Source organism: Pantoea allii (assembly GCF_046529425.1).
GTDB classification, from domain to species: domain Bacteria; phylum Pseudomonadota; class Gammaproteobacteria; order Enterobacterales; family Enterobacteriaceae; genus Pantoea; species Pantoea allii.
This window is the reverse complement of sequence record NZ_CP125958.1, coordinates 515,918-631,260: the sequence shown is the minus strand read 5'-3', so window position 1 is coordinate 631,260 and position 115,343 is coordinate 515,918. Positions and strand designations below refer to the sequence as shown.

The following is a 115,343-nucleotide window of genomic DNA, read 5'->3' as shown; positions in this document are numbered from 1 at the left end:
CGCGTCAAATGCTGCCCGACAATCAGCCCGAGCTGGCCTGCCAGCGTGCTGCCTGGGACGGATTCGCCCCCCACAGACTGCCCCTGCAGAATCTCAAGTTGCCCCTGCCCACAGCCAATAACCAACGGATTGACTGAAACAACCTCACCAGGCTGACTGACGTTATCCGCCTTAATAACCCGGCTTTCCCAGACGGTAAATCGTTGTGACCCATTAACGCTGAAAGCACCAGGCCAGGGGAATGCCAGCGCACGAATCAGATTATGGTTATCGCTGGCGCTGTCGTGCCAGTTGAGTTGTCCGTCTTCCGGTTTACGGCTTCCAAAACAGCTGGCTGCGCGTTCGTCCTGGGGGATTTCAGCGAGTTGGCCCGCCACCAGCGCCTTGAGCCAGCCCGGTAGCATCTCCCCGGTGGTCGCGACTAATCGGGTATGCAGCGCAAGGGCATTGTCCTGGGGATGAATGTCAACGACCTTCTGCGCCAGGATCGGACCGGCATCAGGGCGTTTGATCATACGGTGCAGCGTGACGCCGGTTTGGGTCTCCCCTTTGATAATCACCCAGTTGAGATGGGCGCGGCCACGGTAAGCAGGCAATAAGGCAGCATGCACGTTATAAGCCCCTTTTTTTACCGACGACAGAATGGCCTCGCTGAGCACCTGACGGTAAGAAAAGCAGAACAGGTAGTCCGCCTCAAAGTCGGCAATCCGGGCTTGCCATTCCGCGGTATTGACATCCTCTGTGATAAAAACCGGGATGTTGTAACCTTCAGCCAGGCGGGCGACGGAACCGTAAAACTGCGTACCGGCAGCGGGGTCCGCATGGGTAAACAAGGCACTGACCGTGAAACCGGCATCCATTAATGCCTTCAGGCCGGTACAGGCCATTTCGTGATAACCAAAGAGCACCGCTTTCATTACGCTTTCCTTCTTTTAGTGCCTCTTCCAACGGGACAGGCGTGCTGGACGGCTTATCGGGTTCAGGCCGAAGAGGGGCCAATCATAAGGTATTCTGTGCTCAAATACGCCTCTGACGCGTTTGCCATATAGCCGTTATTGAGGCTGTTCAGCAAAATGTCCGGCAACGCACGTGGTGTGCTGTCGGAGTCACCCATAACCACCTATGGTTAGAGCGAGAGATTTTCTTCTTATCCTTTGTATTGGAGACAACATGGGCCAGTTAATTGACGGTGTCTGGCATGACACCTGGTATGACACCAAATCAACCGGTGGGCGCTTTAAGCGCTCAGAATCCGCATGGCGTAACTGGGTGACGCCCGACGGCAGCGCAGGCCCAGGTGGCAAAGCCGGGTTTACGGCAGAACGCGATCGCTATCATCTTTATGTCTCGCTTGCCTGTCCGTGGGCACACCGCACCCTGCTGATGCGTCAGCTTAAAGGCCTGGATAGCATGATTGATGTGTCAGTGGTTCATCCGCTGATGCTGGAAAACGGCTGGACGTTTGATGACAGTTTCCCGGATGCAACCGGAGACAAACTGCATCAAAATGAATTTCTCTATCAGCTCTATTTACATGCGGATGAGGACTACAGCGGTCGCGTTACCGTGCCCGTGTTATGGGATAAACAGCAGAACACCATCGTCAGCAATGAGTCTGCCGATATCATTCGCATGTTTAACAGTGCATTCGATGCCGTGGGTGCACGTGCGGGGGATTATTACCCGGTTGAGCTGCGTGAAAAGATTGATGAGCTTAACGGCTGGATCTACGACACCGTTAACAACGGCGTCTATAAAACCGGTTTCGCCACCTCGCAGTCCGCTTATGACGAAGCGGTTAGCGCCCTGTTCCATTCTCTGTCTCGTCTTGAGCAGATCTTAGGACAGCATCGTTATCTGACCGGCGACAGGATAACCGAGGCTGACTTACGTTTATGGACCACGCTGGTGCGCTTCGATCCGGTTTACGTCACCCATTTTAAATGTGACCGTCACCGTATTAGCGACTACCTGAATCTGAGCGGTTTTCTGCGTGATATCTACCAAATGCCCGGGATTGCCGACACGGTAAACCTGCCTCATATTCGCCATCACTACTACTGCAGCCATAAAACCATCAACCCGCATGGTGTCATCTCTGTAGGGCCTGCTTTTAACTGGGATGAGCCGCACGGTCGCGGTTAGCAGCAGAACGCCGCATCAGGTGAAGATAAACCGGGATGTGAAAGGACCTGACGTGCGCTGGCAGACTGCGCACGTCAGGTCAAACCGAGGGAAATGACCGTCAGAAAAACTTATACACAATATTCAAAATAGTGAGTAAGCCGATCGCGGCAACAAAGACGTTATCCACCCGGCCTTTATATTTTGCCAGCGCCGGGACTTTGCGGATAGCAAACATCGGTAACAGGCAGAGCAGCGAGGCGATAATTGGCGCACCCATTGCCTCAATCAGGTCAAGGATATTGGGGTTGAGGTAAGCCACCAGCCAGGTTGATCCCATAATAAAGATCATGCTCAGCGTATTCAGTTTGCGGCTGGACACGGCGTCTTTATCGCCCTTATAGCGGAACTTAATAATCAGCCCATTCAACCCTTCCAGCGTGCCCAGATAGTGCCCAAAGAACGATTTGAAAATAGCGACTAAGGCGATCACCGACGCGCTGTATTCCAGCACCGTAGAGAAGGTGGACTTCTCGCCAGACATGGATGAAAAGTGGTTTGCCAGATAGGAGAGCACGGGGATATTTTGCGCTTTAGCGTCCGCCATGTCTTGCGGTGATAAGGTAAACAGACAGCTAAAGGCAAAGAACATCACCACGGCCACCATCAACATGCTGGCGCGCGAGATAATCTGGCTGCACTTGTTTTCGGTATAGGTCCGGCCCATTTCCGGCTCGTACTCTTCACGCTTGGAAACCACAAAAGAAGAAACAATCGGCGAGAAATTGAACGAGAACACCATAATGGAAATGCCTAACCATACGGTGACCAGAATGCCATCGTGGCCGGTAAAGGTGATATCACTCAGGCTGACCTGATCAATCACGGCGGAATTCCAGTACGGGATCAGCGAGAGCGAAATCACCACCAGGCTGGCGATAAACGGAAACACCAGCCAGCTCATCACTTTTACCATCAGGTCTTTGCCAAACCAGATGACAAAAGCCATCAACAACAGCAGAAACAGCGCTACCACGCCGCGATTCAGTACCGGCAGCTGTAACTGATATTGCCAAAATGCCATAAAGGTATTGGTGATGGTGACGCCATAGATCCAGAGCAGCGGACAAATCGCAAAAAAATAGAGAAAGGTAATGACCACCCCGCCGGTTTTTCCGAAATGCTCTTCCACAGTTTCCGTAATATTGCCCGAAACGTTGCTGCCTGACAGGCACAGCCGGGCCAACGCCCGATGGCAGTAAAACGCGATGGGATAGGCGAGTACCAGCATGATCAAAATAGGAATCAGGCCACCGTAACCGGCCCGGATGGGGAAAAAAAGCACGCCAGCGCCAATGGCCGTACCAAACAGACCCAGTGTCCATGTGGTATCGGACTTACGCCAGGTCGACGCTTTTTCCTGGTCGAGAATATTTTCAGAATTACTCATAACTTATCCTTTATGCGTCAGCGAAACCTGTAATCTGGGAAACCCGGGACAAATCGATATTGCCACCTGAGATAATGCACACGGTTTTCCGCCCCTGGATGTAGTGGTCAACTTTGCCGCTCAACAGCGCGGCGCAGGCCAACGCGCCGGCCCCTTCCGTAACCACTTTGTTTCGCTGGATCAATGCAATCATACTTTTACGAATGTCGTCTTCACTTACTAACACCATCTCATCGACCCATTCTCTCACAATCGCGAAGGTAAGATCGCCCGGACGGGCGACATCGCAGCCGTCCGCAAGAGTCCCGGTAAGACGATGGCGCGTTATGGTATCAGCAAAAAAGGAGGCTGCCATACCGTGTACGTTTTCAGACTGCACGCCGATGACGGTAATTGTGGGATTAATGGACTTAATCGCAGTGGCGATACCGGCAATCAGCCCGCCGCCGCCCACGGGAACGATGACGTTATCGACATCGTAGAGATCTTCAAGGATTTCCAGACCGATGGTGCCCTGTCCGGCAATGATTTTCACATCATCATAAGGAGGAATAAATATACGGCCTTCGTTGGCGACAATTTCATCCACCTTGGTCATGGTGTCATTAAAGTTGTCACCGTAGATGACCACTTCAGCGGAGTAATCCCGCGTCGCCGCCTCTTTGGATTTTGGTGCACCTTTAGGCATCACGACTTTACCGTCAATATTCAGCATGGCGCACGACAGTGAAACACCCTGTGCATGGTTACCGGCTGAGCAGGCGACAACGCCCTGACGTTTTTCTTCTTCTGTCAGCGAACTCATTTTATTGAACGCGCCACGGATTTTAAATGAGCCCGTTCGCTGCATGTTTTCAAATTTAAGGAATATTTCCCCGCCGCAGCGTTCGCTAAGATAGTTTGAACGTGGCATGCCGGTTTTATACACTTTTCCAGTTAGCCTTTCTTTAGCGGCATAAATTTCATCCAGGGTGACGGGAACATTATCATTGTTATTCATATAAACTCCTTTTTCAGGCAAAACGTATCCAGCACAATTCCCCGAAGAGAAATGCAATCGTAAAATCAGGAAGTGCAACGCGCTTAACGCTTTCGCTTCACAACGTGCTTTATCAGCAGGCGTTTATGCAGTTGATTTAACGAGGAATGGGCAGCGGCAGGATATGAAAAGGCGGGCGATAACACCGCGTCTGACGCAGAAGAACACGGCTGACGAACAGAAGAGGCAGAAGATGGTTTTACAAAAGAGGCAGCATTAAAGCGAGGATTCCACAACGGGTTGGCAATACTGTCTGGCGTTGACTGATAAAATGTTAACCAACACGTTCGTGGTTGCGTATATCTATACATAATGACTTTCCTCTACATCCTTTTTATCCGCTACGAATCTTAATGATCAATAAAAAAAAGGTTGTGCTGTTTCTCACAATTGTCACTGAGATATGAGATTCCGCGAAAAATCATGATAATGATCAATATTGGCTGAAAGGCTATTAAAATATTAAACACGGCCAAACTGCGCAATAAAAATACTATATACACAACGTTTTAAGGCGCTGCTTAAAATAAATACAGCGCAACCTAAAAGCCTCTTTTTTGAGTAAGTCTTAACCATAGAAATAAAAATGAATGTCGCCTTTCCCGGTGGATTTTTCATCTCATACTGAAACGCATCATTAAGACTGGCTCGCGCATACTATTCGCACATGTCCCTTCCTGTGATTTATCCGCTGCCGAAGGGATCGTTGCTGGCAGCCAGGAGCTGTCAGGACAGATAGAGTGATGGCAGGCAGACAGGCAGACAGACAGACAGACAGACAGACAGACAGACAGGCAGACAGACAGACAGACAGACAGACAGACAGACAGACAGGCAGACAGGCAGACAGGCAGACAGGCAGACAGGCAGACAGGCAGACAGACAGGCAGACAGGCAGACAGGCAGACAGGCAGACAGGCAGACAGACAGGCAGACAGGCAGACAGGCAGACAGGCAGACAGGCAAACAGGCAAACAGGCAAACAGGCAAACAGGCAAACAGGCAAACAGGCAAACAGGCAAACAGGCAAACAGGCAAACAGGCAAACAGGCAAACAGGCAAACAGGCAAACAGGCAAACAGGCAAACAGCAAAATACAGTCATAAATGATAAGGGGGAAGCACAACGCATTACAGCAGAGTGATACGTCCCCTGCGCTGACAGATCTCAAAACGTCCATTCTCTTCCCGCCCCGTTAAAGCCCCTCTCCGTTGTCGGAGGCAGGTTACTGTGTATAAAAAAGGGGCTCCGCATCGGCATCAACAAGGCTTTCATAACGTCATTGCTTCTCGCTCCTCGCCCTGTCAGGGCAAAGTGCGCATTTATCATACAGAGTAACGATGACAAGAATAAAAGGAACACACGTCATCATAAAGAGAGCAAAGGGTTATATCGCATAAGATGCTATTAGATTGTTGCGCTTTCTTATAAATCATCGCAACTCAATGTGAATGAAAAGATAATACTGAGAGAAAAGATGCCTGACGCTTAGAGGATGTTTAAAAAACACCGTCAGTAAATAATGTTTTTTTCCATTGATAAATTCATATTGATAGGTAAAGCAGGCATAAAGCTGACTTTAACATTTCCAGGAGTTTTCTACGAAACCAACATATATTCTGATCAAGTTAGAATAACATTTATCAGCATCAACCTTTATTTTAAAAAACACCGAACATAAGCAATAGATTATCTTCAAAAATCACAAAATGACAATATTATAGACCAGTGTTCATTTAAAGCGCAGTCATATATCCGTAACGCATTGTGAATATAAGTTTTTGATTAAAATCAAAATTATTTTTATTCAATGAAATCAATATGATGAAAATAATAAAAACATAAAGTTAACTAACAAAGGTTATTTATTAAATAAGCTAATTTATATTCCCTTAAAACAAAAAACAAAGACAGGCTAAATTTCATTTGTTAAAAAAAAAGAGAAAAACCTGAGTGTGGACAATAAAAAAAACCAACTTAGAATGATGAAAAAAAAAGTGATGAGGCACTATTTACACAGTTAGTAAAACACTCAAACAAGAGATAATGTCATCAAGGTAATGAATGAAAACGTATTTTATTTCCGATGACAGCTATTTTCTCATCGGCCTGGAAACAAGCTTATGTGGGTTACATTGTGATAAAGCATTCATTAACACAAACAGGTTTACAACGTTCCATCCTGATAAAAACGATCTTCTCATCGTATCGATCCAGGATCATATTAAACGTAGAAACTATCTTTCAAACCAGAAGGCGCATGGACCCAGAGTTATTATTATTGCTGATTTTTTGGTTTGCCACGATACGCAGGAAAAATACCCGCGAATTGTTTCAAAAAAGATCACAAAAGAGGATCTTATTGACGTTCTGCAGAACGTAAAAGAAAGCGACGTGATAAAAAGATACGCCTCAAAGATTGAATACCAGATCATTTATATGATTTGCAAGGGTAAAGGAATGCGTGAAATTGCAATGAAATATAATCTTTCTTTGAAATATCTTTATGGACTTAAAAGGAAAATACTAAAAGAACATGGATTAGATAACTGCAATGTGAATGGATTGCTCATTTGCAGAGATATTCTTTCGGGTCACTAGGCATATGCTTTTCAGCATCAACTGCTCCCGTCATGATAAAAAGCAGAAGAATGGCAATAAGGAAAAGGAGGCAATTAGCAATATTTTAAAATTTCATTAGTTAGTTACATTCTGTCAAAGTTCATTATATAAAAGGAATTCTTAAATGAAAAACAAGTTACTTATCAGTTCTGTTGCCATGTTATTTATGGGCGTAACTACCCTGGGCCATGCCGCAACAGTCAATGGTGGCACCGTTAATTTTCTAGGTGAAGTCGTTAATACAGCCTGTGTCGTTTCCAGTGATACTGCCTACCAAACCGTACAACTCGGTCAGGTCAAAGCCAGCACCTTTGGTGATGCCGCAGGAACGAAGGCGCAAAATCCTAAAGCCTTTAAAATTATTTTAGAGCAGTGTGATGGCACGTCGAGCACAGCAGCAGTGACGTTTGACGGCGTAAAAGATGCGACCCAAAATGCACTTCAGTCAACCGGAACCGCGGCAGGGGTTGGCGTCTATCTTGTTGATAATAACAATGCCGAGATCACCCTCGGTACGGCTACGCCAGCAGAAGCACTGTCCGGCAGTACCAATATCTATACCTTTAAAGCAGACATGATATCGGTTTCAGACACGGTCACCGTGGGTTCCGTCGACAGCTCTGCCAATTTTACTATCACTTATGCCTGATAACACTGGCAGGGGAAACCCTGCCATTATTCTCTTCAAGTAAGGGTAAACATGTACATCATCAGATTTGTACTTTATATGGCCTTGTTATGCGCCAGTCTGAGCGTTAATGCAGGCGGTATTGGTGTAGGCGCTACCCGCGTTATTTATAATGAAAATGCTAAACAAGCATCGCTTTCTGTCACCAATACGGATACAGCCGCAGTCTATTTAATTCAGTCATGGGTTGAAGATGACGCCAGCAACAAAAGCAATGATTTTGTTCTTACACCACCACTATTCATTATTCAGCCCAATAAAGAAAACCTGTTACGCATCATTTTTTCTGGCGAAAAGCGCCCGTCCGATCGTGAAACCTTATACTGGCTTAATGTCAAAGCGATACCATCGCAAAATAATAACACCGAACCTGATAGCAGCAGCCTACAGTTTGCCATCGTCAGTCGGCTAAAACTATTTTATCGCCCCAACAATCTTCCATTAAGTAGCAGCGAAGCCATTAAAAAACTGCAAACCACCCGACAAGACAGCCTGGTCACCTTTAATAACCCAACGCCTTATTATATCAATGTCGCCAATATAAAGAGCAAAAATCAATTTCTTGAAACAAGAAGCATCACAATTGCGCCTTTTGGTAAGACAAGCATTGATATTGCTCCGGCAAAGGAGATGACTTATCAGGTTATTAACGATTACGGCGGTATGGAGCCTGTCGTGCATGTCAGATAAATTGAAAACCGGAGATTAAGATGAAATGTTATGGAAAACTGGCATTGATTGTTCTGATACATTTCCCCTTTCAGGCCACCGCCAACTATAAATTTAATCCTGGGCTGATTGATTCAACAGTCTCATCTGTAGCCGATCTGGAAAACTTTCAAAATGGCAATGTTATCGCGCCCGGTATTTATTTAGTTGATATCTATCTGAACAGCGATTATGCCACTTCGGCGGAAATAAAGTTTATTGAGAAAGGTAAGAACATTGTTCCATGTTTCGATGAGAAAATCCTGGTCGCTGTCGGGATTAATACCCGTGACATAACTAAACCCGGCGCCTGTATTTTCATAGAAGATGACATACCAGGTTCTCATGTTAATTTTGTGCCAGAGAAGCTAAAAGTTGAGATTAGCGCGCCACAATCCGTGCTTTTCAATACCGCGCGAGGGCACATACCCAAAACGCGGTGGGATCACGGTATCCCAGCGTTACTGCTTAACTATCGATACAGCGGCTCAACCGGCAAGGTCAATCACTATGACGCGGAAAATCATTTTCTGGCCCTGGATAGCGGTGCCAACCTCGGTGCCTGGCGCTTAAGAAATAATTCAACCTGGACGTTTAATGAAACCCACGATTCGCGTAACAGCGAATGGAAAAACATCCGCACTTACTTACAACGTCCGCTGTTAGACTTCGACAGCATCATAACAATAGGTGAATACAGCACGTCCAATGCGATCTATGACACCTTCAATTTCAGAGGTCTGCAAATTTCGTCGGATGAGGCGATGCTGCCTGACAGCCGTCGAGGCTTTGCACCCGTGGTCAGAGGCATAGCGAAAACCAATGCCAGAGTGACGGTGAAACAAAATAACTATGTTGTTTATGAAACCTACGTTCCTCCAGGGCCCTTTGAATTAACCGATCTCTACGCCACGGGAAGCAGCGGCGATCTGACGGTCAACATTACAGAAAGTGATGGGCAAGTTCAGTCTTACACCATGCCTTACTCTTCTCTGCCGGTATTACAACGAGAAGGTAGCATCAAATACAGTCTGACCTCCGGGAAATACCGTGGTCTGACGATGCAAGATTCACCGGAGTTTTTTCAGGCCACGCTTATTGCAGGTTTACCCTATGGAATGTCTTTCTATGGCGGTGGTCAGTTAAGCGATAATTATAAAGCCTGGTCATTGGGCTTAGGCATGAACCTGGGCTTTATGGGCGCGATTTCGGTTGATGCAACCCATGCCCAGAGTACGTTAGCCGATAAAAGTCAGCATGCCGGAAACGCCTATAAGTTTCAGTATGCGAAATCGCTGAACACCTCTGGCACAACGTTCCAATTATTGAGCTATCGCTTTACCACTGACGGATTTTATAATTTTAGTGATACCACATGGAAAAAAATTGACGGTCGTGGTTTCAATACAGATGGCTCGTTGAATCTTGATACAACTTATAACCTACGCTTTGCCCGTAAAGGTCAACTTCAGGCCAGTTTATCTCAGGATCTGGGTGAATTTGGTTCTGTCTATCTCACCGGTTTAGAACAAACATACTGGAACATGGGAAAGAAAAACACGACATTGCAGGCCGGTTTTAATACCACACTTTACGACATTACCGCAGGACTGGCTTTGAGCTATAACCGTAATCCGTGGCAAATGGAAACGGATAAACGCCTATCTTTATTATTTTCTTTGCCGCTGGATAAATTTACCCGGAATTCAGCCCCTCACACTGCACGCCGGGCCTGGGCAACGGCTGGAACACACTATGATGCGAAAGGGAATTATACCCATTCGACGGGAATTAACGGGGTTGCGCTGGAAAACAGAAACCTCAGTTATAACCTTCAACAATCTTACAGCAATAATGGCCAGGCCTACGGCGGGAGTGCCGGGCTGACCTACAACGGAGCCTATAACGCCGTCACATCAAATTACAGTTACAGTAAACACTATCGTCAGGCGAGTATTGGGATTGATGGCGGTGTCATTATTCACCAGGAGGGAATAACCTTTGGTCAGGCGCTGGGGGACACCAATATACTTGTCGATGCAGCAGGTGCCTCAGGATTATCCGTTGAAAACAGAACGGGCGTTAAAACCGACTGGCGCGGATATACCTATCTTCCTTACGCCACCGCATACAGAAATAACCGCATTGCGCTCGACCAGTCAACACTGCCGCCAGATATCACACTGGAGGAAGCGGTTAAAAATACGGTGCCGACTCAGGGTGCGCTGACGCGCGCTAAATATGATGTCAGGAAAGGGCTTCAGGCGTTATTTACGCTGACGCAAAATGGTAAAGCCCTGCCGCTGGGTACCCTTGTGACAGTAAAAGACCCTGCGATTAGCAGCATTGTCGGCGACAACGGCAACGTCTTCCTTTCAGGTATACCGGAAAGTGGAACGCTCACGGCAAGCTGGGGAAGCCGTCAGGATCAACGCTGCAATCTGCGCTTCGATCTTGCCAACATCACATCAAACGGCATTATTATCAAAAAACATCTGAGGTGCGAATGATCAGAATTTTACTTCTTCTCCCCTTACTCTGTTGTTATTCATCCACACATGCCTACGATATTATCCTTCAGATAAATGGCATTATTTCAGAAAATGGTTGTGTGGTGGACAGCAACGCCAGAGAGTTGTCGGTTGACATGGGCACGGTGGCAAGTCGTGATTTTACAGCGGGCCAGTTAACGTCAGAACTGGTGCCTTTCAGTATTTATTTACGTAACTGCTCGTCGCTGGCCTCTGGCGTTAAAGTCACTTTCGAGGGCACGCCCGATCTGGCAGACAGTTCGTTGCTGAGGCTCACTGAAATGAATGAATCAGCCAGTGGCATCGGCATTGAAATTCTGGATAAAGAGAAAAACCCGATCCCGTTAAATTTCGCTTCAGCACATTATTCTCTGACACCCAATTCAGACGCAGAGCTGAAGTTTTACTCTCGATATAAATCAACCGCAGCGGTTAAGCCCGGCATGGCTAATGCCACCGCAACCTTTAACCTTGAATACGATTAAACGTGTTAATAAAGCAGGTTTCTATGAATAAGTTGATCATCCTGATTTTTATTATTCTGGTTAGCGCTCACCCGTCGGTTTACGCCTATGAGACAGACAGTTCCTGTGAGATAACCGTACCCGCCATTTCAGTCAATATGAGTAATCAAGCACCTTCTTCGGCAGGCGTTGATTTAAGCGGCTGGAATACAAACGCATGTGGGCAAACACATCGGGTAGGCACATGGCAATATGGCTGGTATGACACCAGCAATCTTTCCCCCACCGGTATCAGCTACAATGATGGCTCGGGTAATCATTCAATATACAGAACAGGCATCACCGGCATTGGGGTCGTATTAAAAGCCAGAATGGTACCTAATACGATTTCTGGCGCATCCAGTCTCGGCATGTTACCCATTGGCTCTGCGGAAACCAAACTCACTTCTACATCGCTTTTGGGTATTTCCAATGTCCAGACCACCTTGCAATACAAATTTGTCACGACAGGCGAAATCATTTCCCCCAACGTTTACAGCATCACGTTTAGCGCTGGCAGAGCACAAATGAGAGACTTACTCAGCGGTGCTTATCCCGTGCCGGTGAATGCCAATATCAGCTCACTGGCGGTGAATAACAAAGGCTGTGACATTATGACGCGCAGCCTTGTCGCGAATATGGGCGCCGTGGGAACGCAGCAACTGCCTAATATTAACAGCGTATATGCTGGTGAACCGGTAACCATTAATTTGCAGTGCGATGATAATGTTATCGTTGAGGCTATTTTCAGTGACTTAACGAATCCGGCAAATACGACCACCACCCTGAACTTAACCGGTGAATCAGATGCGCAAGGCGTGGGGGTTGAGCTTTTACTCAATAGCAGTACGACACCGGTTCAGCTCAGCTATCCGGCAAGGTATGGCGGTGCGCCGGGCAGAAACCTGATCAAAACCGCATCGGATGCCAGTAATCTCTCTTTCCAGGTGACACCACGCTATATCAGAACCGGGGACCTGACACCCGGCGTAGCCAATGCCACCGCAGCGTTGACGTTTGTTTATAATTAATTAGAAAACCAGCACCAGGGATCATAACAGGCAGCCCAACCTGAGGTTGGGCTGCCTTTGCTTTATTTTGTTTCACACGCCGTTGGCCAGGGCTTTGCCGGCGAGTTGAACGGATGGTACTGGTAGCACCAGGTTTCCGACACCACGTTGCCCTGTGCTTTCAGATAGAGCTTAAGCTCTACCGGATCACCTTCCCCCGCCACCAAATCAAACTGTGCCAGCCAGTTACCTGAATCGTCCGGCAATTTAGACACGAGCACGTTCTCAAACGTGCCACGCGACGCAGAAAGGACGGCTTCTGGCGACACGCCCGACGGCAGATGGTTGAGCACATCGCCACGGAACTCGACGGCAAACTTACGGCTGTCGTGCGGACGGTCTGAACCCGGCACACCGCCCCTGCCCAGTCGGGTCGCACCACAACGCGCCAGGGTGGAAGGATAAGGCTCATCGGCCAGCCAGTGCAGTCGATAATGGAAGTGATGCTGTTCGCCCGCTTTAGCCGGAGATTCTGGCACCCACATGGCCACGATGTTGTCATAGATTTCATCGTCAGTCGGGATTTCCACCAGCAGCACCGAGCCTTTGCCCCATTTGCCGATGGGTTCCACCCAGAGATCGGGCCGCCGCTCATAGTGAGCCGCATCAAGGTAGCTGTCGAACGCTCTGTCCTTCTGGAGCAAACCAAATCCTCGCGGATTCTCGTCGTTAAAGCTCGACGTCACCACGCGTAAAGGATTGTTGAGTGGTCGCCAGATATGTTCGCCGCTGCCGGTCCACATCGCCAGGCCGTCTGAATCGTGCACTTCCGGACGCCAGTCTGTGCCTGCGCCTTTGACCGTTTTTGAAAACCAGTACATTGAGGTCAGAGGGGCAATCCCGAAACGCTGAACGTCTTTACGCAGGAACAGCGTACATTCGACATCCTGCACCACGCCTTTGCTGCGGTGCAGGATAAATTTATAGGCACCGGTGATGCTCGGCCCGTTGAGCAGCGCATAGACGGTCAGGTTTTTGCTGTCATCTTTAGGCGCTTCAAACCAGAAATCCGTAAAGTCAGGAAACTCTTCATCCATGCCGGGCTGAACGGTATTCAGGGCGATGCCACGCGCGGATAATCCAAACTGGCCCAGTTCGCCGATGGCGCGGAAGTAGGAAGCCCCCATAAAGGATATCCAGTCGTTTTGTGGATTCGTTTTTAACGTATCCTGACTGGCCAGCACCCGAAATCCTGAAAACACGTTACCTTTAAGCGGAGGCAGCTTGACGGTTTTGTCCGTGGTGGTGAAGTAATCAATATTTTGTATGATTTCGCGCGCAGCGTTATTTTCAACAACGTGCATTTTCACCGGCATACGGTGTAAGCCGTTGACCATAAAAAAGGTAACAGGAAACCGTCCGGCGTTTTTAAACAGCGCATAGTCCGGTTTGTAGACCGTTTTCATGTAGGCGTCATAGGTTATGTTGGATAACAATGACGGGTCGAATTCAGTGGGCTTTTCGTAAGGTTTAGCCGCCAGCGCTTTGGCCTGGGCAATTAAGGTTTCAAAGTTAAATGCTTTGCTATCACCCATTTTGAGAACACCTGCTGCGATAGCGCCAGGGGAAATGCCTAATGCAGATAAGGCAGCAAAAGCCCCGGAATAAGTCAGTAAAGTCCTTCTTGTAACCATGATCCACCTGTTTTTTTAATACTCATTCAATGAATTCGCGCCATGTGCGGCAAAATGGTGAGCTGATTGCTGCCGGTAAGCCGCCTTCAACTATAGCTGAGAGAAACCTTTGCCTCTCAAACAGATGACAGGCTATCACGTCAACATGTGGGATGAGCGTATAGCGCGGCAGCAATTAATTGCATGGGATTTGCCTGAGAAGTGAAAGCATTCAGCGAAAGGGCCTTTGTCTTCTTAACGTGATGAACAGGTATTTATCAGGTTAAGGTGCCGCAACGCAAAAACCCCGCCTGCGTGAGGTTTGCATTAAGACGGCGGAACTGACCGGTAAGCCGCGTACTTTTATGAACAGCGTCGTGGACAGTCATTCATCGCCTTCTGCACCGCCCCACAAAGCAAAAACCCCGCCTGCGTGAGGTTTGCATTAAGACGGCGGAACTGACAGGTAAGCCGCGTACTTTTATGAACAGCGTCGTGGACAGTCATTCATCGCCTTTCTGCACTGCACCACACCACCCCACAAAGCAAAAACCCCGCTTGCGCGGGGTTTGCATTAAGAAGTCGAAACTGACCGATAAGCCGGGTTCTGTCGTGGACAGTCATTCATCTAGGCCAGCAATCGCTCACTGGCTCAAGCAGCCTACCCGGGTTCAGTACGGGCCGTACCATGTGAACCCCTATTTGGCCTTGCTCCGGGTGGAGTTTACCGTGCCACGGACTGTTACCAGCCGCGCGGTGCGCTCTTACCGCACCCTTTCACCCTTACCTGATCCCATTACTGGGCCATCGGCGGTTTGCTCTCTGTTGCACTGGTCGTGGGTTTCCCCCCCAGGCGTTACCTGGCACCCTGCCCTATGGAGCCCGGACTTTCCTCCCCTTCGCCCGTCTCCTTCAGAGAAGGACGACGACGAAGCGGCGACTGTCTGGTCAGCTTCGGCGCGCATTATAGAGGGTTTAGCTCGCGCTGTCACGCCCGGCGCGCAGGCAACGCGTCAGGCTTATGCCTGTTGCTCCAGCGCGTATTTATAGAGCGCATTCTTTTTCACCCCGTGGATCTCCGCCGTCAGCGCTGCTGCCTTTTTCAACGGCAGTTCCTGCTGTAACAGCGCCAGCGTGCGCAGGGCTTCCGCGGGAAGCGCCTCTTCGTCGGGATGATGGCCTTCAACAATCAGCACCATCTCACCTTTACGGCGATTTTCATCCTCTTTCACCCAGGCCAGGAGCTCACCCACCGGGGCACCATTCAGGTTTTCCCAGGTTTTCGTCAACTCACGCGCCAGCACCACATAGCGGTCGGCACCCAGTTCCGTCACCATGTCCTGCAGGCTGTCCAGCAAGCGGTGCGTGGACTCATAAAAAATCAGAGTGCGCGGCTCCTCAGCCAACGCCCGCAGGGCATCACAACGCGCCTTGGTTTTGGCGGGCAGAAACCCTTCGTAACAGAAACGATCAGACGGCAATCCCGCTGCGCTTAATGCTGTTATCGCTGCACAGGCACCAGGTAAAGGAACGATGCGAATCCCGGCCTCGCGGCAACGGCGGACCAGGTGATAACCCGGATCGTTGATTAACGGCGTGCCAGCATCCGAAACCAGAGCTATGCTTTCTCCCTGTTGCAGCCTGGTTAGCAAGATTTCTGCTTTCTGCTGTTCGTTGTGGTCATGAAGTGCGAAGAGTCGCGCATTGATGGCGAAATGTTGTAGCAACAGTCCGGTATGACGTGTATCTTCCGCTGCGACCAGATCGACGCTGGAAAGTACCGCTAGCGCCCGCTGGGTAATGTCAGCCAAATTACCTATTGGGGTTGGCACGATGTAGAGCGTGCTGGCGGAAATGTCTGCCCGATCGAGTTGTTTCATTGTTTCATCCGAATTGCCGATTTAATATTGAGCATCTTGAAAAAAACATCACTGGATACAGTATGCTTCCTTCAAAAATCGTTCGTCATAAAGCAGGACGCTTTGTGCCTGTCCTTCTTGCTGGTCTGATTTTAGCCGCGTGTAGCGGCCAGGGCCCCAAAAGCCAGTCCGTAGATATTCAGGGACCCGTTACCAATAATTCTGCCTACTATCTGCAGCAGGTGCAGCAAAGCAGCGATGATAGCAAGACCGACTGGCAATTACTCGCAATCCGCGCCCTGCTGAAAGAAGGAAAATATCCTCAGGCTGCGCAGGCCATCGATGAACTGCCTGCTCAGCTTTCCGATAAACAGCAGCAAGAATTACTGCTGTTGAAGGCCCAGTCGCAGATTGGACAGCAAAAGATTGCCGATGCTCAACAGGTCCTGAGTCAGGTGAAAACCAGTGAGCTGTCTCAGGATCAGCTGGCCCGCTACTTCGGTTTACAGATTGCCAGCGCGCAGGGTAAAACATCCCTGGCCCTGCTTCGCGCCTATATTGCACAGGAGCCATTGCTGAAAGGTGATGACCGCCAAAAGAATATTGATGCAACCTGGCAGGCGCTGACCCAACTGTCGCAGCAGGATATGAATTCGCTGGTGATTAATGCCGATGAAAACATTCTGCAGGGCTGGCTGGATCTGCTGACGACCTGGCATGCTAATGCCCAGGATGCCACGATGCTGAAGTCAGCTATCAAAGACTGGCAGACGCGCTATCCGGATAACCCTGCGGCAAAAACCCTACCGACCCAACTGAGCCAGGCGCAGAACTTCACCAAAGCCTCGACCAGCACTATCGCGCTGCTGCTGCCCTTGAACGGTCAGGCGCAAATGTTCGCCAGTGCTATCCAGAAAGGGTTCAACGACGCGAAAAACGGTACCCTTGCGACCGCCCCACAGGCGACGCCGGGCAGTGCACAAGATCCTATCGCGATGAATCAGCAGCAGCCTGCTGGTGCGAACGCGGTCGTCAGCCCGTCAGCAAATCCTGCGGCAGCGCAGCAGGCCAGCAACGGGCAGCAACCGGCCACGACGCAGCAGCAGCCCCAACCGCAGCAACAGCCCGCTGCCGAACCGGCCAGCAATGCCCAGGTGAAGGTTTATGACACCAGCAGCCAGCCTGTCGCGCAGGTGATGCAGCAGGCCCAGCAGGACGGTGCCACACTGGTCGTCGGACCGCTGCTGAAAAACAATGTTGAATCCGTCGCGAACAGCCAGACACCGCTGAACGTACTGGCCCTGAACGAGCCAGAGCAAATCCAGAACCACCCCAATATGTGCTATTTTGCGCTGTCGCCTGAAGATGAAGCGCGCGATGCTGCGCACCACATCTGGGATCAGGGTAAACGTCAGCCGCTGCTGTTAGTTCCGCGTAATGGTCTGGGTGATCGTGTGACGGCAGCCTTTACAAAAGAGTGGCAGTCGCTGGGTGGCAGCACCGTGCTTCAGCAGCGCTTTGGTTCTGTTTCAGAGCTCAAGCAAGGCATTAACAGCGGTGCCGGTATCAGCATGAGCGGTACGCCGGTTGTCATGCCATCGTCTTCTCAGCCGCAAAGCGTATCCATTGCTGGACTGAATATTCCGGCACCTCAAACCACTGCTCCGGCAGCCAGCAGTGGCGGTGCGATAGATGCCGCCTACATCGTCTCGACTCAGGATGAACTGCAGCTGATTAAACCGATGATCAGCATGCGTACCGGTAGCCGCAGTAACGTTGCGCTCTATGCCAGTTCGCGCAGCGCGCAGGCGGGAGCAGGCCCGGATTTCCGACTGGAAATGGAAGGACTGCAGTTCAGTGATATTCCTCTGCTGTCTGGCGCTAACCCGGCGTTGATGCAGCAGGCCGCAAAATCGTTTAATAACGACTATTCGCTGGTGCGCCTGTACGCAATGGGGATTGATGCCTGGACGCTGGCTAACCACTTCAACCAGATGCGTCAGGTACCGGGTTTCTCGCTCGACGGCAATACCGGTAAGCTGAGCGCCACCACTGATTGTGTGATCAACAGGAAGTTGACATGGAACCAGTATCGCCAGGGCAATATCGTACCGGCCAGCTAAACCGCCGCCGTACGGGGGCCGAGCATGAACAACTCGCCCGCCGCTATCTTGAGCGGGCGGGGTTAACATGGGTCGCCAGCAATGTTTACTATCGCGCAGGTGAACTTGACCTGATAATGCGAGACAGACAATGTTGGGTGTTTGTCGAAGTGCGTTACCGACGTAACGCCCGATTCGGCGGCAGTCTGGCCAGCATTACCCGACAGAAACAACACAAGCTGCTGCGTGCCGCCTCTCTGTGGCTGGCGCAACGCGGCGGCAGTTTTGAAACAGTGAATTGCCGTTTCGACATCATTGCCATTACCGGCACGGCGCTTGAATGGTTGCCGAATGCCTTTAATGCAGACGTTTAGAACCAGGTGGTCGTGTGCAGGAAAGAATTAAAGCGTGTTTTACCGAAAGTATTCAAACTCAAATCGCAGCTGCAGAGGCGTTACCCGATGCCATTTCGCGGGCAGCGATGACGATGGTGCAGTCACTTCTTAACGGTAACAAGATACTGAGCTGTGGTAATGGCGCGTCGTCAGCCAATGCTCAGCACTTTGCCGCCAGCATGATCAACCGCTTTGAAACCGAACGCCCCAGCCTGCCCGCACTGGCATTGAGTGCGGACAACGTGATGCTGACGGCAATCAGTAACGATCGCCTGCATGACGAGATCTATGCCAAACAGGTGCGTGCGCTGGGACAAACCGGCGACGTGCTGCTGGCCATCTCTACCCGAGGAAATACACGGGACATCGTGAAGGCGGTTGAAGCCGCCGTCACGCGCGATATGACTATCGTTGCGCTTACCGGTTATGATGGGGGCGAATTAGCCGGATTGCTGGGACCGCAGGATGTGGAAATTCGTATTCCTTCACATCGCAGTGCTCGCATTCAGGAGATGCATATGTTAACACTCAACTGTTTGTGCGATCTGATTGATAACACCTTGTTTCCCCACCAGGAATGACGGAAGGAGCACCAATGAAAGCATTGAACGCTGTAGCCATTGTTTTAACCGCCATGCTGCTGCAAGGCTGCGTCGCGGTGGTTGCTGGTAGCGCCGCTGTTGCGACCAAAACCGCCACCGATCCCCGCTCAGTCGGGACGCAGGTTGATGATGGCACGCTGGAATTACGCGTCAGCAACGCGCTGGCAAAAGATCAGCAAATCAAAACCGATGCCCGCGTCATTGCCACCGCCTATCAGGGCAAAGTGCTGTTAACCGGTCAGGCACCTAGTCAGGACATTGCCAACCGCGCGAAACAGATCACCATGGGCGTTGACGGCGCAACCGAAGTGTATAACGAAATTCGGATTGGGCCGAAAGTCAGCCTTGGCACCTCATCGTCTGACACCTGGATCACCACCAAGATCCGTTCGCAGCTGCTGGGCAGCGATCAGGTGAAATCGTCAAGTGTGAAAGTCACCACGGAAAACGGTGAAGTGTTCCTGTTAGGCCTGGTGACGCCAGACGAAGCCAAAGCCGCCGCAGATATTGCCAGCCGGGTCAGCGGCGTGAAACACGTCACTACCGCCTTCACCATGGTGAAATAACGCTGCGTTAGCCGCTGTCCAGACCTGCTGCTGCCGCAAACAGAAAAGCCGCACCCTTTCGGGTTGCGGCTTTTTTTATATGGCAAACAAACGTTAACCGGCTCACCGTGCGGCTGAATACCGCGCTCAGCCAGCGGTGTTATCCGCTAGCATTACCAGAGAAGCATCAGACCGGGATATCAATCACCAGCGCGCGGGTCGGCGTTATTGCCGACAGCCACAGCTGCTGCTCTTCCTGCAAAAATGCGCCATCGCCGCAGCCCAACTGTTCATGATGCGCAGCACCCGCTGAGGCCTCTAACGCGCCGTGGATGGATTGCAGATAGGCGCGCGCGCCCTGAAGCGGCACCAGGTGTTGTTCCCCTGCTGCCAGCTCAAGCTGATGAATCCAGACCTGCTGTCGCAGCTGAAGGCTGTTGTCGCTGCCATCGGGGGAAGCCAGCAACTGTGAACGCGTTCCGCCAGACAGGGTGATTTTCTGCATACGCGGGTTTTCACGTTCCGGGCAGGCTGCCAGCCAGAGCTGCATGCGCGTTAACGGGCGATCTTTACTTGGGTTAAGTTCGCTATAGCTCACGCCAGGCTGCGCGGAGAGGAGCAGGGCCTCACCTTCCCTCACGGTGATGTGATTGCCTTCGCTGTCACGGTATTCCGCCTCTCCCTGCAAAACGATGTTCAGCACATCCACCTGTGGATAGGTGCGCGGCTGAAAAGCCGCGCCAGGTGCCAGAACTTCCTGATTTAAAACGCGTAAGGAGGCATAACCCATCAATTTGGGGTCGAAATAGTGGCCAAAAGAGAAACTGTAGCGCGCCTGTAACCAACCGTAATCGGCCTGACCACAAGCGGATGCACTGCGTGTCGTAATCATTCTTTACCTCCTGCATCCGTCGGCAAGGATCGACGACGGGTATGATTCCTTTATGGTAAAAGTCTGGACGCCGGATTGTTAGCCAGTTAATCTGCCCGGCATATTCAAATTTCCTGACAGAGAACCGGGATGGCTAAAGATCGTGCGTTAACCCTCGAAGCATTACGTGTCATGGATGCTATCGATCGCCGTGGCAGCTTTGCCGCCGCCGCCGATGAGTTAGGGCGCGTGCCCTCGGCGCTCAGCTACACCATGCAGAAACTGGAAGAAGAGCTGGATGTGGTCCTGTTTGACCGCTCAGGCCACCGTACCAAGTTCACCAATGTAGGAAGAATGCTGCTTGAGCGCGGTCGGGTTTTGCTGGAAGCCGCCGATAAACTCACTACCGATGCCGAGGCACTGGCGCGCGGCTGGGAAACCCAGCTGACCATCGTCACGGAAGCATTAATCCCCACCGATGCGCTGTTTCCGTTAGTCACTAAGCTGGCTGACAAGGCCAACACGCAGATTTCCATCATGACAGAAGTCCTGGCGGGGGCATGGGAAAGGCTGGAACAGGGGCGGGCCGATATCGTGATTGCACCGGATATGCATTTCCGCGCCTCTACCGAGATTAACACCCGCAAACTTTACAGCATCATCAGCGTTTACGTTGCCAGCCCGGACCATCCGATCCACGACGAACCTGAGCCGCTTTCAGAAGTCACGCGGGTGAAATATCGCGGTATTGCCGTGGCGGATACGGCCCGTGAGCGCCCGGTTCTGACCGTGCAACTGCTGGATAAGCAACAGCGCCTGACCGTCAGTACGATGGATGATAAACGTCGCGCGCTTCTGGCCGGTTTGGGCGTTGCAACGATGCCTTATAACATGGTGGAACAGGACATTGCAGAGGGACGCTTGCGGGTGGTCAGCCCGGAGTATTCCCGCGAGGTCGATATCATCATGGCATGGCGGCGTGACAGCATGGGGGAAGCAAAAGCCTGGTGCCTGCGCGAAATCCCCCGCCTGCTGGCAAAGAAAAATTAACCTGACGAGAACGATCCCCTGATGTTTACAGTCGACTCAGGCAGTCCAGCGCGACGGTTTTAAAACAGGCAAAGTCGCTGCTGTCACGTAAACGCGTCATGGCCCGCTCGCGCATAAACGTCACAAACAGGTCGTAGATAGCCATCGCTTCTTCATACTCGTTTTTGCTGATCGCCAGCAGGAATATCACGTAAGCCGTATCGTCTCCCCAGGGAATACCTTGCGGGGCCAGAACGGTATAGACGACCGTTTTTTTCGCCATCAGGCCCAGCGAGTGCGGTAGCGCAATGCCCTCACCCAACATGGTGCTGACGATGGCTTCACGCTCCTCGACGGAGGCATAAAACGCGTCGTCCACCACGCCTTCCGCTTCCAGCTGATGGCACAATAACCGGAACAGCGCAGACTGAGTCATCGGCTCGTCGATAATCCTGAAATGACGGGCATCAAAAAATTTCTCCAACATATAGGGTCGGGTGCGATCGACCAGCACCAGCTTACCTATCTGCTCCAGCTGAAATTCCGTGGGGAAAGGTGCCACCACGACAACCGGTTTCTCTTTTTCACTCAGCCGCGTGGTGGAAATCACAAAATCTTCTTCGATGCGCTGACGGGCTTCATATTCACGCTGCGACAGGCACTGAGTGACCTGTAACTGCGGATAGTTACGCATCAGCATGGCTTCTATCATGCGGAGCGTTGAGTTGCCGCTGTCGCACACCAGCAGTACCTGAGGGCGACGCTGATAGCCCACATCATAATGGCGCTCCAGCCCGACGCCGATGTGGAGCACCAGAAAGCCAATTTCATTTTCGCTGATGGTATAGGGCGAATATTTGCCCCAGCTGGACACCGCCGCCAGGGTCACGTCATAGGCCATCGGATAATGCTGTTTGATGTTGCTTAACAGCGGATTGGGGATATGGATCTGGTAACGCACCCGCGTGATCATGGTTTTAATGTGGGTCAGCAGATCGGCCCGTAGCTGTGGATCGTTCTGGAGATTGTAATAGTAATGGGTGTTAATAAAACTGAGCAGGTAATCAACCAGCGCATCCGCATCGTCCGCATTAATGGCGCTGGGGGCAATGTCCTGAATACGTCGGGCGGCGATATTTACCCGCAGCCAGCTCTCTTCCGCCGGAGAAATGGGTTTTGCGATGAGCGGCCGCAGCGCATGAATCAGGGTTTGCGCCGACTCGCGCACGTCATCACCGATCTCTTCCGCCTGGGGATCGCTCAATGGGTAGCCTTCATTGATACGACGTATCGCCACCGCGCAGTAAAAGCGCAAATAGCGCTCGCCTTCATCGCTAAGGCGGATATTGTGCTGGGTAAAGCTGCTTTGCAGCAGCGGCTGCAGAGTGTCCAGCAGGCCGTTTTCCAGCGATTCCGGCACAATCAATGGGCTGTCCGGCTGCTCTTGCTCGATCTGAATCAGCAGATCGGTTAAGCAAGTACGAATCGCCACTTCACTGCCAAACAGTTTCATGCCGTGATGGGGTTTACTTTCGATGCTCAACTGATAACGCCCGAGCCAGTCGCGCACGTCAGCCATATCATTTTGCAGCGTGGCACGGCTGACAAACCACTCCTCCGCCAGGTTTTCCAGCTTCAACGAATAAGCAGCGGTCAGAAAGCGCACCAGCAGGTAGCGGATTCGGTCGTGTGAAGTACGCGGCACCCGCAGCGGTGCGCGCGTTTGCTGTTGCAGCACGTTAAAACGCTGCACATCGCTAATTTTAAGCTGGTAACCCGCCCCGCGATTCAACACAAACTGCGCGCCATGCTCCTGTAGCAAGGCGTTAAGCGCGGTGATATCCGTTCGTACGGTGCGCGTTGATACAGCGAAGCGCCGCGCCAGTTCATCCTGGGGCAGCGTTTCGTTTTTCAACGCGTCAAACAGTTGCGCAAGGCGCTGATTAGGAAATCTCACGTTGGGTTACCTGCTGCAGCCATTAACAAGGACGAGGTAAACGCCAGACTGCCAAAAACAGACGGCAGCGTTATCATGCCTGTGCGCCGTCATCACGTCCATGAAGCGGCGCACAGGCCTGGACTCAGTCCAGCAGACCTTTACAGATGGCCAGTAGCTGACGCACGTCTTCTACGCGGGTTTCACCACTGGCGGTGTCGATGATCGAACTGTAAACATGGGGAATGACTTTGCTTACGCCAGCATCCAGGGCAATGCGCAGGATCGGCCCGACGTTTTGCAGATCAATCCCGCCCGTGGGTTCCAGCCAAAAATCCTGCTTCGCACAGGCTTCGGCGACAGCGCGGAACTCCTCTGCCGTCGCCAGCCCGCCCATCGGGAAGTACTTCACGGAACTGCCGCCCATGTCTTTCAGGAGCGCAATCGCGGTATCGACCGGCACAATGCCGTCGCTGGCCTGTGAGCTGAGCGGCCCGGTGGAAATCTTCACTTTACCCGGCGTTCCGGTGGGCGAAATCAGCCCGTTGACCACCGTTTGTGACTGACCGAGCAGCGCACGACTGGTGCCCACGCCGGTGAACACCTGATTGACGTGCTGCGGCTGCAGCACCGCTGCAATCTCACTCACCCTTTGCGACATACGAGGATCGCCCGCCCCCAGACCGATGGACAGCGCGTTATCAATCAGCGCGGCGTATTCGCGCATATCCGCAATAGCGGCGTCGTTGCTGGTGTAATTTTTCGATAATACGCCAACCAGGACGTGCCCTTCTGCGGCCTGCCAGATAGCGCGAGCATTCTCTTTTGAGCCCGCCAGCACGTTAAGGCACAGGCGGTCCTGATAAAAATTTGGGGTGAGCGTCATGCTATTTTTCTCCTGTTAACAGCGCCTGAATGCGGGTGAAAATAATATGCAGCTGGTCAGCACTGACGCTGCGCACGTCGGCCTCAATAATGCCTTCGTTGGCCTTGTAGCCACGGAAGTAAATGGCGATATCGCCGTTTTTCAGGGCCTGCACCAGGTCACCGGTTTGGTGCCCGATCGCGCGTTCATCAAAGTGAATTTCTGCACGGGCAATGTCACGTCCGGCGGCATCCCACACAACGCGGGCGCTCACGCCGTTCAGCCCGTTGAGGTTGTTGATAAAAGGCGTCATTTTTTCCACCATCTGCGCGCCGGTGGTTTTTGGCTGGGTCAGGTAGGACTCAATCGCCTGCGTCAGTCCCAGAATGCCCTCTTTACCGACTTTCATGGTGCGACCAATGCCGTTGCTCTGGCGCTTCACCCACTCAACAAGCTGATGCTTCCCGATAACCAGGCCGCTGGTAGGGCCTTCGATGGCTTTGGCTCCGCTGTAGATGACCAGGTCGGCACCCGCCTGGTAATAACACTGCAGATCTTCTTCTGCGGCGGCATCCACGATAAGCGGCACGCCATGCTTACGTGCCACCTCTGCCGCCTGCGCGACGCTCAGGTGGCTCTTTTGCACGCAGTGATGCGACTTCACATAGAGAATGGCCGCCGTCTGGGCGGTGATCGCGGCGGCAAGCTGCTGTGGAGAGCACTCATTACTGTAGCCGGCCTCCACAACCCGACCGCCGCCCAGCGCGATCATGCTGCCGACAGGCGCGCCGTAATTCACGTTATGGCCTTTCGGCACCACGATGTCATGCGCTACGGTTAGCGGTGCCGTGTGCAGGTTATCCAACAGCCAGTCATCGTCTTTTACAATCACCGCCGCCACGCTCTGGGCGATGCCCGCTGAGGCACAGGATACCACCAGCGCATTTTCTACCTGCAGCAGCCTGGCAATGTAAGCGCCGGTCTTATCGACCAGATCCTTGACTTCAAAATAGTGCTCCAGGCCGTACTCAACCGTCTCAACCACGTCGCGGGCCGGTGTGGACACGCCAAGGATGGTCATGCGCCCAGAGGCATTAATGACCTGCTTCAGGCCATATTTCTCATACAGTGAAGACATTGTGTTTTTTCCCTTCTTCCGTCATCCAGCACTCACCAGCGACGATCGCCGCCAGTGGAATAAGTTGGCGATCGCCCTGTTCGGCCAGTCCTTCCGCATCCACAAATGACACGGGTTCCTGCGCCACGCTGAACAGGGTAAAGTCGGCGTCATAGCCGGGTTGGATACTGCCTTTGCTGTGTAATCTCAGCCCGCTGGCCGCCTGGTGAGTTACGCAGGCAATAATCTGCGGCAGCGTCATCCCCACATTGAAAAATTTCGACATCACGTGCGCCAGGGTATAAACCGGCCCGTTCAGGCGATTGCGGCAGTAGATATCCGAACTGATGCTGTGCGGCAGAATGCCCTGCGCTATCGCCGCGCGTGCCACCTCAAAGCTGAAGCTGGCACTGCCATGGCCGACATCAAGGCGCACGTCCCGCGCCAGCGCACTTTTCACCGCCGCACGGAGCTGCCCGTCGGGCGTCAGAATGCGGTTCGGCTTGCCGTGGTAACAATGGGTGATGATGTCACCGGAGGTCAGTAACGCGGCGATTTCATCCAGGTTCGGGGGAGTGTTACCAATGTGTACCATCAGGGGCAGGTTGCCATTTTCCTGCTGAATCGCCTTTGCCAGCACCAGCGGCGTGATGCCGTTTTCGCCCACCACACTGCTGCTCATTCGGGCTTTGAACCCCAGAATAAAGTCAGGATGACGCCGCACCGCATCGGCTATCGCCGGGCGATCAATCTGCGTCATATCCGCCAGTTCATTTTGGGTAACAATGCCGGTGCGGGCGATGTTCAGCAGAGCGTAAACCTGGGTGGTGGCCGCCCGCGTGATCTGCCAGAAATCATCGATGTCGTCTGCCCCTGTACTGCCGGCATCCACAACGCAGGTTACACCGCACGCCACACCGACGTGGTCAGGGTGATCGTGATAGATCGGCGAGTTGGCGTAGCAGTGCACATGCGAATCGATCCAGCCAGCGCTAAGATAACAGTCCGCCGCCAGCGTTTTTTCCACTGTTGCCCTGCCGCTCACCTCGCCTGCGGCGGCAATTTTACCGTCGCGTATGGCGATATCGATCAGACTGTCATCCGGCAAACGTGCCCGACGCAGAATCAGATCGTACATAGAAACCTCCTTTGGCTCGCCCGATCGGCCTGAACCGATCGGGCATCGCCGCGATCAGATCGCGACCGGAAAAATCGCTCCCAGGATCATCGCGCCGAGGATCGCCCCGCCGGTGATCGGTTTATTCCACAGATAGAACACCAGCGCACCCAGCAGTGAACCGAGGCCAATCGGGATCGAGGCACCAATGGCAGCCAGAATAATCAGCGGCCCCAGAAAGCGTCCTGATGCATTGCCCGCGCCCATCATCACGTCCGCACCATAGGTACTGTTGCTTTGATTAATGGTGAATTTACGCGCCAGAATGATGACGTAGCCTATCGCCACACCAATAACCAGACCGGTGACCAGCGAAGCCGCAAAATTCGCAACCGGGAAGACAAAACCCGCACCCAGCAGCAGCGCGGGCACGCCCAGCCCGACGCCGGTCTGAATTGCCCCACCGATATCCAGAATCCCGACCAGCGATCCTTCTATGATGCGGGCGAACAAAAAGCTGGCACCGAAAGCGGCAACCGCACCATAAACCCCCGTATCAATGCCCGCGCGTAACATAGAGACGAAAGCCACCTCGTTGAAAGCCCCGATGCCGTACAGGTAGTACATATGGGTGCCGGCAAACACGCCGGAGGAGAGCAAACCGACAAAAATCGGGAACGACCAGTCGGCATACCAGAAACCTTTGTTTGATTCTTCCATTGCAGATGCTCCGTTATTTGCCGCTCAGGCTGTTATGAATACTGTCGAGCCAGCCAGGAATGCCAAGCTGGAAGGATTGCAGCATCTTCATATCGAAACCGCGGAAGAAGGCGCTGAGAACAAACAAGGCGACGATGGCGCTCATCATGACTTTGGTCACTTTGTTCCAGCCGCTCTCTTCAACCCCTTTACCAATCAAAATGCCCAGCACCAGGCCCGGTACGGCATTGCCCATAATCAGCTGTGCCAGACCGCCAAAGATGGTGGCCCAGAAGCCCGATTTTTTACCGGCATCAATCGCTGCCAGCCAGAAGATCACCGGCATAACCGTGTTAACCAGCAGATTGGCGGCGGGCACCAGGACCTTCACCGCCGTGACCTGCAGGGCCGCTGGCACAGCAGAGGCGGTCGAGTTAAGAAAAGCGACCACCACCATGCCGATAATGCCGCAGGCGATAGCCATCTTTTTAGGATCGTGCAGCGTTTGCGCGACATTGCGGTTTTTGACCATGATTGCCGCCGCGCCCCAGTTGGGAATGATGCGGTGATCCACATCCTGGGTGAACGCGCCAGCCGCCACAGAGGAAGCCCAGGCATTAAAGAAGAACCCCAACCCAAAAGAGAAGTGAGAGGCAGGATCGCCTTCACAGGAGTTGAGTTCACCCAGTGTGCGAAATGCGCCCATACCTTGTGTCGTCGGCGCATGGAACATGCGGGCGGCACCTGCACCCACACCGACGCCCACAAGGCCGCCGATAATTAACGACTTGAGCAAAATGATGAGAAACATCCTCTTTCCTTATATAAGTTGTTTGAGGCGAGGTTTACACGCGGGTGAAGTCGACTTTGTCACCGTCCAGGCAGGTCACATTGATGGTGACCTCCAGGTCGACGCTGAAGTGCCTGCGCTCACGTGCCAGGAAAAAGAAAAGGAATTTTTCAGTTGTGACGCGTTCCAGCGCACGCACCACCTTTACGTCCTGCGGTTCAATGCGCAGCAGAATCTTATTGGCGTTGCGCAGGACTTCGTGCTGTACCCGGCTAAGCGCATCTGCAAAGGCTTTCGCTTTGGTATCGCCCTTACCGCTTACGGCAACCGAGGTTGTAAAGGTCTCTTTCATTCCTTATCCACCGTGTTTTTTGCGCCAGGCCTGAACCAGACGTTCACCCAGCTCTTCTTTGTCCATAAAGCCAAAGCCCAGCACGTTGGCCCCTTCATTAATGGCGGTCACGCCTTCGTCAACGGAGCGCATGCCGTGCTTGGCCTTATAGCCATATTTGTTTTGCGCCGTAATCGCACCTGCACCGCCGCTGCCGCAAAAGGAGATACCAAAATCCGCCGCCTCTGCTTTCATGACATCGCCCAGCTTCATGTCCGCCGCGACGCCCGGCACGACAACCGCACGGCCACCCGCTTTCTCTACGCCAGCCGCGACTTTCTGCCCTTTACCTAAACGATCGCCAATCACTACGGTTACCATATGTCTGTTCCTCTCATGGTTGGAAAATTAGTCGTTCTTCGCTACTTCAAAGTGGACGGAGAGCAGCCAGGCTTCTTCTGGTGGTAAATTGCCAAACAGATCCACCACCTGCTGCGCCAGCGCCATCGACTCCCTGGAGATTTCGTCAAACAGGTCAGCCTCAACCTCTGGCAAACTTTCCCCGGTCACGGATCGCAATGCCATGGCCCGCACATGCGAAGCCAGCATCTGGATCTGCACGGCATTCGGCTGGATGGATCGCTCAGCAAAAAGCGCCCCAATCTGCGACATCACGCGATCCGCCAGGGCCTGAATAGTTTGCTGTTCGTCTTGTGACGCATTCATCGCTACCGCTCCATTACACATACTCATCGTCTGCTTACCGTTACGCGTTTAGCGCGATCCCAAACTAACCAGCGACGGGACGGCTGTGGAGAAGGACTTTTTCCGTTTCAAAGTGGAAATCCTGCACCCGTGAGCGATCGGTAGCGCAAACTTCAGCTATCGCCTGGCCGGAATGATTTTTTTGTTAACAGAAACAGAGAGTTAATAATCGGATGTAAAACGGGCAAGACGGCACGGGAGGGATAAGCGGAAATTTGGGTTGCTGGTCAGCCGTCACAAAACCAACAAACAGCAACCCTGAGGATCGGGTTAACAGAGAAACTTATGACGCCGCGTTCGAGGGTTTTGTTAATCGCTTCACGCCGGGGTTGTCGACAGCAGGCTGGAGACGATGCTTTTTACGTCGGCCAATGGCGGCCACGATCAGGGCGAAACGGGCTTCATTGAGCCTGTAGCAGAACCCCATGATCAGCGCCGCGACAATCGCCAGCGTGCAGGGCCAGATAAAGATCAACTGCCTTAACCCCGCCAGCGTAGCGCTACTTTGTACGGTGTTCGGCACGTAGCCTATCTGCGTCAGCATCAGGCCAGGCAAAAAACCCGCCAGCGCGGCAGAAATTTTACGAAAGAAGGTGTAGCCGGTGTAACAGGCACCTTCTGCCCGAATACCGGTTTTCCACTCGCCGTATTCTACGGTATCCGGTACCAGCGCCCAGTTAAGGCTGTTAACGAACGCCGTGCCGAAAAATGCCACGCAGGAGAACATGACGAACAGCAGAGAGCTGTTCCCCCAGAGAAAGTTACACAGATCGCCCACGGCCCACAGGAGTAACCCACCCAGGTAGACCTGTTTTTTACCGAACTGTTTTACCGCTGTGGGCACCAGCAGCACCCCGACCAGGATACAGCCCATACTGAAAAAGCCCATCCAGGCGAGCAGATGCACATCATTCAGGACGTACTGGGTGTAATACACCTGGATGGCCAGTTTGATGTTAAACGCCGCCAGGGTACACAGGTTCGCCAGGCACAGGACGCGTAACGGTGGATTGTGAAAGATAGCGCGAAATGCCGTTGCTACGCCGGGTTTATGATGGGCTGGCGTGACCTCCACATAGCGCTCTTTGACGCCGCGGTAACAACAGGCCATGCACAGCATTCCGCAGGTCACAAAGAGCGCGGCAGCCACCTGATAGCCCAACGCGCTTTTGCCGACAAACAGCGACTGGATTGGCATAAAGCATACGGTACACACCAGCAATCCCAACGTTGCCCCACCTTGTCGCCAGGCGGCAAGATGAGCGCGCTCCGTGGGATTTTTGGTGATAGCCGGCACCATGGCCCCATACGAACAGTTCATCAGGCTGTAAAACAGGCCGAACATCATAAACAGCGCCGTCGCAATCGTGGTCTTTACCGACAGGCTAAAGTCGTTAGCAACAAACTGTGCCGCCGCCACCAGCGCTACCGGCAGTGAGAAACAGAGAATAAACGGCCTGAATTTGCCCCTGGTGCCAATATGGCGGCGTGAATCCAGCACAATGCCGGTGAACATATCCGTGACGGCGGTGAAGAATTTAGCCACCAGGAAAATCACGCCGCCGTACCAGGCTGGCATGCCCAGCTCATCGGTGTAGAACTTGAGTAAATAAAGCGTCCCAATAGTCAGCATCAGGTTGGAGCCAAAATCACCGAGGCCGTAAGCAAACTTCTCGCGCAGAGGGAGTTTCAGCGTGAGGGGATCGGAGCCTGTATTCATAAGTGATCCTTTTAGCGCCGCGACCGGCGCAGTCACAGAGCCAAATCAGCGCTGACGTTTACGGGCATCAATCTCTTCAATGATACGGACGTACATTTTTTCATTGAGGTTGTAGAAGCAGCCCATTGCCACAATCGTGGTGACCGCCAGCGCGCCGGGATAAATAAACATCAGCTGCTTTAAGCCCTCGACAGTGGCAGCAGACTGAATGACGTTGGGGACATAGCCGATTTGCGTCAGCATCCAGCCGGGGAAGAAGCCAGCCAGCGCCTGGGATACCTTACGGAAGAAGGTAAAGCCGGTATAAACCGTGCCTTCAGAACGGACGCCCGTCCGCCATTCGCCGTACTCTACGGTATCGGACACCAGCGCCCAGTTGAGGCTGTTCACAAAGGCAGAGCCAAAAAAAGCCAGGCAGGACCAGGCGACAAAACTGACCGAACCGCCACCGATAAAATAGTTGAGCAGGTCACCGACAACCCAAATCACTAATCCACCGATATACACTTTTTTCTTGCCAAAGCGCCGCACCGCGCCCGGCATCATGAACACGCCGATAAAAATGCATCCCATGCTGAAAAACCCCATCCAGGAAAGCAGAACGGGATCGTTGAGGACGTACTGGGTGTAGTACACCTGAATCGCCAGCTTGACGTTAAACGCCCCCAGCGTGCAGAGGTTGGCAATGCACAAGATAAACAGCGGCCGGTTACCGGCTATCGCCCGAAAAGAGGCTAACAGGCCAGGCTTTTGGGTCGGGTTGGCTGGCGCACTGTCGACATAGCGTTCTTTTACGCCCGCGTAGCACCACCACATGAAAAACAGCCCAAACGCCGAAAACAGCGTGGCGGCTACGATGTAGCCCAGCTGCGCATTCCCTTCAATCAGGTTCATCACCGGGACAAAACCCACCGTACAGATCAGCAGGCCCAGCGTTGCGCCGCCCTGTCGCCAGGCGGCCAGCGAGGCCCGTTCGTTAGGGTTTTTCGTCATGGCCGGCACCATCGCCCCGTAGGAGCAGTTCATCATGCTGAAGAACAGGCCGTAGAGCATAAAGAGCACGGTTGCCACTATCGTTTTGCCGGTCATGTCGAACGGCGTTCCAACAAAATTGGCGATAGCCAACAGGGTCACCGGAAACGCGGCATACAGCACAAAGGGGCGGAACTTGCCTTTCGGGCCAATCCTGCGCCGCGAATCCAGCATGATGCCGGTGCCCATATCGGTAAAGGCAGTAAAAAACTTGGCAACCAGAAAGATGATTCCGCCGTAGGTGCCCGGCAGTTCCAGCACGTCGGTATAAAACTTCAGTAGGTAGAGCGTACCGATATCTAACAAAATGTTTGAACCCAGATCGCCCATGCCATAGGCGACTTTCTCTTTAAAGGGCAAACGTAATGTTGCCGGTTCATTGCCGGAAGGAAGGGGTTGCTGGCTCATGAGTTATCTCCGCAGCCCCACTAAACACATCAGTGAGGCTGCTTTTTTCAGGATGGGTTAGACGGGTTCTGCTGCGCAATGTCAGCCCGGATAGCCGCCACTTTTTTGCCAAACAGCAGCTGCATCACGGCCAGCAAGCCAAACGACGGCACCAGCACCCACCATGCAGGGATAGCCAGCGCGCCCTTAATCAGCATGGAGCCGGAGGCAATCAGCAGGAGAAACACCATCAGGCGGAAAGCACTGACGGAGATGCGCTGGTGCACGTACTGGCCCACTAACGATCCCAGGATCATGGTGGGAATGCAGAACATCACCAGCTTGATTGTTGAGATTGTTAACATGCCGCTGGTGGTCAGGCCGCCAATAATGGCGATGTTATTCGCGGTGAAAAACGCATTGAGCGTGCCGCGAAAAGCCGCCGGTGCCAGATTCCTTAACATGCCGTAGATCACCACCGGTGGGCCGTTGGTGGCAAAAGCCGATCCCAGCGCCCCGGCAATCACGCCCGTTGGCACCACAATCCAGTTTTTGTCATACACAGGCAGACGAGGAATAAACAGGCTGTAGAACGAATACAGAATCAGGAAGGTGCCCAGTCCGGTTTTCATGATGTAATCCGGGAAATTGGACAGCGCGTAGATCCCCAACGGGATACCGGCAAACGAGAACAGGATCAGCACCAGGGCTGACTTCCAGTTGGTTTCTTTGCGCGACAGCCAGGCGGCATACAGCGCGGTTGCCGTGCCCACGATGACCGACATCGGGGCCGCCATTTTGACCGGCAGCAGTAAGGTTACCAGCGGCATGGTAACCAGCGCGCCGCCAAACCCCGCACAGATGCCGATAAAGGTGTACAGGAACATAATGGCAATAATGATCCAGACCACATCGGTGGTGATTTCCAGCCCTTCCGGTGTAAACAGAGTAAAGAAATCCATAATCTTTTCTCCCGCTACTGTGGCAACGTTTAGCTGCCTGTTAACCCTAATGAAGCAAACAATGGCTGCCATTCGCTGTCGGCACGATAAAACACCGGCGGTTTGCCCAGCGGGGCGGCGACGGTGATATCACCGCCGTTAACGCTTTCACCGGTCCACATGTTGACCCAGTGGTCTTCGGGCAGGTAGAGCGACCAGTCGCGGCGGCCTTCTTCATAGACCGGCGCAACCAGCAGGTCACGCCCCAACAGATATTGGTATTTCAGCGCATAGGTGCGGGCATCCGCTTCATAGTGCAGAAATAACGGACGCATAACGGGCAACCCGGCGCGGGCGTTCTGCGCGACAGCCTGTTTGAGATAGGGTTTTAACGTGGTGAAGATCGTGGACATGCGGGCAAAGTGGGCAATGGTTTCTTCATCGCTATCGAACTGCCAGTTATCACCGGGACGGTTCCCTTCATGGGTACGCATCATCGGGGTAAAGGTATTGAAGTCACACCAGCGAAGCAGGAGTTCTTTACTGCGTTGCATCCCATACAGCGTGGTGTAGCCACCGATGTCGCTGTGATGCAAACCGTGACCACTCATCGCCAGTGACAAGGCGGCGGGCACTACCGAGGCCAGGCCATCGTCCAGGCTCCAGTCCACATTTTGATCACCGGCCCACATCATCACGGAGTACTTCTGGCTGCCGGTATAACCCGCGCGCATAAAGAACAGAACGTCACCGAGTTTGCCGGTTTCTTCCAGCGCCTCATAGTTGCACTTCGCCCATAGCGCCGGCCAGGCGTTATGCATAATTTCGGCACTGACGCCGTTGTGCAGGTGGGTGTCCGTCGGCAGGTACTCGCCAAAATCCGCCATCCAGCCGCGGCAGCCCAGGGCAATCAAATTGTCTTTGATCACGCCTTTGAACCACTGATATGCCTCCGGATTAGTGAGATCGACCACGCCCGCATAAAACTCGCCAAATTCAACGTGGTAATCCTGCCCTGCCGCATCTTTGGTCAGATAACCCTTGCGGGCGGCTTCTTCGCACAGACTGCGGTCGCTGGCCACATAAGGATTGATATACGACAGGAACTGTACGCCTTCCGCTTTCCACTGCTGAATACGCGTGTCCAGATGGGGATAACGCGCGCTGTCCCACTGCCAGTTCCACATCACGCGCTTGCCGAAGGAGGTCATTCGGATGCCGGACCAGTCCTGCGCCCAGATACCGTTCACTTTCACGCCCGCCTGCCGCATTCTGTCGAGCTTCTGCTGGCATACCTCGGTGCCACCCTGAATACCCAGCGTGATGCCATCGTAAACCCAGTCAGGCAGTTCCGGCTGACGACCCAACAGGGCACTCATTTTTTCCAGCAGAGCAATATAAGTGTCAGCGCACTCAAAACGTAATGTGGCGTTATTTTCCCAGAAAGCCAGTTCGTGGTAATCCGCGGCACTGAAGTCAAAATTCATGTAGCCGCTGTTATCCACGTGGCAGTAGAACTTCTGGCTGCTGACAAACGTCGGCTGCGGGAAGAAGGTCCAGTAGTAATCCCCCCCGGCATTCTCGGCACAGTCAGCCTGCCAGGTCACCGCGCTTTTTTTATTGCGCCCGACGCCCTGTTCGCTGGTCCAGAGTGGGAAAGGTTTACCACGCAGATCAAAACAGGAGAATTGCTCGCCACAGCCGTAGATGTGATCGTCTGCCTGCGCTGACAACCTCAGCCAGATACGATTAAGCCCGCCAGAATCATTTGTCAGCGCAAGCTGAAGGCGGCCTTTTTCATCCGTGCCAATCGTCAGCGTGGCACTGAACACCTCGCCGCGTGAGAAGCGTACCGTCCAGCCGGTGTCCTGGGTGGTAATCACCGCCTCTGTGAGCGCCAGCTTTTCATTCAGCCGGTCTTTGATGCTGAAATTGCCGCGAAACATATCGATATCGGCCTTGCCGTTGCCAATCCACAGACAGGGTTTTTCCTTGCTGTGGCTCATAATCTGTCGGTTTTGATAAGTCAGTGAAAAGCCGTCACCGGCGGCAGTAAGCGTTACGCCTGCCGTCTCAGGATGTTGTAAGTGCATTCTGACCTCTGTGTTGTAGGATAAAGAAGGTAAGGTTTGGCGTTATTTGAGCCGATCACAGCCAATCGTGAACGTCATGTGATGGCGCGCCTGCGGCGCAAGAAAAATCACATCAATGCCAGAGTTGAACGCATCAGGTGGACAACTCATCGGTTCAGCGGCCAGGCCAGTGCGGCCAAGTTTTTCGCCGCTGTAAATTTGCAGCCAGGGTTGATGGCTGCGTAAGAAAACCGAAAGTGATTGGTGTGGGCTGGTTAATCGCACCGCCCATTCGCGTCCGGCCGTACGGGTGTTCACACTGCAGTCGATCTGCGTCGATGCCAGCCGACGCGGGGTAAGAAAATCCCCTTCAGCAATCGCCGCGGGCAGCGTAAGCAGGCAGTCATCGACCTGGGTCATGTTGCAGGTCAGATAAGGATGCGAGCCGACACCGTAAGGCGCGGGTTGATTGCCCACATTCTGGCTGCTGAGGGTGACCTGTAGGCCCTGCGTGGCATCGAGTCGGTAAGTGGCCTGCGACAGCAATGCAAATGGGTAGCCGTAACTGGGCGGCAGAAATACCGTTAAGGTCGCCTCGCTGTCTGTCTGTTTGGTAATCTGCCAGTCACGCCAGGCCAGCAAGCCGTGAATGGCGGTGCCCCCTTCGTGGTCGTTGATTGGGAGCTGAAGCAGATTGCCGTTATGACGCCAGGTTCCCTTCGCGATGCGATTGGGCCAGGGAATAAGCACTTTGCCCATATGCGCCAGTGGCATGATTTCAGGCGGATGTGGGAGCACCAGGTGGTGGTCAGCGTGCCTCAATTCAGCCAGGCCGGCACCCACGGTAACGATTTTTGCCTGATAGTCTCCGGCACGAAGAACAAGGGTTTGTCCGCTGCTGTGCATAGCTGGTACTCCCGTTTTTAGGTTTTTTAGGGATTATTTCGCGTTACAGTCCAGTAAGCCTGCCGCCACAGCCGGTGCCAGACCCGGAGCCAGTGGAAGGCGCGGGATCACCAGGCAATGCAACAGGTGATAGATATCCTGTTTGCCGTCCCACACTTTGGTGGTCACCTTGTTTTCGCAATCCAGCTCTTGCCACCATGAGCCGTTCTCGAAATCCATCATGTAGGTGATGCAGTAATCCCACCATTTCTGGTACCAGGCTTCGTATTGCGCTTCACCCGTGACGGTATATAAGGCGTAAGCCGTGCCCATTGCCTCGACCACGGGCCAGCGCACTCTTTCACTCACCACCGGCTTGCCGTCCCAGTCCACGGTGTAAACAAAGCCGTCTGCACCATCCGGCGCCCAGGCGTCGCGAATGGTGGCGTGGAATAAGCCTTTCGCATCTTCAATAAGCCAGGCCGGGGGCGTTTCGAAGCGCGCCTCCAGCGCAGCATGCAGATGCAGCATCAGGCGTCCCCACTCAATCCAGTGTCCCGGCGTACCGCCGTAAGCCCGGAAGCGGTGAGCCGGATTCTCTTTGTTGTAATCGCGCAGGGGATTCCAGTCAGTATCAAAGTGCTCATTGACCCGGTACTCACCGTTGCGCGCGACGTCGTGAATAATCACCGAGGTGACACGCAGGGCGCGGTCCAGCCATTTCTTATCGTGCGTGACGTCATAGACAATCAGGAAGGCTTCCACGGCGTGCATATTGGCGTTGCCGCCACGGTAGTCTTCTGTTTTGCTGAAGGCTTCATCCCAGGACTCCAGGCACATCTGCTCGTCTTCACTCCAGAAGTACCGCTCGATCACGTCGATAGCGTCATTCAGCAACTGACGGGCAGCAGGATGCCCCGTCGTGACCGCGCTGGCCGCGCCCAGTAGCACGAAAAAGTGCTGATAACCCTGCTTGGAGGCATCGACAACACCTTCATCGTTTACGCAGGCGTACCAGCCGCCGTACTTTTTATCGCGCAGCGCGCCATTCAGGGCGTTAATACCGTGTTCGACCAGTGAGTAAGCCCCCGGGCGGCCCATTGAGGCGGCCACGGCATAGACATGCAGCATGCGTGCGGTAATCCACAGGTGCGTACCCATATCAGGTTTTACCTGGCCGGTATTTCCCAGCCAGCCAAATCCAGTGGGTACCGCTGCGTTTTTACCAAAATCGAGAATTCGGTCCGTTTCCTGTTCGAGCCAGCGGTTGTGGCTCAATGTGTTAAACCATTTCATGTGCTTTTGCCCTCTTAACGTTTAGCCATCATTTCATCTACGATCTCGCCCAGCCGTTGCAGCCTGGGGACGGAGACATCCCGTAACATCAGGTCGGTGTCAGGTAATCCGATGACGGAAGACCAGACGGCACGCCCGGCCAGGAAGCCCGATGCGCCCGCCTGCATGGCCACCCGGACGGCGCGCGGGAACAATTTTTCATCAATGCCCGACGAGAGGATGACCCACGGCATGGCGATCCGATCGTTGAGCTTTTGCGCTGCCGCCAGCAGATCAGACTGTGTGCCTTTGCCAAACAGCGGCATTTCCACCTTGTAGAGATCCGCTCCGCTGTTGCCTAATTCTGTGGCGGCATCGAGGATCGCCTGCTCGCGATCAAAGCGATCGCCACGACGCGGCGGCCTCACCACCGGTTCGATAATGCTGAGCAGTCCATGGCTGTGGCAGCGCGCGTTGAAGGCCTTAACCATGTCAAGACGCTGCTGCGGATCTTCATCACTGCGCCACAGCACCAGCAGCTTGAGCGCCTTCGCGCCGTCACGCTTTACCGCCGCCGGATCGACGTTTTTATCGATCACCACGCTGTCTACCGGGATGCCATTGCCTGGAATAAATTCATCTGCCGCGACGATCAGGCCGCAGCCGGGGGCAACCGCTTGCCGTTCGACGATTTGCTGAAAACAAAACTGTTGATCGACCAGGATCGCCGAGGCATAGGGCGATAAAACAGTGGCGGCATTGACTTTAAACTCGGTCAGCACGCGATCGCTGACCGGAAGTGACGCGCCAGCGGCGGCGAACATCAAACGCATCGCCTCACGCTGATCGACTGCGAGCATGGCGAAACCACCTGAAGGTCGGGTGATATCGTTAAGGGTGTAATGAGTCATGCTTCTTTCCTCTGAGTAAGCGTCACAATGTGTTGGAAGTGGTGAGGCCCGCGCTGGCGCGAACATGTTCGAGAATGGCGGTCCAGTCCTCGCGTCCGCGTCCGGCAGCGCGGGCCTGGTTGTAAACTTCACGTGAGGCCGCGCCAAGCGGCATCGGTACATGCAGCTGGTTGGCGACATCCAGCGCAATCCCTAAGTCCTTGTGGGCCAGATCGATCATAAAGGCCGGTGAACAATCCCCTTTCAGGACCTTGTTGGGCCAGGTCGTGGTGAAATGCCCTTTGCCCGCAGGCGTGCCGTTCATCACCTGCAGCGCGACGTCAAACGACAGTCCTAACCCTTCACATAGCACCGCCGCTTCCGCAGAAAGCGCATTCAGCGCGATGCTCATGTAGTTGTTGATCAGCTTGACGCGAATCCCCATGCCAGGCCCGCCGGCGGGGATCAGCGCATCACCCATCGCCATTAACACCGGCCTTGCCCGCTCAATCTGTTGTGGCGTGCCGCCCGCCAGCAGCAGCAGCGTTCCGGCTATTGCGTGGTCAGATGTGCGCCCCACGGGCACATCCATCATGCTGAAACCGCGAGCGGTCATTTCGCCGATCAGCTGATCGGTTTGCAGCGGATGGATCGTCGACATATCAATCACCAGCGCATTGGGTGACAGCGTGGTGCAAATCCCCTGGTCGCCAAACAGCACATCACGCACTAAGTCGCCGTTGGGCAGCATGGTGATCGCAAACTCGGCGCCTGTTGCCGCCTCGGCTGCGGAGACGGCCGCCCGGGCACCCTTGTCGGCCAGCCGCGCGACCGCCTGACGATCCACATCAAAGACGTTGAGCTGATGGCCTTGCTTAAGCAGATTGCTTGCCATCGGCCCGCCCATTTGCCCCAACCCAATAAAAGCAATTACCGACATAGCGCTCTCCCAAACCCTGTGATTGTCATATTTTGTCATCATGGATGATATTTACTGTCTGTTTTCGATCATATTTGTAATTTATGGTCAAAAAATTGACAGGTGTCACTTTTAAAACATTTGATGAAATTAAAATGACAGCACTGAAAAAAAGGGAGGAAGGGTCATGACACGTATTGCTTGTGTAGGGATCGCCGTATTAGATCGCATTTGGTATCTGGATACGTTGCCGCATCAGGGCGGAAAATATGTGGCAAACAACTATCGGGAAGTGGGCGGCGGTCCGGCGGCAACCGCGGCGGTTGCTGCCGCAAAGCTGGGCGCAGAGGTGGATTTTATTGGTCGCGTGGGTGACGACGACACCGGTAAAAGGCTGCTGTCTGAATTAAATCAGTACGGCGTAAACACCCGCTATACAAAGATTTATGAAGCCGCCCGCTCTTCGCAATCCGCGATTCTTGTGGATGCCGAAGGGGAACGCATGATTGCCAACTACCCTAGCCCGGACTTACCGGAATGCGCAGACTGGTTAACAAAAATCGACTTTTCTCAATGGGATGCCGTGCTGGCAGATGTTCGCTGGCATCAGGGCGCAAAGCGCGCATTTATCCTGGCACGTCAACAGGGCATCCCAACGATTCTGGATGGGGATGTCACCCCGCAGGACATAGGTGAGCTGGTGGCGTTAAGCGATCATGCGGCATTTTCAGCTCCTGGTCTGCAACGTCTTACCGGTCTGGAGGGAGAAAAGGCGGCGTTGAAAAAAGCACAACTGCTCACAAATGGTCATGTCTATGTGACGCAGGGCGTGCAGGGCTGTGTCTGGCTGGAAGCTGGCACGCTGCAGCATCAGCCGGCTTTCGAGGTGAAGGTGGTCGATACCACCGGCGCGGGTGATGTCTTTCATGGCGCGCTGGCCTTCAGGCTGGCACAGAACGGCGCAGTCGCCGAGGCGGTACGTTTTGCCAGCGCGGTGGCCGCACTAAAATGTACCCGGCCGGGCGGACGCGCGGGGATTCCGGATTATGATCAGACCTGTTCTTTTATGTCAGTTAATGTATAAACTGTGAGCCATGGTGGTATTTAGAGAACAACCCATGATCCTTACGGACGTAACCGGTAATCCCCGCCACGATCGTTTACTCAGGCTGATCGCCGAACGTGGCTACATGAATATTGATGAACTTGCCTTACTGCTGGACGTTTCCACACAAACGGTACGCCGTGATATTCGCAAGCTTAGCGATCAGGGATTAATCACGCGCCATCACGGTGGCGCAGGGCGTGCATCCAGCGTAGTGAATACCGCTTTTGAACAGCGGGAAGTCTCGCAGACGGAAGAAAAACGCGCCATTGCTGACGCGATTGCGGACTATATTCCTGATGGCTCAACGGTATTTATCACCATTGGCACCACGGTTGAACACGTCGCCCGGGCGCTGTTGAACCACAAGCATCTGCGCATCATTACCAACAGCCTGCGGGTTGCCCATATTCTGTATAAATGCCCGCAGTTTGAAGTCATGGTGCCGGGCGGCACGCTGCGCCCGCACAACGGTGGCATTATCGGCCCGGTCACCACCGCTTTTGTCGCCGGTTTTCGCGCGGATTATCTGGTCACCAGCATGGGCGCGATTGAAAGTGATGGTGCGCTACTGGAATTTGATGTCAATGAAGCCTGTGTGGCGCAAACCATGATGACGCACGCGCGACATATTTTGTTAGCGGCAGACCACACCAAGTTTCAGGCCTCGGCAGCAGTAGAAATGGGCAGCATAAAGCAGGCGACCGCGCTGTTTACGGATAAACTGCCCGCAGCGGCCCTGCAAAATTTACTGAAAGCCCATCAGGTGGAAATCATCCAGGCTACGCCAGGCGGCGATGAGGATGCCTGAATAACTAACCCCGGCCGCGCCGGGGTTATCAACATTGTTAGCGGAACTTCTTGTGGTTTTCGTTACGGATCGCAGCCAGTTTTTGCGCTTCTGCTTTGGCTTCATCCAGTTTGCCCTGCTTCGCCAGTGCATCGGCTTTATCAATCTGGGCAATCAGGTCATCCATGCCTTTATGGAAGTCTTTCATTTCCGGGCTGTCAGGTGCTTTGCCTTCCAGTTTATCCGGGGTGCCTTTTTTGGCATCCTCGGCTTTGGCACGCAAATCACTCAACATTTTGTGCAGCTGATCGGCGCTTTTCGCCCCGTCCAGTGACTTGTAGATACCCGACATATCTTTCATATCGTGCTCAAGAGAGGCAGCACCGGCGGTAACGCTAACGGATAAGACGGCTACAGCGAACAACGACATAAGCTCTTTACGCATGCTCAGCTTCCTTTTTATTGTGGGAATGCTTTTTATAAAAAACGGAGGGTCGATGCCCTCCGCTTGCTATCGCATAAACAACTTAAAAGAGATTTTACTGTCCGGCAATATACATTTCGGGGAGTAAGACCGAGCCGCACTGAATATTGCTGCGGGTTTCGATGTCATCGCCCACGGTGACGATGTTTCGCCACATGTCGCCTAAGTTGCCAGCAATGGTAATTTCGCTTACCGGATACTGGATTTCACCGTTTTCAACCCAGAAGCCCGCCGCGCCGCGTGAATAGTCACCGGTGATCGCGCTGACGCCCTGTCCCATCAACTCGGTCACCACCAGGCCGGTTCCCATCTGCTTCAGCAGATCGTTGAAGCTGTGTCCCTGACCGGCGATGCGCCAGTTGTGAATACCGCCCGCGTGACCGGTGCTGGTTAAGCCCAGCTTGCGCGCTGAATAGCTGGTCAGCAACCAGGTCTGCAGCACGCCATCTTTGATGATGTCGCGAGCCTCAGTACGCACGCCTTCGCTGTCAAACGGCGTCGATGCTAATCCTTTTAACAGGTGTGGCTGCTCCTGGATGGTGAGCCATTCCGGCAGAATCTGTTTGCCCATGGCATCCAGCAAAAAGGTGGATTTGCGATAAACGCTGCTGCCGCTGATGGCACCGACCAGATGCCCAAACAGGCCGGTCGCCACTTCGGGTGCAAAGATCACCGGCGCTTTCATGGTGTCGAGCTTACGTGGCGCAAGGCGCGACAGCGTCCGACGCGCGCATTCCGCACCAACCCAGTCAGGGCTTTTTAAATCTTCGATGGCACGACCAATGGTGTAAGCATAGTCACGCTCCATATTGCCGTTCTGCTCAGCAATCACGCAGCTGGACAGCGAATGGCGGCTGGAGCAGTAGCTCTGTAACATGCCATGGCTGTTGCCGAACACTTTGATACCGACGTGACTGTTAAAGCTGCCGCCTTCGGTATTGGTGATGCGCTTGTCTGCCTGCAACGCCGCCTGCTCTGCCTGCGCCGCCAGTTTGATGGCATAATCGGCATCGATCTCCCACGGATGATAGAGGTCAAGATCCGGAGCCTGATAGGCCAGCAACTCGGCATCCGCCGGTCCGGCAAAGGGATCGGGAGACGTGTAACGTGCGATATCAATCGCCGCCTGCACGGTCCGTTTAATCGCATCCGGGCTAAGATCGGTCGATGAAGCACTGCCTTTACGGTTTTGATGATAAACGGTGATGCCCAGTGCGCCGTCACTGTTGAATTCGACGTTTTCTACTTCGCCGTAGCGGGTGCTCACACCGATACCGGTGGTCTTGCTCACCGCGACTTCCGCGCCATCTGTACTTGCTTTTGCCAGTTCAAGCGCCTGTGCAATTGCCTGTTCCAGTGCTTTTCGCTGTTCTGCAACTTGAGTTGATACGTTCATCGACCTGCCGTCTAATCTTATGGTTGAATAATTTGAGTCTATCAGAGTCAGAGAACAATTTCGCAGTCACCCGATAAACTGGTAGGATTAGCCTCTTTTTTTTGGAGCCAGATATGACAAAGCAGCCTGATGAGTGGCTCGACGATGTACCCGATAATCACGAAGAAGACGAAGAAGAGATTATTTGGGTTAGTAAGAGCGAAATAAAACGCGATGCGGAAGAGCTAAAACGCCTGGGTGCCGAACTGGTCGACCTGGGTAAAAACTCGCTGGATAAAATCCCGCTGGATGAGCGTTTACGTAACGAGATTGAACTGGCACAGCGCATTAAGAAAGAAGGCCGCCGCCGTCAGTTACAGCTCATCGGTAAGCTGTTGCGCAGTATAGATGTTGAGCCAATCCGCATTGCGCTCGACAAACTCAAGAACCGCCATAATCAGCAGGTCGCCCTGTTTCACAAACTGGAAATGCTGCGCGATCGCCTGATTGATGAAGGTGATGAGGCGATGACAGACGTGATTGCCCTTTATCCGCAGGCGGACCGCCAGCAGCTACGTAGTATGATTCGTAATGCGCAGAAGGAAAAAGCGGGCAACAAGCCGCCGAAATCCGCCCGTCAGATTTTTCAGTACCTGCGTGAGTTAGCAGAAACCGTCTGACCTTTCCTGATATTTGCGGCTGAGCAACGCCCAGCCGCAGGGTTTTCTTCTCCCATCAGAGGGAGAGGAAATGATCCGCTAGCGATTAGCGATCCAGACGATCCAGCAGCTTTTGATGAATCCCACCAAAGCCCCCGTTGCTCATGACCAGCACAGAATCCCCCGGCTGAGCCGTTTTTGCGATCATCTCAACCAGCGTATCAATATCCGCGCTACAGTGAGCAGGCTGCATGCAGGCATCTGCAACATCCGCCACCTGCCACGGAATATGTCCCGGCTGGAACAGGAACACTTCGTCGGCGCGTGCCAGTGATGGCGCAAGCTCGTTTTTATTCACGCCCATTTTCATGGTGTTTGAACGCGGTTCCAGTACCGCCAGAATACGCGCGGTACCGCCCACTTTACTGCGCAGTGCGCTGAGCGTGGCAAGAATCGCGGTAGGATGGTGGGCAAAGTCATCATAAATTTTGATGCCGTTTACCTCACCGCGCAGTTCAAGGCGACGACGGGCATTGATAAAGCTGCCCAGCGCCTGGCTGGCGTCTTCCGGCTTCACGCCGACGTGGCGCGCTGCCGCAATGGCCATCAGGCCATTGTGCATGTTGTGCTCGCCCACCAGCGCCCAGTTCACTTCGCCAACGTTCTCGCCATCAAGCAGAACTTCCCAGCGTGATGCATCCGGGGTCAGTTTTTTCGCCTGCCAGTGACCGCCATCGCCGACGTGTTCCTGTTCACTCCAGCAGCCCATTGCCATCACCTGTTTCAGATTAGGATCGTGCTCTGGCAGCAGGATCTTGCCCTGGCCTGGTACAATGCGCACCAGATGATGGAACTGTTTCTGGATCGCCCGCAGATCGTCAAAAATATCGGCATGATCGAATTCCAGGTTATTCAGGATCAGCGTGCGGGGGCAGTAATGGACGAATTTGGAACGCTTATCAAAAAACGCGCAGTCGTATTCATCCGCCTCAATCACAAAGAATGGGCTTTTTCCTAATTTTGCAGAAACATCGAAGTTGCCGGGCACACCACCAATAATAAAGCCAGGTTCCAGGCCACAGGCCTCAAGAATCCACGCTGCCATGCCTGCCGTAGTGGTTTTACCGTGGGTACCCGCCACGGCCAGCACCCAACGGTCGCGCAGCACAAAATCGTGCAGCCACTGTGGGCCTGAGAGGTAAGGAATATTACGTTCCAGCACCGCTTCCACACAGGGATTCCCGCGCGTCATGGCGTTGCCGATAATGACCAGGTCCGGTACAGGATCAAGCTGACTTGCGTCGTAACCCTCTGTTAATGCTATACCTTGCTGCTCAAGTAAGGTGCTCATCGGTGGATAGACGTTGGCATCTGAGCCTGTCACCTGATGGCCAAGCGAGCGGGCCAGCATGGCCAGTCCGCCCATAAAAGTGCCACATATCCCAAGGATGTGAATGCGCATAACGAAGTCCATAACTCAAAAGTTCGGCGCACAGTGTAACCTTGCTTGCACACGGAAGAAACGGATTAGGACTATGGTTTTTAAAGTTCAATCGGCTAAACTGCGTACGCATCCACGGGCAGTTAAGTATGCCGCTGCCACTCCATCGATGATTCAGGGAATGTGTTATGAAAACGTTGGGCGAATTTATCGTCGAGAAGCAACACGACTTTCCGCACGCCACAGGTGAACTGACGGCGCTTATCTCAGCCATTAAGCTGGGCGCTAAAATTATTCACCGTGATATTAACAAAGCCGGTCTGGTCGATATTCTTGGTGCCAGCGGCGTTGAGAATATTCAGGGTGAGCAGCAGATGAAACTGGATCTGTTCGCCAATGAAAAACTCAAAGCAGCACTGAAAGCACGTGGCATCGTTGCCGGTATCGCCTCTGAAGAAGAAGATGAGTTTGTGATCTTTGAAGGCGAAGAAAACGGTAAATACGTCGTCTTGATGGACCCGCTTGATGGGTCGTCGAACATCGATGTTAACGTCTCCGTCGGCACCATTTTCTCTATCTATCGTCGCGTTAGCGAACCGGGTACGCCGGTTGTCGAAGCCGACTTTATGCAGCCGGGTAATAAGCAGGTTGCCGCCGGTTACGTGGTTTACGGCTCATCCACCATGATGGTGTACACCACCGGTTGTGGCGTACACGCGTTTACTTACGATCCGTCTTTGGGTGTGTTCTGCCTGAGCCATGAACGTATGACCTATCCGGACGTGGGTTATACCTACTCCATTAACGAAGGTAACTACATTCGTTTCCCGCAGGGCGTGAAAAAATACCTGAAATTCTGTCAGGAAGAGGACGTGGCGACTCATCGTCCTTACACCTCACGTTATATCGGTTCTCTGGTGGCGGATTTTCACCGCAACCTGCTGAAGGGCGGCATCTATCTCTATCCAAGCACTGCCAGCCATCCTAAGGGTAAACTGCGCCTGCTGTATGAGTGCAACCCAATGGCATTCCTGGCTGAGCAGGCTGGCGGTAAAGCCAGCGATGGTCAAAACCGTATTCTGGATATTCCACCGGTCACATTGCACCAGCGTTGTCCGTTCTACTGTGGCAACACCGCCATGGTAGAGGACGTGGAGCGTTTCCTGGGTGAGTTCCCCGATTGCCGTCAGGGCTAAAAACGAAGGGCGCGATATTCGCGCCCTTTTTGGTTTACGACTGCTGTAGCCTGAACTGTGCCATCGCAGCCTGTAACTGCTCTGACTGCGACTCCAGTGAATGGGTCGCGGCGGTTGCCTGTTCCACCAGCGCCGCGTTCTGCTGCGCTGCTTCATCCATTTGCGTCACTGCATGATTGACCTGATCGATACCACGACTCTGTTCTTCTGAGGCCATGGAAATCTCTTTCATCAGCGCCGTAACCCGCATGACTTCACCGGCGATCTCATCCATCGTTTCGCCCGCGCGCGTCGCCATTTCACTGCCCTCTTTGACCCGCGTTTGTGAGTCGCTGATCAGCGTACGAATCTCTTTGGCTGCACTGGCACTGCGTTGCGCCAGCGTACGGACTTCGTTGGCGACGACGGCAAAACCGCGCCCCTGTTCTCCGGCGCGTGCCGCTTCAACTGCCGCGTTCAGTGCAAGGATGTTGGTCTGGAAAGCAATGCCGTCAATCACGCTCAGGATATCGCCGATGCGGTTAGCGCTGTCGGTGATTTCATGCATTTTTTCCATCACGTAATTCACCACTTCCGCACCGCGATCGGCACTGTCAGACACGGCGTTAGCCAGCTGATGTGCCTGTTGGGCGTTGCTGGCGTTGAGACGGACGGTGGCCGTCAACTGCTCCATGCTGGCAGCCGTTTGCTCCAGCGATGCAGCGGACTCTTCCGTACGTTGAGAAAGATGCACGTTGCCTGCCGCCAGTTCACGGCTGCCGATATCGATCTTCAGGCCGGCTTCACGGACCTGATTAACCGATTCACGCAGCGCGTGCTGCATGCCTGCCAGCGCATTATTCAGTCGGCCCAGTTCATTATTGCCCGCCAGCGGTAAGGCCTGGGACAAATCGCCCGCCGCAATTTGCTCCAGGTGAGTAATCGCGTTGTTTAACGGCGTCAGCAGCATACGGCGTAACAGTACCCAGGCCAGCACCAGAAGCAGCAGTGACAGCAGCACGGCGATGGCAATCAGCACCTTCATCATGATTTCGTTACGCTGGGCTTCAGCCAACTGCGCATGCGTAATTTCATCGGCTTTTTTACCGAAGGTTTCTACCGCATTGCTGTATTTCACTGACAGCGGCTCCAGTTTGCCTTCCAGCAACTGGTAGTATTCATCGTTGTACTGTTTATCCAGCGCCTTCATCATCGGCAGGATGCCCTGATCAAGGTAGTCCTTATAGCTTGATGCAATCGCATCAGCCATAATCTTCCCTTCGGCAGTCACCGTACCGGCATCAACAAAACGCTTAAGATTCTGTTGAGATGCCACCACATCCGCCTGCGCGGTTTTGGTGATGCTTGCTCCCTCATCCAGTAAACCAATCTCAATTTTACGCACTGCCAGCGCAGCACTGGCACGTGCGCGCATTAAATCGGCATTACTTTGATACAAGCTGTTTAACTCAATCCCCTGAATGCGGTTAACCACATCCAGCGAACGATTCCCCTTATTAATTGCCACAATGCCCATCACACTCACCGCCAACAGCAGCAGTGTCATGAACGCCAGCAACGCCAGCAACCCCGTGCGCAGTGATAACTGTTTCATCTTGATCGTTTCCGTATGAGTAGTAAAAGGCGAAATAATTTCGACAACCCTTAAACGGAGAAAGTATCGGCAATGACCTGGGTAAACTTTAACGTCAATAGATGATTAACATCTCTATTACCGTTAACCTGTTAATGAAACTGACCGGTTATGTGGGTAAGCCAAAGAGGAAAAGCATGAAGAGAGGGTTAATACTGGCGCTGGTGGTTAACTGCGGAGGCGCATTCGCGCAGCAGTCCGATATCGATCTTCAGCTAAATCAGTGCCTTAATAAAGCCAGCACTACGCTTGCAATGGTGCAGTGTAATGACAGCGCCATGAAAGGCTGGGATAAGGAAATGAACACCCAGTACGGTTTACTGATGAAAAAATTAAGCGGTGAACCCAAGGATAAATTGCGTGCGGCACAGCGGGCCTGGCTCAGCTATCGTGATGCCTGGCTGGCCGCCAGCCGCAGCCAGCTCAGCACCCAGGGCACGCTGGGGTCCGTTGCGCTCGGCACACAGGGCATTGCGCTGGTGCGCGATCAAACGCTGATGCTGCAATCTTTAAACAAAGGCAGTTGCGCTAACCCCGACGATTGTTGATTAATGTCAGTTCGTTACTGGCTATTCGCCGACGTTTTCATTTACCTGCAGGAAAAAATCATGGCTGCTTATGCCTCCACGCTTATTTTAATCGGCCTTGCCGTGCTGAGTTACTTTGTTCACAACACCGCCGTAACCCTTTCTATATTGATTCTGCTGGCCATTAAACTGACTCCGCTGGCGCAGTTCTTTCCTTACGTGGAAAAACAGGGCATTACGTTAGGCATTATCATTCTTACGGTGGCAGTCATGGCACCGCTGGCGAGCGGTTCGCTGCCTGCGTCATCCCTGCTGAAGTCCTTTGCCAGCTGGCAGTCGATTGTGGCGATTCTGGTGGGCATTTTTGTCGCCTGGCTGGGCGGACGTGGCGTGAGTTTTATGAGCGTACAGCCTTCCGTTATTGGCGGATTGTTAATGGGGACGGTTATTGGTGTGGCGTTTTTCCGTGGCGTCCCGGTAGGGCCACTGATTGCTGCGGGCATTGTTTCCTTGTTTATCACCGCCAAATAGCGTTGAGGAGCATTCTGAAACGCCAAAAAGGGGGCGGACTTTCACAGTCAGTTGGCTATAATAACCGACACTCAACATACGACGACTAAAGGAATACCCGATGAGTTTGAACCAGGTGCCAGCAGGTAAAGACCTGCCAGAAGATATCTACGTAATTATTGAGATCCCGGCCAATGCCGATCCGATCAAATATGAAGTTGATAAAGAGTCTGGTGCCCTGTTTGTGGATCGCTTCATGTCCACTGCGATGTTCTATCCGTGCAACTATGGTTACATCAACCATACCCTGTCGCTGGATGGTGATCCGGTCGACGTGCTGGTGCCAACCCAGTACCCACTGGAGCCAGGCTCAGTCATCCGTTGCCGCCCAGTTGGCGTGTTGAAAATGACCGACGAGTCAGGTGAAGATGCCAAACTGGTTGCCGTTCCGCACACCAAGCTCACCAAAGAGTACGATCACATTAAAGATGTGAACGACCTGCCAGAACTGCTGCGTGCGCAGATCACCCACTTCTTTGAGCACTACAAAGATCTGGAAAAAGGCAAATGGGTTAAGGTTGACGGCTGGGATAACGCTGAAGCGGCAAAAGCCGAAATCATCTCTTCTTTCGAGCGCGCGGCTAAGAAGTAATTCTGTTTCCAGGCTGCGTGATGCATCTCAGCTGAACAGATAAAAACACCGTCCAACTGGACGGTGTTTTTATTCAGGCTTTCGACTCCTCATCACGCTTCAGCCAGTCACCACTCATGATACGCTGGCGTCCTGAGACTGAACGTTGATAGACATAAAGCCATGCGCTACCGAACGGCGTCTGAATCAGATGACGTTTGTATTCTCCACCTTTAGTACGAAGCGCATCTAACTCGGCGAGGATGGAGGCATCAATCCGGTATACTTCGCAATATACCTTTCCTTCGCCATTAACCACGCCGGGATAGTGACCAAGACTGTAGAGTTCATAGCCCTCAATCTGATGGTCACCCAACCATTGCGCGTGTGTCATCCAGTGACTGTTTCCCTGTTTGCGCCGTAAACTGCCATAGACAATTATTCGCATTGCTAAAACTCAAACTGATAAAGCAAATCAAGAGCCTGATCCACACCGGACACGGCTTCCAAATAGAGTTTAGGCATCAGGCGGTAACGTAAGGTTAACGTTGCCAGTGAATCAAAGATGCCCACTCCGTATTTTACTTGTAGACCCGGCAGTACATAGCCACTGACCTGCACCTGCTGACTGTCGCCAACGCCGGTGGTATCAAGAGCAAGGTTACTGACGCCGAATGTCTCGCCGATTTTACCCACAACCTGACCACTTTGTGCAACCCCTAACCCCACTAACGCTGAAGTTAGTGCATTACCGTCACCGTCGCTCTTCAGTCCCTGACCCCGTAACAGGTAAGAAAGGGCTTCCTGCTGTGACATCGCCGGGTCCGAGAACACTTCAACTTTCGGCTCGTCCGCCAGTCCGGTAACGCGCAGGCCTGCCGTCACGCTGTCCTCTGTCGCATCCGGATTACGAATCGCCTCCAGGTTGATGTAAGGCTGATCCGGTGGCCCGGCGAATTGCAGTTCACCTTTGCGTACGATCAAATCCTGGCCATAGGCATGGAAACGGCCGGAAGGAATGTTGATCTGTCCGTTCAGTCCAAGACCTGATTTATCCTGTACCATTTTCAGGTCGCCATTCAGTCGCGCTTTCAGGCCAAATGCGGACAGGCGCACGTCGTTGCCGACATGGATAATCAGGTTACTGTTAATCGGTATTGAAGCGGTTTGAGGCTCAATCGGTTTAAGGTTTTTATCCAGCATGACCTCGTCAGAGGAGACGCCCACCGCGCTCTCTGGCACCTCTTGTACCGTAATGCGTGCCCAGGGAATATCCACCCGGCCGTCAAGGTTAAAGGCGGCTGGTGTGGCTTCAAAGACCACATCCGGTGAGACATCCATCCGCACCATTGGCGGCACCGTAACCCGTACCCGACTTCCTTTGGCAGCGACACGTGCACGCCAGTTGTCCAGTTGGCTCCAGTCCGCATCACCCGTGAGGTTGATATTGCCCTGCGCGGTCTGCAGCAGACCATTCAGGGTTGAGCTCATGCCGTTGAACACCATGTTGAGGCTGGCGCGGGTTAAATCCACCGGCATAAAGTTGCCTTTCACATTCACATCTTTCAGGCCGAGTTGACCAAAGACCTGGGGCTGCTGTGCCGTTCCGCCGAGGCGTAGGTTACTGTTAAGATTGCCTTTAATGCTTTCACCCTGCATCAACGCCGGATTGATTATTGCCAGAGAGATATTGCGGATATTCACATTACCGCCCAGCGTTCGGCGCTGTTGCGGATCGGTGATCTGCACATTGCCATCCAGTTGACCGTTGTTGACGATACGAATCAGCCAGTCGAGCTGCGCCCGTCCATCGCGCAGTGCGGCATTGATATTAAGCGTGTTAAAGGCGACAGGCAGCGTATTGCCCTGCACATCCTGCGCGACTTTAACGCCGTTGCCCTTCAGCGCCAGGCTGCCGGTCGGCAGTTTGCCGTCCGCCGTCCAGTTTACTCGGGCATCCCCGCTAAACACGCCGCTCAGCTGTGTCTGGTTAGTGAGGAAAGGTTTTAACATCGCAAGGTCAAAACGGTTTAACACCACATGAGCATGGCCATCTGGCCCGGCTTCTATGGGTTCAGGCACACAGAGTTGCGCATTGGGGTTTTGCCAGCAGTGCGGGCCAATAGTGGCGGTCTGTTTCTGATTGACATAGTCGATCGCCATGGCGCGCGTCAGTCGCCATTCACCCACCGGCGTATCAAAACGCGTATTGTTCAGATTGCCCTTCCACTGTTCGGTCTGACGGTCGAAGCTGCCTGTCAGCGCGAGCTGGCCTGACACCGGCTTGCCCTGCACGTTGAGTTTGAGCTGGTGCTGCTTTTCATCGCCATCGGCATTGAGCGTCAGCAGGCTGATATTAAGTGCATCCTGCGTCAACTGCTCAACCCGCAACTGCAGCTTACCGGCGATTTGATCGCTGGAGCGCACATCACTCTTCAGGGTGATGCGGCGAACAAGCAGTTGCTGCCAGCGTAAACCGGTAGCAGTAAGATCGGCCAGCAGTTGTGGCGCTTTCAGCGTTCCCCGTGCCTTGATATCCCCTTTAACCACTCCGCCCAGCCCTGGCAGCGCATTATCGAGATGCGGAGCATCAACGCTGGCATCCAGGTTGAGTGTATCGGCCAGGCTGCCTTTTACATCCAGATGATTACGTCCCAGCGCTATCTTGATGCCGGGGATATCCCACTGGTTGTAGCTGTTGCCCCGCAAGGTGCCGTCAGCGCTTACCGCGTTCTGTTTAACGTTACCTTTTAGCATCAGCTGCGGTACGCTCACCTGCCAGCTGCCACCATACAGGCTGCCACGGGTGGTGATCTTACCGTCCAGCTTAGCCGGCCAGTCAGGATACTGGCGCGCGGTATTGATGCCGTCCAGCGTCAACTCACTGCGCCAGCTGATGGCTTTGCTCCAGTCCACCAGCGCGGTGAGGTCGATGTTGCCCTGCAACGCCGCCACACGCAGCTTATCCAGACTGAACTGTTGCACGTTGCCTTTGCCATCCAGCGCGACCGTAGCAGGCGGCACCGATTCCCCTTTGACCGAGGTGCGCAGAGACATGACATAGTCTGTCGCCTTGCCTTTGAACTGATAGTTAAGGTTATCGGCCTGATACTGAATCGCCCCGGTCAGCGGCCAGCGCAACTGCGGACTGGTCAGGTTTAACGCCAGCGGTAGACCAGCCACGGCGGGTTGAGCGCTGGCATCAAGCTGTGCGCGTACCGGGCCGGAAAGGTTCAGCGCCAGTTTCAATTCGTCACGCATCGCCCCCTTTAAGGTCAAACTGAGTTTTTCCCCTTTGACAGGGTCAACGTTCACCTCACCGTTCAGGGCAAAATCAACGGGCCAGTTGTCAGCCAGCGTAGCCTGACCACCGCCGTTCAGCTTGCCCAGATTTGAGTCAACCTCCAGCGTTTGCAACTGCATATGGCGATCCAGCGTTTTCGCCTTCACCCGCAGTCGGCTAACCGAAATATCAGTATCACCGGTGATGCGTAGCTGCTCGCCCAGAATTTCCTGTACATCAATATCCAGCGGTAACTGAAAGTCGGGCAGCGCGGGCAACAGCGGTTTTGCAAACAGCGCCTGCAAGGTTTCGCCCAACGGCTTCTCATCCGGCTGAGGCTGTTGTATTTTGGGTTGCACCACCTGCTCTTTAGCCACCTGCGCCGCTTTAGGCAGCGCGATCAGCAAACTTTGGATATGGGTGGGATTCAGCGTCAGGGCACGATCCTGCCACTGCAAGCCGGTGGTAAAATCCGCCAGCGAAATAGCGCTCTCATCGACTTTCACGCTGATGTTGTGCAGGCCCACATGACGCAGGCTGATCGGATAAGGTGTGCTGAGATTGCTGGTGCCGCTCTCTTCTTCCGGGGGTGCCGTCGATGGCGTCATCTTTTTGCTGTCGACCACCACGCTGATATCTTTCAGCGTCAGATCGTTAACACAGACCGACGAGTGCAGCAGGCAGTTGAGATCCATAGCCAGATGGATAGTGCCCGCATTAACGCTGACGCCAGGCATCTCATAGCGCAATCCACTAAGGGTAAGATTACGCCAGCCGCCGTCCACTTTGTTGATCGACAAGCCCGGCACCCAGCGCGACGCGCCGTTTAACACCAGATGTAATCCCGGCGTCGTACCAATCAAAAATGCCAAACCCGCAAACAGCAAAACCAAAAAAATCAGAAAGCCAATCAGGACCTTTTTCCAGCGCTTCATAGTTCAGGCCCCAACCCTACGTAAAATTGCACACCATGCTCCTCGCTATCCCCAATGGGGCGGGCAATATCAAACTTAATGGGCCCCACCGGTGATGACCAGCGCACCCCAATACCTGCGCCGGTTTTTACATTGCTTTGCTTAATGTCATTGACCGCCTCGCCTGAGTCGACAAACACCGCGCCCCACCATTTGCCGCTGACGTTGTACTGATATTCCAGCGAGCCGGTAACCATTTTGGATGCGCCGGTCAGCTTGCCGTCACTGTCACGTGGAGAGACGTTTTTATATTTATAACCGCGAATACTGCGGTCACCACCGGCAAAGAAGCGCAGATCCGGCGGCACTTTGTCAAAGTCGTTGGTTTCAATCCAGCCCACCGTACCGCGGGCAATAAAACGGTTCTTTTCACCCAGCGTGCGAATCCAGACGTTTTGCGCCTGCAGGATTAAGAAATCGACATCCGAACCCCAGGTGGTATCGGACACATCTGCGGAATAACGCTGCGAATCGCCCCAGGTTGGCATTAAGCCGCCGCGTGAACGGGTGCGGTTCAGACTGACGCCGGGATAGAGCAGCATCGTGGTGTTGGTGACGTTACCCTGCGTAAAGTGATCCAGGCTCCAGCGCAGGTTAAGGGCTCTTTGCCAGCCGCTGCTGCTGTCCCAGTTGCGCGATACCGCCAGCGTACTGGTATCTGCTTTGGTGTCGTTAAGATCGGTGCGTTTCAGGCCGCCGGAAAAGGTGTAGTACTGCTCCAGTGGGCTTTTCAGCAACGGGACTTTGTAACTGAGATCGACCTGTTGCTCGGGGGCGGAAACATAGGCACTGGCGGCCATACTGTGGCCCCGATCGTTAACCCAGGGTTTTCTCCACGTTCCTTTCAGGCGCGGTCCAACATCCGTCGAGTAACCGACACCAGCTTCAATGGTATTTTTAGCGCGGGGTGACACCACGGCATTTAAGGGCAGAACTTTGGTTTTACGGCCCTGCTTAAACTCGGGCGCAACCACCACTGACTGGAACCAGCCGGTCGCGGAAAGACGGCGGTTAAGTTCAGCCAGATCGCGGGAACTGTAGTAATCCCCCTCTTTGAAGGGCACTAAATTTTGCAGATAAGCTTCGCGGATCTGCGAGCCTTCAAAGGTGACATCACCAAAGCGGTAACGCGGACCGCTGTTGTAGTCCAGATCCCAAAAGGCTTCATGGCGGTCAACAGACACACCTAACTGGCTTTTTTCAAACTCACCATCGAAATAGCCGTTACGCAGGGCAAGGTTGGTAAAGCCGCTTTTGAATTTATCGTACTGACCGTGGTTAAGCACCGTCCCGACTTTGGGCCGCCCCTGCGCAATCCAGTTTTTATAATCCGCATCGTTTTTCGCCTGACCGGTGACGACAATCGTACTGCCCGCAATTTTTATCGGCTGACCGGGCGTAACACGGGCGATTAACACCGGACGGCCGCCCTGAGGAGGCGCGGGGCGCGATTCGAAGTCGATATCCGGCTCATAATAACCAAGCGCGCGCAGCCCCTCTTTGATCGCCGAAGAGACGCGAGAGCGAAAGCGGCCATCGTTGGTGACTTCGTCGCTGCTAATGGTCGACAGGCGTGCCCTGACGTTTTTTTGCAGTTCTCCGGTTAGCCCTTCCAGCTGTAGTCGAACCGGTGCCGCCCCGAAGGCGGGCGCGACGAGCAGCAAACCCGTCATGCAATAAACATAAAATCGTGGCACTTGTACTCCTGTCTGTCATGCCAGCCCCATTCCACAGGGCGCGTGTTAATCCTCGTTACCGATACAATCGCGACGGCAACTCACTCATCATAGCCGCACTTTTTGCCAACTGGCAGTGTACAACGAGATCTAAGCCAAATTGAGCATTATTGTCGGCAAAACCCACTTAGGTTACAACGGCGTTGTAACGTCCTGGGCGTCATTGCAGTTTGCCCGCTGACCGGGCGATTGATGACAGGCGGCGTAATCAACACGTCGAAAACGCTCTGCAGGCATTCCGTAGCGTCTTCCTGGCCCGGCTTCATGCCCGGATTGAGAGATGCTTCGTAGAGAATGTTTTCTTTCGGAATCTCGCTCCACAACCCAATGAGCGCCCTCAGATGCGCCTACGCGACGCTCTCAACATTAATATGAAAGGCATGGGACACACTTAGAACATGACAGGCATGTTGAGCCTCCTCGTCCTGTGCTGGTCTGTGTCGCCGTTCTGTTTATAATCTGATATACAGACCTTTAAGGGTTTTTAAATTCAGTATGAGGGAAAATGAAAGTCAGCGAAGAAACGCTTTTGCATGCCGGTTTTACACCTCGTGAGCTGGGCAGAATCAAAAAAAACACGCAGCGCGTTGGCGATACCTTGGGCGAAGCCATTCATGATCTGGCGAGACGCTTTATCATCGCCACCTGTGCTGTGCTGCTCTGCCTGGCAGTATTCCTCGTACTGCTTGCCTTTGGCTCGGCACCGTCAGTCGTTTCGGGTGGCATAGGCCTGGCATGTGGCGCGGCGGTGGCAGCCTTCTCACAGCCGCCGGTCATTGCTTTCAAGGCGTGGCGCTTCAGACGTGCTCAGCGTGACTGAGTTTTGTTATCACTGTCATGGATAAGCTCGAAAATGACGTTGGCTTTCAGGCCATAGTTCACTATCTTCATGGTCAGCTGCGCCCGGTCCATGGTGTCAATTTTGCGGTAATAGTCAGTCGGCAGCCAACGGAACAGCTTCCACGCTTCAGGTTTACGGAAAGCGCCGGCAATCGCGTAGACACTCGATGCAAGGGTTGCAGCCTTGTAGGCCGCCAGTCCCGTTTCAGGCTTGAAGCCCATGAATTTAGCCGCATTTATCGCGCCATCGGCAAAAATGCCTTCTGTCTGCACACTGTTCCCATATATTAGATGGCTGGCTTCCAGGGTAATACCGTTAACGCCGTCCACGAAAAGCGTGGCCCCTGCCAGCATTCCTATGGGATTCATTGAGGCCACCATCGCCACACCGCCGACCAGCGTCAGGCCTGACAGCACAATCTTTACGGCTGAAATGACATAGCCGACGGTTTTGTCATTTTCGCGTATAAATTCTACTTTTGCATACAGCCTTGCAGCCTGGGTCCGGAGAAGCCTGTCTTGCTCGTTCAGGCTGGCAGCTTCAGCCCGTAATCTGCCGACGCACGCCATACAGTCTTCGTCCGTTTTGGCCCGCCGGGCCAGGTCAAACTGATTTTCGATAACCTTTTTGATTTCTTCTATGAACTGAATGCGGGAAAGGCCGTGATTCAGGTGAAAGGAGGCCACACGGTTCGCCACGTCGACGAGTTTCCGGGCTTCAAGATTCACCATCGTTTCTGCCCAGGCCTGATTCCGACCGCCTGAGCGCATCATTGACAGTAAAGCTGCATCCATATTTCTCTCTCCATCGGCCAGATAAGGACATGAGGCAAAATATTCCAGTATTCAGCTTAGCTTTTTGACTCTTTCTGATAAACAGGATCATTCCAGGCAGTCTCAGCGAGACCTGAAAGTAATACGCCAGCCGCGCCTGGAAGTATCCTCGCAGTTCATCAGCCTGGGGTGGAATATCAGGCTGGTTCAGTCGCTCACCATAAGCCATGACTGCCGCCGCTAACTCCTCGTTAGCAAAAGGAACAAGTTTTCTGCTCCTGATTACCTTCTTCGGCGCAAAGGAGCCGAAACTGAATCCGTTGAAGATTTTCCGTACCCGCTCTGATATCACCGATAGGGTGTTTAATGCGCGCTAGCGCATCAACGTGCCAGCAGATGCCCGCCAGCGTGAAGTGTCTTCATGGCACCGGACACAGGAAGCCATCGTTTGCCCTCTGGCGGCGGCATCGTCGCTGCTGCTATAATCACCCACCGCAGGCATCCCGCCTGTCTTCATTTCTGCCCCTGCACCTCACTGATATTGTTGAATGGGCGCAGACATTTTTGGCACGGATAGCTCCCCTTAAGTCGCCACTACAGGGAATGAGCGCATAAATCGCACGCTGCCCAGGCCAAAAATGACAAGTGAATAACTCTTTGGATCTCATATGCTTGATAGCCTACTTGTCATTCTGCTACTGATTGTAATCAGTGCTTTTTTTTCTCTGTCGGAAATCTCGTTGGCCGCCGCCCGCAAGATTAAGCTGAAACTTCTTGCTGACCAGGGCAACATCAACGCCCAGCGCGTTTTGAAAATGCAGGAAACCCCTGGCATGTTCTTCACCGTGGTGCAAATCGGTCTGAATGCCGTGGCTATCCTCGGTGGTATCGTGGGTGATGCAGCGTTTTCGCCGGCCTTTTCCAGCCTGTTCAACCGTTTTGTGTCACATGACCTTGCCGAACAACTCAGCTTTATCTGCTCGTTCACCATCGTAACCAGCCTGTTTATTCTGTTTGCCGACTTAACGCCGAAACGGGTCGGCATGATCGCGCCCGAAACCATTGCTCTGCGGATTATCAATCCCATGCGCTTCTGTTTGCTGGTGATGCGCCCGCTGGTGTGGTTGTTTAACGGTCTGGCCAACGTGTTCTTTCGCGTCTTTAAACTGCCGATGGTGCGCAAAGACGATATCACCTCAGATGATATCTATGCGGTTGTGGAAGCAGGCGCGCTGGCTGGTGTACTGCGCAAACAGGAACATGAGCTGATCGAAAACGTATTCGAACTGGAATCCCGTACCGTACCTTCATCCATGACCTCACGTGAAAACATCGTCTGGTTCGATCTGCATGAAGATGAAGTCAGCCTGAAAACCAAAATCGCTCAACATCCTCACTCCAAATTCCTGGTCTGTAATGGCGATATTGACCACATTGTCGGCTACGTTGATTCCAAAGAATTGTTGCTGCGCGTGCTGGGTAATCAGAGCATGGCGCTGAACAGCGGCGTTCAAATCCGCTCTGCGCTTATCGTACCGGATACCCTGACATTGTCTGAGGCGCTGGAAAGCTTTAAAACGGCAGGCGATGACTTCGCGGTCATCATGAACGAGTATGCGCTGGTGGTCGGCATCATCACACTTAACGATGTCATGACGACGCTGATGGGCGACCTGGTAGGCCAGGGCATGGAAGAGCAGATTGTCGCGCGTGACGAGAATTCCTGGCTGGTGGAAGGCGGGACGCCAATTGATGATGTTATGCGCGTGCTGGATATCGATGATTTTCCGCAGTCGGGTAACTACGAAACGATTGGCGGCTTTATGATGTATATGCTGCGCAAGATCCCGAAACGGACGGACTTTGTGAAGTTTGCAGGCTACAAGTTTGAAGTGGTGGATATCGACAGCTACCGAATTGACCAGCTGCTGGTAACGCGGATTGATGAACGACCGCCAATGCTGAATGTGGCAAAAACCGAAGAATAGAAAGACTAAGGGCGCCATCGGCGCCCTGTTTTTTAGTTGAACTCTAGCTTGAGACGAACGACCTGGCGGTTAATTTCTGACATCACGCTCAGGTGCTGTTTGTCTTTGACCCGTGGGATCAGGACTTTACCTTTATCAAACTCGAATGCGCCAACATCCTTGATGTATAACCTTCCTTTAAACAGCGTCTTAACATATTTTGCTATCTGTAGTGGATTATAGCGCTGGAAGATTTTCATACTGATTAACTCCTTCATTTTTAAGCACGCTTCACCGTTGCCAAATTCGGTACGGGTCCATGAAGCGCGAATTCGAGATAAACTATAGAACACTCTGTTTGCTTCGCACGATAAGAAATAAGTTTTTTTACCGTTCTGACAGAACATTACAGAATACTCTGTTATTTACTTTTCACTATTCAGTATAAACCTTCATTCGTTACGGAATTGTGTAGTCGATAACAAAGCTGACAGCTTTTTGAGACAGGCGCATCATCCCTGCTTACTATTACAGTTGAATGACTAACTGGTCTGATCACTGGAGAGGATGATGATGCGTGTAACTCTGGCAGCACTGGCTTTATCACTGCTGATTCCCGTCAGCGCGCTGGCTCACGATATTGAGCTGGGGAAACGTGTGCCGGCGGTAGGCGTTAATGATAAAGGCGAGCTGATTTTACAGCAGGAAAAATTCAGTTATAAAAACTGGAACAGCGCCCAGCTAAGTGGAAAAGTGCGGGTGGTGCAACATATTGCCGGACGCTCATCAGCGAAAGAGATGAACGCTGCGTTGGTTGAAGCAATTAAGGCAGCCAGGTTGCCTCACGATCGCTATCAGACCACCACGATTGTTAACACCGATGATGCTATTCCCGGCACCAGCATGTTTGTCCGCAGCAGTATTCACAGTAATAAGCAGCAGTATCCGTGGTCGCAGTTTATTGTCGACAGCCAGGGTAACGTGCAGCACGCCTGGCAATTGCAGCAGGGCGGCTCGGCTATTGTGGTGTTGGATAAAACAGGCCAGGTTAAATACGTTAAAGATGGTGCCCTGTCTCAGCAGGAGGTTGAGCAGGTGATGACCTTATTAAGGTCGCTGTTGCAAGAGTAGATAAAGATGAAGGCGGGAGGCTGATGCCTCCCGCCTTCATCAAAACAGTGAAACGCGAAAGCCCGGGTTAAGGAAAGACTCACGCGGCGCGTAATCCAGCGTTCTTCCCTGCCAGTCATGTACGTGCGCACCCGCAGCAGCGGCTACGGCATGGCCTGCACCGGTATCCCAGATGTTGGTTGGCCCAAAACGCGGATAGAGTTGGGCTTTCCCTTCAGCCACCAGGCAAAACTTCAAGGAAGAACCGGTCGCAACCGTCTGGTGTTCACCCAGTTGCTTCAGGTATTCCTGCATCTCTTCATCGTCATTATGTGAACGACTCACCACCACTAACGGCGGACGCGCATCAAGCACATGAATTTGCTGTCGCTCTCCGTTCTCTTCTTTCCAGGCTTTGCCCTCTGCGGCGGAATACATCACGCCCAGTGCGGGCGCGTAAACCACGCCCATGACCGGCTTACCCTGCTCAATCAATGCGATGTTCACGGTAAACTCACCGTTACGTTTGATAAATTCTTTGGTGCCATCCAGCGGGTCGACCAGCCAGTAGCGCTGCCAGTGCTGGCGGACATCCCAGCCAGGCGGATCTTCTTCTGACAGGACCGGGATATCCGGCGTCAGCCGTTTTAAGCCCGATACAATCACATCATGAGCGGCCAGGTCTGCCGCCGTGACAGGAGAATCATCCGCTTTGTGGGAAATCTCTGCCGGAACAGAACCGTTGTAGACCTGCATAATCGCGTCGCCTGCTTCACGCGCCAGTTGGCTTATTTTCTCTAACATTTTTCACCTCATGTATGCGAATGCTACGCGTTAACTGTCATACCCATTGGAGTACAGTCTAGCAGCTTCATGCTTACCGCTGATTTCAGGCAAACATTCTGAATCATTTTTCAGCTATATCAACACAATAGACAGAAATAGCAACGATCTTATTCGGCTTAAGCGATGAGATCGACGGCCCGAGCGCGACGGATGGCAGGCTCAAAACGTTACATCCATCACGATTTAATCTGCCCTTTCATCAGACTTTTACATTATTTTTGTAGCCTTGATCTTTTAGCTTTGGGAGAGAGCATGTTTAAGGCGGGAATGATGTTACTGGCGTTGAGCGTTTCAGTTGCAGTACAGGGAGCCACCGTGGATTTGCGCGTGCTGGAAACAACCGATCTGCACAGTAATATGATGGACTTCGACTATTACAAAGATACGCCCACAGAAAAATACGGTCTGGTGCGCACGGCGTCGCTGATCCATGCAGCACGTCAGGAAGTCACCAACAGCGTATTAGTGGACAATGGCGACCTTATTCAGGGCAGTCCATTGGGCGACTATATGGCAGCCAAAGGGCTTAAACAGGGCGATGTTCATCCGGTCTATAAAGCCATGAACACACTGGACTATAGCGTGGGTACGCTGGGCAACCATGAATTCAACTACGGCCTGCCCTATCTGCACAAGGCACTGGCGGGCGCGCGTTTCCCCTATGTCAATGCAAACGTCATCGATCTTAAAAGCGGCAAGCCGCTTTTTACCCCTTATCTGATTAAACCCACTCGCGTGACCGATCGTGACGGGAAAACGCATACTTTGCAGGTAGGCTATATCGGCTTTGTTCCCCCGCAGATTATGGTGTGGGATAAAACTAACCTGCAAAACAACGTTCGGGTAGATGACATCACTGAAACCGCACGCCGCTACGTGCCAGAAATGCGAGCGAAAGGCGCGGATGTGGTTATCGCCCTAGCCCACTCGGGCCTGAGCAGCGAACCCTATCAGGCGATGGCCGAAAACTCTGTCTACTACCTCAGCGAGGTTGCGGGCATTGATGCCATTATGTTTGGTCATGCGCATGCCGTGTTCCCGGGCAAGGAGTTTGCGGGGATCAAAGGTGCGGATATCGAGAAAGGCACACTAAACGGTATTCCTGCGGTGATGCCAGGCATGTGGGGCGATCATTTGGGTGTGGTAGATCTGGTGCTAAGCAACGGTGGTGGTCGCTGGCAGGTCACTGGCGGTACAGCACAGGCGCGCCCCATCTATGACACCGCCCATAAAAAATCGCTGGCCTCTGAAGATCCCGCACTGGTTAAGGTTCTGAAAGACGATCATCATGCTACCCGCGCATTTGTAGCTCAGCCCATCGGCAAATCGGCTGATGTGATGTACAGCTATCTGTCACTGGTTCAGGACGATCCGACCGTACAGATTGTGAATAATGCGCAGCGTGCCTATGTTGAACATTTTATTCAGGGCGATCCCGACCTGGCGAAGCTGCCGGTGCTGTCAGCGGCGGCCCCCTTTAAAGCCGGCGGGCGCAAGAACGATCCTGCCAGCTATGTGGAGGTCGAGAAAGGCAACCTGACGTTCCGTAATGCGGCCGACCTCTATTTGTATCCCAACACCCTGGTGGTGATGAAAGTCAGCGGCGAACAGGTGAAAGAGTGGCTGGAATGCTCTGCGGGCCAGTTTAATCAGATCGATCCTGCCAGCAGCCGGACGCAGCCGTTGATCAACTGGGATTTTCGCACCTATAACTTCGACGTTATCGACGGTGTCAGCTATCAAATTGATGTGACACAACCGGCCCGTTACGACGAAGAGTGCAAACTGATCCATCCTGATGCTTCACGCATTAAAGATCTGCGCTGGCAGGGGAAACCTGTCGATCCTAAAGCGACCTTCCTGGTGGCGACCAATAACTACCGGGCCTACAGCGGAAAATTTGCCGGAACAGGCGATAAGTACATTGCTTTTGCCTCGCCGGATGAAAATCGCGCAATACTGGCGGCTTATATCAGTGCAGAAACCAAAAAGAATGGCGAGGTCCGTCCGCAGGCCGATCATAACTGGCGACTGGCCGCGATACATAGCGCACAGCCTCTTGATATTCGCTTTGAGACCGCACCTGGCGATAAAGCAACTCGCTTTATTCAGCAGTATGCGCAATATCCGATGAAGGCAACAGGGAATGACGAGACGGGATTTGCTATCTGGCAGGTAAATCTACAACAGTAAAATAACTAAGGGCGGCACGGTGCCGCCCTTATCCTTTACAGGATTTCCAGCAGTTCAACTTCAAAAATCAGGGTGCTGAACGGCGGAATGGAAGCACCGGCACCGCGCTCACCGTATGCGAGGTCGTGCGGGATCACCAGTTCCCACTTAGAGCCAACAGGCATCAGCGTCAGCGCTTCGATCCAGCCTGCAATCACGCCAGTCACCGGGAATTCAGCGGGTTCGCCACGGGCAACGGAGCTGTCGAATACGGTGCCGTCAATCAGTTTGCCGGTATAGTGCACACGTACGCGGTCCTGACGGGATGGAATCGCGCCTTCGCCCTGGGTAATCACGCTGAACTGTAAACCTGACTCGGTGCTGCTGACGCCTTCACGCTGGGCATGCTGCTGCAGGAAAGCCTGGCCTTCTGCGGCCATCGCTTCCACGCGCTCACGACGCACGCTTTCAGCACGCTCATGAACTTCACGCAGCGCGCGGTGAACTACATCAACAGGCACCGCGGGTGAGTTCCCTTCCAGCGCGTCGCGCAGGCCCGCGAGCAGTGCTTCTGGCTGCAGCCCCTGCAGACCAGACTCCAGCAGCTGCTGGCCAACCTGTAAACCAATACCGTAACTTGCTTGTGCTTCGACGCTGTCGAAAGAAGGGGTAGTCATCTTCGTTCCTTTCACTCTCGGATATAGTAAGACGGGCAGCATAGCAGCGCAGGCCGCTGGCGTAAAATCCGCAGCGTCGTAGATGACTTTTGCTGGCGAAAGAGAAACAATACGCAGGTCAAATTTATCAATGCTGGCAGGCACTTCGCGTCCACATTGCCCATACTGTATAAGTGACACGTTTCCCCTTATCAGTGGCACAATAAGAAAGAGAGAAAATATGGGCCAGATTGCCCCTCGTCGCCGCAGGATGCTCGCACGGCGTATGTTAACCCGGTTACAAGCTCGACTGCCGCAACGAAAGCAGCCGCAAGGTGCCGGAGCGGAGGAACCCGATATGACTTCAGACGTCCCGTCTCGCCTGCCAAACTGGCTGTATCGCCTCTGGCATTTTACAGACGATATTCGCTGGATGGACCCGCTGCCGGCGTTGCACCGCCGTGGAATTGTGATTGCCGTATTCATCCTGTTGCTGGCCTTCCTCTGGCCGTCCAGCACACCGCAGTATCCGGTAGAGCGTCCCGTTACCCCATCGGCTGAAAAAGAAGTACCGATGCAGGCGGACATTTATGATAACAAACCCGCTAAATCCACCTCCCAGCCGGAGGCAAAAGCTGATTCACAGGGCGACTGGCGCAGCTACCAAATTGCCTCCGGGCAGACGCTGGCGCAGCTGTTCCGCGACAATAACCTCCCGGTTAATGACGTGTTTGCGATGGCGCGCGTGGAGGGCAACGGTCAGCCGCTCAGTACGCTGAAAGAAGGCCAACAGGTGAAAGTACGTCGGGATGCGAAAGGCGTGGTAACGGGATTAACGCTGGATGGTACGAACGGTCCGGTGCTGTTTACCCGCCAGCCAGACGGCAGCTTTCTGCGCGTGGAATAAGCGACAACCGGTGGCGGAACGCCACTGGATGGGCGCTAACACGGTTGTTTGATGTTCTTTACCAGCACGCTTCCCACGCAGATCCGCAGCGCAAGTAAAGACAGGATGATTTCAGCCTCGGCAGGAAAGCGCGCCGGGCGCAGCGTTCCGGCTACAGGAACAGAGACAGAGATTTGGCACCCGGTTGGCCAACAATAAAATAGCGCTGCATTCTGTGTTGAACATGTCGATGCTTGTGCGGTGCGGCAAGCGGGCAAAAGGAAGGTTATTCAGGGCTTAAAACAAAAACGCCGACACAAGTGTCGGCGTTCAGGTGCGGCAGATTAATAAAATTAACCTGCTACTACGTTCACGATCAGTTTCGCGAATACTTCGCTGTGAACCTGGAAGTCCACTTCGTGCTCACCGGTGGTGCGCAGAACGCCGTTCGGTAAACGAACTTCGCTCTTAGCCACGTCAACGCCAGCTGCAGTTACAGCGTCAGCGATGTCGCGAGTACCGATGGAACCGAACAGTTTACCTTCATCGCCTGCTTTAGACGTGATGGTAACGGTGCCCAGTGCGTTGATTTTTTCTGCGCGCGCATTTGATGCTGCCAGAACGTCAGCCAGTTTGGCTTCCAGTTCTGCACGGCGTGCTTCGAAGAATTCAACGTTTTTCTTGGTAGCAGGAACAGCTTTACCCTGTGGAACCAGGAAGTTACGAGCGTAGCCCGCTTTAACGTTAACCTGATCACCCAGGCTGCCCAGGTTTGCTACTTTATCAAGCAGAATAACTTGCATTACCTTATCCTCTTAAAGTCGTTAATGGACAGTTGCCGATTACTGATGACGATCAGTGTACGGCAGCAGAGACAGGTAACGCGCGCGCTTGATAGCACGAGCCAGCTGACGCTGGTATTTTGCGCGAGTACCAGTGATACGGCTTGGTACAATCTTGCCGCTTTCGGTGATGTAGTTTTTCAGCGTTGCGATATCTTTATAATCGATCTCTTGAACGCCTTCCGCGGTGAAACGGCAGAACTTGCGACGACGGAAATAACGTGCCATTTGGCTAGTCTCCAGAATCTATCAATTCAATCTGCTCGGCATGTAACACCATTTTACTCTGACCATTTCGCGCCTGATGGCAGCTGATAAAGCCTTCGAGAATGAGTTGCGTGCCGACCGTTATATGTTGAGTAATCACCTGATGGGCGCTGCCGCTAATAATAACAGGCATTCGACACCAGGCTTGCCGGTGAAATCCGGCCTCCTCCTGCACCGAGTTGTGCTCAAGCACGAACTGACAGTGCGGAATTCCTGACGGGCTAATTTTCCGAACTGGCGTCTTACACACAGTGCCAGACAAGCGCAGCCGATTAACCGTCACGATGGATTACTCTTCAGAATCCCCAGCATCTGAGTCATCAGCGGATTCGTTAGCAAAATCTTCGCGGCGCTCACGACGCTCGTCTTTCGCTTTAACCATCGGTGATGCTTCAGTTACCGCGTTTTTAACGCGCATAACCATGCTACGGATAACGGCGTCGTTGAAGCGGAAGTTCGTTTCCAGCTCATCGATCGCTTCCTGCGGCGCTTCTACGTTCAGCAGAACGTAGTGTGCTTTGTGCAGTTTGTTGATCGGGTAAGCCAGCTGACGACGGCCCCAGTCTTCCAGACGGTGGATCGTGCCCTCTGCACCAGTGATAGCACCAGTGTAACGCTCGATCATGCCCGGAACCTGTTCGCTCTGGTCAGGATGAACCATAAATACGATTTCGTAATGACGCATCGAAATTGCTCCTTACGGATTATTCAGCCTCCTGTCAGGGTCAGCTGCGGCCCACGGAAGCAAGGAACGTTATAGGTTGTGAATCATTGAAATGACACACACCTCTGAATGCAGCTGAAAAATTGACGCGTAATCATACTGGCGACGCCGGACAAACTCAAGCGGGGATTTCATGTAAATGGTCGGAAATCGCCCTGTTTCCCGCCCTTTTGTGCGGAAAGCGGGAACAGGGCGATAAACCGTGGCAGAAGCAGGAGGTGATGGCGTTGACGGCTACAGCTGACGCTTGAAAAAGCTGACCAGCGCGGTCAGGCCCGACGGCGTGATTTTGTGGCCGATATGCTTTTCAGACAAGGTGATCAGATGAGCATCAAGCCCCTGTTCGCGCAGAGCGCGATCCAGCCGCTGGGTTTCCGCGAAAGGCACCACTTCGTCAGCCTCGCCGTGCCATAACAGGAGCGGCCGGTTCGCAAGATTCGGCAGACGGCTTGAAGGATCATACTCCGCCAGCGGAGCCATGCGTTTCGTGAACAGGGCTTTATGCTCTTCGCTCGTCACCGTGACGGGAGGGAAAAGCGTCTGGCTGAGCTGCATAAAATAGCCGGAACCCATCATACAGGCGACGCTGTGAATATGCGGATAGCGCGCCATAATGCCCAGCGCCGTCATGCCGCCCATGGACGCGCCCGCCACGGCAAGACGTTCACCGGCAATCAGATCGTCGGCGCGCAACGCCGTTTCTATCAACGGGAATTCATCGATGTTCTGTTTAAGAATGTCCCAAAAATGCGTAAACCGCGTGTCGGCATCGCCATTGTAGCGCGCGCCGTGCATATCGGCGTCGGGCATCAGCGCACGAAATCCCGCCTGTGCCAGTGCCACAGCAAAGTAGGCGTACACCTCTTTCGACGAGGTAAAGCCATGATAAAACACTACCGTTGGCAGTCGCTGCTGGCGCTGGCCCGCAGGTGCCGCATGCAGACATTCAATACCTGCAAACCTTTCCGTGGTGAGTTCTATCATTTTTTCTCCTGAAACAGGGGCTGATTAGGACGCCTCGCCAGCGAACATAAGCTGGGTGAGGGTTTTCAACATTACAATAGTAATAATTTCTTAACTAAACATTTCCGCTGCGCTGCCGTTGTTAATGCATATTTGACAAGAAAACAAAGGTATTCTATGAAACGTTTCTCTCTTAGCCGCACTAGCCTCGGAGTGAAGCTGTGCGTCATAACGTCCTTCAGTGTAGGCGTTTTGTTGTTGGCCTTGACACTTATTCAAAGCCAGAATGCTTCACGCCAGCTGGAAAGTCTTGCCGTAGATGACATGGTCAATCAGGTGCAGGGCATCACTGAAATGACGTCCATGTTTAATGCGACGCTGACCCAGGAGGTGGGCAACTACACTCAGCTCTTCGTCAGCTTTTTACCTAAGCGCTTCAGCCGTGATGAAACCGCACGTATTCAGGTTGGTGAGTTTTCCACCCCGACGCTGCGCGCCGGACTTAAAACCCTTAACCTTGATCAGACTGCCGTTGATGATTTTACAGATCGCACCGCGGCAGTCGCCACCATCTTTGTCCGTGATGGTGATAATTTCATCCGGATTTCAACCTCACTGAAAAAGCAGGATGGTAGCCGGGCGATCGGTACCCAACTGGACCGCGCCAGTGCCGCCTGGAAAAGCGTGACGAAGGGGGAAACCTACCGCGGACTGGCCACCTTATTTGACCACCGCTACATCACCCAGTACCAACCGATAAAAGACGACAGCGGCACCGTCATCGCGATTTTATTTGTCGGCGTACAGATCGACAAACAGTATGGCCTGATGCGCGAAAAAGTGCTGGCTCGCCGTCTTGGCGATAGCGGACATTTTTATGTGCTAAACGGCTCACCGGGCGCAGCGCAAGGTCAGTATCTGTTTGATAAACAGAACGAAGGCAAACGTCCAGACTGGCAGGATAGCGTCATGAAGCAGCTGCTGACCCAGCCCGAGGGCGTGCAGCAAGCCGAGATCGACGGTGAAGCCAGGATGCTGGCCTGGCAACAGTTGCCCGGCTGGAACTGGATTGTGGTCGGTGAAGTTAATCGTGACAGCCTGCTGGCACCGGTTATTCACAGCCGAAATATGTTTCTTATCACCGGACTGATTCTGGTGTTGCTGTTTGCCCCCTGCTTTGTCTGGTACAGCCGCCGCGCCATCACGCGCCCATTGCAACAGGTTATTCACTTAGCCGAGCAGTATGCCGCCGGTAATTTGCTGGAGCACCTGGACACCAGGCGCCATGACGAAGTTGGCCAGTTGATTAACGCGATTAACGGTATTGGCGAAGGTCTGGAGAAAATTGTCGCTCAGGTTCGCAGCGCCGCGCAGGAGATCAGCGATGGTACGGATACGATTGCGGCCAGCAGCCACAACATTAGTGCGCAGATTGGACGCCAGGCCAGCAGTGTCGAAGAGACATCGGCCAGCATGGAGCAGTTTGGTGCAACCGTTGAGCACACCGCCGATAGCCTGCGTCAGGCGATGTCTCTGGTCGCCGAAGCCAGCGGTATCGTGAATAACGGCAACCAGACGGTGACGCGCTCGGTCAGTACCATGTCGGCGATTAACGTATCGTCGCAGAGCATTGCTGACATTACTCATGTCATTGAGTCCATTGCGTTCCAGACCAATATTCTGGCCCTGAATGCCGCCGTTGAAGCCGCGCGTGCAGGTGAACACGGTCGCGGATTTGCCGTGGTGGCCGCCGAGGTGCGCGCGCTGGCACAGCGTTCGGCTCAGGCAGCAAAAGAAATCGATACGCTGATTGCGACTTCGATACGTCACGTCGCGGAAGGTCATACGTTATCCGAGCAAACCCGGGATGCGATGAGTAATATCGTGACGCATATTGAGCAGGTACAGGCATTGATGGGTGAAATTAACGTGGCCGCGCAACAGCAGTCGGCGGGCATTGGTCAGGTAAACCTGGCGATGAACCAGATTAGCCAGGCGACGCATCAAAATAGCGAGTTGGTGGCACAGGCAGAACAGACGGCGCAGAGCCTGAGTGACAAAGGTCATCATTTGACACAGTTAGTCAGCGTGTTCTCAATCAAGTCGTGATGATTGCGAGCCAGTGGCTTACACTTGTCCTGTTAACATGACTGCCAGGAATCTGCTATGCGTTACGCTCTGTTACTGACGTTAAGTCTGTTTTTAAGTGGCTGCTCGCTGTTCCAGGATACGCCAAAAGCCCCGCCCGCGCCGACTGGCGAGGCGCAGTCCATTACCCGTGCCCAAAGTTACGGTTTACCGAAGTTGGGTACCATTAGCGCCAGTGTACGCGGCTCGCCCGATGACGCGCAGCGCGCCATTGCCGCGCGCGCCAACCAGGCCGGTGCCGTTTACTATCAGATTCTGATGGTTGATGAGACGATCACGCCAGGCATCTGGTACACGACCGCTATCCTGTATGGCGCCTCACCTGCCGCTGGCGCGCGCCAGTAACCGGTCAGTCAGTGGGCCCTCGAGTAAGCGCATACCGCGCCTGTCGAGCCACTGACTGCACCACGCATCCGCCAGCAAGGGCTCGGCATGCTTCAACAGCTGCGTTGCCGTTGCCAGATGCAGCAGATTTTCGCTGAGTTCGCGGGCCTGAACCTCATCAATTTTCCTCAGGCCCAGGGCTAACTGTCGCCAACTGCGATCGAAATGGCGATTACATCCCTTCACTGCGTCAAATTCCTGTTTGAGCATGTCCAGCATGCCGCCCTGTTTGGTCAAAACCCGCAGGACGTCCAGGCACATCACGTTGCCCGATCCTTCCCAGATGCTGTTTACCGGGATGTCACGATAGAGGCGAGGCAGTTCACTCTCTTCGCAGTAGCCTGCACCGCCCAGCATCTCCATCGACTCGGCGATAAAGGGCGAGCCCGCTTTGCAAATCACGTATTTTGCCGCTGGGGTAAATAACCGGGCAAACGCCGCCTCATGTGCATCGCCCGGCGAGGACCACGCGCGTGCCAGCCGCATCAGCAGTGCCGTTTGCCCTTCTAACTGCAAAGCCTGACGTGCCAGCACTTGCCGCATCAGCGGCTGATCCACCAGATTTTTCCCCATAACCTGACGCTGATGCGTGTGATAAAGCGCGACGGAAAAGGCACGGCGCATTTGGCCGTGGCTGCCCAGCGCGCAGTCAAAACGCGTCATGCCCGCCATCTTGAGGATCAGGCGCACGCCGTCTCCCTCGTCGCCCAGCAGCCAGCCGGTCGCCTCTTTGAACTCAACCTCGCTGCTGGCGTTGGATCGGTTACCGAGCTTGTCTTTTAGCCGCTCAATGAAAATGGCGTTACGAGATCCATCCGGCAGTAAGCGGGGTAAAAAGAAGGCGCTTAGCCCCTGTTGGGTTTGCGCAAGAATCACATGCGCATCACTTTGTGGCACAGAGAAAAACCATTTGTGGCCGACGATTCGATACGCTTCGCCACTTCCGCGCCCATTAAGAGGCTCCGCACGCGTCGTATTGGTCAGCACATCGCTGCCGCCCTGCTTTTCGGTCATGCCCATGCCAATCAGCAGTCCACGCTTTTGATCGCCCGAAACCGCATGCGTATCATAATGATCGCTGAGTAAAGGATCGATCCAGGATTCAAAATGGGCAGGCAGATAGCGCTGTAGCAAGGGAATCGCAGCGTGGGTCATGGTCACCGGGCAGAGCGTCCCGGCCTCGACCTGGGCATGTAGAATAAACCGGGCCGCACGGGCCACACTGGCATTGGGTAGTACGTCGGGCTGCCAGCTAAGGTTATGCAGGCGGCTGGCGCAAAGGCCCTGCATCAGTAAATGCCAGGCCGGATGAAAGCGGACGTCATCCAGCCTGACACCGCGAGCGTCGTAACGATGGAGTTCCGGCGGACAGGCATTGGCGAGCCTGCCCAGCTCCAGGGATTCGGCGCTGCCCAGTTGCCTGCCCACCGACGCCAGCCATTCACTGTCCCATCCGCCGCCTTCACGTAACAGTGCGTCACAGAGGGGAACATCGGACAGAAACAGGTTGCTGTTACTGAGGGGAAAAGGTTGATTGAAAACGGTGTGCGTTGTCCAGGTCATAACGGCTCCTCGCGGATGTTACCCACTTAGTATGTAAGGTGCGTTGCCATTATGACCGGACAGAGAAACGAATTTGCGGCAGCGATCACGCGTTGCGCTGACGTACCGCTTCAAACAGACACACGCCAGTGGCGACTGAGACATTGAGGGATGAAACGCTTCCGGCCATCGGAATGCTGATCAACTCATCACAATGCTCACGTGTCAGGCGGCGCATACCTTCACCTTCTGCGCCCATCACCAGCGCCATCGGGCCGGTCATCTTGCTTTGGTAAACGGTATGGTCGGCTTCGCCGGCGGTGCCGACAACCCAGATGTTATATTCCTGCAACAGGCGTAAGGTGCGCGCCAGGTTCGTCACCCTGATCAGGGGAACGTTTTCGGCAGCACCACTGGCGACTTTTTTCGCGGTCGCGTTCAGCGGTGCGGAGCGATCTTTGGGAACAATCACGGCATGGACACCGGCAGCATCGGCGCTACGTAAGCAGGCACCGAGGTTGTGCGGATCGGTAACGCCGTCCAGCACCAGCAGGAATGGCTTCTCCAGGCTCTGTAACAGGTCGGGCAGATCCCCTTCCTGATACTGGCGGCCGGGCTTCACCCGCGCCACAATCCCCTGATGCACGCCGCCTTCTACCTGGCTGTCCAGCCATTTACGGTCGGCCAGCTGAATCACGATCCCTTGAGCTTCTAACGCGGTCACCAGCGGTTGCAGGCGACGATCGTCGCGGCCTTTGAGAATAAAGACGTCCTGGAAACGCTGAGGATCGCGTTCCAGCAGTGCCTGCACGGCATGGATACCAAAAATAATTTCGCTCATCAATCTGCTCAGTGGTTGGAAATGAATGGATAACAGCCCCTGCGCGCTTGCAGGGGCTGATGTGCGCATCAGGCAGGCTTCGCCTTCTTCGCGGCACGCCTGGCCTTAGTGGCGGCGGCGATTTTACGGGTTTTCTCTGAAACTTTTTTACTTTTTTTCTCAGTCCGGGCCTCGGCAGGCTTACTGCTGCTGTTGCGGAAGGCTGAATCCGGCTCGAAATTGGTTTTACGGCTGGCCTGGCGACGATGCTTTGTCGGCGCTTTGCCATCACGCTTCGCCTTATCCCGTTCGGTTTTGCCTTCACCACGAACCTGGCGCTTACTGGACACCAGCGCAAAGTCGATTTTACGCTCGTCCATATGGACCGCTTCGACCCGCACTTCAACGGTATCACCGAGACGATAGGTACGACCGCCGGATTCACCAATCAGTCGCTGTCCTACAGGATCGAAACGATAGTAATCGTTGTCCAGCGTCGAGACGTGAACCAGCCCGTCGATAAACAGATCGCTAAGGCGCACAAAGAAGCCGAACCCGGTTACGCTGGAGATCACGCCATTGAAGACGTTGCCCACCTGATCCTGCATAAAGTCGCACTTCAGCCAGTCCGCAACGTCGCGGGTCGCTTCATCGGCACGGCGCTCGGTCAGGGAACAGTGCTGGCCCAGCTGCAGCATTTGCTGCATGTCGTAGTGGTAACCGCCGGTTTCCGTGGTCAGCCCTTTCACTTCGCCCTGCTCTTTTGCCAGCAGATACTTGATGGCGCGATGCAGCAATAAATCCGGATAGCGGCGGATTGGCGAGGTAAAGTGGGCATAAGAGGACAGCGCCAGACCAAAGTGGCCGCGGTTTTCTGGATCGTACACCGCCTGTTTCATGGAGCGCAGCAGCATAGTTTGCAGCATTTCCGCATCCGGACGATCGGCAACCTGCTTCAGCAGCGCGGCATAATCGATCGGTTGTGGTTTATTACCGCCCGGTAAGCTCAGGCCCAGCTCATTCAACACGGTGCGGAAGCTCTTGATGCTGTCATCGCTTGGACGATCGTGATCGCGGAACAGCGCCGGCTCCTGGTGCTTCTCAACGAAACGCGCGGAGGCGATGTTCGCCAGAATCATGCACTCTTCAATCAGCTTGTGAGCATCATTACGCGAGGTACGCTCGACGCGTTCGATGCGACGTTCCGCGTTAAAAATAAATTTCGCTTCTTCGGTTTCAAATGAGATTCCGCCGCGCTCTTCACGCGCGGTTTCCAACACCTGATACATGTTGTGCAGTTCCTGCAGATCTTTCACCAGCGGCGCGTATTGCTCGCGCAGTTCCGGGTTGCCCTGCAGGATATTCCAGACTTTGTTGTAGGTCAGACGTGCGTGGGAATTCATCACCGCTTCGTAATGTTTAAAGCCGGTAAGCTTACCTTTTGACGACACGGTCATTTCGCACACCATACACAGGCGATCGACCTGTGGATTCAGTGAACACAAACCGTTCGACAGCACTTCTGGCAGCATCGGAACGACCTGCGAAGGGAAATACACCGAGGTACCGCGCTGCTGCGCTTCGTTATCCAGCGGTGTACCGGGGCGCACGTAGTAACTCACATCCGCAATGGCAACCCACAGCCGCCAGCCGCCACCGCGTTTTTTCTCGCAGTAGACCGCATCATCAAAGTCACGCGCATCTTCGCCATCAATGGTCACTAACGGCAGGTCGCGCAGGTCAACGCGGCCTTTTTTCGCCGACTCTGGTACTTCTTCATTCAGTTTGCCAACCTGCGCCTCAACTTCTGGCGGCCAGTTGTGTGGAATCTCATGGGTGCGCAGTGCCATATCGACCGCGAGGCTGGTGCCCATGTCATCGCCCAGAATCTCGGCGATTTTGCCAATCGCCTTCGAACGACGCGTGGGACGCTGCAACAGCTCGACCACCACCACGGAGCCCATACGGGCATTCATGGTTTCTTCAGGGCCAATCAGGATGTCGAAGCTCAGACGACTGTCGTCTGGCACCACAAAACCGACACCTGCGTCAGTAAAATAGCGGCCGACGATCTGATTGTTACGCGGTTCCTGCACCCGCACCACGCGGGCTTCACGGCGACCTTTGCGATCGGCACCCAGTGGCTGAGCGAGAATCACATCGCCATGCATACAGAATTTCATCTGTTCAGCCGACAGGTAGAGGTCATCCTTTTGTCCTTCCGCACGGAGAAAGCCATAGCCATCACGGTGACCAATGACTTTTCCACGGAGCAGATCGAGACGTTCTGGCAGGGCATAACACTGGCGGCGGGTAAAAACTAACTGACCGTCACGTTCCATCGCACGTAGGCGACGGCGCAAGGCTTCGAGGTGCTCTTCTTCCTGCAGGTTCATCTCTTGTGCCAGCTCTTCACGGCTGGCGGGTTTTTCTCGTTTTTCTAACAGAGCCAGAATAAATTCACGGCTCGGAATAGGGTTTTCGTACTTTTCAGCTTCTCTGTCCAGAAAAGGATCTTTTGACATTAGGGTTCCTCCGATGTCATTTAATATTCATTGCCACCGGCGGTTCGGACAATATAATTTCATATAAAGGTGTATTACCTTCCACTAAATCTGCCAGCGTATAGCCATCCAGCTCCTGTAAAAACAGCTGCACGGCATCATGTAAGGCCTTTTTGAGGCGGCAGGCAGGCGCGATGGAACAGGTCGTGCAATCGACTAACTGTAGTGGCTCCATTTTGCGTACCACTTCGCCAATCACGATGTCGCTGGCGCGCATTCCCAGGCGAATACCACCGTTTTTGCCCCGGATGGCCGAGACAAACCCTGCACGACTAAGCTGATTGATAATTTTGACCATATGATTACGCGATACGCCATACGTATCGGTGACTTCAGAAATATTGGTCAGCCTGCCTTCAGGCAAGGTGGCCATATAGATCAGCGCCCGCAGGCCGTAATCGGTAAAACTTGTTAGCTGCACAGTGACCTCAGTCAATCATCCGGTGGCACGTCTATGCTCGCCCGTCCTGCTTTTTATTTCAATATTGAACTGGCTCTTACGTATCGAGTTACGATGATAAACCAGACTGATGACGGCTGTGTATTTTTTTCAGCCAGTGAAAGGTTTGACAAGCGAAGGGGCATTTAGTGGCATTAAATAACATAAAAAACAAAGGCCGGACAATGTCCGGCCACAGGATGATTAGGCGTTGAAAGGATCGCGCAGAATCATCGTTTCGCTGCGATCGGGACCTGTTGAAATAATATCAATCGGTACACCCGTCACGTCTTCTACACGTTTAATGTAGTTACGCGCGGCCTGAGGCAGGCCTTCCAGCGTTTTGACACCAAAAGTGGTTTCGCTCCAGCCCGGCATGGTTTCATAGATCGGCTCAATGCCTTCCCAGTTTTCCGCTGCCAGCGGCGTGGTGGTGACTTCGCTGCCGTCAGGCATGCGGTAAGCCACACAAATTTTCACTTCTTTCAGACCGTCCAGTACGTCCAGCTTGGTCATACAGAAGCCGGAGAGCGAGTTGATCTGTACGGCACGGCGAACCGCGACCGCATCCAGCCAGCCTGTGCGACGACGGCGGCCAGTTGTGGCACCAAATTCGTTACCCTGCTTGCAAAGGAACTCACCGGTTTCATCGAATAACTCAGTCGGGAACGGACCTGCACCCACACGCGTTGAATACGCTTTAACGATACCCAGCACGTAATCCACATAGCGTGGACCAATACCTGAGCCGGTCGCAACGCCACCTGCAGTGGTATTAGAGGACGTGACATAGGGATAAGTACCGTGGTCAATATCCAGCAGTGTCCCTTGCGCGCCTTCGAACATAATCAGATCGCCACGCTTGCGCGCCACGTCCAGCAGTTCAGAAACGTCAACGACCATACCGGTGAGAATGTCGGCAACCGCCATCACATCACTCAGCACTTTGTCGTAGTCAACGGCTTCTTCTTTGTAGTAATGCACCAGCTGGAAGTTATAGAGATCCATGACTTCTTTCAGCTTGGCGGCGAAGGTTTCTTTATTAAACAGGTCGCTGACGCGCAGTGCACGACGGGCAACTTTGTCTTCATAAGCCGGTCCAATACCGCGGCCTGTTGTACCAATGGCTTTCGCACCGCGCGCTTTTTCACGCGCCATATCCATGGCCACATGGTATTGCAGGATTAACGGACAGGCTTCAGAAATCAGCAGACGTTCGCGTACCGGAATCCCACGCGCTTCCAGGCCTTTCATCTCTTTCATCAGAGCTTCAGGTGAAAGCACCACACCGTTACCAATAATGCTGGTCACGTTGTCGCGCAGAATGCCAGAAGGGATTAAGTGGAGTACGGTTTTTTCACCGTTGATGACAAGTGTATGGCCCGCATTGTGGCCGCCTTGATAACGCACAACGTAATTAGCGCGCTCAGTCAGAAGGTCTACAATCTTACCTTTACCTTCGTCACCCCATTGGGTGCCCAGTACGACGACGTTCTTACCCATTTCTCAAAATCACCGATTGCTTAAAAAAGGATTCTACCATCTGATTTTGCGGTTTTCAGCACTTTTAGCATACGATTGCGCGCTTTTTTGCCTGAGTTTTGATCACTACAACATCCAGGGGTAAAAACAAGGCTGAGATACCATTCAGACGGCGATACTGACCCATTACAGCTCGCCATGCAGCCGCAACATACAATAGATCACCATACCTGCCACTACTAAGCCACCGCCAAACCGATGTAACAGGCGATCGGGTAACTGCGTCATGCTCAAAATCACCCGTCGCCACAGCCGTGGCATAAACATCGGCCCCAAGCCCTCAAGCACCAGCACTAACGCCAGTGCCATCCAGATATTCACGTTCATACTGCATCCAAAAAAAAGGCCGACAACATTGTCGGCCTGTTAGTTATATCAGTTCTTAACGCGTGGCGTTAGAAGGTGCCTTCATGTAGCGGAAGAAGTCGCTATCCGGGCTCAGTACCATCACGTCCTGATTGTCATTGAAGCTGTTTTCATACGCGCGCAGGCTGCGGATAAACGCATAGAAATCCGGGTCCTGACTGAATGCGTTGGCAAACAGCTTCGCAGCTTCTGCATCACCATCACCGCGGGTAATCAATGCCTCACGCTGTGCTTCTGCAAGCGTACGGGTAACCTGGTAATCGGCCTGAGCACGCAGTTTTTCGGCCTCTTCCTGACCCTGCGAACGCTGGCTTCGTGCAACGGCTTCACGTTCTGCACGCATACGGTTAAAGATCGCATCTGACACTTCTGTTGGCAGATTGATCTGTTTGATCCGCACATCAACCACCTGAATGCCTAACGCCGCCATACTGTTTGGATTTGGCGCAGGCTCACTGCTGTTGGTTTCACGCTCGACACGCGCGGCCGCACTGGCGATAGCATTATCCGCTGCAGGCGTGGCCACTTCATCGTCGCCCCCCGCCGTGCCGGTATTCAACGCATCACGGACATCGGTGGTTAAACGCCCACGGGAATCGGTCACGATATCTTTGACATCAAGACGTCCCATCTCTGAACGTAAACGGTCACTGAATTTGCGTTTCAGCAGCACTTCGGCCTGAGAAACATCACCACCGCCGGTCGCCAGGTAGTAACGACTGAAATCGCTGATGCGCCACTTAATGTAAGAGTCCACGATCAGGTCTTTCTTCTCTTTGGTCACAAAGCGATCGGCCTGGTTGTCCATGGTCTGGATACGCGCATCAAGCGTTTTCACCGTTTCGATAAACGGAATCTTGAAATGCAGACCCGGCGCAAACACCTGCGGTTTGTTTTCGCCGTCGCGCAACACTTTACCAAAGCGCAGAACAATGCCTCGCTCACCTTCCTGTACCACGAACAGCGACGCATAAAGTGCCACCAACGCGATAATGATTAGTACAATTACTGGCTTACGCATTGATTACTCTCTCCCTTCGCGCTGGGTATCGTTGCGCTGAGCATTAACCCGACGCTGATCCATGATGCTGTCTGGACTGTATGACGAGGTGTCACTGCGGCTGGCACTGCGATCACCAAGCGATGGCAATGTTGAGCTGCTTTTCTGTCCACTTTTCGCGGATGAAGACTGACCGCCACGCATCAGTTGATCAAGAGGCAGGACCATGAGGTTATTACCACGGTCGCTTACCAGCACTTTCCGTGTATGGCTCAGTACGCGCTCCATGGTCTCAATGTACAGGCGCTCTTTAGTGATTTCTGGCGCAGCTTTGTATTCAGGTAAAATCTTGGCAAAACGCGCCACTTCACCCTGGGCTTCCAGAACCGTCCGCTCTTTATAAGCGCGCGCTTCTTCCAGAACACGTTGTGCCCGACCGTTCGCACGCGGCTGAACTTCGTTGGCATAGGCTTCGGCTTCACGTACGTATTGCTCACGGTTTTCACGTGCGGCAATCGCATCGTCAAAGGCAGACTTCACTTCTTCCGGTGGACGTGCCGCCTGGAAGTTGACGTCAAGCACCGTGATGCCCATATCGTACGGACGAATGGTTTCGTCGATTTCACGTTGCGTTTCGCTACGCACGACCGTACGACCTTCAGTCAAAATACGATCCATGGTAGAACGGCCAATCACGCCGCGCAGGGCGCTGTCAGTTGCCTGACGCAGGCTGTCATCAGCACTGGTCACAGCAAACAGATAGCGTTCAGGATCGGTTACGCGATACTGCACGTTCATTTCAACGCGCACGACATTTTCATCCGAGGTCAGCATCACGCCAGACGCGGCCAGTTCGCGAACGGCCTCGACGTTGACGGCACGAACCTGATCGATAAAGGTCGGTTTCCAGTTCAGGCCGGGCTCGACCAGGTGGCTGAACTTACCAAAGCGAGTAACGACGCCGCGCTCCGCTTCTTTAATGGTGTAAAATCCGCTCGCGGCCCAGATGACGATGGCCGCCACGGCGACGATGCCAAAAATTTTGCCGCTACCGCCGGCACTGCGCTGACCGTTATCACCTTTTTTGCCACCACCGAATCCGCCGAGCTTTTTGCTCAGTTTACGGAAGATATCATCCAGATCAGGAGGCCCAGATTCCTTACCTCCCTTATTCCCCCCAGAGTTGCCGCCTTGATTATTGCTGCTTCCCCACGGGTCGCGGTCCTGTCCGTTATTTCCGGGCTGATTCCACGCCATGTCATTACTCCATTTATAGTTTTAGCGGCTTACCCGTTGTATTTGATATTGTCACAGCGCGGGTTGTGCTCCTTGCCTGACCGTAAGCAAAATCGCAGTCAGAGATGAATCAACCCACACCGCACGACAACATAAAATCCTCAGAGTAAGTTCGATTTGGCAATATCAAACAATATAACTGGTCAGCGACGGCTCCTGCTTGCATAAGCGGCGCCAGTCAATAATCGGCATTCGCACATGCAAACCAACACTGCCGTCTTCTTCATTCCACTCTTTTTCAATCGCCTGCAACTGGTAGAAGCGGCTGCGTAAGCGACCCGCATCCGGTGGCAGACGTAAATCATACTGCGCAATCTCACCTGACAGTCGCTCGGAAAGCGCCTGCCATAATAAGGGAATACCGATACCGGATTGCGCGGACAGCCACACGCGAACCGGCATATTGTCTTCATCACGGTCAATGCGTGGCTCGAAACCGTCCAGCACATCGATCTTATTCATGATCAATAGCGTGGGGATTTCATCAGCTTCGATTTCTTCCAGCACCTCATTAACCGCATCGATATTTTCGTTAACCCGCACATCGGCAGCATCGATGACGTGCATCAGCAGTGTGGCCTGACGCGTCTCTTGCAGAGTGGCTTTAAAGGCGGCAACCAGGTCGTGCGGAAGATGGCGAATAAAACCGACGGTATCGGCCAACACCACTTCGCCCACATCGGCAACGTTCAGCCGACGTAGCGTCGGGTCCAGCGTCGCAAAGAGTTGATCCGCGGCATAGACATTGGCAGACGTGATGGCATTGAAGAGGGTAGATTTACCGGCGTTGGTGTAGCCCACCAGTGAAACGGTCGGCACATCGGCTTTGGCACGCGCCTGTCGTCCCTGCTCGCGCTGTTTCTCAACACGTTCAAGACGCGACAAAATTTGGCTAATGCGCCCACGCAGCAAACGGCGGTCAGTTTCTAACTGGGTTTCACCCGGGCCACGCAGGCCGATACCGCCCTTCTGGCGTTCAAGGTGAGTCCAGCCACGTACCAGACGTGTTGCAAGGTGACGCAACTGCGCCAGCTCAACCTGCAATTTACCTTCATGGGTACGCGCGCGCTGGGCAAAGATATCAAGAATAAGGCCAGTGCGGTCGATAACACGGCACTCGCACAGGCGCTCAAGATTACGTTCCTGAGCGGGCGTTAAGGCATGATCGAAAAGGACGACCGATGCTCCACTTGTTTTTACCGCATCGGCAATTTCAACGGCCTTTCCTTCACCGACAAAATACTTGGGATGTGGCGCTTTACGACTGCCGGTAATAACCTGCAGTGCTTCAACGCCAGCAGAAGACACCAGGGTTTCGAATTCCTGTAAATCTTCCAGCTCTTTGTCTTGGGAGAACCAGATGTGTACCAGTACGGCCTGCTCACCGGCATCATAACGGTCAAACAAGCTATAACCTCGCTTATATAAAAAGACCAGGACGGAAAGCATGACGCTTTCCGATCCTGGTGAAACGGTGCCGCTTTACTCTGCGTTATCACCGTCTTGTTGTGGCTGCGACTGAGCAGAAGTGCTGCTGCCGCCATGATGGTAATTATTGCTGCTGCCACCGCCAGGATTATTGCTATGGTGAGAAACCGGGCGTGAAGGCACAACGGTAGAAATGGCATGTTTATAAACCATCTGACTTACCGTGTTTTTCAACAAAATTACGAACTGATCAAAGGATTCAATCTGACCTTGCAGCTTAATACCGTTGACCAAATAAATCGAAACCGGAACACGTTCACGACGCAGTGCGTTCAGAAACGGGTCTTGTAATGATTGCCCCTTAGCCATTCTATCTTTTCCTTATATGCTTGTTGTTTGTTGCTTGTAGAACACAGTGGTTCTGAAAAAAACTGCGTAAAAATTTGCGCACGTAACTTGCCAATTGTACACAATCACCCATGCTTCGCACTAACAACCTTCAGTACTGTATCACGCGCTAAGTGAGGTTCATCACTGTCTAGCCAGTGAATATTCTCCCAACCACGTAACCAGGTCATCTGGCGTTTAGCGAGTTGCCGGGTTGCGCAAACTCCCCGATAAACCATTTCGTCGTAATCGATCTCGCCAGCTAAATAAGACCACATCTGGCGATAGCCAACACAACGAATGGAAGGCATATCCGTATGCAAATCACCTCGTGCAAACAGGGCCCGAGACTCCGCTTCAAATCCTGACGCCAACATCTGCTCAAAACGCAATGCGATGCGTTGATGCAACAGCTCGCGACTCGCGGGGGCGATAGCAAACTGATGGACATCGTAGGGTAACGCTTTACCAGAAATTTTTGTCAGTTCCGTTAAAGTTTTACCCGAAATAAAAAAAACTTCCAGTGCTCGCGAAAGTCTCTGCGGATCATTCGGATGAATACGACTGCCTGCGACCGGATCAATTTCGCAAAGTTGACGATGTAAAGCTTCCCAGCCTCTTTCATTCGCCATTTGCTCTATTTTTTGACGAACCTCCGGATCGGCCGAGGGCAGCGGCGACAATCCTTCAAGTAACGCCTTGAAGTAGAGCATAGTTCCACCAACAAGCAACGGAATTCGTCCATGCTGAACGATATCCGCCATTTCTGCTAACGCATCACGTCGAAACTCTGCCGCCGAATAGGCTTCAGCCGGATCGCGAATGTCCAGCAAACGATGAGGCGCCTGTGCCAGCTCTTCAGCAGAAGGTTTTGCCGTACCGACATCCATCTGACGATAAATCAAAGCCGAATCAACGCTGATAAGCTCTACAGGCAACTGTTTGCGCAGTTCAATCGCAAGTGCGGTTTTACCTGACGCTGTAGGCCCCATCAAAAATATTGCCTTAGGCCGGCCAGCCTGGTTCAGTTCACTCATGCTTCAACGCGTTTACCGCGCTCTCAATCTCGATGGCTTGTACTAAGCCAGAAGGTGGCGATTTAAGTAACTGCGGACAAAGCCTTTCAAGCTCAGCCAACAGGGTAATCGCCTGGGAGTGATTCCAGTTTTGAGGCTCTGCATCTTCACGTCGCGCCAGCCACTGGGCCAGTTGCGTAGCAGAGTTCTCTTGCTGCCGGGCGAGATAGCCTAACAGTTCAGGAATCAAGATTTGTAAATTTTGTGTTCGTAACGGTAAAGGCACCGCCCGCAAAATAATGTGGTCACCCTCAGGGTGTAAATCAATGCCCATCTGATTAAGCAGGCTCAGATTTTCCTGGGCTGCTTTGCGTTCGGCAGGGGCGATTTTTAAGCGCACCGGAATCAACAGCGGCTGTGATTTCAGCCCACTTTCGCGGGGTTCTAGCTGTGCCTGCTTTAACCAGCGGGTCGCCACAGGCAGCGCCATCAGCAGTAAACTCTGGTCCTGTTCAAGCAGGGCATATTGCCCGTCAAGCACGGTTAACACACGGCCAAAGCTATGGGAATGGGCCGCCAAAGGCGGTGCGGCACTGACTGGCGCACGTGCCGCAGGCTCTGCACTTTTTGCTCCAGGTGCACTGGCAGGCGTTTTCAGCAGTTGCTGGTAAACCCGGCCTTCGCGCTGACTGTATCCCGGCTCTTTGCTTTGCCAGGCGGGAGCTGCCGATGCCGATGGCCCGGCAGCCTTCGCCGTGACAGCCGGCTGGCTAAAATGGTTGCCGCCCGCCGCCTGACGGTTTTCTTGCTGCCAGCGCGGAGCCGGTTCTTCCGCCTGCAACGTCGGCAGGACGGGCGAGGCACTTTCCTGCAACACACTCATCACGCCCTGATAGATGAAGTCGTGCACCAGACGCGACTGATGAAAGCGCACTTCGTGTTTTGCCGGATGCACATTCACATCCACCTGATGAGGATCTATCTCTAAATACAACACGTAGGCAGGTTGTTGGTCATCCTGCAGCTGGCTCTGAAACGCCTGGCGAATGGCATGATTAATCAGCTTGTCACGCATCATGCGACTATTCACATAACAGTACTGTATATCGCTCACCTGACGCGACCCGGCCGGATCGGCAACCCAGCCGCGTAACGCCAGATCATCATGCTGCCACTCAATGCGAAGCGCATGCTGCATAAATGTCGTGCCGCAAATCGCCCCCAGCCGACGCTCACGTTGCCCTTCATCGTTGACAGCCCGGTACTGACGCATCAGTTTGCCGTTATGGCTCAATGAGATAGCAACATCAAAGCGCGCCAGCGCGATGCGTCGGATCACTTCATCAATATGACCAAATTCGGTTTTTTCGGTGCGCATAAATTTGCGACGAGCCGGCGTGTTGTAAAACAGGTCGAGCACTTCCAGCGTAGAGCCACAAGGATGGGCGGCGGGTTTAACGGTAACCGCCATATCACGCCCTTCGGCGTAGGCCTGCCAGGCTTCGGTTTGTTCGGCCGTGCGCGATGTCAGGGTCAGGCGAGAAACAGAACTGATACTGGCTAAGGCTTCACCGCGAAAGCCCAGACTCATGATGGCCTCAAGATCGTCCAGCGAAGCAATTTTACTGGTGGCATGGCGAGCCAGCGCCATGGCCAGTTCGTTCTTTGCAATCCCACAGCCGTTATCGCGGATACGAATCAGTTTTGCCCCGCCCTTCTCAATATCCACATCAATGCGCGTTGCACCTGCATCAAGGCTGTTTTCCACCAGCTCTTTGACAACCGATGCGGGACGCTCAACCACTTCTCCGGCGGCAATCTGGTTAGCAAGTTGCGGCGGCAAAATTTGTATTGGCATGCTGGATATCCTTGTGGCTGGCAACCCGGCGCAGAGGCCGGGCTAACAATCAGGATGCAGGGATTTTCAGATTCTGACCCAACATCACGTTGGTGGATTTCAGGTTATTCGCCTGGAGAATCGATTTTGGGCTGACGCCATAATGGGCGGCGATACTGCTCAGCGAGTCACCGCGCACCACTTTATGTCGCACCGGACGGCGCGCCACTGGCGAAGCGGGCGCAGTGCGGCTTGCCACGGCACTGGCAGGCACTTTCAACCGCTGACCGACCCAGACCACATCCCGCTTCAGGGTATTCATTTGCCGCAAGGTGGCCATGCTGACGCCATATTTCGCTGCAATCCCTGAGAGCGTTTCGCCGCGCGTCACGGTATGACGCTGAATAGCCCCCGTATACTGCGTCTCGCCGGTCGCCGGATTACTGGCTACGCTGACCGCTGGCGGCGTATCCAGCGGCCGGTTTTCCTCCTTTGGGACCGATTGTAGCGGGTGCGCCAGGAAATAAGCGCGCAGTCCTTTATATATCGACTGAGCAATCTTATCCTGGTGTGCGCTACTGCCGAGCAGTCGCTCCTCCGAGGCATTACTGATAAAACCGGTTTCCACCAGAAGCGAAGGAATATCCGGCGAACGTAACACGCCAAGGCTGGCATGCTCAGGTAAACGCTTATGTAAGGACGTCACGCCACGCAGTTGCTGTATGACCTTTGTGGCGATGTCGTAGCCGACGCGCTGCGAGTGACCAAACTGCAAATCCAGTACGGCCTGACTCAGGTAAGGATCGGCCTGGCTGTTCGCCAGCAAATCACCGGCTCCACCTAAGAGCTCAGACTGTTTCTCTTTCTGTTCCAGCCAGTTGGCCATTTCACTGTTGGCACGACGGTTGGATAATACCCAGACCGAGGCTCCCGTTGCTGCATGACTCGGTGCCGCATCGGCGTGAATCGACACCAGTACGTTGGCATTTGCTTTACGCGCAACATCCGAGCGGCCCATCACGGAGATAAAGTAGTCGCCATCACGGGTTAAAACGCCTTTAAACATCGGGTCGTCGTTTAACAGCACTTTCAGTTTGCGCGCGATGGCGATGGTGACGTTTTTCTCTTTAAGCCCATGCTGGCCTATCGCCCCAGGGTCCTGACCGCCGTGACCGGCATCAATCGCTACGATCACCGTATCATCCCGGTTGGCCACACCACCCGGACGGGCGGTGCTGTTGGTGTTGGTTACCGTGGTCACCGGATTAGCGTTAAACGGATTGCTGGCGGCGGTTTCCCGCGCACGCGATGGTTGTGCTTCCGTCGTGACAACAGGCGCACTGCGTGTGACGGCAGGACGTTTGCCCTGAATGGTGAAAACCACGCTGTAGTTATTACCATTACGTTGCGTGACGGCACGGGTTTTTCCCGACTGAGTCAGCTCAAAGACCAACCGTATGCTTTGTTTATCTTTCGGGGTACTGGTACGAATGCGCTTAACGATGTTATCGCCACTAAACGTCAGCGGTAAGCCTTTAATGACACCGCTTTGGCGAATATCCAGCACCACGCGATCGGGATTGTGCAACGGAAAATAGGCGTAAATCGGCTGACCGGAAAAACTCAGCGTCACCGTAGCCTGATTTCCACCGTTTGATACCTGAATATCAGACAGATTCGCCGCAAACAGAGGCCTGGCGATAAGTAGCAATCCTGCCAGTACAAGCATTTTCATCCATGACATCATGCCTGCGCCCTGCCTTGTTCAATCTGTTCAACCCAGCGCTGCCCCAGCGCGGAATGCGCTACCAGCTCGGCTTCACGTGCCTCATTGACGTAACGCAGCGTCAGCGCGACATCCGGCGGTGGCAAAATGCCTGCGCCCTGCTGAGGCCATTCGACCAGACAAATAGCATCATTCGTGAAGTAGTCACGAATGCCCATGAATTCCAGCTCTTCTGGATCGGCAAGGCGATAGAGATCGAAATGATAGACGGAACGCCCTTCCAGAGCATAAGGCTCAACCAGGGTATAGGTCGGGCTTTTCACATTGCCCGCGTGACCGGATGCCTGCAAGAAACCGCGGCTGAATGTGGTCTTCCCCGCGCCGAGGTCGCCATAAAGATAGATCACCGCCGCATTGCCGCAGGCATGCGCCAGTTGAGCACCCAGTTCGAGTGTTGCCGCCTCATTGGGCAAAGGTATAACACAGCTCTTCATGCTTCTTGATTCATCTCTGGATTAACAAACTGCCACAGCAGATCAAATAAGTCTGATGCCAGCATGCCGCGCGTGCCTCGCTGCTCAGCCAACGTATCAGCGGCAGCACCGTGAACAACGCAACCTGCACAGGCAGCATCAAACAGCGCCAATTTTTGTCCCATTAACGAGGCAATAATACCGGTGAGCACATCACCCATACCACCCGATGCCATCCCGGCATTACCCACATCGGCAAAAGCCATTTGCCCGCTTTCACTGGCGATAATCGTGCCCGCACCTTTTAAGACAGCCACACCACCATAGCGTTTCGCCAGATCCCGAGCAGCTTGTAAGCGGTCACTTTCAATTTCGCTGGTTTTGACGCCCAGTAAGCGAGCAGCCTCACCAGGATGCGGCGTTATAATGCGATTCTGACGTTTCTCCGCGCTTATTGCCAGCAAGTTAAGTGCATCTGCATCCCAAAGCATGGGCTTTTCAGTGCTTTTAACCTTTTCGAGTGCCTTTTTGCCCCATTCCCGCTGTCCCAGCCCCGGCCCAATTGCGATAACGTCAGCCCACGCGAGTGCTTCATCCAGTCGCGCATCGGTTAACGCATCCACCATGATCTCAGGGCGCGCAGTCAGGATGGGGAGAATATTATCTTTGTGAGTAAGTACTCGCACTAATCCACTTCCCGTGCGCAGTGCGGCTTCTGCCGACATCCGAATAGCACCTGCCGTCCCGCTGTCGCCGCCAATCACCAGCAAACGGCCCTGATCGCCTTTATGGGATGTCGCCTTACGCGGTGTCAGCCAGTGAGACAGAAAACGCGCATCGTAGCGGGCCATGGGCGGCTGCTGTGCCGCCAGAAAAACCTGTAATCCCAGATCGGCAAGGTAAAGCGATCCGATACAGTCACGGGCTTTGCCGGTAAGCTGCCCGGGTTTTAGCGCAATAACGCTTAACGTGTGTGTGGCATTCATGACGCTTCCCGGCGTATTTCCCGTTGCTGCAGACAGGCCGGAAGGAATGTCCACCGCCATCACCGGCGCGGCATGCACGTTTGCCTGGTCTATCAGAGTGGAAAAAGGGTCGCCAGGCGCACGGCTGATTCCCGTCCCCAGTAACGCATCGACGATAATATCGACCTTTTCGGGCCAGACCGCATGAGGCGCATGGATCTCACCGCCCGCTTCAAGCCAGCTGCTTCTGGCGGTTTCTGCTTCTTCGGGTAAGGGTTTGCTGCCTTCACAGGCCAGCAGCGTTACCTGTTTGCCTGCGGCCTGTGCCAGCCTCGCAACGACGTAACCGTCGCCCCCGTTATTGCCGGGTCCACACAAAACCAGCCAGTGCTCTGCATCCGGCCAGTGCGCACGAATATGCTCATAGACCGCCTGGCCCGCACGTAACATCAGTTCATACAGGGTGATGCCGAGCGCATCTGCCCCCTCACGCTCAAGTTGCGCCAGTGCCTGCGCAGGCCAGACAGAGTGTGGTAAACTGTCGGCGTTTCTCTTCGAATTCTGGTTAGTCATGTCATACCCTCTCGATCTTGATCAACTCGCTCAACACATTAAACAGTGGGGACGCGATCTGGGCTTTCAGCAGGTCGGCATCGCCGACACCGATCTCAGCGCTGAAGAGCCGCGCCTGCAGGCCTGGCTGGACAAACAGTACCATGGCGAGATGGAATGGATGGCACGCCACGGAATGATGCGTGCCCGTCCGCATGAACTTCTACCCGGTACGCTTCGGGTTATCAGCGTTCGCATGAACTATCTGCCTGCCAAAGCCGCTTTCGCCAGCACACTGAAAAATCCCCAGTTAGGTTATGTCAGCCGCTATGCGCTGGGCCGTGATTACCACAAAGTATTGCGCAATCGACTGAAAAAGCTTGGAGAAATGATTCAGGCCCACTGCGGTGAAAGCCATTTTCGGCCGTTTGTTGATTCTGCCCCCCTGCTTGAACGCCCTCTGGCGGTGAAGGCGGGATTAGGCTGGACTGGCAAGCACTCGCTCATTCTGAACCGGGAAGCGGGCTCATGGTTTTTCCTGGGTGAACTGCTGATTGACCTGCCCCTTCCCGTCGACACACCTCAGGAAGAACAATGTGGACGCTGCGTGGCCTGCATGACCATTTGCCCGACAGGGGCCATTGTCGCGCCCTATACGGTGGACGCCCGACGCTGCATCTCCTATCTGACGATTGAGCTTGAAGGTGCCATCCCCGAAGCGTTGCGACCACTAATGGGGAACCGGATTTATGGTTGTGATGACTGCCAGCTCATCTGTCCCTGGAACCGTTATGGACAGTTGACAGATGAAGAGGATTTTTCACCTCGTGCAGCACTGCATGCGCCCGAGCTAGCGGCGCTGTTTCAGTGGGATGAAGCCAAATTCCTGCGGATTACTGAAGGCTCTCCCATCCGCCGTATCGGCTATCAGCGCTGGTCACGCAATATTGCGGTGGCGCTGGGCAATGCGCCCTGGAGCACTGAGATCCTCACCGTACTTGAACAGCGACGAGGTGAAAGTGATTTGCTGGATGAGCATATTCAATGGGCTATTACTCAACAACAGATTAAGCGGAAACGCGATGAGATTGACGTTCAACCCGCGCAGCAAAAAAGGCTGGTCAGGGCTGTTGAGAAGGGATTACCCCGTGATGCTTGATTGCGCAACGTCCGCAAGCTGTAGATTTCCACATCCTGTGAATAAAAATAAAAATACCTTGTCATTCAATCGTAATAACACAAGTGACAGAATCAAATAACATAATGAAATATTATTAATTCTTTATATATCATAAAGTTAAATAAAATTTGTGTTATTTTGCAAATAAGGCTAGCGTCTGGCTTAATCCATAAAGCTGTGGATAACTCTGTTTAAAAAAGTTTTACGGAACGGCAAAAGTGGCGTGGACAGTAACCTGCCTGCTGTGGATAACTCTGATTGTCGTGCTGAAGATCTTCATTCAGCCTGTAACACTGAGACGAAGTAAGTGACAAAAAACTGGAGCGGGAAACGAGACTCGAACTCGCGACCCCGACCTTGGCAAGGTCGTGCTCTACCAACTGAGCTATTCCCGCATAGAAGGGCACTACTAAACACATTTTGGAGCGGGAAACGAGACTCGAACTCGCGACCCCGACCTTGGCAAGGTCGTGCTCTACCAACTGAGCTATTCCCGCATAGAGGGTACTGCTAAACATAATTTGGAGCGGGAAACGAGACTCGAACTCGCGACCCCGACCTTGGCAAGGTCGTGCTCTACCAACTGAGCTATTCCCGCGCCTTGTACCGTAATAAATTCTTCACCGGTACGGGGTGCGCATTATACGAGAAATCGCTGCTGCTGCAAGATGCTTACAGCAAAATTTTGCGCTTTTGATGCGTTTGCTGATAATTGCAGCAACCTGGCGATTTCCTGCGCACCCTTTGCGGTTTAAAGCTGCAAAAAGTGTTGGCGGTAGTACGCCAGCTCGGCAACAGACTCGCGAATATCATCTAAAGCCTGGTGCGATCCGCTCTTTTTGAAACCCGGAAGAATGTCTGGCTTCCAGCGACGAGCCAGTTCTTTCAGCGTGCTGACATCCAGATAACGGTAATGGAAATAGGCTTCCAGCTCCGGCATGTACTTAAACAGGAAACGGCGATCCTGCCCAATGCTGTTGCCGCAAATCGGGGACGTATTGGCTGGCACCCACTGCTGCAGGAATTCGATGGTTGCCTTTTCTGCTGCGCGATCGTCAATCTTGCTGGCCTTCACACGTTCCACTAAACCGCTATGAGTATGTGTACGGACGTTCCATTCGTCCATCAAGCCCAGCTGCGCATCTGACTGATGAACCGCCATGACCGGACCTTCTGCCAGAATGTTAAGGTCGGCGTCGGTAACGATAGTGGCAATCTCAATAATGCGATCGCGTTCCGGATCGAGTCCGGTCATTTCAAGGTCAATCCAAATTAGATTATTTTCGTTTCCAGTTGCCATGCTGTTACCTGTGGTTGCTGAGTCGTCATTCATCGTGAATAAGGTGTATCATAGACGTTTTGCCCCCCAGGGCGAAATCCAGCTAAACCAGTGAGGGTGAGTGAGTAAAAATAAACTGTCGAAAGGTCAACAACGTCGCGTCAGCGCTAACCACGATCGCCGTTTAAACCAGCGCAAAATGCGCCCGGAAGCGGACGATAATATGTTCGGTCAGGACGCAGAAGGCGTGGTGGTCAGCCGATTTGGCATGCATGCCGATGTCGAGGACAGTGCAGGCCTGACGCACCGTTGTAATATTCGCCGCACGATCCGCTCACTGGTCACAGGCGATCGCGTGGTGTGGCGTCCCGCGTTAAACGGCGGCAAAGGTATTGTTGAGGCTGTGCATGAGCGTACCAGCGTTCTGACGCGTCCCGACTTCTATGACGGCGTGAAACCCATTGCCGCGAACATCGATCAAATTATTATCGTGTCAGCCATTCTGCCAGAGCTGTCATTGAACATTATCGATCGCTACCTGGTGGCCAGCGAAACGCTGGATATTGAGCCCCTGCTGGTGCTGAACAAAATCGATCTGCTGGATGACAACGCGCGTGCATTGGTTGATGAGCAGATGGAGATTTACCGCAAGATTGGTTATCGCGTCTTGATGGTTTCCAGCCATGCGAAAGATGGCCTGAATGCGCTGCAGAATGCGTTGACTGACCGGATAAGCATCTTTGCGGGTCAGTCTGGCGTAGGCAAATCCAGTCTGCTGAATGCCCTGCTCGGCTTCGACCAACAGAAAGACACGGCCATTCTGACTAACGACGTTTCTGACGTATCCGGGCTGGGTCAACACACGACCACCGCATCCCGGCTTTATCATTTTCCAGAAGGCGGGGACGTTATTGATTCTCCCGGCGTACGTGAGTTTGGTTTGTGGCATCTTGAGCCGGAACAAATCACGCGTGGATTTGTCGAATTCCGTGCATTCTTAGGTGATTGTAAGTTTCGTGACTGCAAACATGACACCGATCCGGGCTGTGCGATTCGTGAAGCCGTTGAAAACGGAAAAATCGATCAATCCCGCTTCTATAACTACCACCGTATTCTGGAAAGCATGGCACAAATGAAAAGCCGGAAAAACTTCGCTGAGAGTGAAGATTAAGGCCCGTAACGACGTATTCGCCATCTGACTGGGGCGCTGTTACAATCCGCTCCCTTTTTGTCAATGTTATGAAAGATAGCCAGGAGGCTAGGGTGTTTGATCGTTTTAAACTCGGCTTGAATCACATTCTCCCAAAAAAATGGCTGACTGAACTTGCAGGTTGGGGAGCAAGCCGTCGCGGCGGCTGGCTGACAAAACTGGTCATTGATGGTTTTGTCTGGTACTACAACGTCGATATGGCGGAAGCGCGTAAACCTGATACAGCCAGTTACCGCACCTTTAACGATTTTTTTGTGCGCCCGTTGAAAGACGATGCACGCCCGATCGATACCGATGCCAGCATGATCGTCCTGCCTGCTGATGGCGCAATAAGCCAGCTCGGACGTATTGAAGGCGACCAGATTTTCCAGGCGAAAGGCCACTATTACACGATTGATGCCCTGCTGGCCGGTAATGAGCAAATGGCCGCCCAGTTTCGTGATGGCGCATTCGCCACTACCTATCTGGCACCGCGCGATTATCACCGCGTACACATGCCATGTAACGGTATCCTGCGGGAAATGATCTACGTGCCCGGCGATCTTTACTCCGTTAATCCACTGACCGCACGCAATATCCCTAATCTCTTTGCCCGTAACGAGCGCGTAATTTGTTACTTTGAGACCGATATGGGACCTATGGTGCAAATTCTGGTGGGTGCCACCATTGTCGGCAGCATTGAAACGGTTTGGGCGGGCACAGTGACGCCGCCACGCGAAGGGATTATCAAACGCTGGCATTACCCGGCAGCCGATCATGACGGTGCCGTCGTATTACTTAAAGGTCAGGAAATGGGCCGCTTCAAACTGGGTTCAACCGTTATCAATCTGTTTGCGCCTGGCAGGATCAAACTGGCAGAAAGCCTTGAGGCCGAAACTAAAGTTCGGTTGGGCCAGCCTATGGCGATTGCCCTTCCACTGACGACTACCGCGCCTGACGCTGTCGAGTAGAACCTATGTTCGTGCGTTCGATCTTTTGTCTGCTGCTGAGCCTCTGGCTCAGCACTGCCACGCTAGCCGCCACTCTGCCTGATGCCAGCCAACTCAAACAGCAGTTGGAAGAGGTCAAAGCAGCGAAAAATTCCGCCTCGCAAACCGAGCAAATCCAGTCGCTGGAGGCCGCCCTGGCCTCGCTTTCTGAACGCGATGATGCTATCGAACGCGCGCAACAGTACCAGCAGGTTATAGATGACTTCCCGCGCCTTGCCCGTGAGCTGAGGCAGCAGATCGCCACGCTTAACGACAACGCTAAGAGCGTGCGCAGCACCATGAGCAGCGCGGAGCTGGAACAAGAGATCCTGCAAATCAGCAGTCAGTTGATCGAAGAAGGACGCCAGGCGCAGCAGGAGCAGGACCGCGCCAGGGAGATCAGTGACTCCTTGTCACAGCTGCCGCAGCAGCAAACAGAAGCGCGCCGTGCGTTAACCGAGAGTGAGCGGCGCTTACAAAGCGCGGGCAGCGCTGCCACACCGGCCGGTCAGGCCCAGCTAATGGCACGCCAGGCAGAAAATGCCGCGAACAAAGCCAAAGTGGATGAGTATGAGCTGGCGCAGCTGTCAGCAAATAATCGTCAGGAGCTGGCTCGCATGCGCGCCGAAGTGCATCAGCGCAAAGTGACCCAGCTCGATAATTATCTGCAGGCTTTGCGTAATCAGTTGAACGAGCAACGTCAGCGCGAGGCGGAAACCGCGCTGGCACGGACGGAACAGCTGGCGGAAAACAGCGGCGATTTACCGCCCGCGATTAGCGAGCAGTTTCGTGTTAACCGCGATTTATCTGGTGCGCTGAACCAGCAGGCGCAGCGCATGGATCTGGTCGCGTCGCAACAGCGCCTCGCGACGAATCAAATTATCCAGGTACGTCAGGCGCTGTCGACGTTACGGGAGCAGTCTCAATGGCTGGGCGCCTCTAACTTACTCGGTGATGCGCTTCGCGCGCAGGTTGCGCGTTTACCTGACATGCCGAAGTCGCAGCAGATCGACAATGAAATGGCACAGCTGCGCGTCCAGCGCCTGCATTATGAAGATCTGCTTGAACGTCAGAACGCACTGCGTAAAGCGCATCAGGCAGACGGGCAACCTTTTACCAGTGACCAAAAGCGTATTCTGGATGCACAGCTAAAAACGCAACGAGAACTGCTGAATTCCCTGATTTCTGGCTGCGATACGCTGATTCTGGAAATCACCAAACTCAAGGTTGCCAATACTCAGCTTCAGGATGCGTTAACCGAAGTTAAAGATGCCACGCATCGCTATCTATTCTGGACGGCTGATGTTAGCCCTATTTCATTAAGCTATCCTCTGGACGTGGCGAAAGGCCTGTCCCATTTGCTGACCCTGGATACGCTGGGGCAGCTTGGCAAAGCCCTGGCGATGATGTTTACCAGTCGCAGCACCGTCTTACCCATTCTGGGTGCAGTGCTGCTGGTCGGTTTTAGCCTTAGCACACGTCGTCACTTCAATGCTTTTCTTGAGCGCTCAGCCAGCAAGGTCGGCAAGGTCACTCAGGATCGCTTCCGCCTGACCATCCGAACCGTGTTCTGGTCGATTCTGGTGGCGCTTCCGCTTCCCGTGCTTTGGGCAACCCTGGGATACGGCCTGCAAAATGCCTGGCCCTATCCTGTCGCTGTGGCCATTGGCGATGGCATCACAGCTACCCTGCCTCTGCTGTGGATATTCATGGTCAGCGCCCAGTTTGCCCGTTCTAACGGCCTGTTTATCGTGCACTTCCGCTGGCCGCAGGTGCGTGTGGCACGCGCGATGCGCTACTACTCATTAAGTATTGGCCTGATCGTGCCCTTGATCATGCTGCTGATAACCTTTGACAACCTTGACGATCGCCTGTTTTCAGCAACGCTTGGCCGGCTGTGTTTTATTTTAATCTGCGGTGCCCTGAGTATTGTCACGGTGAGCCTGAAGCGAGCGGGTATTCCGCTTTACCTTGATAAAGAAGGTAACGGCGAAAATATGATTAACCGCCTGCTGTGGAATATCATGATCGCCATTCCGTTGCTGGCGGCGCTGGCCTCAATGATTGGCTATCTTGAAACGGCTCAGGCGCTGCTGGCGCGTCTGGAAACCTCCGTGGCAATCTGGTTTTTCCTGCTGGTTATTTACCATATCATCCGTCGCTGGATGCTGATTCAACGACGCAGGTTGGGTTTCGATCGCGCACGTCAGCGTCGGGCCGACATGCTGGCCAACCGCGCACGTAATGAAGAAGAAAAAGATCAGGCGCAAAACACTGACGTCATTGAAATTGAAGAGCCCGTGATCGATTTAGATGCAATCAGCGCCCAGTCACTGCGTCTGGTGCGTTCGATTCTGACGCTGATTGCACTGGTCTCATTTATTGTCCTGTGGTCAGAAATCCATTCTGCGTTTGGTTTCCTTGAGAATATCCGCTTATGGGATGTGAACACCTCCGTACAGGGCGTGGAAAGCATTCAACCTATTACGTTGGGTGCCGTCCTGATCGCCATTCTGGTGTTCGTGATTACTACGCAGTTGGTGCGTAATATGCCCGCCCTGCTTGAGCTGGCGCTGTTGCAGCATCTTGATTTGTCGCCAGGCACAGGTTATGCCATCACCACACTGACTAAATATCTGTTGTTGCTGATTGGTGGCTTGCTGGGCTTCTCATTGATTGGGATTGAATGGTCGAAGCTACAATGGCTGGTGACCGGCCTGGGTGTTGGCCTGGGATTTGGCCTGCAGGAGATTTTTGCAAATTTTATCTCCGGTCTGATTATCCTGTTTGAAAAACCCATTCGTATCGGCGATACCGTCACTATTCGCGATCTGACTGGCAGTATTACGCGCATTAACACCCGCGCCACCACAATTACCGACTGGGATCGCAAAGAGATTATTGTGCCCAATAAGGCCTTTATCACAGAACAGTTCGTTAACTGGTCGCTGTCAGACTCCGTCACCCGCGTGGTGCTTACCATCCCTGCGCCTGCGCAGGTAAGCAGCGAGGAGGTGACTACCTTGCTGAAACTGGCGGCTGAACGTTGCAGCTATGTCCTGGATACACCACCGCCGGAAGTCTTCCTGGTGGATTTGCAACAGGGCATACAGTTGTTTGAACTGCGTGTGCATGCGGCCGAGATGGGCCATCGCATGCCGCTTCGCCATGAATTACATCAGCTTATCCTGCATGGCTTTGCAGAACATGGCATTGAAATGCCGTTCCCACCGTTCCAGATGCGTGTCGAAACCTTAAGCAGAAAAAGCGCTGCCGGGACGGGGGCGCCAACAACGCGGACCTTCAGATCAGGCGGACTGTAAAATAAAAAACGCCCGGTATGACCGGGCGTTTTCCTGTTTGGGCGGTGATATTATTGCTTCACAAACGCTTCGCCCTGGGCGATATCTTTTTTCAGGGTTTCCAACATGCCTTCCAGCGCCTGCTGCTCAAACGGACTCAGCGCACCGACAGCTTTATGCTCCGCGATACCGTTCTTACCCAACAGCAGCGGTTGCGAGAAGAAACGGGCATGCTCACCCTCGCCTTCAACGTAGGCACACTCCACAACATTCGCTTCGCCGTTTAAAGCACGGACCAGTGACAGACCAAAACGTGCGGCGGCCTGCCCCATAGATAACGTTGCTGAACCCCCGCCGGCCTTCGCTTCCACCACTTCTGTACCGGCATTCTGGATACGTTTGGTGAGATCTGCGACTTCCTGCTCGCTGAAGGTGACGCCAGGAACCTGAGACAGTAACGGCAGAATAGTGACACCAGAGTGCCCACCGATCACCGGGACTTCTACTTCGCCAGGTTTTTTACCTTTGAGTTCAGCCACAAAGGTGTTGGCGCGAATAATGTCCAGCGTCGTTACGCCAAACAGACGATTCTTGTCATAAACACCGTGTTTCTTCAGCACCTCAGCCGCAATCGCCACTGTGGTGTTAACAGGGTTGGTGATCACCCCAATCAACGCTTTAGGTGCCGTAGTGGCAACCTGCTCAATGAGATTACGCACAATGCCGGCATTGACGTTAAACAAATCGGCGCGATCCATACCGGGTTTGCGTGCAACCCCGGCGGAGATAAGCACGACATCAGCACCTTTTAAAGCGGGGGTGGCATCTTCTCCACTGAAACCCTTGACCTTAACCGCGGTAGGAATGTGGCTAAGATCGACCGCAACGCCCGGTGTAACGGGAGCAATATCGTAGAGAGAAAGTTCTGAACCTGCGGGAAGCTGGGTTTTGAGTAGAAGTGCTAGCGCCTGGCCTATGCCACCAGCGGCACCGAGTACGGCAACTTTCATTCATAACTCCTTATTAAGATGGGGCAGAGAAAAGCAGAAATTCCATCTGTGTCAGACCTAAATCAACTGCTCAGGCGATGACGCGCATCCGCGACTATTTTACGTGCTTACGCACTTAATCTCCGGATTAAAAACGCACTTAATCATACCACTATCTTCCGCACGCCGGATTGCAGTCAGATGGCAGACCTGTTCGTCCCGTCAGCATTACCTTGGGTAAGTGACATTCACAAATGCAGCCTTTCCACCCGGTAACCCTCCAGAGTGTGATCGATATAACCTGAGACCGACAATCTTGACGTCGGCAGACAGAGAACGGCAGTGTACATTTTTATTTTCTTACCTCATCAATAATATAACACCTTTGCAACCTTTGCCTTTTCAGGCTGTGAGCTGGGTTTTGGTCTGAGTAAATTCTTTGCTATTATCGCCGCCCGCGATGGATACCGCTTCGTACAATTAACAACCGATTGCATAAAAATTCATTTATATGCATAATAATGACTTTACTGCGGCCCGAACCGCGGTTTTTCTTACGTTTACTGGTAACTTATGCGAAACCCATCGAAACAAGACGATCTGATCAAAGCCTTTAAGGCTTTATTAAAAGAAGAAAAATTCAGTTCTCAGGGCGAAATTGTTCAGGCGCTGCAGGAAGACGGCTTTGAGAACATCAACCAGTCTAAAGTTTCTCGGATGCTGACAAAGTTTGGCGCGGTGCGCACCCGCAATGCCAAAATGGAAATGGTGTACTGTTTACCCGCCGAACTCGGGGTGCCTACCACGACGAGCCCTCTGAAGAATCTGGTTCTGGACATTGACTACAATGACGCGCTGGTGGTGATCCATACCAGTCCTGGTGCCGCACAGTTGATTGCTCGCCTGCTGGATTCTCTGGGTAAGTCCGAAGGTATCCTTGGCACCATTGCTGGTGATGACACTATCTTTATTACCCCAGCCCGCGCCTTTACCGTCAAACAACTTCACGACGCGATCCTTGTGCTGTTTGAACAAGAGTTGTAGCCGTTACGCCTGACCGGCAGCACACTGCCGGTTTACCCTGCCCTTTCTCTTTCATCCCTTCTCCAGACCATCGCTCGCAAAATACATTATTTTTCAATGATTTAACATTAAGCCGTAATGCTTTCAGGACAAGAAATATTGGTCATACCTTTTATGCCACTTACCATTACGCGCTATTTTACACTGCTTTACATTCAAATAGTGGCGCTATCACCCAGACCAAAATAGTTAAGCAGCCAGATCGACCATGATTTTTCGCACTAAAAGTTAAAGTCACGCATCTTACTGTTTTTATGCGTAATTACCTGCCTGAGATAGGTTTTTCACCAATTTTAATAACTTTTGGTTATAAAAAAATCCCATAAGGTTAAATTGAGTCAACAAAACATTATTAGGCAGGTATTAATTTCTGCCGTTATTAGTCCTATACTTACTTTCGTGATGTGAATCACACTAATAAAAAAGAAGAACAACCACGACGAGGACATCTTTTATGAAAATTAAAACTACCATCGCTGCCTTAAGCATTTTATCTGCCCTGTCATTCGGCGCTTCAGCAGCAGATTATATCTCTGCTTCACAAGCACAGAATCTGCAATCTGTCGGCACAGTCAGTGTCAGTGGTGTGGCCGGTGCGCCATCCGATATCAGACAGCAACTGAGCGATAAAGCCGATCAGCAAGGTGCAAAAGCCTTCCGTGTTATTGAGGCCTACAACGATGGCAACTATCACGCGACCGCTGAGCTGTACAAATAAAATCGTTGGTACTGACAGGTAACCAGCTGCTATCCACGCGTTCGCTGGTTAAACATTATTACCGGAGAATGAATCATGAAAACCCAATTAACGATTGCCGTGCTGAGCCTGGCTTCACTGCTCTCTTTTGGTGCTAACGCCGCCAGCCTGGTAACGAATCAACAGGCGCAGGATATGAACCTGCAGCCGCTGAATCAAACAATTAGCGTGAGTGGTATCAACGGCGACCAGACCAATATTCGCCAGGTACTGTCGCAGAAAGCCGATGCACAAGGTGCAGGCCACTACCGCGTCATTGAGAACAACCGTGACGATACCTTCCACGTCACCGCTGAACTGTACAAATAAGCTATCCGCGGCCAGGCGGCCGCCCCTGACAAGATCGATGACCCGCTCTATGTTATTCATTCCGCAGGTTGTTGATATAAATGAGGAAAAATCATGAAAATCAAAGCAACCATCGCAACTGTTAGTCTGCTCTCCGTAATGACTTTTGGCGCTTCCGCAGCGCAACTCGTGACAGCAGACCAAACGCAGAACTTGCAACCTGTGGGAACCGTAAGCATCAGTGGCGTTGCAGGTGCCCCTGTCGACTACCGTTCACAGCTGTCTCAGAAGGCAGATGAACAAGGTGCCAGCGCTTATAAAATTATCGAAGCGAACACCGGTGACAGCTATCACATCACCGCGCAGCTGTATAAATAGTTCCTCGTCTTAAGTATGACGAACCCTTTAGCCCCGCTCGCCGGGGCTTTTTTTATGTCCGTCAAACAGAGAAAGTCCGGCATTTGTCACGATCCATGCCGGGGACCCGAAGCCGTTCTGGCAGCATAAAAGGGGGTTATCGCGGTGTTCAGGGATGTCAGTAGGCAGATATCGCGAAGCGGTGGCGGAAAGCCGTTCATGACCGCCGATACGATCAGCACGCCAGCGGCTAACAGAGAGAAACGTTAGTGAGAAAGCTGTGTCAGATCCTCGTCGGACAGCCCTGTCATTGTGATAACGGTGCTGCGATCGAGTCCACTTTTCAGCATGGTGTGAGCGATTTTAAGTGCGGCGGCACGTTCACCCTCACTGCGGCCTTTCTCAAGACCACGCTGTTCACCGAGCTGAATACCTTGCTCGAGGCCTTTCTCAATGCCTTTCTGCTCAAGTTGCTGGGCAATGGTCATTAGTGCGTCCCCGTGTTGCGGCACTCGCTGTGCCAAATTACGTAAAAAAGCGTCGGCATCAGACGCTTCACCCGCCTGCACGATATAGTGTACCAACGATATAACCTGTGATGAAGAAAGATATCCGGTGAGTAAAACAGGGGCCAGTTTATCAATCAGCTCAGCCAGATCGCGTTGATGGATATGCTTCTGCAGTAATGTCAGCGCGGCCATGCTGCGATGACCGACAATATCATCATCCGGTATGACGGTAACATCCACCAGCGGAAAGGCGCTACCGTACAGCTTAGCGGCGAGCGCAGGCGTTGTGAATTCGTCCAGCCATCGGGTACTGAAAGGGTAAGGACTACGTTTACCACTGTAGAATAAAACCGGTATCACGAGTGGGATCGTTTTATATCCCGCATCAAGGTGGCGCTGCATGGCCGCTATTGCATAGCGCATCATCCTGAATGCCATATGCCTGTCCGGAGAAGACTGATGTTCAATCAGCACATGGATATATCCCTCATCGCGGCGCGTGGTTTTTAAGCTGTAAAGCACATCACTAAAATACTGACGTAGATCCTCTTCAACAAAAGATCCTGACTCCAGCTTCAGCGTGCTCAGATCGCAAATAGCGAGAAACTCTGCTGGAAGATGCAGTTCCATAAAATCACGCGCGATGGCGGGCTGAGACAGAAACTGCCGGAATGTCGCATCGTGGGGCGTGAGTGGGCTTTTTTTTCTTTTCATTTAACCTGACCAGACCATAACGGGCGCAGGTTATCACGCTCAAAAAATTTGAAGAGAAACCAAACAAGAGGTTGCGAGGGCTGTCGAGAAATGTCGATTTTCTGCCGTAGCTGCACGCTTCCGGCGACCGGTTAACCCACCGAACGCTGAGGATGTCTTAACGTGGTGACATGCTATCGAGCGATAGGTTATACGACGTTAAACTGGAGCCGTCCTTCCAGCTCTTCTTCAGCCTCGTCGAACAACAGAATTAAAGCGCCATAGCGGCGTTTTTGCCCCTGGCCAAGATTCACAAATTCAATTTTTAACGGCATGGGTAGCCCCTGGCTGACAATGACGTCCCAGAGCCCATCGAGATCGCAGATAAACCGCGCTTTCAGGGCGAAGCGATCGCAGAACTGGCGTAAGAAATGGGCCTGATCGACAATCTCATTAAAATCAAAACGCTCGACTCTCATACTGACGACTCCCGTTATCCGGCTCTGGGCGACCTGAGGCCGCCCGGATATTCATCTAGCTTAAACCGCCGAGGTGCAGCGCTTTGACCTCCAGGTACTCATCCATCCCCAGCACCGATCCTTCACGTCCCAGGCCCGATTCTTTCACGCCGCCAAAGGGTGCCAGCTCTGTCGAGACAGCACATTCATTAATGCCAATCATTCCGCTCTCCAGCGCCGAAGATACCCGGAATACACGCTGCAGGTTTTGCGTATAAAAATAGGCCGCCAGGCCATATTCAGTCTGGTTGGCGCGACGGATCACCTCTTCTTCATCATCAAAGCGGAAGCAGGCTGCCACTGGGCCAAACGTTTCTTCCTGGGCCAGCTTCATCCCTTCATGTGCATCGCTGATGACGGTGGGTTGCCAGAAGTTTCCTCCCAACGCATGTCGCTTACCGCCAGCCAGTACCTTGCCGCCCTGAGCCACCGCATCCTTGACATGCTCTTCAACTTTTTCCAGTGCTGAGGTTTCAATCAACGGACCGACAATCACGCCGTCCTCCATCCCGTTTCCGACCTTGAGCTTGTCCACTTCTGCTGCAAGCTGAGTGGTAAAACGTTCGTAGACCGCACTGTGGATGAAAAAACGGTTAACGCTGACGCAAACCTGACCGGCATTACGGAATTTGTTAGCAATGGCGCCCTGCACGGCCGCATCAATATCTGCATCCTCAAACACGATATAGGGTGCGTTGCCGCCCAGCTCCATCGAGACTTTTTTCATCGTCTCTGCAGCGTTACGCATGAGCGTTTTCCCTACCGCCGTTGAACCGGTAAAGGAAATTTTACGGACGGCCTTGCTGGCCATAATGGCATCGCTAATGGCATGTGTGTCGCCAGCCACCCCATTAAGCACGCCATCAGGGATACCGGCTTTTTTTGCCAGCGCCAGTAAGGCAAATGCGGAAAGCGGCGTGTTATTCGCAGGTTTAATAATGCCTGTGCATCCTGCTGCCAGCGCGGGACCTAACTTACGTGTCAGCATCGCCATCGGGAAATTCCATGGCGTGATAGCGGCGACTACGCCGACCGGCTCACGGGTTGCCAGAATACGCGACCCCGCTTTGGCGGGCGGAATGATTTCACCATTGGCGCGTTTAGCCTGCTCGGCAAACCACTGAATAAAGCTCGCGGCGTATTCCACTTCGCCCTCTGCTTCCTTGAGCGGCTTACCTTGCTCCGTTGTCATCAGCTCAGCCAGCCAGCGTTTATTTTCAATGATCAACCTGTACCAGCGGTAAAGCAGTTCTGAACGCGCCTTCGCGGTCTGTGCACGCCATGCTGGAAAGGCCTCTTGTGCCGCCTTAATCGCTGCTTCCGTTTCGGTTTTACCCGCTTTGGCTACCTGAGCCACGCGCTCACCGGTGGCAGGGTTGGTCACGTCAAAGGTGGACGCCGTTTGCAGCCACTGACCGTTTACCAGATAGCCCGTCTGGAACAGTTCGCTGTCTTGCAGTGGAGAATGCATTGGGTTACTCCTGTCAGTTTTGTCTTCTGTCAGGAAAGTATAGATGGCAAAAATGACAGGTCAGGTAACAGGGGGCAGCATCATGGCCGCCAGCACCTGTGGCAGCCATAATTCAGATTTGGACGAGCGTGTTTTGATATTTTGTCAGCATCTCAGCCAGCCGCTTCACCGGCTCGGTCACGCTGTCCGGCGCGTCATAGTGCGCCAGCTTATGCTGATAGACATCCAACTCTTTGAGTAACCGTTCAAAATAATAACGTCGCTTTTCATCACTGCGCACCGAGATAACCCGATCGGCAGTGTGCCGTAACTGGCGGTGATAGGCGGATAAATCGGCGTTAACCGGCACATCTGCAGCGCGCAGGCGTTGATGACCAATAATTAAGGTCAGCGCAATGCGATATTTATCAATATCCCCAGGGAACAGGTTAAGCAGCAAAAAGAGCTGCTGATAGAGCGCCGGAAGATGATTTTCACGGCGGCGAGCCTGGTTTGTCGTCATCGCCGAAACCGCCGCATACATGAAGCGGTTAAGCAGTTTACGTCCCGTGCGCGCTTTGGATTTATCCCGAATTAACAGGATGACCATCAGCGCAACAAAGCTGCCTATCCACTGCCCCAGTGCACTGTCGATGAATACCGTGAAGTTGAACTGCATCGGATTATCCAGCACCAGGACGTTAATTGTGCCGACCATGGCACCGAGTGTTCCGATCTGTCGGCGCTGAATTAACATGCCTGAAATAAACCCTAACAGGCCAATGGCAATGCACAGCAGCGTGGCGCTTTGTTGGGTATTGGGCAAAATATACATAAAATAGAGCGCCCCCAGCGGCACAGCCACCGTCATACCGTAAACAAAGTCTTTGGCCATCATCAGCGGATTGGGCATCCGCATCGCCAGTGCCGTAATCACACCCAGCATGACCATGCAGCCGCTTCCTGAGGTCCAGCCAGTATACAGCCAGAACAACGAACCGAGGGCGGTGGCCACGAAGGTGCGAATACCGTTAATCATCGCATGATGCGTTTCCGCAGAACGCGCCTGGATCACCACCTCGCGCTGAAGAATACGCTCTTCCAGGTCGGTAATACGGCCATTGCTTTTGATACCGTTAATCAGCAGCTGATATTCCGTTGCGGCCTCAACCCAGCTTTCCAGCGTCTCCGGTGCCGTTTTACTGCCGGCGGCGATTAACCGTCGCAGCGTTTTCATACGCTTGTGTACAGCTTCTGCCGTGGCGGCTTCTTTTCCGGTCAGCACGCGATACTGGGTAGGAATGTAGTCAGGCCGTGAGTTTTGGATTAAGAACGTTTCAGCGGCCTGAGTAATCAGCGTCAGTGAGAGAGTATTCAGCATTTGCAGCCGGCGGCTGGTATTCTGCCAGCGCGAAGACTCCATCATTAACTGACTGCGCATGCTACTGAGCGCCGTGGTACGCCGCACCAACGCACCCCAGGCTTTATCGACTTCTTCTTTGTCCTCATGCGCGACACACAACTGTAGCAACCTGTAATGTGCCACCAGCAGCGACTCAACTTCGGCATCAATCACTTTCTTAATCGAACGTGGCGAGAAAATCATATCGGCCAGAATGGCGCACAGAATCCCCAATATGATTTCGCTACAGCGTTCCACGGCATATTGTGGGACCAGCGTCAGTCCACTATTGGCATTTGCCGTGACGACAATGATTAATGCGGTGTAGCCTGCCAGCCCGAGCGCATAGGAATTCTCTACCTTAATCAGTGAAGACAGCCATACGCACAAACCCGCCCAGATACAACATAGCAGCAGCATAACGACCGGCGCGCGTACGGTCGCAATCATGATGACCAGCGCGGCGATACAACCGATAAACGTCCCGATGATACGAAGAATACCGCGATAGCGTAATGCACCCGAATAGGGATCGCCGCCTGCCGCAAACGCCGTTCCGCCCGCCACAATCCCCGCAGTCATGACCGCCCAGCGGGGGGTTTCAAGGTTAAGATGAAAGCCGATCATCAGCGCGGCAACCAGCGCAAAGGTCAGCTTTATCGGGAAACGCAGGAACTCAATCATATCGCCCTCTTAACCAAACTCACGCAGACGGTTAAGGAAGGACATGATGGGCGAGGTCTCAGTATGCTGACGATCGTGTGCTCCGGTGATGACCACGGTGGCCGTCGTCCCGGCGGGATAAAGATTGCCCGGCTCCTGATCGAGACGGATGCGTACCGGCACGCGCTGCGCCAGGCGCACCCACTCCAGATTCGACTGCACCGTTGCCATTCCTTTACTGTCAACGCTGCTACTGCTGTTGGTCACGCCTGCCGCGATGCTGTCAACCGTACCGCGCAACGTCACGTTGCTGCCCAGCGGGGTAATTTCAGCCCGGAAGCCGGGTTGTACGCCGTGCAGTTTGGTCTCTTCCAGATAGGCCAGCACGTAAAATGAGCGCTGCTGTACCAGCGCGACGGCAACTGAGCCACGCGTAATAAATTCGCCCTGGTAGACATTCAGGTTAGTTACCCATCCATCTGCCGGGGCCTTGATGGTGGTGCGCTCCAGGTCGATCTTCGCCAGATCGCGGGTAGCGATAGATTTTGCCAGTTGGTGTTCGCTGGTTTGCAAATCGTTGTTAGATTGTTCAATTGCTTCACGTGACATCGCAGACGTGCCGAGTCGGTTTCGACGTCCGGCCTCTCGGCGTTTTTCATTAACCAGCGCCTGGTAATATTCCACGTCGGCCTGTGCCTCATCTAAGGCTTTTTGATAGCGTGGGCGATCGACCACAAACAGCGTGTCGCCTTTTTTTACCAGTTGGTTGTCGCGAACGGGGACCTCGGTAATCAACCCGGTGACATCAGGTGAAATCGCGACGACATCGGCCGCAAATCGTGCATCGCGCGTCCAGGGCGATTCGGTGTAGAACACCCAGGCACGGAATATGATAATGACAGCGATGATGACCAGCAAAAGGGTGATGGCGTAACGCGCGATTTTTCTTATAAGCGTGTTCACGTAAACCTCAAACAAATAAACGGGATACCAGATAAAATACACAGCAGTAAAGGGCTGTATTGAAGAGTGCCGGGTGCCAGACAAGATCGTAGATACCGCTGGGCGTCAGCACGCGTTTCACCAACCAGAACAGCATGAGTGAAACAATGAGTTCGATGAAAATGGGCGGAAAAGAGAGCCCAAACATGACAAATACCGGAAGTACACTCATTAAAAATCCTTAGTTCGATACGGCCGGGATAATTCACCGCCTGAAGGACGCAAACGCCAGTGCGCCATAAGCCACATCTGAACTACGGCTGGCTTAATAATAGCGTATCATCGGGTGTTTTCAGGTAATGAAGCGTCGCCAGGTCATACCCCGGTAGGCTTATAGTAACGCGCTTAACTATACGTTTTCTACTGAATGTGATCTAAATCACTTTTTAGCCAGAGTAAACAATGGAACGACTTAAAGGTATGTCGATATTCGCGAAGGTGGTAGAACTGGGTTCTTTCACCGCGGCCGCACGGCAGCTTCATCTTAGCGTGTCATCGATCAGCCAGATCGTCGCCAAACTCGAGGATGCGCTCCAGGTTAAGTTACTTAACCGCAGTACACGCAGCATAGGACTTACTGAGGCCGGTAAAATCTATTATCAGGGCTGCCGCCGCATGCTGGCAGAGGCTAACCAGGTTCATGAACAGCTGTATGCCTTTAACAACACGCCGATCGGTATATTACGTATTGGCAGCTCTTCCACCATGGCGCAGAACGTGCTGGCCGGTATGACCAGCGATATGCTGCGTGATTATCCCGGTCTGAGTGTTAACCTGGTGACCGGCATTCCCGCGCCAGATTTGATTGCGGACGGGCTGGACGTGGTGATCAGGGTGGGAGCATTAAAGGATTCCAGCCTGTTCTCGCGCCGACTTGGGGCGATGCCGATGGTGGTCTGTGCCGCTAAACACTATCTGACGCAGCACGGGACGCCGGAAAAACCTGGCGATATCGCGAAATTTGCCTGGCTGGAATACAGCGTCAGACCTGATAACAATTTTGAGCTGATTGCCCCCGAAGGCATCGTCACCCGTCTGTCGCCACAGGGACGTTTCGTTACCAATGATTCTCAGACGCTGATCCGCTGGCTTAAGGCCGGCAATGGCATCGCCTATGTACCGATGATGTGGGTGGCGGATGAAATCAAGAAAGGCGAGATTGATATTTTGTTCCCGCAGTACCAATCCGATCCACGGCCGGTTTATGCGCTCTATACCGAAAAAGACAAACTGCCGCTGAAAGTACAGGTCTGTATCGACTATTTGACCCACTATTTTGAGCAGGTTGCCGAGCAGTACAAACAGCACCGTAAAAGCTAAAAACCCGCCAGCTGGCGGGTTTTCTGTCTCTGTCAGGCGGTGCCACCGATAGTGAGCTTATCCAGCTTCAGGGTAGGCTGGCCCACGCCAACCGGCAGGCTCTGTCCCTCTTTACCACACACGCCAACGCCTTTATCCAGCGCCAGATCGTTACCGACCATAGAGATTTGCTGCATCGCTTCGATACCAGAGCCGATCAAGGTCGCTCCTTTCACTGGTTTAGTCACTTTGCCTTTCTCAATCAGATAGGCTTCTGACGTTGAGAACACAAACTTACCAGAGGTGATATCGACCTGACCGCCGCCAAAGTTAGGCGCATACAAACCGTACTCTACGCTTTCGATAATATCCTGTGGCGTGGATTTACCGGCCAGCATATAGGTGTTCGTCATGCGCGGCATCGGCAGGTGCGCATAGGATTCGCGACGACCGTTACCGGTAGGATTTACCCCCATCAGTCGTGCATTCAGCTTATCCTGCATATAGCCTTTCAATACGCCATTTTCGATCAGCACATTGTACTGTCCAGGAACGCCTTCATCGTCGATAGCCAGCGACCCACGTAATCCCTCAATGGTCCCGTCATCAACCACGGTACACAGATCAGAGGCAACCAGTTGGCCCATCTTGCCGCTAAACACTGACGTGCCACGGCGATTAAAGTCACCTTCCAGACCGTGACCTACGGCTTCGTGCAACAGCACGCCCGGCCAGCCTGCGCCCAGCACAACCGGCAAGGCGCCTGCCGGCGCAGCCACAGCAGACAGATTGACCAGCGCCATGCGTACGGCCTCACGTGCCCAGGCATCGGCCCGCACGTCGCCATTCTCATCGGCCAGGAAAAATGCATAGCCGGTACGCGCGCCGCCGCCGCTTGAACCGCGCTCACGCTTGCCCTGGTCTTCAACCTGGACACTGATGGACAGACGAACCAGCGGACGCACATCGGCAGCTAAAGTACCGTCGGTTGCGGCTACCAGCACCTGCTCATATACGCCGGTCAGGCTGGCATTCACTTCCTGAACGCGGGGATCGGCAGCACGTGCAACCTGGTCAACACGATGTAGCAACGCAATTTTGTCCTCACGGCTCAGGCTGCCGAGCGGATCGACTGGCGCATACAGAGAACGGTTAACCACGGCAGACAGCGTCTGAGCCTTGCCGTTGCCCTGTTCACGCACGATGCTTCGTGCCGCTTCGGAGGATAAGCGTAAGGCATTCAGCGTGATTTGGTCGGCATACGCAAAACCCGTTTTCTCACCGCTGACGGCACGCACGCCCACGCCCTGATCGATATGATAGGACCCGTCTTTAATGATTTTATCTTCCAGAACCCAGGATTCATGGAAGCTGGACTGGAAGTAAAGATCGGCATAGTCCAGACGACGTTCTGAAAGCTGCCCTAACAGGGAAAAAAGGTCCTGCTGATTAATGTTGTTAGCAGTTAGCAACTGCTCACTTACCAGATTCAGAGTCATCGTTTCTCACTTAATATGTGCTCGGATAATCATAGCCTGCGGCAATTATGTTACGCCGTCAAATATCACTTGTTATAGGTTTCGCGTGGCTTACGCATTACTTCATCTATTTCAGGCTTATCCAGCGGTCCGCTGATGTGATAACGCAGGACTGAAATTTTACTCCAGAGCGGTCCCAGCACCTTGCTGGCGGCAAATACCGCCGCCCCCACCACCGGATTAATGGCAAAAGCAGCCGCCACGCCCACTGACGCAGAAATTTCTGGCGTGACTATCGCTTCCATATCAATGCGGCGTTTCACCAGGTCCATATTGCCCTGCATGGCGATATCCGCTTCCAGGCCGTCAACCAACAGGTTGTCAGTTCTCACGACGCCATTTTCAATCCAGGCGGTGCCGTTGATGGAGTCGAAATAGAACCCCTTGTTAAAGGTATCGCTGAAATCAAAACGCAGTTTGCGTAACAGGGCATCGAAGCTCAACAGGCGCAGAATCTGTCCGGCGGCGCCGGTATCCACATCGCTTATTTGTCCTTTACCAAAGTGCGTTTTCAGCGTGCCGCTCAGCGTTTCTGCCGCGGGCTGCCACGGTGCCGAGCGCCAGTGCAGGTCATAATCAATCTTGAAGGGCGCATCTCGCAGCGGCGTATTCACGCCAAACCAGTTGGTCGCGTTATTGATGTTGCTGCCCTGCAGCGTGCCTTTTAAAGAGGTGCGCTGGTCGCCTGGACGGTTAACCCATTCGCCCTGAATGTTCAGCCGCGAGCTGCCAGTATCCACTAAACCGTTAGTAAGTGCTAACGTACTTCCTTTAGGCTGAAGCCGGGCCGTGACCCGTCCATACTTCTGCCCCATCAGCCAGCATTCAGCGCATTGCAGTTGTAAAGCAGGCCACTGGCTAAAGTCGATCTGATCGCTTTTTTGCCCCAGAGGTGAGGCGGACGCACTTTTCTTATCGCCAGTGCCCTCCCAGTCTGGATTGTAATAAAGGTAATCCAGGACGATCTGCCACGGCGCTGAAGGTGAGGTGATTAACTGCCCTCTTAGCTCGTCAGCATTGACGTTAATCCGGTTTTTTCCACCCATGTCCTGGGTTAATGAGGTATCAACGTTATGCCAGCGCTGGCCTGCCAGACTCACAGAAGGGCTACGCAGGATAATATTGCCCGGAAGCGTTGCACCGCCCACCTGATGCTCACCGGTTGAACGGGTCGCACCACCTTCGCCAGCCGTCATCAGTGCCGCCCACGCCTCACCATCCAGCGCAGGTAAGTTGAGTACCATGCCTGAATGATCTGGCAGCGTCGGTATTGTCTTTGTATCGTTGAGCCAGATACCACGGTCAACGCGCAGGGCCGGCTCCAGCAGCCAGCGGCTGTTAAATTTGTGCCGTTCATCTACGCTACCGCTGAGATCGAAGTGCGTTAAATCGCCTTTAGCGTTGATGGCCACAGGCAGGCTTTCGCCCGATTTTTTATCCAGTGGCGAAGGTAAGCGACTACTTACTTCCTTCCCGTCCCCTTTCAGCGCGATGTCGTAATGCGCACCGCCCTTATGCGGTAAGGCGACGTTAACCTCGCCCTGCCAGGGAAGATGCCCAGCCAGTTGGCTGCCCACCTGGGGCGGAATACCGGTGATTTTTGCCAGTTGCCAGTCAGCCAGTAACTTAACGTTAATACCAAAGTCATCAGGATTTTCTTTTGTGCTAAAGCTGACATTAAGGGGCTGACCAAACCAGTCCGCCTGCATCTGATCGCTTTCAAGATTGCCGTTGTTATAACGGAACTGCCCAGTCAAATGGGTCATGGTGGTATTCAGCGGCTTGATATGCAGGCTATTGTTATTCATCACCACATCACCACTGGCGTGAACGTCCTTGCCATTCAGAGGAATATCAAGCTTAAGGTGGCCTTTGGTCAGACCTTTAATCTGTAACTGTTCAAGGGCCGCCCCCAGGGAGGACTTGAGTGGCGTGTGCTGGAAGTAGTCGCCAATTTGCTGACCATCACCGCTGATATCGCCGTTGATAATCAGCTTTTCCTTCATGTAATCAGGAATGGTGGCGCTGACATTACGCGCCTCCACTTCACCCAGTTTAGCCAGGGGTGCATGCATCCACAGGCCATCATTCAGGAAGTTTAGATCGATATCGAGGTTGCTGATATCCGGCCAGCCGGGCTGGAAACCATAGGTTGCGTGGCGTAAAGGCACCCAGACCTGAAACATGCCGTCGTTATGCTGAAAAGGAAAAAGCGCCGGATTGCCGTTGAACAGCAGCGTGGCATTCTCCACCTTGCCGCCTTTAACCGCGCCGCTCAGGTAGCGCGTGAGCGAATGCCCCATCAGCGGTGTGGGGAAATAGCGCCAGGCATCGCCCGCATCGCTGACGTTAATACCGGCCAGGATATCAAGTTGAGGCTGCGTATCGGTGTTCTGCTGATAACGGAAATCGCCATGTGCCCAAAGTGAACGCGCCTGGATATCAAGATTATGACCTGCCAGGGTCAGGCCGTGCGGGTCACGCAACCAGCTCATACTGCCGGTCACCTGCTTGATCTCCAGCGGTGCCTGGAACATATCACCATAGGGCACCGTGGCCTGGCCCATCGCAATCGTGGCCTGCCCATTATTCAGGCTGCCTGTCGCTTCGCCATTTAAATGACTGATGCCGGGAACCAGTTTCCAGAACTGCCAGCTGAAATCGCGCCACTTAACCTGAAAGCGCGTCTGCTCAGGCTGATCGACAGGAATATCCAGCGCCAGCCCGTCAATGGTGCCGCGCGGTCGTAATGCGCGCCAGTTATCAAACAATGCCGGTGATAAGGGCGCAAACAGCGGCACCAACGGTGCGATGTGGTCCAGCGCCAGCTGTGTCGCACGTACGCGAATCTCAGGCTCGCTGTTGCTGCCCAGCATCTGCGTGTCCTGAGGTTGCCAGAGGAGTGAGAAATGACCGGCAGGCCAGGCATTACCGTCTGTGCTGAGCCTGGTTTGCGGCACATTGACCACCCAGCCATTTTTGTAACGCGACAGATGGGCAGTGAGGTTATCAACGTTCAGCGTGTGGGGACCGCTCTCGCCCTGCCAGCTTGCGCCGCCCTTACTTAACAGCAGATCGCCGGCATAGACGTCGCCATCACGCAGATTAACCCAGGCCGCCAGGCTGAACCGGGCACTATCAAGCCGGGTGTTATCCCTCACCCAGCGGCCTAGCCATGGACGCATATCAACATCATCGGCCTGCATCCAGATACGACCATCGTTGAGCAAGCCATTACTGTCTTTCAGATCAAGACGAACCTGCACTACGCCGTGTTGTCCAGTAAAGCTCGACAGGCTGACTTCACCTTCTGCCCGATGTCGGGTGTTTTCGTTCAACCAGGTGAGGTTAGGAATCGCCAGTTCAGCATGCTGACCGGATGGGGTAATAAAACGGATGGTGCTGTCACGCAGAGTAAAGTGATCGAACTGACGCAAAAACAGATCGTTGACCTGAGTGAGCTTAAAGCTGTGCTTGTCGCTGTCACTGGTCAGCAGAGGCTGAGTGCTGTCGAGATGTAATTGCCAGAAGGTCAGGTCGCGGAACTGCCAGCGCCAGTGGAGCAGTGACTGCCAGACATCCAGCGCAACGGTGATACGTGCGATGGAGAGCGAGCCGGTCTCCTTCATATCGACATTTAAGTCGCGGATTTGTAGCGTGGGGCCGAAATTCTCCCACTTTCCACGGAGTTGGCTGGCGTTAACTTTGACACCGCTGGTGTCGGAGACGAACTGAAGAACCTGACTACGATAGGCGTCAAGATGCGGCATCGCCAGACGCAGCGCGCTGACAAGCAGCGCCACAATCACAATGACTGTCGCGAGCAGCAGTAACATAATTCTTGGCAACTGCCTCACTCACACCTCTCCTTGTCTACCGTTAACGACGGATGGTTGCTGCTCATACCCGGCGTCTTATGACATAGCGGTATGGGTTCACATTTTACCCCAAAATGTGCAGTCAGGCATGGTGAGCCTGACCAGCCAGTATTACATCATCACCACGTCAAACTGTTCCTGGGTATAAAGCGCTTCTACGTGCACCTTCACCTGTTTACCCACGAAAAGTTCGACTTCGGCCAGCGCATGGGACTCATCTGTTTTCAAGGCCTCACCGACGGTTGGCGAAACGTACACCAGGAATCGATCCGAGTCATAAGCATGATGCACGCGGACAATTTCGCGCATGATTTCGTAGCACACCGTTTCAACTGTTTTCAGCGTGCCGCGCCCTTTACAGACCGGACAGTCCTCACACAGCACGTGCTCAATACTTTCGCGCGTGCGCTTGCGGGTCATTTCCACCAGCCCTAACGCTGAAAAGCCGCTGATACCGGTCTTAACCCGATCTTTATTCAGTGCCGTTTCCAGCGAATGCAGCACGCGACGGCGGTGGTCCTCATTACTCATATCGATAAAGTCGATGATAATGATGCCCCCCAGATTACGGAGCCTTAGCTGACGTGCAATCGCCTGAGTGGCTTCCACATTGGTATTAAAGATAGTCTCATCAAGGTTTCGGTGCCCGACAAATGCCCCCGTATTGATGTCTATCGTCGTCATCGCTTCAGTTTGATCGATGATTAAGTATCCGCCAGATTTGAGTTCAACTTTTCGTTCCAGCGAGCGCTGAATCTCATTTTCAACATCAAACAGATCGAAGATAGGCTGCTTACCGTTGTAAAGCTCAAGCTTGCTGGACATCTCGGGAATGTATTCACTGGTGAACTCGTTGAGCAAATCGCAGGTCAGCCGCGAATCGACACGAATGCGGTCCAGCGCTGCGCCAGCAAAATCACGCAGAATACGTTGTGCCAGCGCCAGTTCACCATAAAGCAGACAACGCGTTTGATTACGTTTTTTTCGTTCGCTGACTTTGGTCCACAGGCGCTTCAGAAAGGCCGCATCCTGTGCCAGTTCTTCTTCACCAATGCCTTCGGCTGCGGTGCGGATAATAAAGCCGCCCAAATCGTCACAGTAATCGGCTACCACGGCTTTCAGCCGCTCTCGCTCTTTTTCACTGGCGATACGTTGAGAAACGCCAACATGCGCTGCCCCGGGCATGAATACCAGGTAGCGCGAAGGCAATGTGATATCCGTCGTCAGTCGCGCGCCTTTGGTGCCCAGCGGATCTTTCACCACCTGAACCACCAGATCCTGTCCCTGGCGAACCAGTTCTGCGATATCCCGTACGACAAAATTTTTCTTTTCATCGCCCGCAACACATTCGGTGTGCGGCATGATGTCAGAAGCGTGCAGGAACGCGGCCTTATCCAGTCCGATATCCACAAATGCCGCCTGCATGCCAGGCAGCACCCGGCTGACGCGTCCTTTGTAAATATTGCCGACAATGCCGCGTCGGGCTTCACGCTCGATATGGATTTCCTGCAGGATTCCGCCATCAATATAGGCGACTCGCGTTTCAGCAGGCGTAACGTTAACCAGTAGCTCAGCCGTCATGTTAACCCCTTACGGCACGCAGTGACTGAAAATGGTCGATCAGCTCTGCTGTCTCAACCAAGGGCAATCCGACCACCGCGTGATAACTTCCATTGATTTTACGCACAAAGTTTCCGCCCTTCCCCTGAATACCGTAAGCGCCGGCTTTATCCATAGGTTCACCTGTCGCGATGTAATCGGTAATGTCGCTCAGGGTTAAGTTACGAAAAGTCACCTCGGTGACCACCAGGCAGTCCAGTACCTGCTGACGGTCAGCCAGAGCAATCGCCGTCATGACCTGATGGGTTTTTCCTGAGAGTTTACTGAGCATCGCGCTGGCATGGTCGGCATCGCGCGGTTTTTCCAGCACCTCACCGTTGAGCACGACGATGGTATCCGCGCCCAATACAGGCAGGTCATGCGGGGCAATCAGCGTACCGGCTTTTGCTTTGTCATGCGCCAGGCGACGGACATACACCTCGGCCGATTCATGCGGCTGACGTTGTTCTTCAACGTCAGTGATGATGCGCTCAAAGTTCAGACCAAGTTGAGTCAGCAGTTCGCGTCGACGGGGAGACGCGGATGCCAGATAAAGGGTTACCATAAATTTCCTTATTGAACAGCGAACTGACGGCGGATCTTTCTCATTAATAAGAATAGCCACGGCCAGAGAATCCCGTCGACAACACTGCTCCAGAAAATTTCAGGGCGGAATGAGACGTTGATCACCAGAAACTCCGCCCAGAAGACGATCACATCCATTGCTAATGACAGCACCATAACCATTAACGCCTGCTGCCACAACGCTAAGTTACGGAATAACTGGAATTTAAACGCCACCAGATAGGCGATGATGCTAAGCGCCAACGCGCGAACGCCAAGCGTGGAACCCGCGATTAAATCCATAATCGCGCCCAGCAGAAACCCACTTCCCACATTAACACGGTGCGGAAGCGCCAGTACCCAGTAGACCAGGATCAGCAATAACCATGAAGGCCGGAACATATAGATTTGTTCCGGCCATGGCATGATTTGCAGAATAAAGGCCAT

102 protein-coding genes, 3 tRNA genes and 1 other RNA gene (2 of these 106 running past the window's edge) are annotated in these 115,343 nt (G+C 53.3%); 35 read left to right on the top strand and 71 right to left on the bottom strand.

Annotated features, from left to right (window positions below; all coding sequences use genetic code 11):
• On the bottom strand, positions 1-917 hold the 5' portion of the coding sequence (locus QNH99_RS03015; RefSeq protein ID WP_283355863.1) for a formyltransferase family protein. Its footprint begins 4 nt before the window's first position; the window shows 917 of its 921 coding nt (coding positions 1-917); the start codon lies at positions 915-917; its stop codon lies off the left edge, out of view.
• A gap of 253 nt (positions 918-1,170) precedes the next feature.
• Between QNH99_RS03015 and QNH99_RS03010 the strand changes: the two genes are divergently transcribed.
• Complete coding sequence (locus QNH99_RS03010; protein WP_063877352.1) at positions 1,171-2,145, top strand: glutathione S-transferase family protein; 975 nt, start codon at positions 1,171-1,173, stop codon at positions 2,143-2,145.
• 100 nt (positions 2,146-2,245) lie between these two features.
• Here the strand turns inward: QNH99_RS03010 and tdcC are convergent, their stop codons facing one another.
• Together tdcC and tdcB are read right to left on the bottom strand one after the other, a co-directional pair.
• Positions 2,246-3,574 (bottom strand): threonine/serine transporter TdcC, encoded by a 1,329-nt coding sequence (tdcC, locus tag QNH99_RS03005; RefSeq protein WP_063877353.1) that lies wholly within the window; start codon positions 3,572-3,574, stop codon positions 2,246-2,248.
• A gap of 10 nt (positions 3,575-3,584) precedes the next feature.
• Positions 3,585-4,574: a bifunctional threonine ammonia-lyase/L-serine ammonia-lyase TdcB gene (gene tdcB / locus QNH99_RS03000; RefSeq protein WP_063877354.1), complete on the bottom strand. Its 990-nt coding sequence runs from the start codon at positions 4,572-4,574 to the stop codon at positions 3,585-3,587.
• Positions 4,575-6,677: 2,103 nt separating this feature from the next.
• Between tdcB and QNH99_RS02995 the strand changes: the two genes are divergently transcribed.
• The 6 genes from QNH99_RS02995 (at position 6,678) to QNH99_RS02970 (ending at position 12,696) form a co-directional block, all read left to right on the top strand.
• Positions 6,678-7,214: a hypothetical protein gene (locus tag QNH99_RS02995; protein ID WP_063877356.1), complete on the top strand. Its 537-nt coding sequence runs from the start codon at positions 6,678-6,680 to the stop codon at positions 7,212-7,214.
• Between the two features lie 145 nt (positions 7,215-7,359).
• Entirely contained in the window at positions 7,360-7,884 is a 525-nt protein-coding gene (locus QNH99_RS02990) for a fimbrial protein (RefSeq protein WP_410517266.1), read from the top strand.
• A gap of 51 nt (positions 7,885-7,935) precedes the next feature.
• The gene (locus QNH99_RS02985) at positions 7,936-8,613 is read left to right on the top strand and encodes a molecular chaperone (protein ID WP_172898012.1); all 678 of its coding nucleotides are present in this window, start codon (positions 7,936-7,938) and stop codon (positions 8,611-8,613) included.
• Between the two features lie 20 nt (positions 8,614-8,633).
• Complete coding sequence (locus tag QNH99_RS02980; RefSeq protein WP_283355860.1) at positions 8,634-11,141, top strand: fimbria/pilus outer membrane usher protein; 2,508 nt, start codon at positions 8,634-8,636, stop codon at positions 11,139-11,141.
• Positions 11,138-11,647 carry a fimbrial protein gene (locus tag QNH99_RS02975; RefSeq protein ID WP_082875147.1) on the top strand — a complete coding sequence of 170 codons (510 nt, stop codon included), beginning with the start codon at positions 11,138-11,140 and terminating at the stop codon, positions 11,645-11,647. The genes QNH99_RS02980 and QNH99_RS02975 overlap by 4 nt, the downstream gene beginning before the upstream one ends.
• 23 nt (positions 11,648-11,670) lie before the next feature.
• Entirely contained in the window at positions 11,671-12,696 is a 1,026-nt protein-coding gene (locus QNH99_RS02970; protein ID WP_063877360.1) for a fimbrial protein, read from the top strand.
• A 62-nt stretch (positions 12,697-12,758) separates the two neighbouring features.
• Here the strand turns inward: QNH99_RS02970 and QNH99_RS02965 are convergent, their stop codons facing one another.
• The 3 genes from QNH99_RS02965 to rsmI form a co-directional block, all read right to left on the bottom strand.
• Positions 12,759-14,369, bottom strand: a complete 1,611-nt coding sequence (locus QNH99_RS02965) for a glucan biosynthesis protein (protein WP_172898014.1) — start codon at positions 14,367-14,369, stop codon at positions 12,759-12,761.
• Between the two features lie 559 nt (positions 14,370-14,928).
• Positions 14,929-15,304, bottom strand: an RNA gene (gene rnpB, locus QNH99_RS02960) — RNase P RNA component class A.
• Between the two features lie 63 nt (positions 15,305-15,367).
• A complete protein-coding gene (gene rsmI, locus QNH99_RS02955; RefSeq protein ID WP_063877362.1) occupies positions 15,368-16,228 on the bottom strand; it encodes a 16S rRNA (cytidine(1402)-2'-O)-methyltransferase in 861 nt (286 codons plus the stop codon).
• 62 nt (positions 16,229-16,290) lie between these two features.
• On the opposite strand from rsmI, the gene QNH99_RS02950 reads away from it, so the two are divergent.
• The 4 genes from QNH99_RS02950 to dolP are packed head-to-tail and all read left to right on the top strand — an operon-like array spanning position 16,291 to position 19,872.
• Positions 16,291-18,330 (top strand): penicillin-binding protein activator, encoded by a 2,040-nt coding sequence (locus QNH99_RS02950; protein ID WP_283355859.1) that lies wholly within the window; start codon positions 16,291-16,293, stop codon positions 18,328-18,330.
• Positions 18,288-18,683: a YraN family protein gene (locus QNH99_RS02945; RefSeq protein WP_063877364.1), complete on the top strand. Its 396-nt coding sequence runs from the start codon at positions 18,288-18,290 to the stop codon at positions 18,681-18,683. Before QNH99_RS02950 ends, QNH99_RS02945 begins: the two co-directional genes overlap by 43 nt.
• 14 nt (positions 18,684-18,697) lie before the next feature.
• Positions 18,698-19,285 carry a DnaA initiator-associating protein DiaA gene (diaA, locus tag QNH99_RS02940; protein ID WP_013027345.1) on the top strand — a complete coding sequence of 196 codons (588 nt, stop codon included), beginning with the start codon at positions 18,698-18,700 and terminating at the stop codon, positions 19,283-19,285.
• A 14-nt stretch (positions 19,286-19,299) separates the two neighbouring features.
• Positions 19,300-19,872, top strand: a complete 573-nt coding sequence (gene dolP / locus QNH99_RS02935) for a division/outer membrane stress-associated lipid-binding lipoprotein (protein ID WP_063877365.1) — start codon at positions 19,300-19,302, stop codon at positions 19,870-19,872.
• Between the two features lie 166 nt (positions 19,873-20,038).
• Here dolP and QNH99_RS02930 read toward each other — a convergent pair whose 3' ends face one another.
• A complete protein-coding gene (locus QNH99_RS02930) occupies positions 20,039-20,743 on the bottom strand; it encodes a pirin family protein (RefSeq protein WP_096011228.1) in 705 nt (234 codons plus the stop codon).
• A 129-nt stretch (positions 20,744-20,872) separates the two neighbouring features.
• Here QNH99_RS02930 and QNH99_RS02925 point away from each other — a divergent pair, with 129 nt between their 5' ends.
• Positions 20,873-21,772, top strand: a complete 900-nt coding sequence (locus QNH99_RS02925) for a LysR family transcriptional regulator (protein ID WP_063877367.1) — start codon at positions 20,873-20,875, stop codon at positions 21,770-21,772.
• Between the two features lie 25 nt (positions 21,773-21,797).
• On the opposite strand, the gene QNH99_RS02920 is transcribed toward QNH99_RS02925, so the two are convergent.
• The 17 genes from QNH99_RS02920 to yihU all read right to left on the bottom strand — a co-directional run bounded on the left by QNH99_RS02920 (position 21,798) and on the right by yihU (position 39,513).
• On the bottom strand, positions 21,798-23,708 hold the full coding sequence (locus tag QNH99_RS02920) for a BglG family transcription antiterminator (protein ID WP_063877368.1): 1,911 nt from the start codon (positions 23,706-23,708) through the stop codon (positions 21,798-21,800).
• 124 nt (positions 23,709-23,832) lie between these two features.
• A complete protein-coding gene (dagF, locus tag QNH99_RS02915) occupies positions 23,833-24,573 on the bottom strand; it encodes a 2-dehydro-3-deoxy-phosphogluconate aldolase (RefSeq protein ID WP_283355858.1) in 741 nt (246 codons plus the stop codon).
• A 1-nt stretch (position 24,574) separates the two neighbouring features.
• A complete protein-coding gene (locus QNH99_RS02910; protein WP_063877370.1) occupies positions 24,575-25,690 on the bottom strand; it encodes a DgaE family pyridoxal phosphate-dependent ammonia lyase in 1,116 nt (371 codons plus the stop codon).
• Positions 25,674-26,807 carry an amidohydrolase/deacetylase family metallohydrolase gene (locus tag QNH99_RS02905; RefSeq protein ID WP_283355857.1) on the bottom strand — a complete coding sequence of 378 codons (1,134 nt, stop codon included), beginning with the start codon at positions 26,805-26,807 and terminating at the stop codon, positions 25,674-25,676. Before QNH99_RS02905 ends, QNH99_RS02910 begins: the two co-directional genes overlap by 17 nt.
• A 54-nt stretch (positions 26,808-26,861) precedes the next feature.
• On the bottom strand, positions 26,862-27,506 hold the full coding sequence (locus QNH99_RS02900; protein ID WP_259019039.1) for a DUF4310 family protein: 645 nt from the start codon (positions 27,504-27,506) through the stop codon (positions 26,862-26,864).
• Positions 27,507-27,519: 13 nt separating this feature from the next.
• Positions 27,520-28,296, bottom strand: coding sequence for a DUF4311 domain-containing protein (locus tag QNH99_RS02895; protein WP_063877373.1), 777 nt, complete (start codon positions 28,294-28,296; stop codon positions 27,520-27,522).
• 34 nt (positions 28,297-28,330) lie between these two features.
• On the bottom strand, positions 28,331-28,627 hold the full coding sequence (locus QNH99_RS02890; RefSeq protein WP_063877374.1) for a DUF4312 family protein: 297 nt from the start codon (positions 28,625-28,627) through the stop codon (positions 28,331-28,333).
• A 3-nt stretch (positions 28,628-28,630) separates the two neighbouring features.
• Positions 28,631-28,987 carry an SFCGS family glycine-rich protein gene (locus QNH99_RS02885; protein ID WP_063877375.1) on the bottom strand — a complete coding sequence of 119 codons (357 nt, stop codon included), beginning with the start codon at positions 28,985-28,987 and terminating at the stop codon, positions 28,631-28,633.
• Between the two features lie 27 nt (positions 28,988-29,014).
• Positions 29,015-29,359: a glycine dehydrogenase gene (locus QNH99_RS02880; protein ID WP_370513243.1), complete on the bottom strand. Its 345-nt coding sequence runs from the start codon at positions 29,357-29,359 to the stop codon at positions 29,015-29,017.
• A 295-nt stretch (positions 29,360-29,654) separates the two neighbouring features.
• Positions 29,655-31,091, bottom strand: coding sequence for an MFS transporter (locus tag QNH99_RS02875; RefSeq protein WP_410517265.1), 1,437 nt, complete (start codon positions 31,089-31,091; stop codon positions 29,655-29,657).
• A 45-nt stretch (positions 31,092-31,136) separates the two neighbouring features.
• Positions 31,137-32,531 (bottom strand): MFS transporter, encoded by a 1,395-nt coding sequence (locus QNH99_RS02870; protein WP_096011230.1) that lies wholly within the window; start codon positions 32,529-32,531, stop codon positions 31,137-31,139.
• Positions 32,532-32,578: 47 nt separating this feature from the next.
• Positions 32,579-33,472 carry a sulfite exporter TauE/SafE family protein gene (locus QNH99_RS02865; protein ID WP_096011231.1) on the bottom strand — a complete coding sequence of 298 codons (894 nt, stop codon included), beginning with the start codon at positions 33,470-33,472 and terminating at the stop codon, positions 32,579-32,581.
• Between the two features lie 29 nt (positions 33,473-33,501).
• Positions 33,502-35,544, bottom strand: a complete 2,043-nt coding sequence (locus QNH99_RS02860; RefSeq protein WP_283355855.1) for an alpha-glucosidase — start codon at positions 35,542-35,544, stop codon at positions 33,502-33,504.
• A 42-nt stretch (positions 35,545-35,586) separates the two neighbouring features.
• Positions 35,587-36,429 carry an aldose-1-epimerase gene (locus tag QNH99_RS02855; protein WP_410517264.1) on the bottom strand — a complete coding sequence of 281 codons (843 nt, stop codon included), beginning with the start codon at positions 36,427-36,429 and terminating at the stop codon, positions 35,587-35,589.
• Positions 36,430-36,462: 33 nt separating this feature from the next.
• Positions 36,463-37,704, bottom strand: coding sequence for a sulfoquinovose isomerase (yihS, locus tag QNH99_RS02850; RefSeq protein ID WP_063877382.1), 1,242 nt, complete (start codon positions 37,702-37,704; stop codon positions 36,463-36,465).
• Positions 37,705-37,718: 14 nt separating this feature from the next.
• A complete protein-coding gene (gene yihT / locus QNH99_RS02845; protein ID WP_241568260.1) occupies positions 37,719-38,594 on the bottom strand; it encodes a sulfofructosephosphate aldolase in 876 nt (291 codons plus the stop codon).
• A 22-nt stretch (positions 38,595-38,616) separates the two neighbouring features.
• Entirely contained in the window at positions 38,617-39,513 is an 897-nt protein-coding gene (yihU, locus tag QNH99_RS02840; protein WP_063877384.1) for a sulfolactaldehyde 3-reductase, read from the bottom strand.
• Positions 39,514-39,679: 166 nt separating this feature from the next.
• Here yihU and QNH99_RS02835 point away from each other — a divergent pair, with 166 nt between their 5' ends.
• Positions 39,680-40,576 carry a sugar kinase gene (locus QNH99_RS02835; protein WP_283355853.1) on the top strand — a complete coding sequence of 299 codons (897 nt, stop codon included), beginning with the start codon at positions 39,680-39,682 and terminating at the stop codon, positions 40,574-40,576.
• A 34-nt stretch (positions 40,577-40,610) separates the two neighbouring features.
• Positions 40,611-41,408, top strand: coding sequence for a DeoR/GlpR family DNA-binding transcription regulator (locus QNH99_RS02830; protein ID WP_063877386.1), 798 nt, complete (start codon positions 40,611-40,613; stop codon positions 41,406-41,408).
• A gap of 37 nt (positions 41,409-41,445) precedes the next feature.
• Here QNH99_RS02830 and cybC read toward each other — a convergent pair whose 3' ends face one another.
• Together cybC and pmbA are read right to left on the bottom strand one after the other, a co-directional pair.
• A complete protein-coding gene (gene cybC / locus QNH99_RS02825; protein WP_063877387.1) occupies positions 41,446-41,832 on the bottom strand; it encodes a cytochrome b562 in 387 nt (128 codons plus the stop codon).
• Positions 41,833-41,926: 94 nt separating this feature from the next.
• Positions 41,927-43,267 carry a metalloprotease PmbA gene (gene pmbA / locus QNH99_RS02820; RefSeq protein ID WP_096011237.1) on the bottom strand — a complete coding sequence of 447 codons (1,341 nt, stop codon included), beginning with the start codon at positions 43,265-43,267 and terminating at the stop codon, positions 41,927-41,929.
• Positions 43,268-43,380: 113 nt separating this feature from the next.
• Here pmbA and yjgA point away from each other — a divergent pair, with 113 nt between their 5' ends.
• Positions 43,381-43,926 (top strand): ribosome biogenesis factor YjgA, encoded by a 546-nt coding sequence (gene yjgA / locus QNH99_RS02815; protein WP_063877389.1) that lies wholly within the window; start codon positions 43,381-43,383, stop codon positions 43,924-43,926.
• Positions 43,927-44,011: 85 nt separating this feature from the next.
• On the opposite strand, the gene mpl is transcribed toward yjgA, so the two are convergent.
• Entirely contained in the window at positions 44,012-45,367 is a 1,356-nt protein-coding gene (mpl, locus tag QNH99_RS02810) for a UDP-N-acetylmuramate:L-alanyl-gamma-D-glutamyl-meso-diaminopimelate ligase (RefSeq protein ID WP_063877390.1), read from the bottom strand.
• 167 nt (positions 45,368-45,534) lie between these two features.
• Between mpl and fbp the strand changes: the two genes are divergently transcribed.
• Entirely contained in the window at positions 45,535-46,542 is a 1,008-nt protein-coding gene (fbp, locus tag QNH99_RS02805) for a class 1 fructose-bisphosphatase (RefSeq protein WP_063877391.1), read from the top strand.
• A gap of 34 nt (positions 46,543-46,576) precedes the next feature.
• Here fbp and QNH99_RS02800 read toward each other — a convergent pair whose 3' ends face one another.
• On the bottom strand, positions 46,577-48,136 hold the full coding sequence (locus QNH99_RS02800) for a methyl-accepting chemotaxis protein (RefSeq protein WP_096011238.1): 1,560 nt from the start codon (positions 48,134-48,136) through the stop codon (positions 46,577-46,579).
• 176 nt (positions 48,137-48,312) lie between these two features.
• On the opposite strand from QNH99_RS02800, the gene QNH99_RS02795 reads away from it, so the two are divergent.
• From QNH99_RS02795 to ppa, 3 genes are all read left to right on the top strand, one after another.
• Positions 48,313-48,723, top strand: coding sequence for a lysozyme inhibitor LprI family protein (locus tag QNH99_RS02795; protein ID WP_063881037.1), 411 nt, complete (start codon positions 48,313-48,315; stop codon positions 48,721-48,723).
• Between the two features lie 60 nt (positions 48,724-48,783).
• A complete protein-coding gene (locus tag QNH99_RS02790) occupies positions 48,784-49,233 on the top strand; it encodes a DUF441 domain-containing protein (RefSeq protein ID WP_063881038.1) in 450 nt (149 codons plus the stop codon).
• Between the two features lie 100 nt (positions 49,234-49,333).
• The gene (gene ppa, locus QNH99_RS02785; RefSeq protein WP_063877393.1) at positions 49,334-49,864 is read left to right on the top strand and encodes an inorganic diphosphatase; all 531 of its coding nucleotides are present in this window, start codon (positions 49,334-49,336) and stop codon (positions 49,862-49,864) included.
• Between the two features lie 73 nt (positions 49,865-49,937).
• Here ppa and QNH99_RS02780 read toward each other — a convergent pair whose 3' ends face one another.
• The 3 genes from QNH99_RS02780 to QNH99_RS02770 are packed head-to-tail and all read right to left on the bottom strand — an operon-like array spanning position 49,938 to position 55,773.
• Positions 49,938-50,291, bottom strand: a complete 354-nt coding sequence (locus QNH99_RS02780) for a gamma-glutamylcyclotransferase family protein (RefSeq protein WP_063877394.1) — start codon at positions 50,289-50,291, stop codon at positions 49,938-49,940.
• A gap of 2 nt (positions 50,292-50,293) precedes the next feature.
• Positions 50,294-54,061, bottom strand: coding sequence for an autotransporter assembly complex protein TamB (locus tag QNH99_RS02775; protein ID WP_410517263.1), 3,768 nt, complete (start codon positions 54,059-54,061; stop codon positions 50,294-50,296).
• Complete coding sequence (locus QNH99_RS02770) at positions 54,058-55,773, bottom strand: autotransporter assembly complex protein TamA (protein ID WP_172823915.1); 1,716 nt, start codon at positions 55,771-55,773, stop codon at positions 54,058-54,060. Before QNH99_RS02770 ends, QNH99_RS02775 begins: the two co-directional genes overlap by 4 nt.
• Before the next feature lie 568 nt (positions 55,774-56,341).
• Between QNH99_RS02770 and QNH99_RS02765 the strand changes: the two genes are divergently transcribed.
• Complete coding sequence (locus QNH99_RS02765) at positions 56,342-56,656, top strand: hypothetical protein (protein WP_096011240.1); 315 nt, start codon at positions 56,342-56,344, stop codon at positions 56,654-56,656.
• Here the strand turns inward: QNH99_RS02765 and QNH99_RS02760 are convergent.
• Positions 56,644-57,471: a DUF4225 domain-containing protein gene (locus QNH99_RS02760; RefSeq protein ID WP_410517262.1), complete on the bottom strand. Its 828-nt coding sequence runs from the start codon at positions 57,469-57,471 to the stop codon at positions 56,644-56,646. The two genes, QNH99_RS02765 and QNH99_RS02760, sit on opposite strands and share 13 nt — an antisense overlap.
• A gap of 647 nt (positions 57,472-58,118) precedes the next feature.
• On the opposite strand from QNH99_RS02760, the gene QNH99_RS02755 reads away from it, so the two are divergent.
• Positions 58,119-59,438 (top strand): hemolysin family protein, encoded by a 1,320-nt coding sequence (locus QNH99_RS02755; protein ID WP_063877397.1) that lies wholly within the window; start codon positions 58,119-58,121, stop codon positions 59,436-59,438.
• A 32-nt stretch (positions 59,439-59,470) separates the two neighbouring features.
• Here QNH99_RS02755 and QNH99_RS02750 read toward each other — a convergent pair whose 3' ends face one another.
• A complete protein-coding gene (locus tag QNH99_RS02750) occupies positions 59,471-59,677 on the bottom strand; it encodes a DUF1107 domain-containing protein (protein WP_003855513.1) in 207 nt (68 codons plus the stop codon).
• Between the two features lie 313 nt (positions 59,678-59,990).
• Here QNH99_RS02750 and QNH99_RS02745 point away from each other — a divergent pair, with 313 nt between their 5' ends.
• Positions 59,991-60,548 (top strand): YtfJ family protein, encoded by a 558-nt coding sequence (locus QNH99_RS02745; RefSeq protein ID WP_063881039.1) that lies wholly within the window; start codon positions 59,991-59,993, stop codon positions 60,546-60,548.
• Positions 60,549-60,587: 39 nt separating this feature from the next.
• Here the strand turns inward: QNH99_RS02745 and cysQ are convergent, their stop codons facing one another.
• Positions 60,588-61,331 carry a 3'(2'),5'-bisphosphate nucleotidase CysQ gene (cysQ, locus tag QNH99_RS02740; RefSeq protein WP_410517261.1) on the bottom strand — a complete coding sequence of 248 codons (744 nt, stop codon included), beginning with the start codon at positions 61,329-61,331 and terminating at the stop codon, positions 60,588-60,590.
• A 294-nt stretch (positions 61,332-61,625) separates the two neighbouring features.
• Between cysQ and QNH99_RS02735 the strand changes: the two genes are divergently transcribed.
• The gene (locus QNH99_RS02735; protein ID WP_410517260.1) at positions 61,626-63,566 is read left to right on the top strand and encodes a bifunctional 2',3'-cyclic-nucleotide 2'-phosphodiesterase/3'-nucleotidase; all 1,941 of its coding nucleotides are present in this window, start codon (positions 61,626-61,628) and stop codon (positions 63,564-63,566) included.
• A gap of 35 nt (positions 63,567-63,601) precedes the next feature.
• Here the strand turns inward: QNH99_RS02735 and fklB are convergent, their stop codons facing one another.
• Complete coding sequence (fklB, locus tag QNH99_RS02730; RefSeq protein WP_063877400.1) at positions 63,602-64,222, bottom strand: FKBP-type peptidyl-prolyl cis-trans isomerase; 621 nt, start codon at positions 64,220-64,222, stop codon at positions 63,602-63,604.
• A gap of 220 nt (positions 64,223-64,442) precedes the next feature.
• Here fklB and QNH99_RS02725 point away from each other — a divergent pair, with 220 nt between their 5' ends.
• Positions 64,443-65,108: an OapA family protein gene (locus QNH99_RS02725; RefSeq protein ID WP_156506640.1), complete on the top strand. Its 666-nt coding sequence runs from the start codon at positions 64,443-64,445 to the stop codon at positions 65,106-65,108.
• Between the two features lie 332 nt (positions 65,109-65,440).
• Here QNH99_RS02725 and rplI read toward each other — a convergent pair whose 3' ends face one another.
• The 5 genes from rplI to yjfP form a co-directional block, all read right to left on the bottom strand.
• The gene (gene rplI, locus QNH99_RS02720; RefSeq protein WP_006120926.1) at positions 65,441-65,890 is read right to left on the bottom strand and encodes a 50S ribosomal protein L9; all 450 of its coding nucleotides are present in this window, start codon (positions 65,888-65,890) and stop codon (positions 65,441-65,443) included.
• Between the two features lie 39 nt (positions 65,891-65,929).
• Positions 65,930-66,157: a 30S ribosomal protein S18 gene (gene rpsR, locus QNH99_RS02715; RefSeq protein WP_000135199.1), complete on the bottom strand. Its 228-nt coding sequence runs from the start codon at positions 66,155-66,157 to the stop codon at positions 65,930-65,932.
• Positions 66,158-66,161: 4 nt separating this feature from the next.
• Positions 66,162-66,479, bottom strand: a complete 318-nt coding sequence (gene priB / locus QNH99_RS02710) for a primosomal replication protein N (RefSeq protein ID WP_013027390.1) — start codon at positions 66,477-66,479, stop codon at positions 66,162-66,164.
• Positions 66,480-66,485: 6 nt separating this feature from the next.
• Positions 66,486-66,881: a 30S ribosomal protein S6 gene (gene rpsF, locus QNH99_RS02705; RefSeq protein WP_063877403.1), complete on the bottom strand. Its 396-nt coding sequence runs from the start codon at positions 66,879-66,881 to the stop codon at positions 66,486-66,488.
• 273 nt (positions 66,882-67,154) lie between these two features.
• Entirely contained in the window at positions 67,155-67,904 is a 750-nt protein-coding gene (yjfP, locus tag QNH99_RS02700) for an esterase (RefSeq protein ID WP_109716828.1), read from the bottom strand.
• A 156-nt stretch (positions 67,905-68,060) separates the two neighbouring features.
• Between yjfP and QNH99_RS02695 the strand changes: the two genes are divergently transcribed.
• Positions 68,061-69,992, top strand: a complete 1,932-nt coding sequence (locus QNH99_RS02695) for a methyl-accepting chemotaxis protein (RefSeq protein WP_109716827.1) — start codon at positions 68,061-68,063, stop codon at positions 69,990-69,992.
• A gap of 57 nt (positions 69,993-70,049) precedes the next feature.
• Positions 70,050-70,376 carry a biofilm peroxide resistance protein BsmA gene (bsmA, locus tag QNH99_RS02690; RefSeq protein WP_109716826.1) on the top strand — a complete coding sequence of 109 codons (327 nt, stop codon included), beginning with the start codon at positions 70,050-70,052 and terminating at the stop codon, positions 70,374-70,376.
• Here bsmA and QNH99_RS02685 read toward each other — a convergent pair.
• The 15 genes from QNH99_RS02685 to nnr form a co-directional block, all read right to left on the bottom strand.
• A complete protein-coding gene (locus QNH99_RS02685) occupies positions 70,350-71,978 on the bottom strand; it encodes an isovaleryl-CoA dehydrogenase (RefSeq protein WP_096011244.1) in 1,629 nt (542 codons plus the stop codon). The genes bsmA and QNH99_RS02685 overlap by 27 nt on opposite strands.
• A gap of 85 nt (positions 71,979-72,063) precedes the next feature.
• Entirely contained in the window at positions 72,064-72,798 is a 735-nt protein-coding gene (rlmB, locus tag QNH99_RS02680; RefSeq protein WP_096011272.1) for a 23S rRNA (guanosine(2251)-2'-O)-methyltransferase RlmB, read from the bottom strand.
• Positions 72,799-72,866: 68 nt separating this feature from the next.
• A complete protein-coding gene (rnr, locus tag QNH99_RS02675) occupies positions 72,867-75,302 on the bottom strand; it encodes a ribonuclease R (protein ID WP_096011245.1) in 2,436 nt (811 codons plus the stop codon).
• Between the two features lie 16 nt (positions 75,303-75,318).
• Positions 75,319-75,762 carry a nitric oxide-sensing transcriptional repressor NsrR gene (gene nsrR / locus QNH99_RS02670; RefSeq protein WP_063877409.1) on the bottom strand — a complete coding sequence of 148 codons (444 nt, stop codon included), beginning with the start codon at positions 75,760-75,762 and terminating at the stop codon, positions 75,319-75,321.
• A 222-nt stretch (positions 75,763-75,984) separates the two neighbouring features.
• Complete coding sequence (locus tag QNH99_RS02665; protein ID WP_063877410.1) at positions 75,985-77,283, bottom strand: adenylosuccinate synthase; 1,299 nt, start codon at positions 77,281-77,283, stop codon at positions 75,985-75,987.
• A gap of 165 nt (positions 77,284-77,448) precedes the next feature.
• On the bottom strand, positions 77,449-77,649 hold the full coding sequence (locus QNH99_RS02660) for a DUF2065 domain-containing protein (RefSeq protein ID WP_013027400.1): 201 nt from the start codon (positions 77,647-77,649) through the stop codon (positions 77,449-77,451).
• A gap of 55 nt (positions 77,650-77,704) precedes the next feature.
• Entirely contained in the window at positions 77,705-78,709 is a 1,005-nt protein-coding gene (gene hflC / locus QNH99_RS02655; RefSeq protein WP_063877411.1) for a protease modulator HflC, read from the bottom strand.
• Positions 78,710-78,712: 3 nt separating this feature from the next.
• Entirely contained in the window at positions 78,713-79,945 is a 1,233-nt protein-coding gene (hflK, locus tag QNH99_RS02650; RefSeq protein WP_109716825.1) for an FtsH protease activity modulator HflK, read from the bottom strand.
• Positions 79,946-80,110: 165 nt separating this feature from the next.
• Complete coding sequence (hflX, locus tag QNH99_RS02645) at positions 80,111-81,391, bottom strand: ribosome rescue GTPase HflX (protein WP_283355849.1); 1,281 nt, start codon at positions 81,389-81,391, stop codon at positions 80,111-80,113.
• 75 nt (positions 81,392-81,466) lie between these two features.
• Positions 81,467-81,781, bottom strand: a complete 315-nt coding sequence (gene hfq / locus QNH99_RS02640) for an RNA chaperone Hfq (protein WP_063877413.1) — start codon at positions 81,779-81,781, stop codon at positions 81,467-81,469.
• Positions 81,782-81,885: 104 nt separating this feature from the next.
• On the bottom strand, positions 81,886-82,836 hold the full coding sequence (gene miaA, locus QNH99_RS02635; protein ID WP_283355848.1) for a tRNA (adenosine(37)-N6)-dimethylallyltransferase MiaA: 951 nt from the start codon (positions 82,834-82,836) through the stop codon (positions 81,886-81,888).
• A complete protein-coding gene (mutL, locus tag QNH99_RS02630; RefSeq protein WP_410517259.1) occupies positions 82,829-84,673 on the bottom strand; it encodes a DNA mismatch repair endonuclease MutL in 1,845 nt (614 codons plus the stop codon). The genes miaA and mutL overlap by 8 nt, the downstream gene beginning before the upstream one ends.
• A 49-nt stretch (positions 84,674-84,722) precedes the next feature.
• Positions 84,723-86,399: an N-acetylmuramoyl-L-alanine amidase AmiB gene (gene amiB / locus QNH99_RS02625; RefSeq protein WP_063877416.1), complete on the bottom strand. Its 1,677-nt coding sequence runs from the start codon at positions 86,397-86,399 to the stop codon at positions 84,723-84,725.
• A complete protein-coding gene (tsaE, locus tag QNH99_RS02620) occupies positions 86,396-86,872 on the bottom strand; it encodes a tRNA (adenosine(37)-N6)-threonylcarbamoyltransferase complex ATPase subunit type 1 TsaE (RefSeq protein ID WP_096011250.1) in 477 nt (158 codons plus the stop codon). Before tsaE ends, amiB begins: the two co-directional genes overlap by 4 nt.
• Positions 86,869-88,389 carry a bifunctional ADP-dependent NAD(P)H-hydrate dehydratase/NAD(P)H-hydrate epimerase gene (nnr, locus tag QNH99_RS02615; RefSeq protein ID WP_410517258.1) on the bottom strand — a complete coding sequence of 507 codons (1,521 nt, stop codon included), beginning with the start codon at positions 88,387-88,389 and terminating at the stop codon, positions 86,869-86,871. Before nnr ends, tsaE begins: the two co-directional genes overlap by 4 nt.
• On the opposite strand from nnr, the gene queG reads away from it, so the two are divergent.
• Positions 88,388-89,527, top strand: a complete 1,140-nt coding sequence (queG, locus tag QNH99_RS02610; protein ID WP_410517257.1) for a tRNA epoxyqueuosine(34) reductase QueG — start codon at positions 88,388-88,390, stop codon at positions 89,525-89,527. The genes nnr and queG overlap by 2 nt on opposite strands.
• A 340-nt stretch (positions 89,528-89,867) precedes the next feature.
• On the opposite strand, the gene QNH99_RS02605 is transcribed toward queG, so the two are convergent.
• The 4 genes from QNH99_RS02605 to orn all read right to left on the bottom strand — a co-directional run bounded on the left by QNH99_RS02605 (position 89,868) and on the right by orn (position 90,848).
• Positions 89,868-89,943 (bottom strand) — tRNA-Gly (locus QNH99_RS02605).
• A gap of 26 nt (positions 89,944-89,969) precedes the next feature.
• Positions 89,970-90,045, bottom strand: a tRNA-Gly gene (locus tag QNH99_RS02600).
• Positions 90,046-90,070: 25 nt separating this feature from the next.
• Positions 90,071-90,146, bottom strand: a tRNA-Gly gene (locus tag QNH99_RS02595).
• Positions 90,147-90,299: 153 nt separating this feature from the next.
• Entirely contained in the window at positions 90,300-90,848 is a 549-nt protein-coding gene (gene orn / locus QNH99_RS02590; protein ID WP_063881043.1) for an oligoribonuclease, read from the bottom strand.
• Positions 90,849-90,948: 100 nt separating this feature from the next.
• Between orn and rsgA the strand changes: the two genes are divergently transcribed.
• The 3 genes from rsgA (at position 90,949) to mscM (ending at position 96,328) form a co-directional block, all read left to right on the top strand.
• Positions 90,949-91,998, top strand: a complete 1,050-nt coding sequence (rsgA, locus tag QNH99_RS02585; RefSeq protein WP_096011253.1) for a small ribosomal subunit biogenesis GTPase RsgA — start codon at positions 90,949-90,951, stop codon at positions 91,996-91,998.
• A 92-nt stretch (positions 91,999-92,090) separates the two neighbouring features.
• A complete protein-coding gene (gene asd / locus QNH99_RS02580; protein WP_410517256.1) occupies positions 92,091-92,987 on the top strand; it encodes an archaetidylserine decarboxylase in 897 nt (298 codons plus the stop codon).
• A 5-nt stretch (positions 92,988-92,992) separates the two neighbouring features.
• Entirely contained in the window at positions 92,993-96,328 is a 3,336-nt protein-coding gene (gene mscM / locus QNH99_RS02575) for a miniconductance mechanosensitive channel MscM (protein ID WP_410517255.1), read from the top strand.
• Between the two features lie 50 nt (positions 96,329-96,378).
• On the opposite strand, the gene mdh is transcribed toward mscM, so the two are convergent.
• Positions 96,379-97,317 carry a malate dehydrogenase gene (gene mdh, locus QNH99_RS02570; protein WP_145394825.1) on the bottom strand — a complete coding sequence of 313 codons (939 nt, stop codon included), beginning with the start codon at positions 97,315-97,317 and terminating at the stop codon, positions 96,379-96,381.
• A gap of 552 nt (positions 97,318-97,869) precedes the next feature.
• Between mdh and argR the strand changes: the two genes are divergently transcribed.
• The 4 genes from argR to yhcN (QNH99_RS02550) all read left to right on the top strand — a co-directional run bounded on the left by argR (position 97,870) and on the right by yhcN (QNH99_RS02550) (position 99,802).
• Positions 97,870-98,340, top strand: a complete 471-nt coding sequence (gene argR / locus QNH99_RS02565; protein WP_013027416.1) for a transcriptional regulator ArgR — start codon at positions 97,870-97,872, stop codon at positions 98,338-98,340.
• A gap of 493 nt (positions 98,341-98,833) precedes the next feature.
• Complete coding sequence (yhcN, locus tag QNH99_RS02560) at positions 98,834-99,097, top strand: peroxide/acid stress response protein YhcN (RefSeq protein WP_063877422.1); 264 nt, start codon at positions 98,834-98,836, stop codon at positions 99,095-99,097.
• Between the two features lie 75 nt (positions 99,098-99,172).
• Complete coding sequence (locus QNH99_RS02555; RefSeq protein WP_283355841.1) at positions 99,173-99,445, top strand: YdgH/BhsA/McbA-like domain containing protein; 273 nt, start codon at positions 99,173-99,175, stop codon at positions 99,443-99,445.
• A gap of 93 nt (positions 99,446-99,538) precedes the next feature.
• A complete protein-coding gene (yhcN, locus tag QNH99_RS02550; protein ID WP_063877424.1) occupies positions 99,539-99,802 on the top strand; it encodes a peroxide/acid stress response protein YhcN in 264 nt (87 codons plus the stop codon).
• A 245-nt stretch (positions 99,803-100,047) separates the two neighbouring features.
• On the opposite strand, the gene QNH99_RS02545 is transcribed toward yhcN (QNH99_RS02550), so the two are convergent.
• The 6 genes from QNH99_RS02545 to aaeX form a co-directional block, all read right to left on the bottom strand.
• Positions 100,048-101,004 (bottom strand): Rpn family recombination-promoting nuclease/putative transposase, encoded by a 957-nt coding sequence (locus tag QNH99_RS02545; protein ID WP_096011257.1) that lies wholly within the window; start codon positions 101,002-101,004, stop codon positions 100,048-100,050.
• A 188-nt stretch (positions 101,005-101,192) separates the two neighbouring features.
• Positions 101,193-101,462, bottom strand: a complete 270-nt coding sequence (locus tag QNH99_RS02540) for a barstar family protein (RefSeq protein ID WP_063877426.1) — start codon at positions 101,460-101,462, stop codon at positions 101,193-101,195.
• A 55-nt stretch (positions 101,463-101,517) separates the two neighbouring features.
• Entirely contained in the window at positions 101,518-102,972 is a 1,455-nt protein-coding gene (locus QNH99_RS02535) for an NAD-dependent succinate-semialdehyde dehydrogenase (RefSeq protein WP_410517254.1), read from the bottom strand.
• 112 nt (positions 102,973-103,084) lie between these two features.
• Positions 103,085-105,037 (bottom strand): p-hydroxybenzoic acid efflux pump subunit AaeB, encoded by a 1,953-nt coding sequence (gene aaeB / locus QNH99_RS02530; protein WP_063877428.1) that lies wholly within the window; start codon positions 105,035-105,037, stop codon positions 103,085-103,087.
• A gap of 9 nt (positions 105,038-105,046) precedes the next feature.
• Positions 105,047-105,979, bottom strand: a complete 933-nt coding sequence (gene aaeA / locus QNH99_RS02525; protein WP_063881045.1) for a p-hydroxybenzoic acid efflux pump subunit AaeA — start codon at positions 105,977-105,979, stop codon at positions 105,047-105,049.
• A 7-nt stretch (positions 105,980-105,986) separates the two neighbouring features.
• Entirely contained in the window at positions 105,987-106,190 is a 204-nt protein-coding gene (gene aaeX, locus QNH99_RS02520) for a p-hydroxybenzoic acid efflux pump operon protein AaeX (RefSeq protein ID WP_006120970.1), read from the bottom strand.
• Between the two features lie 230 nt (positions 106,191-106,420).
• On the opposite strand from aaeX, the gene aaeR reads away from it, so the two are divergent.
• Positions 106,421-107,338, top strand: coding sequence for an HTH-type transcriptional activator AaeR (gene aaeR / locus QNH99_RS02515; protein ID WP_063877429.1), 918 nt, complete (start codon positions 106,421-106,423; stop codon positions 107,336-107,338).
• A gap of 32 nt (positions 107,339-107,370) precedes the next feature.
• Here aaeR and tldD read toward each other — a convergent pair whose 3' ends face one another.
• The 5 genes from tldD to mreD form a co-directional block, all read right to left on the bottom strand.
• Entirely contained in the window at positions 107,371-108,816 is a 1,446-nt protein-coding gene (tldD, locus tag QNH99_RS02510; RefSeq protein ID WP_096011260.1) for a metalloprotease TldD, read from the bottom strand.
• A 65-nt stretch (positions 108,817-108,881) separates the two neighbouring features.
• A complete protein-coding gene (gene yhdP, locus QNH99_RS02505; RefSeq protein WP_410517253.1) occupies positions 108,882-112,712 on the bottom strand; it encodes an AsmA2 domain-containing protein YhdP in 3,831 nt (1,276 codons plus the stop codon).
• Positions 112,713-112,844: 132 nt separating this feature from the next.
• The gene (rng, locus tag QNH99_RS02500; protein ID WP_063877432.1) at positions 112,845-114,314 is read right to left on the bottom strand and encodes a ribonuclease G; all 1,470 of its coding nucleotides are present in this window, start codon (positions 114,312-114,314) and stop codon (positions 112,845-112,847) included.
• Between the two features lies 1 nt (position 114,315).
• Positions 114,316-114,897: a Maf family protein gene (locus QNH99_RS02495; RefSeq protein WP_218996228.1), complete on the bottom strand. Its 582-nt coding sequence runs from the start codon at positions 114,895-114,897 to the stop codon at positions 114,316-114,318.
• 8 nt (positions 114,898-114,905) lie between these two features.
• Positions 114,906-115,343: the 3' portion of a rod shape-determining protein MreD gene (gene mreD / locus QNH99_RS02490; protein WP_006120976.1), read on the bottom strand. 51 nt of this gene lie beyond the right edge of the window; only the last 438 of its 489 coding nucleotides appear in the window; its start codon lies beyond the right edge, outside the window; its stop codon occupies positions 114,906-114,908.

Bases quoted from the DNA above. Each gene is read 5' to 3' on its own strand.
- QNH99_RS02975 (WP_082875147.1), top strand. From the start codon at position 11,138: ATGATCAGAATTTTACTTCTTCTCCCCTTACTCTGTTGTTATTCATCC.
- tdcB (WP_063877354.1), bottom strand. From the start codon at position 4,574: ATGAATAACAATGATAATGTTCCCGTCACCCTGGATGAAATTTATGCC.
- argR (WP_013027416.1), top strand. From the start codon at position 97,870: ATGCGAAACCCATCGAAACAAGACGATCTGATCAAAGCCTTTAAGGCT.
- QNH99_RS02795 (WP_063881037.1), top strand. From the start codon at position 48,313: ATGAAGAGAGGGTTAATACTGGCGCTGGTGGTTAACTGCGGAGGCGCA.
- hflK (WP_109716825.1), bottom strand. From the start codon at position 79,945: ATGGCGTGGAATCAGCCCGGAAATAACGGACAGGACCGCGACCCGTGG.
- QNH99_RS02745 (WP_063881039.1), top strand. From the start codon at position 59,991: ATGCGTGTAACTCTGGCAGCACTGGCTTTATCACTGCTGATTCCCGTC.
- rpsF (WP_063877403.1), bottom strand. From the start codon at position 66,881: ATGCGTCATTACGAAATCGTATTTATGGTTCATCCTGACCAGAGCGAA.
- aaeB (WP_063877428.1), bottom strand. From the start codon at position 105,037: ATGATTGAGTTCCTGCGTTTCCCGATAAAGCTGACCTTTGCGCTGGTT.
- QNH99_RS02870 (WP_096011230.1), bottom strand. From the start codon at position 32,531: ATGAGCCAGCAACCCCTTCCTTCCGGCAATGAACCGGCAACATTACGT.
- QNH99_RS02545 (WP_096011257.1), bottom strand. From the start codon at position 101,004: ATGAAAAGAAAAAAAAGCCCACTCACGCCCCACGATGCGACATTCCGG.
- QNH99_RS02905 (WP_283355857.1), bottom strand. From the start codon at position 26,807: ATGTACGATCTGATTCTGCGTCGGGCACGTTTGCCGGATGACAGTCTG.
- rplI (WP_006120926.1), bottom strand. From the start codon at position 65,890: ATGCAAGTTATTCTGCTTGATAAAGTAGCAAACCTGGGCAGCCTGGGT.
- fklB (WP_063877400.1), bottom strand. From the start codon at position 64,222: ATGACTACCCCTTCTTTCGACAGCGTCGAAGCACAAGCAAGTTACGGT.
- tdcC (WP_063877353.1), bottom strand. From the start codon at position 3,574: ATGAGTAATTCTGAAAATATTCTCGACCAGGAAAAAGCGTCGACCTGG.
- fbp (WP_063877391.1), top strand. From the start codon at position 45,535: ATGAAAACGTTGGGCGAATTTATCGTCGAGAAGCAACACGACTTTCCG.
- QNH99_RS02830 (WP_063877386.1), top strand. From the start codon at position 40,611: ATGATCCTTACGGACGTAACCGGTAATCCCCGCCACGATCGTTTACTC.
- tldD (WP_096011260.1), bottom strand. From the start codon at position 108,816: ATGACTCTGAATCTGGTAAGTGAGCAGTTGCTAACTGCTAACAACATT.
- miaA (WP_283355848.1), bottom strand. From the start codon at position 82,836: ATGAGTGAACTGAACCAGGCTGGCCGGCCTAAGGCAATATTTTTGATG.
- mdh (WP_145394825.1), bottom strand. From the start codon at position 97,317: ATGAAAGTTGCCGTACTCGGTGCCGCTGGTGGCATAGGCCAGGCGCTA.
- mscM (WP_410517255.1), top strand. From the start codon at position 92,993: ATGTTCGTGCGTTCGATCTTTTGTCTGCTGCTGAGCCTCTGGCTCAGC.
- QNH99_RS02835 (WP_283355853.1), top strand. From the start codon at position 39,680: ATGACACGTATTGCTTGTGTAGGGATCGCCGTATTAGATCGCATTTGG.
- QNH99_RS02950 (WP_283355859.1), top strand. From the start codon at position 16,291: ATGCTTCCTTCAAAAATCGTTCGTCATAAAGCAGGACGCTTTGTGCCT.
- mpl (WP_063877390.1), bottom strand. From the start codon at position 45,367: ATGCGCATTCACATCCTTGGGATATGTGGCACTTTTATGGGCGGACTG.
- QNH99_RS02925 (WP_063877367.1), top strand. From the start codon at position 20,873: ATGGCTAAAGATCGTGCGTTAACCCTCGAAGCATTACGTGTCATGGAT.
- QNH99_RS02865 (WP_096011231.1), bottom strand. From the start codon at position 33,472: ATGGATTTCTTTACTCTGTTTACACCGGAAGGGCTGGAAATCACCACC.
- yjfP (WP_109716828.1), bottom strand. From the start codon at position 67,904: ATGATAGAACTCACCACGGAAAGGTTTGCAGGTATTGAATGTCTGCAT.
- rlmB (WP_096011272.1), bottom strand. From the start codon at position 72,798: ATGAGCGAAATTATTTTTGGTATCCATGCCGTGCAGGCACTGCTGGAA.
- yihS (WP_063877382.1), bottom strand. From the start codon at position 37,704: ATGAAATGGTTTAACACATTGAGCCACAACCGCTGGCTCGAACAGGAA.
- QNH99_RS02735 (WP_410517260.1), top strand. From the start codon at position 61,626: ATGTTTAAGGCGGGAATGATGTTACTGGCGTTGAGCGTTTCAGTTGCA.
- QNH99_RS02860 (WP_283355855.1), bottom strand. From the start codon at position 35,544: ATGCACTTACAACATCCTGAGACGGCAGGCGTAACGCTTACTGCCGCC.
- QNH99_RS02930 (WP_096011228.1), bottom strand. From the start codon at position 20,743: ATGATTACGACACGCAGTGCATCCGCTTGTGGTCAGGCCGATTACGGT.
- dagF (WP_283355858.1), bottom strand. From the start codon at position 24,573: ATGACGCTCACCCCAAATTTTTATCAGGACCGCCTGTGCCTTAACGTG.
- QNH99_RS02880 (WP_370513243.1), bottom strand. From the start codon at position 29,359: ATGAGTATGTGTAATGGAGCGGTAGCGATGAATGCGTCACAAGACGAA.
- QNH99_RS02780 (WP_063877394.1), bottom strand. From the start codon at position 50,291: ATGCGAATAATTGTCTATGGCAGTTTACGGCGCAAACAGGGAAACAGT.
- QNH99_RS02900 (WP_259019039.1), bottom strand. From the start codon at position 27,506: ATGGAAGAATCAAACAAAGGTTTCTGGTATGCCGACTGGTCGTTCCCG.
- rsmI (WP_063877362.1), bottom strand. From the start codon at position 16,228: ATGAAACAACTCGATCGGGCAGACATTTCCGCCAGCACGCTCTACATC.
- QNH99_RS02725 (WP_156506640.1), top strand. From the start codon at position 64,443: ATGGGCCAGATTGCCCCTCGTCGCCGCAGGATGCTCGCACGGCGTATG.
- QNH99_RS03010 (WP_063877352.1), top strand. From the start codon at position 1,171: ATGGGCCAGTTAATTGACGGTGTCTGGCATGACACCTGGTATGACACC.
- QNH99_RS02765 (WP_096011240.1), top strand. From the start codon at position 56,342: ATGAAAGTCAGCGAAGAAACGCTTTTGCATGCCGGTTTTACACCTCGT.
- QNH99_RS02970 (WP_063877360.1), top strand. From the start codon at position 11,671: ATGAATAAGTTGATCATCCTGATTTTTATTATTCTGGTTAGCGCTCAC.
- QNH99_RS02945 (WP_063877364.1), top strand. From the start codon at position 18,288: ATGGAACCAGTATCGCCAGGGCAATATCGTACCGGCCAGCTAAACCGC.
- rng (WP_063877432.1), bottom strand. From the start codon at position 114,314: ATGACGGCTGAGCTACTGGTTAACGTTACGCCTGCTGAAACGCGAGTC.
- QNH99_RS02770 (WP_172823915.1), bottom strand. From the start codon at position 55,773: ATGACGGGTTTGCTGCTCGTCGCGCCCGCCTTCGGGGCGGCACCGGTT.
- QNH99_RS02685 (WP_096011244.1), bottom strand. From the start codon at position 71,978: ATGACCTGGACAACGCACACCGTTTTCAATCAACCTTTTCCCCTCAGT.
- QNH99_RS02665 (WP_063877410.1), bottom strand. From the start codon at position 77,283: ATGGGTAAGAACGTCGTCGTACTGGGCACCCAATGGGGTGACGAAGGT.
- QNH99_RS02995 (WP_063877356.1), top strand. From the start codon at position 6,678: ATGAAAACGTATTTTATTTCCGATGACAGCTATTTTCTCATCGGCCTG.
- hfq (WP_063877413.1), bottom strand. From the start codon at position 81,781: ATGGCTAAGGGGCAATCATTACAAGACCCGTTTCTGAACGCACTGCGT.
- QNH99_RS02895 (WP_063877373.1), bottom strand. From the start codon at position 28,296: ATGTTTCTCATCATTTTGCTCAAGTCGTTAATTATCGGCGGCCTTGTG.
- QNH99_RS02890 (WP_063877374.1), bottom strand. From the start codon at position 28,627: ATGAAAGAGACCTTTACAACCTCGGTTGCCGTAAGCGGTAAGGGCGAT.
- QNH99_RS02875 (WP_410517265.1), bottom strand. From the start codon at position 31,091: ATGAATACAGGCTCCGATCCCCTCACGCTGAAACTCCCTCTGCGCGAG.
- QNH99_RS02910 (WP_063877370.1), bottom strand. From the start codon at position 25,690: ATGTCTTCACTGTATGAGAAATATGGCCTGAAGCAGGTCATTAATGCC.
- nnr (WP_410517258.1), bottom strand. From the start codon at position 88,389: ATGACTAACCAGAATTCGAAGAGAAACGCCGACAGTTTACCACACTCT.
- QNH99_RS02660 (WP_013027400.1), bottom strand. From the start codon at position 77,649: ATGAACGTGAATATCTGGATGGCACTGGCGTTAGTGCTGGTGCTTGAG.
- yhcN (WP_063877424.1), top strand. From the start codon at position 99,539: ATGAAAATCAAAGCAACCATCGCAACTGTTAGTCTGCTCTCCGTAATG.
- QNH99_RS02775 (WP_410517263.1), bottom strand. From the start codon at position 54,061: ATGAAGCGCTGGAAAAAGGTCCTGATTGGCTTTCTGATTTTTTTGGTT.
- tsaE (WP_096011250.1), bottom strand. From the start codon at position 86,872: ATGAAGAGCTGTGTTATACCTTTGCCCAATGAGGCGGCAACACTCGAA.
- QNH99_RS02855 (WP_410517264.1), bottom strand. From the start codon at position 36,429: ATGCACAGCAGCGGACAAACCCTTGTTCTTCGTGCCGGAGACTATCAG.
- QNH99_RS02790 (WP_063881038.1), top strand. From the start codon at position 48,784: ATGGCTGCTTATGCCTCCACGCTTATTTTAATCGGCCTTGCCGTGCTG.
- rpsR (WP_000135199.1), bottom strand. From the start codon at position 66,157: ATGGCACGTTATTTCCGTCGTCGCAAGTTCTGCCGTTTCACCGCGGAA.
- hflC (WP_063877411.1), bottom strand. From the start codon at position 78,709: ATGCGTAAGCCAGTAATTGTACTAATCATTATCGCGTTGGTGGCACTT.
- yihU (WP_063877384.1), bottom strand. From the start codon at position 39,513: ATGTCGGTAATTGCTTTTATTGGGTTGGGGCAAATGGGCGGGCCGATG.
- QNH99_RS02965 (WP_172898014.1), bottom strand. From the start codon at position 14,369: ATGGTTACAAGAAGGACTTTACTGACTTATTCCGGGGCTTTTGCTGCC.
- QNH99_RS02760 (WP_410517262.1), bottom strand. From the start codon at position 57,471: ATGGATGCAGCTTTACTGTCAATGATGCGCTCAGGCGGTCGGAATCAG.
- QNH99_RS02990 (WP_410517266.1), top strand. From the start codon at position 7,360: ATGAAAAACAAGTTACTTATCAGTTCTGTTGCCATGTTATTTATGGGC.
- QNH99_RS02535 (WP_410517254.1), bottom strand. From the start codon at position 102,972: ATGCATTCTCCACTGCAAGACAGCGAACTGTTCCAGACGGGCTATCTG.
- orn (WP_063881043.1), bottom strand. From the start codon at position 90,848: ATGGCAACTGGAAACGAAAATAATCTAATTTGGATTGACCTTGAAATG.
- QNH99_RS02555 (WP_283355841.1), top strand. From the start codon at position 99,173: ATGAAAACCCAATTAACGATTGCCGTGCTGAGCCTGGCTTCACTGCTC.
- cysQ (WP_410517261.1), bottom strand. From the start codon at position 61,331: ATGTTAGAGAAAATAAGCCAACTGGCGCGTGAAGCAGGCGACGCGATT.
- aaeX (WP_006120970.1), bottom strand. From the start codon at position 106,190: ATGAGTGTACTTCCGGTATTTGTCATGTTTGGGCTCTCTTTTCCGCCC.
- QNH99_RS02750 (WP_003855513.1), bottom strand. From the start codon at position 59,677: ATGAAAATCTTCCAGCGCTATAATCCACTACAGATAGCAAAATATGTT.
- bsmA (WP_109716826.1), top strand. From the start codon at position 70,050: ATGCGTTACGCTCTGTTACTGACGTTAAGTCTGTTTTTAAGTGGCTGC.
- cybC (WP_063877387.1), bottom strand. From the start codon at position 41,832: ATGCGTAAAGAGCTTATGTCGTTGTTCGCTGTAGCCGTCTTATCCGTT.
- amiB (WP_063877416.1), bottom strand. From the start codon at position 86,399: ATGATGTCATGGATGAAAATGCTTGTACTGGCAGGATTGCTACTTATC.
- QNH99_RS02800 (WP_096011238.1), bottom strand. From the start codon at position 48,136: ATGAAACAGTTATCACTGCGCACGGGGTTGCTGGCGTTGCTGGCGTTC.
- yjgA (WP_063877389.1), top strand. From the start codon at position 43,381: ATGACAAAGCAGCCTGATGAGTGGCTCGACGATGTACCCGATAATCAC.
- QNH99_RS02885 (WP_063877375.1), bottom strand. From the start codon at position 28,987: ATGGTAACCGTAGTGATTGGCGATCGTTTAGGTAAAGGGCAGAAAGTC.
- QNH99_RS02985 (WP_172898012.1), top strand. From the start codon at position 7,936: ATGTACATCATCAGATTTGTACTTTATATGGCCTTGTTATGCGCCAGT.
- pmbA (WP_096011237.1), bottom strand. From the start codon at position 43,267: ATGAACGTATCAACTCAAGTTGCAGAACAGCGAAAAGCACTGGAACAG.
- QNH99_RS02695 (WP_109716827.1), top strand. From the start codon at position 68,061: ATGAAACGTTTCTCTCTTAGCCGCACTAGCCTCGGAGTGAAGCTGTGC.
- QNH99_RS02495 (WP_218996228.1), bottom strand. From the start codon at position 114,897: ATGGTAACCCTTTATCTGGCATCCGCGTCTCCCCGTCGACGCGAACTG.
- ppa (WP_063877393.1), top strand. From the start codon at position 49,334: ATGAGTTTGAACCAGGTGCCAGCAGGTAAAGACCTGCCAGAAGATATC.
- QNH99_RS02980 (WP_283355860.1), top strand. From the start codon at position 8,634: ATGAAATGTTATGGAAAACTGGCATTGATTGTTCTGATACATTTCCCC.
- QNH99_RS02755 (WP_063877397.1), top strand. From the start codon at position 58,119: ATGCTTGATAGCCTACTTGTCATTCTGCTACTGATTGTAATCAGTGCT.
- rnr (WP_096011245.1), bottom strand. From the start codon at position 75,302: ATGTCAAAAGATCCTTTTCTGGACAGAGAAGCTGAAAAGTACGAAAAC.
- QNH99_RS02540 (WP_063877426.1), bottom strand. From the start codon at position 101,462: ATGAGAGTCGAGCGTTTTGATTTTAATGAGATTGTCGATCAGGCCCAT.
- mutL (WP_410517259.1), bottom strand. From the start codon at position 84,673: ATGCCAATACAAATTTTGCCGCCGCAACTTGCTAACCAGATTGCCGCC.
- queG (WP_410517257.1), top strand. From the start codon at position 88,388: ATGTCATACCCTCTCGATCTTGATCAACTCGCTCAACACATTAAACAG.
- dolP (WP_063877365.1), top strand. From the start codon at position 19,300: ATGAAAGCATTGAACGCTGTAGCCATTGTTTTAACCGCCATGCTGCTG.
- aaeR (WP_063877429.1), top strand. From the start codon at position 106,421: ATGGAACGACTTAAAGGTATGTCGATATTCGCGAAGGTGGTAGAACTG.
- yhcN (WP_063877422.1), top strand. From the start codon at position 98,834: ATGAAAATTAAAACTACCATCGCTGCCTTAAGCATTTTATCTGCCCTG.
- yihT (WP_241568260.1), bottom strand. From the start codon at position 38,594: ATGACTCATTACACCCTTAACGATATCACCCGACCTTCAGGTGGTTTC.